Genomic DNA, 90,057 nt, shown 5'->3' on the forward strand with positions numbered 1-90,057 from the left:
GAGTAGGACGTTGCCAGGCTTATATTATTCCACAGTAGCTCAGTGGTAGAGCTATCGGCTGTTAACCGATCGGTCGTAGGTTCGAGTCCTACCTGTGGAGCCATATTTTGGAGAGCTGTCCGAGTGGCCGAAGGAGCACGATTGGAAATCGTGTATACGGTTACCGCCGTATCAAGGGTTCAAATCCCTTGCTCTCCGCCATAACTTTTCAACGAATGGCCCGTTGGTCAAGCGGTTAAGACACCGCCCTTTCACGGCGGTAACACGGGTTCGAATCCCGTACGGGTCACCATTTTTTATACATATAACTTTTTCGGAGGATTAGCTCAGCTGGGAGAGCACCTGCCTTACAAGCAGGGGGTCGGCGGTTCGAACCCGTCATCCTCCACCATTAATACTTAACTTTTTCTACATTCAAGAATTTGCTTGTAGAGGAAGAGACAGTCATTAACTCGGACATATCGTCCGTAAGCTTAATATTATCGCGGGGTGGAGCAGTCTGGTAGCTCGTTGGGCTCATAACCCAAAGGTCGCAGGTTCAAATCCTGTCCCCGCAACCAAAATGGACTCGTGGTGTAGTGGTTAACATGCCTGCCTGTCACGCAGGAGATCGCCGGTTCGACCCCGGTCGGGTCCGCCATTTTGGCTCGATAGCTCAGTCGGTAGAGCAGAGGACTGAAAATCCTCGTGTCGGCGGTTCGATTCCGTCTCGAGCCACCATTTTTTTTGCCGGTTTAGCTCAATTGGTAGAGCAACTGACTTGTAATCAGTAGGTTGGGGGTTCAAGTCCTCTAGCCGGCACCACTTTTCTTTTCAAGAACTGTAAGAAATTTCTTCTTGAAGAATAGATGAATTTGTATTAAAATAGGATTTGTCTCTCATGGAGGGGTAGCGAAGTGGCTAAACGCGGCGGACTGTAAATCCGCTCCTTTGGGTTCGGCGGTTCGAATCCGTCCCCCTCCACCATCTAAATTTTAGTTGCACATTAACAATTTAGGGGCATAGTTTAAAGGTAGAACGAAGGTCTCCAAAACCTTTGGTGTGGGTTCAATTCCTACTGCCCCTGCCATGTGGCGATTGTGGCGAAGTGGTTAACGCACCGGATTGTGATTCCGGCATTCGTGGGTTCAATTCCCATCAGTCGCCCCATATGATGGGCTATAGCCAAGTGGTAAGGCAACGGACTTTGACTCCGTCACTCGTAGGTTCGAATCCTGCTAGCCCAGCCATCAATGCGGAAGTAGTTCAGTGGTAGAATACAACCTTGCCAAGGTTGGGGTCGCGGGTTCGAATCCCGTCTTCCGCTCCATATTATCTTGTTTGTTTCTGGCGGCATAGCCAAGTGGTAAGGCCAGGGTCTGCAAAACCCTTATCCACCGGTTCGAATCCGGTTGCCGCCTCCACTACATAATTCCCCAGCGCCGGGGTGGTGGAATTGGCAGACACACAGGACTTAAAATCCTGCGGTAGGTGACTATCGTGCCGGTTCGAGTCCGGCCCTCGGCACCATAATATTTTATAACTTAACTGCCTAATGATTAATTGCATGCCGGTGTGGCGGAATTGGCAGACGCGCACGACTCAAAATCGTGTTCCCTTGGGAGTGTCGGTTCGACCCCGACCACCGGTACCATTACATAACATAATAACGTTAAATATAGACGTTCCTTGCACAGTGCAAGGAACGTTTTTTTTTCTTTATACTTTTCAGTACGCAGAGATATACGTTTTTTCTCCATTACATTATCGCATACTAATATACGTGCATTTGGCGCCTAATACTATTCCACTCTCAAATTGTTCACGAAAGAATGAACACTTTGCCAATTATGTGCTCTACCCTAAACAAATGTAAAAAAAAGGCGAAATTTGTAGATAGAAGGCTGTCGGTAATCATATTCAGTATTCCTCTATGGGATTCACAGTAACGACAAAGGAATATTATCTTTAAACAGACAGTTTTGGAAGGGAGTTTCATGAATGAGTGATTTGCAACGAAAGATGGGAACTTTTGCCCTGACCATGGTCGGGCTCGGATCGATCATTGGATCCGGCTGGTTATTTGGGGCATGGAGAGCTGCACAAATCGCCGGTCCAGCCGCTGTTTTTTCCTGGATCATCGGCATGATCGTTATTTTATTTATAGCGCTTTCTTATATTGAATTAGGCGCCATGTTTCCTGAAGCCGGAGGTATGGTGAAATACACACAGTATTCTCATGGATCGTTTGTAGGATTTCTTGCAGCCTGGTCCAATTGGATTGCCATTGTTTCTGTTATTCCTGTTGAAGCAATCGCCTCTGTGCAATATATGAGTTCATGGCCGTGGAAATGGGCAAGGTGGACGCACACGTTAGTGACGGAAGGCACCCTTACCGGGAAAGGATTGGTTATCGCTTCAGTATTGATGCTGATTTACTTTTTTTTGAACTATTGGGCAGTCAGCCTGTTTGCCAAAGCAAATAACCTGATAACAATTTTTAAAATTGTTATTCCTGGACTCACGGTTGGAGCGCTTCTTTTCGTAGGATTTCATGGGGAGAACTTTACATCCGGGCACAGTGTTGCTCCTTATGGATGGGCAAGTGTACTAACTGCCGTAGCTACTTCAGGGATTGTATTCGCGTTCAACGGTTTCCAAAGCCCCATTAATATGGCGGGTGAGGCAAGGAATCCCGGCCGCACTATTCCATTTTCAGTTGTAGGGTCTGTTCTGATCGCAACCGTTATCTACATTTTATTGCAAGTGGCCTTTATCGGGGCTGTCAGTCCTGCCACGATTGCTAAAGGCTGGCATCATTTAAATTTCAATTCGCCATTTGCCGATTTGGCCATTGCACTGGGCATTAACTGGCTTGTCATTTTACTTTATTGTGATGCATTCATTTCTCCTTCCGGCACAGGAACTACGTATACCGCCACCACAGCGAGAATGATCTACGGAATGGAAAAGAACGGTTATTTACCAGAAGTGTTTGGAAAGGTTCATCCTTTTTACCGTGTGCCTCGTCCTGCTATGTATTTAAACCTTGCTGTATGTTTTCTGTTTCTGTTTGTCTTTAGAGGCTGGGGGGTACTAGCAGAAGTAATTTCAGTAGCAACCCTTATCTCTTATATCACCGGCCCAGTTACCGTCATGACATTAAGACGGACAGGCAGGAATCTATATCGTCCATTACGTGTTAAAGCACTAAGCATCATCGCACCATGCGGGTTCGTCTTTGCCTCTTTAACGCTGTATTGGGCAAGATGGCCGCTGACTGGACAGGTGCTATTCTTTATTTTGATTGGCCTTCCAATTTACTTTTATTATCAGGCGAGAAAGAAATGGAAAGGTTTCAAAACGAATTTCCTGGCAGGACTCTGGATGGTTGTTTACTTAATCTGCATGATGTTTATCTCCTACCTGGGAAGTGAAAAATTTGGAGGAGCCAACATCATTCCATTTGGCTGGGATATGGTTCTCATTGCATGCTTAGCCCTTGTGTTTTATTATTGGGCTGTAAAAAGCGGGATTCAAACCGAGTATTTAGACGAAGCAGCTAAACTGAATGAGCAAGTTAGAGTTAAAGAAATGACGAAACGCGGGAACGAATCTGGGGAAGAAGCAGGTTAACTATTACGGTAAAAAGAAGTGCATAAATGGTGCACTTCTTTTTTTATGCTTTTTAATACATCGAGTTATCCGATTGCCAGGAAAATTAAAAATATTTTTAATTTTCAATATAAAAAGAAAGGATTTTTTTGTCATTTATTAGAATACATAGGCTTATAGGTGAATGGTCATTCATCTTCACCTGTATTTTATTCTAAAGCATGGGGGAGTAGCGGATGAAGGTCTTTAGTTTGTTCAAGGCAGAAATGGCGGGAATGGCAGCGAAAAAAGGGCTGCTGTTATCAGTCATTATTGCCTTGCTCGTACCTGTTGTGTACGGCGGGATACTCTTGTCTCCTAGGTGGGGGCCATATGACAACCTGTCAAACCTGCCGGTAGCGGTCGTTAACAACGATCAGGGAGCCGAATCAGATGGGGAGACGATTAATGCAGGAAAGGATTTAGTCGCTGATCTGGAAAAAGGAAAAGACCTCGGCTGGAAATTTGTTGATTCCGATGAGGCGAAAAGCGGGTTGAAGAGTTTGAAGTATTACATGGTCATTGAAATCCCCAAAGATTTCTCTAAGAAGGTAACGACCGTTCTCTCAACCGATCCTCAAAAACCGGAATTGAAGTATGTGCAGAATGAAGGTTTAAACTTTATGGCTGCACAGGTTACAAAGAGCGCGACAGCACAGATCCGGGAAAAGCTGGCAGACCGGATTACGGAGAAATACGTGAACAATATGTTTGTCAGCCTGAAAGATGTGTCTGACGGGTTTCAGACGGCTGCAGATGGTTCTTCAAAGCTAAATGGAGGCACATCTGATTTACAGAAAGGAACCGGCACACTTTTGGAATCGCTTACAAATAACTCAGGCGATATATCCAGACTTGCTGCAGGAGCGAAAGAACTTGAAAAAGGAACAGGGCAGATGTTTCAATCCCTGTCTGGAAAGCAGAATGATATTACCAAATTAGCCAATGGCTCGGCGCAGGTCAACAATGGCCTTGGACAAATGCTTCAATCCTTGACAAGCAAGCAGGGTGATATTAAAAAGCTAGCGGACGGAACGAGTGATTTGGAAAAAGGCACAGGACAAATGCTGCAGTCATTGACTGCTAAGCAGGGAGATATCAAACGTCTTGCTGACGGCTCACAGACTCTTAAAAATGGAACAGATGAACTTTTAACTTCATTAAAAGGCGGCTCAAAAAACATAGCTGCTTTAGCGGCAGGATCACAAGCCGCGAATGAGGGGACAGGATTGCTGCTAGACAATCTCAAGGAAAAACAGCAAGGTGTTGCGGATTTGGCAGCTGGTGCAGATTTGCTAAATCAAAAGATACCTGACCTTAAAAAAGGAACATCTGACCTGTTAAAAGGTTTAGAACAGACACAAGGTGCTCTTAAAGAAAAGGTATTGCCTATAAGTCAGCAGGTTGCAGCTGGCATTGGTGATGTTACCGCTCAATCACAAGCATTAGGAGGGGGCTTGCAGCAATTATCCTCTGATCTACAGGCATTTTTAAAAGAACACCCTGAATTGCAAAATGATCCTAAATTGCAAAAAATCGTAGGAACAGGTAAAGCTTTATCTGATGCCGCCAATAAACCGGAAAATAAGATAAAGTTAGAAAAACTACAACAGGGTGCAAATGGCATTGCTGCAACACTAACTGAACATGATGTACCAAGTAATTTATCAGTTGCAGATGGGATAAAGCAACTGGTTCAAGGCCAAAGAACTATTGATAATGGTGTAGGACTGCTCAACGAGAAGGTGCCAGCATTAAAAAATGGAACTCAGCAAATTAAAGATGGCTGGAATACCATGGTAACTAAAGTCGGTGACCTTCATGCAGGCACATCACAGATTGCAGCCGGCAACGCAACCGTCAATAAGGGCTGGGGGACGATGACGGATGGTGTTACGAAGCTAGATGCAGGCGCAGGCCAAATATCAGACGGAAATGCTTCAGTGAATAAAGGATGGAAGGACCTAAAAGGTGCCACAACCCAAATCCATGATGGACAAGTCCAGGTGAGAGATGGGAATGCCGATGTCAATAAAGGATGGCATAAGCTGACTGACGGTACAAGTAAACTATATGCCGGGTCTGGACAGGTCAGCGATGGAAACGCGGATGTTGATAAAGGGTGGAAAGACCTCACATCAGGTGCAAATAAAATCCATTCAGGAACGATGCAGGTTAGTGATGGAAATGCAACAGTGGAAAAAGGATGGGGAGATTTAACTTCAGGTGTCACCCGGTTAAATGATGGTGCCCAAAAACTGAATGATGGTTCAGCTGAACTGGCTTCGGGATTGAAAGATGGAGCAGCTAAAACAAGCAGCCTGAAAACCCCTGATCAGAAGAATTTCAACATGTTTGCTTCACCAGTGAAATTAAAGAGCGATAAGGTGTTCAAATATCCGCATTATCGTGATTCAACAGCTCCTTATGTATTAACTCTTGCATTGTTTGCCGGAATTTTGATCATGTCCATGTTCATGAATTTCAAAAGACCGGAAGACGTATCAGCAGCTGCCTGGTTCGGTGCAAAGTTTATGAATTTATCCGTTCTGGCTATTGCTCAAGCTTTGCTGCTTTCCATTGTTGTTATGGTCTTGGCAGTAAACGTTGAGAACCCGGCAGGATTTGTTCTATTCGCTATTTTTGTTAGTATCGTATTTTCTGCAATTGTCAGCTTCTTTGCTGCACTCGGAGTGATTGGACGGTTTCTTGGACTGGCATTTGTTGTGCTCCAGCTTTCCATTACAGGAGCGAATCTTCCAATTGACATGCTCCCTGCCAATATGCGGACTTTAAGTGAGTTCCTGCCGTTTAGGTACAGCATTGCAGGATTTAAGTCTGTTCTATCTCTGGATGCTCCAGGAACCGCCTTATTTAATGCAAGTGTCCTGTTTATCTATCTTGCAGTATTTGCTCTTCTGGCGTTTGCAGTCATGCTTATAAGCAGCGGAAGTTATAAGTCACAAGATGACACAGCAGGACTGAGAGCATAAAAAAATAATATAACAGGTTGTCATATTATTTGAAGTTTGGGACTATATTGAATCAAGGCAGTTGTAGGTTTTAGCGCAGTACTTCGTTTTAAATGAAGTACTGCGCTTTTTTTATTGAACGATAAAAGATTCTGCAGAACCGCCATGAATCTGGATAAACATTTTTTCAATCGCAGCCAGTAGCTTGGCACTTTCTTCTGTTGACATGGAAGGGCGCAAGTAAACGATCTGGAGCGCACTTGTCACATCAGGGGAAGTCATTGTGCGCTTGGAGTCAACGATTGGACTGCCAAACGGGCCGTTGGCATCAGAGGATAGCAGTTTGCCCTCCATGTTCATTAAACGGCCGTTTAATCCCTCGTATTGATCCTCAGGACTGCCAAGCCTTACTTCAACCTCACCGCTTAACGCTGCTGCATTATAAATCCCGATAGGTACACCATATTGAAGAGAAAAGAAATTATTAACGTCTACCGCTGAATTGACCAAACCTATGTCCTTTCCGCTATAAACTCTTCGAAGCAGGGCTTCTGCAGAAGGTCTGTATCTGGAGGGATCCATGGAAAGCGCCTTGAAGGTTTTTCTCCATTCCTGAACCCCGGGGTTGTCAGATACACTGAGCTGCTCAGCATCCAATTTCAGCGATTCAAGAAATAATTGGAATCTGCCCTTTAGCATTTGCGGTGATTCTCCAATCACGATATCATGATATAGTATTGTTCCCAGTTTAAAGGAAGGGACAAGCTTTTTAATATCCTCTGCTAGTTTTATCATCAGATCACCTTGGCTTATCAATGTATTTTATAGATAGTTTACCATAGATGAAGAAATCCTTTTATGGAGAAAGGAGGTACAGTTATGACAGGCGCCCAGTTTAAAGAAGAGCTTATTGCATATAGTAAATCAATTGGTATCGACAAAATTGGATTTGCTTCTTCAGATGTTTTTACTGAATTGAAGGAAAGGCTTATCCAGCAGCAGGAGCTCGGTTATCAATCAGGGTTTGAAGAAGAAGACATTGAAAAGAGAACGAACCCTCAGCTTTTGATGGAAGGTGCACATACCATTATATCCATCGCTCTAGCTTATCCTTCAAAAATGAAAGATGCTCCCCGAAGTGTAAAAGGTGCACGCAGAGGGATTTTCTGCAGGGCATCCTGGGGAGTGGATTATCACCACATCTTGCGTGGGAAGCTCCGGCTGTTAGAGGCCTTTATTGCAGAAAAGGTTCCGGAGGCAGAGGTGATGTCAATGGTCGATACCGGGGAATTGTCCGATCGTGCTGCTGCAGAGCGTGCGGGAATTGGATGGAGTGCAAAGAATTGTTCCACCATCACACCGGAATTCGGCTCTTATGTGTATCTAGGCGAATTGCTGACTACCGTATACCTTCCTCCCGATACACCGATTACCGATCAATGCGGAGATTGCACGATTTGTATCGATGCATGCCCAACTGGAGCCCTTGTACAGGGAGGACAGCTGGACTCCAATAAATGTATTGCTTTCTTAACACAAACGAAGGATTTTCTTCCTGACCAATACCGTGAAAAAATAGGAAACCGTTTATATGGCTGTGATACCTGCCAGACGGTATGTCCGAAAAATAAGGGGAAGGATTTCCATCTTCATCAGGAGATGGAACCGGATCCTGAGATAGCGAAGCCTTTATTAAAGCCGATCCTTCATATGAGCAACCGGGAGTTCAAGGAAAAGTTCGGCCATGTCTCCGGCTCATGGAGAGGGAAAAAACCGATCCAGCGAAATGCTATTCTTGCTCTTGCTCATTTTAAAGATGAATCAGCTGCAGATGAACTCGTCCAGCTGATGAATGAAGACCCTAGACCAGTAATTAGGGGAACAGCGGCCTGGGCTCTAGGGAAAATAGGGGCAGTGAACGCAAGAAATCATCTTAATGCGGCAAAAGAACGAGAAAAAGACGGAAATGTGGCTGCAGAAATCGATAAAGGGCTGAATTTGCTTGAAAATCACGGAATTTACTAATCGCATCACAGGAACATGTCCGTTAGTATAGAAATCATTAAGAAAATAAAAGAAGGGATTTTTATGTGTAATATAAAAACATTATTCTCATATGAGGAAATGAAAAGCCCGATTGGCCTCCTGACTATTATTGCAACCGAAAATGGTGTTTGCCGGATTGACTTTGGGAGCCTTGAAGAAAATTTACCATCCCTTCAATCCTGGATGTCGAAGAACTACCTTAAGGGGGAACTGATTCATTCACCAGGACAGCTGCAGAAGATTGTTGAGCAGCTTGAGAGCTACTTCAGCGGTACACTGCAGGAGTTTTCTATTCCATTAGACCTGTATGGCACTCCTTTTCAAATTAAAGTTTGGGAGCAACTGAAGGGAATTCCTTATGGCGCTACATGCTCCTATAAGGATATCGCACAGGGAATAGGCGCCCCGAAAGCAGTGAGAGCTGTAGGCAGCGCAAACAATAAAAACCCAGTCCCCATCGTTATTCCATGCCACCGGGTAGTTGGAAGCAATGGTGCGCTTGTAGGCTATGGCGGCGGATTGGATAAAAAAGAACTTCTTTTAAACATTGAAATTCAAAACATTATACCAAAGACCTCATGAACCGTTTTTAAACGGTTCTTTTTTTTTGGCTCTGTTTCATATGCTGATAGTACGTTAATATTGCAACACGGGGGTGGCCTATGTACTGGCTGGAGCATCTGAAGTTCTATATTCAGCGGCTGACCGATTGGATGGTCAACGAAAAGTGGACTGATAGTGTTTATTTGCCATTGGAAGAAAGGGAGAGTTTTGCCCGCAAAAAACAGGCATTGCATGAGAGAAATGCCGTCCTTGTTAACAATAATGTAGAAGCACAGGTTCTTAGGCATTCCAACTTTGATGATCTTCGTCAGGTGGATTACATTCTTCACTTCAGTAACCTGATCAGGCATGGTTATGATTTTTATGTAGAAGAATGGACCCAGGAGAGGAGAGCGGTCTTTAAAGAAGATCAGCTGATCAGTGATAAAGTGTTAAATCCTGAAGGGCAGCATAAAGAAAAAGTAAAGATCGAAAGAGAGACTGAGTCTCCCGTCCTTCGAAAGCAGCCGTATGACCGGCTGGCGGCAGTAAGGTATGCGGAAAGATGGTGGAATACGTATAACCCTTCCTTCAAATCCTTTGATGTCGATTGTACAAACTATATCTCACAGTGTCTTCATGCTGGCGGGGGCATTCCTATGGTCCATCATGGCACCCGTTCAAAGGGATGGTGGTTTAAACATCATGACTGGAGCTACAGCTGGACGGTAGCTAACGCCATGAGATGGTATTTGAGCGGCTCCAAATCACAGCTGCAGGCGAGGGAGGTGTCTTCAGCGAGCCAGCTCATACCAGGTGACGTCATCTGCTATGATTTTGATGGTGACGGGCATTGGCAGCATACAACGATTGTGGTAGCCAAGGATTCTTCTGGAGAGCCGCTGGTCAATGCACATTCAACAGACAGCCGGATGAGGTTTTGGAAGTACGAGGATTCCACCGCCTATACCCCGCAAATCAAATATAAGTTTTTTCATATTGTGTAAAAACGTGTGCCTCAAGGCTATATTCCGATAAAAGTGCTATAATAATGGAGGAATAAGCATTCGAGGTGAGAGTTTTGGGTTTACATGTCGTTCTTTATCAGCCCCTGATTCCGGCCAATACCGGAAATATTGCCCGTACATGTGCGGGAACAGGAACATCTCTGCATCTGATCCGTCCGCTTGGATTTTCAACGGATGATAAACAGTTGAAGAGGGCAGGACTGGATTACTGGGAACACGTTGATGTTCATTATTATGATTCTCTGGAGGAACTGTTCGAGTGTTTTCCAGAAGGATTGTATTACTATATTACCAAATTCGGAAAACAGCGCTACTGCGATATGAATTACAGCGAGTCATCACGCGATCACTTTTTTGTGTTCGGCCGTGAGACGACCGGATTGCCGCAAGAGCTGCTTAAGGCAAATGAGGAACGCTGTTTCAGACTGCCGATGAACGAGAATATTCGCTCACTGAACCTGTCCAATACCGCAGCGATTTTAATTTATGAAGCATTGAGACAGCAGGAGTTTCCAACATTGGATTAGCGCAAAAAAAATAAAAAAACGTCCCATATTGGGGCGTTTTTTTATATGTACAGCTTATTTTGCTCCGGGATTGTCATTGTATCCCGCAGTGAAAATGGCGGTTAAGAACGCGAGCATAACTCCTAGTATAAGGATGAAACTCATGCGATCTCCTCCTTTGGGTGCAATTTTCCATATCCTTTCTTTATTATATCGAAACCGCTGTATCCGCACAACGTAAAACTGGTGTAAAAAACTAGCTTGAAAAATATCAAGACTAATCCATCGTCATGACACATAACAATACTAAAACCACTATCATTTTTGGTACTGCTACAACAAAGTTTTTCTATCGGAAAAACAAAAAACAACTTGAATGATTGGGGACATCCTCGCATAAAGTAGATTAACAAACGAAGGATGCAAACACTACGCAAGGGGGTACACATGGATATTTTAAGTAAAATCCAATTGCACCGTGAAGAGGAGAGGCGTCTTGCCTGGGAAGGTACCTTCGGAGAATACCTTGAGATTTTAAAGGAACGCCCTTATGTCGCTCAGTCCGCTCATTCCCGAGTCTATAATATGATTAAAGATGCAGGAATAGAGGAAGTGAATGGAGCCAAAAGGTATAACTTTTTCACCAACCAGATTTTTGGGCTAGAGGATTCAATCGAAAGGCTAGTAGAGGAGTATTTCCATCCTGCAGCTAAACGGTTGGATGTTCGAAAAAGGATACTTTTACTGATGGGGCCTGTTTCCGGAGGGAAATCCACGATTGTTACCATGCTGAAACGAGGTCTGGAGAAATATTCGAAAACAGATGGAGGAGCGGTATTTGCCATCAAAGGCTGCCCGATGCATGAGGATCCATTGCATTTGATTCCTCATCATCTGCGTGAGGATTTTTTTGAAGATTATGGCATCAGGATCGAAGGCAGCCTGTCCCCTTTAAACACGATGAGGCTTGAAAAAGAGTATGATAATTGCATTGAAGATGTGATGGTTGAACGAATCTTTTTTTCCGAAGATAAAAGGACAGGGATTGGAACATTCAGCCCATCCGATCCAAAATCACAGGATATTGCTGATTTAACAGGAAGTATTGATTTTTCAACGATCGCAGAGTTCGGATCAGAATCAGATCCCCGTGCGTACCGCTTTGATGGAGAGCTGAATAAGGCGAACCGGGGGATGATGGAGTTTCAGGAAATGCTGAAGTGTGATGAAAAGTTCCTCTGGCATTTATTATCTCTTACTCAGGAAGGCAACTTTAAAGCGGGACGATTTGCGCTGATCTCTGCGGATGAATTGATTGTCGCTCATACGAATGAATCGGAATACCGGTCATTTATCGCCAATAAGAAAAATGAAGCTTTACATTCCAGGATTATCGTTATGGGAGTTCCGTACAACCTAAGGGTTTCTGAAGAAGAACGCATCTATGGAAAGATGATCAAAGACAGTGATATGTCCCATGTCCACATTGCTCCTCATGCCTTGAGAGTTGCAGCGATTTTCTCAATACTAACCCGTTTGAAGGACTCAAAGAAGCAGGGTATGGACCTGATCAAGAAAATGAGGCTGTATGACGGCGAGATCGTGGAAGGCTACAACCATATCGATCTGGAAGAGCTGCAGAAGGAGTTTTCGGATGAGGGAATGAGCGGAATCGATCCTCGTTACGTCATTAACAGGATCTCTTCTGCCATCATCCGCAAAGACATTCCATCGATCAACGCACTCGATGTTCTCCGCTCTATGAAGGATGGACTGGACCACCATGCTTCGATTACGAAAGAGGATAAAGAGCGCTTTATTAATTTTATCTCCCTGGCACGAAAGGAATATGATGAGATTGCGAAGAAAGAAGTTCAGAAAGCCTTTGTTTATTCTTATGAAGAATCTGCAAAAACACTGATGGATAATTACCTCGACAATGTGGAAGCTTATTGCAATAAAAATAAACTGAGAGACCCGCTGACTGGTGAAGAGATGAGCCCGGACGAAAAGCTGATGCGGTCTATTGAAGAACAGATTGGAATCTCTGAAAATGCGAAGAAAGCATTCCGGGAAGAAATTTTAATCCGAATTTCCGCTTATGCGAGAAAAGGAAAGAAATTTGATTATAATTCCCACGAACGCTTAAGAGAAGCAATCCAGAAGAAGCTGTTTGCAGATTTGAAAGATGTTGTTAAAATTACGACTTCTTCAAAGACACCTGATGAAACACAGCTCAAAAAGGTAAATGAAGTCATAGCCCGCCTCGTCGAAGACCATGGGTACAATACGACATCAGCGAACGAACTCCTAAGGTATGTAGGAAGCCTTTTAAACCGCTAGTTATTAAAAACGCATCCCTATGATTTCATAGGATGCGTTTTTTTTATAAAGTCTTGCCCAGAAGTATGACCCAAGGCAAAAAAATATGTGGATTATAAAAGAATAAAGGGGACTTAGAAAGAGAATACCTTGTATTATGATAAACTATAGTGGTAAATTGATACTAAACGCTAACAAAAAGGAAGTGAAAGGATGAGTTCCAGGGAGGATAGCAGCCAATTATGGGATTGGATCAAAGCCATTGGAATAGCACTTATACTAGCGTTGCTGATAAAGAAATTTTTATTTGAACAGTACGTAGTTTATGGAGAATCCATGATGCCGACCATTCAAAATGGAAACAGGCTGATTGTAAATAAATTAGGCTACAATCTTGGTGAGCCTAAACGGTTTGATTTGATTGTGTTTCATGCGAATGCGAAAGAGGACTATATTAAACGGGTGATTGGCATGCCGGGTGAGCGGATTGCCTATCAAAATGATCACCTTTATATCAATGGCAAACAAATTGATGAGCCCTATTTAGATGATTACAAGAAGCATATTACAAGCGGGAATCTGACAGGTGATTTTACATTGGAAGAAGTAACCGGCCAAAAGGTCATTCCAAAAGGAAAAGTCTTTGTTATGGGAGATAATCGGCTGCACAGCATTGACAGCCGCCATATCGGGCTGATCGATATGAAAAAAATAGTGGGTGAAGTAAACCTGCGCTATTGGCCTGTAAAAGAGCTTGAAGTTATCAAGTAAGTTTATTGAGATTGGAATAAGGGAATAGTGCACGTAAGAGGTGATGGTATATGTCGAGAGAACAGGATTATACAGAAAAACCAAAAAACAGCTCCATGACTCCAAACTTTAAAGAAATGAAGGAACATGGAAAGGTAATGGAGAAAATGTCCACGAATGAGGATGTAGAGAAACGCGGAAAAACGCCTGACCCTGCGCAGTATGAACATAACAATAAAAAGAAGAATAACCAGTAAAAACCTGTTTCGGGTAACCGAAGCAGGTTTTTTGATTAGAATGAAAATTGCCTGTTTACTATTGAGAATGAATCTCATATAATGAGAATATACATTGATAATAATTATCATTCTCTCAGGGGTGCTAAAATATGGTTTTAACGGATATTAGAGCTGGCGGAAAAGCAAAAATCATAAATACAGAGCTTGTGAATACATTGGTACGCAGAAGACTGCTTGATTTGGGAATCATGGAAGGAACTGAAATCATCATCAAAAGAATTCTTCCGTTTGGAGGGCCTTTTGCTGTTGAAGCAGGCGGACAATGGGTTGGGATCCGCAGAAGTGAAGCAAAAATGATTCAGGTCTGCCATTCATGATTGAAATCGCACTAGCCGGTAACCCGAATACCGGAAAGACATCTTTGTTTAACATCCTAACGAATTCTTACGAATATGTAGGAAACTGGTCAGGTGTAACCGTAGAAAAGAAAGTCGGAATGCTGAACAATAAAAAAGGGCACTTGATTGATCTGCCCGGAATCTATTCACTTAACCCGCTTTCAAAAGATGAAGGGGTTGCAACCCGTTTCCTGATTGAAGAACAATTTTCCATGGTTTTAAATATCGTTGATGCTTCACAGCTTGAACGTAACTTATACTTAACGATTCAGCTTCTCGAATATGGCAAGCCCGTAGTCATTGGCCTTAACATGGTGGACGTTGCTAAAGGCCGCGGGATCTCAATAGATGAAAAAAAGCTGTCTGAAAAGCTGAATAGCCCTGTTCTTCCAATCGTCGCCAGAACAGGTTCTGGCTGCAAAGAGCTGGCGGGGCTGTTGACCAATGAGCAGCAAGTGAATCAGCCTTTATATATTTCCTATGGCAGTATACTTGAAAAAGCAATGGATCAATTAGCGGCTAAAATTCCTGACATTGACGGCTTGCCGCCTAAGCGATGGCTTGCTCTTCAGTTCTTTGAAGGAAATGATGTCGTGCGCACATTGCTTCAATCGTACATTGCAGAGGAAGAGCTCCAGACGTTGCTCGCAGAGACAGAACAACGTATTCAAAGCGAAGAAAAAGCTAAATCATTGCTGTATTTTATACGAGCTGTCCGAGCCGCCTACATCCAGGATATTGTGGACGTCTCCTTAATAAAAGGGAAAGACGTAAAATATACATTATCCGATCGCATTGATAACATCGTAACGAACAAATTTTTAGGTATTCCTATTTTTATTTTTTTCATGTACTTCATTTTCAAACTCACATTTGATTGGCTTGGGAGCCCAATTTCTGATATGCTCGATGGATTCCTGACGGGTCCTTTAACAGATACATTGAAATCCATCCTGCAAGCAGCCGGTGCTTCTTCATTTATCCAGGCAGTGATTCTGGATGGCATCGTGGCTGGAGTGGGAGGAGTTCTTGTATTTGTACCCCAGATCATGATCCTTTTCTTCCTGATCTCTTTCATTGAAGATTCAGGATACATGGCGAGGATTGCCATGGTTATGGATAAGACGTTAGAGAGCATCGGGTTGAACGGGAAAGCGTTTATCCCCATGATTATCGGTTTTGGATGCAACGTTCCAGGAATTATGGCAGCGAGAACGATTGAGCAGCCAAAGGAACGCCTCTTAACCATTATATTAACGCCGTTGATGTCCTGTTCCGCACGGCTGTCTGTTTACAGCCTGTTTGTGGGAGCGTTCTTTACACAAAATCAAGCGCTTATAGTGCTCTCTCTTTACCTATTGGGAATTCTGATTGCACTGACTCTGGCCAAGCTTTTCTCTTCAACCATACTTAAGGAAGAGAGTTCGATGTTCGTGATCGAGCTTCCTCCTTACCGCATTCCACAATGGCGTACGCTCATGAGGAATACATGGGAAAAAGGGAAGGGGTTTGTTAGGAAAGCCGGAACCTTTATCTTTGGAGGATCGGTCGTGATCTGGTTCCTGAGTTATGCAGGTCCGTCCGGTTTTGACGTTGAAATGAATAAGAGCTTCCTGGCCATGATCGGCGGAGTGCTCGCTCCACTGTTTGAACCTATTGGATTTGGCAGCTGGCAGGCGGGAGCTGCTTTACTGACAGGATTCCTCGCCAAAGAAGTTGTCGTATCCACGATGAATATTATTTATGTGGCACCTGATCTTCACACACTGCAGGGCGTGATGGCGCACCACTTCACTCCATTGGCGGCTTATAGCTTCATGGCATTTTTACTGCTGTACGTCCCTTGTCTTGCAACGGTTGCCGTAATCAAAAAGGAAACCGGATCAACTAAATGGACATGGTTTTCGATTATCTACGCCCTTATCATCGCTTACCTGGTTTCATTGGTGATCTACCAGGGCGGAAAGCTGCTCGGCTTTTAAGTTTTAACGGAAAGTAGGGATAATGAATGCTGCTTAATATTTTGCTCGGCTTACTTATTTTTGGATATGCAGGCTTCACCATTTTCCGATTTGTAAAAAAGAGCAAACAAGGAAAATGCGCAACCTGTGCATTGAAGAAAGGCTGCCAGTCCGCATGCAGTGATATGATGGATGATAAAGTTGCCTTATCAAACTACAATAAATAACTTTCAAAGCATTCCATGTTCTTCATGGGGTGCTTTTTTTGTGCCGTTTGAAGATGGAGTTGAGCGAAAATCTAAATAATTGAGCCAAACGGATGATTAATTGATTCTAATTCGAAATAATTGAGCCAAACTAGCGTTTAATTGTAACTAACTGGAAATTCAGACTTTTTCACTTGCGATACAGCCCCCCGTACCCAAAGAAAAAGACTTAAGGGTCCTGCTTCTTGTTGAGCAAACCTACGCTTATCTCAATAGATTGAAAAATGTGTCAATTACTTAGCAATTCTCATCTTGTACTGCATAGGATAAAGTAACCAACCCTTTTTCAATTCAAAAGCGGGTGGTTCTTTTATCAATTGACCCGATTTCATTCAAATAAAATAATGAGCCAATTAAAAAAGAAGGAGGGGAAATAATGAGCGAGGAAGCTAAAAACAATTTTGCCGTTTCTCAAGAGAACTGGTCCCTCCACCGCAAAGGCTATCAGGATCATCAGAGACACATGGAAAAGGTCCAGGAGGCCATTAAAAACAACCTGCCAGATCTAATCAGTGAAGAAAACATTATTCTATCCAATGGGCGTGATGTTATTAAAATACCAATCCGTTCCCTGGATGAATACAAAATCCGATACAATTATGAGAAGAATAAGCATGTAGGGCAGGGGGACGGTGACAGCCAGGTAGGAGACGTGGTGGCGAGAGATGGGAACGGAAACCAGGCTGGAGCTGGAAAGGGCAAAGGTCAGGCAGGCGACAAGCCGGGAGCCGATTATTCGGAAGCGGAAGTATCACTTGCAGAGCTTCAGGAATTTTTGTTTAAAGAGCTGGAATTGCCGGATTTAAAACAAAAAGAACAGGACAATATCGTTCTGGAAAAGGTTGAGTTCAACGATATTCGCAAGACTGGATTAATGGGGAACGTAGATAAGAAACGCACCATTCTAACTGCTTTTAAGCGCAATGCCTTAAAAGGAAAACCGGCAATAGCACCCATTTATAACGACGACCTGCGTTTTAAAACCTGGAATGAAGTCGTAAAACCGGAATCAAAAGCTGTAGTCCTTGCTATGATGGATACATCAGGATCAATGGGGATTTGGGAAAAATACATGGCAAGAAGTTTTTTCTTTTGGATGACCCGTTTTTTGCGTTCCAAATACGAAACAGTGGAAATTGAATTTATTGCTCATCATACAGAAGCGAAAGTTGTAACAGAAGAAGATTTCTTTTCAAAAGGGGAGAGCGGAGGAACGATTTGTTCGTCAGCTTATCGTAAAGCCCTGGAATTAATTGAAACAAAGTATTCACCATCACGGTTTAATATTTATCCTTTTCATTTTTCAGACGGTGATAATCTGACAAGCGACAATGCTCGTTGCGTTAAGCTTGTGCAGGAAATTATGGAGCACAGTAATATGTTTGGATATGGCGAGGTCAATGCCTATAACCGCCATTCCACTTTGATGAGTGTGTATAAAAACATCACAGATCCTAAATTCAATTATTATATTCTTAAAGAAAAAGCAGATGTATATCATTCCATGAAAAGCTTTTTCAGAAAAAGAGAAGCAGCAAAATAAGCTGCTAACCCATTATCCATGTATTGGATAATGGGTTTTCTTTTATTATGCAGGAAAGTTACATATAACTAATTCATAACCAAATGGGAGGGGACGGAGTCGTTGAATGTTATTCGAATCATGAAGCAGATAGTGTTAGCGGTTATTCTATCTGCTGCTGTGTTGTGCATCTCCCCTAAGATCGCAAGTGCTGCGTGGTTTGAACCGCTTAAGGTGCATTTCTTAGATGTCGGGCAGGCGGATTGCATCCTGATTCAGATGCCAAATGGGAGAAATATGCTTGTTGATGCCGGCGATGAAAATGATGGACCTGAGATCATCCGGTACTTGCAAAGCCAGGGAGTTGTAGACATAGACGTTTTGGTGGCCACGCATCCTCACCATGACCATATCGGATCGATGGACGATGTGATCCGCAATTTTAATGTGAAAAAGATTTATATGCCCAATCTTCCGTATGATACCGCTTATTATCACGATCTTTTCAAAATTATTAACGAAAAGAACATCCCGGTAGAACGTGCCAAGGCAGGAACCAAATTCCGTTTTGGTTTTTCGGTGAAGGTTGATATGCTTGCACCTGGTTCTGCTTATTATAAATACATTAATGATTACTCTGCGGTCTTAAGAATTACACACGGGAAAAACCGCTTTTTGCTGATGGCTGACGCTGGAATGGAATCGGAAAAGGAACTGCTGTCATCCAAAAAGGATTTAAAAGCAAATGTCATTAAAATAGGTCATCATGGAGCAAATACGGGAACAACGATGGCGTTTTTAAAAGCAGTCCATGCGAAGACAGCTATGATCTCGGTAGGAAACAATAATCCCTATCATTATCCATCAAAAGAAGTGCTGTTCCGTCTGGAAAGACTGAATATGACCATCTACAGAACCGATCAGCTCGGAGTCATAACGGCTATCAGCAACGGAAATAAAATTACGTTTCGAACGAACGGATTTAAATAAGGCAGCCTGCTTTGGGCTGTCTTGTTTTTTTGTGATTTTGTAGGTTAAGGTAGGATAAAATATAGTTTGCATAGGAGTAATGTCTAGCTCCAGCGCTTGTCGGATTTTAGCTGGGCACTTGCGTTTTTCTAAAAAAGGCTTCTCCCTTGCACTTTTAGGGCAGGGATAAGAAAATAAAGATATGAAAAGGGAGGATGGGAAGCAAATGATAAAAGCTGTAGTCTTTGACTTTGATGGGCTTATCTTAGATTCGGAGAAGAGTATATATAATGCCATTCAAGAAATTTTTACTGAGCATTCTTGCAATATGCCCTTAGAGTTATGGCAGCAATGCATCGGAACAAAAGATTTTCTGGATCCCTTTGAATACCTTGAAGAACAAATCAACAAGAAGGTCGATAGAAAGGGCTTGCGTGCCAAGCATCATGAGCGGGTACTATCCATGCTCGAGGGTGAAAAACCCTTGCCGGGAGTGGAAGACTATCTTGAAGCTGCTAAAGAACTCGGTCTGAAAATAGCATTGGCAACCAGTTCCTCACGTCAGTGGGTAACGGGGCACCTGGAAAAATTAAATTTGCTTTCCTATTTTGACTGCCTTAAAACAGCGGATGATGTGGAACATGTAAAACCAGATCCGGCACTGTATTTGGAAGCCGTAAAATGCCTTGGGGTTAAACCCAATGAAGCGATCGCGTTTGAGGATTCGGCAAATGGAGCGAGAGCAGCAAAGGCAGCAGGGCTTTATTGCGTGGTCATTCCAAATGAAGTAACAAAGGGACTTGCATTTGGAGATGTAGATCACCAGATGGAATCATTGGCAGAAGTACAGTTGAAGGAACTGATGAACAGATTCTGATGTTCAAAATCCAGGGGGTCAATCACCTAACTTTTGCTGTTGAAAATTTAAGCCGATCGCTGATTTTTTATCAAAATATATTAAAAGCTGAGCTTGTTCACAGAGGGCGGACTGACGCATATCTCGAGTGGGGGCCAGTGTGGATTTGTTTACTGGAACGGGGAGAAGCTAAGAAAGCGGATAGGGTATCAGCAGGTATAGACCATGCGGCTTTCACTGTACTTGAAGCAGATTTTGATCAAGCAGTTGAAATCCTTATAGCTAACGAAGTAAAAATTATCAGAGGCCCTATAGAACGAGGCGGAGGACGCTGCGTTAATTTTTTGGATCCTGATGGCATACAGCTGGAGCTCAACACAGGCTCTTTGGCTGAGAGAATGAGCAATTGGATTTGATGCATGAAAAAGGATAGGAGTGAATCCATTGAGCGAAGTTGATGTTTCCAAATTTGAAAAGAAGATTGAGCTTAGGAATATACAATACAATGATATAGATGAAATACTTGAATTGCAGAAAACCTGTTTCCCAGATCACATGGAGCCGTGGAAGCGCGAGCAGCTTGAAAGCCATCTGGACATTTTTCCTGAAGGTCAGTTTGTAGTTACATACGAGGGAAAAATCATTGGCAGCTGTTCAAGTCTGATCGTTAACTTTGATGAATATGATGACCAGCATACTTGGGACGAGATCACTGATGAGGGGTACATTACCAACCATAACCCCAATGGCTATAACCTATACGGCATAGAAGTTATGGTCCATCCGGAATACCGAAGGATGAAGATCGGAAAGCGTCTTTATGAAGCGAGAAAAGAACTGGCTGAAGAGTGGAACCTGAAAAGTATTATCCTTGGTGGACGCATTCCTAACTATTACAAACATTCGACTGAAATGACGCCGAGAGATTATGTAAAAGAAGTGATTCACCACAATATCTACGATCCGGTACTGACGTTCCAGCTGATGAATGGTTTTACTGTCATGAGGATCAACCGCCATTATCTACCGGATGATAAACAGTCTAAAGAGTATGCGACTTTAATGGAATGGAATAACGTTGATTACCATCCGCATAATACGAGAAGGCATTTTAAAACGAGTGAACCGATCCGTATCACGGCTATTCAATACATGATGAAAACTATCGGATCGTTTGAAGATTTTGCTACACAAGTAGAATATTATACAGATGTTGCAGCCGATCAGGGCTCTGACTTTGCGGTCTTTCCTGAACTCCTGACAACTCAGCTTTTATCATTTTGTGAAGAAAAAAGCCCTAGCCAAGCCATCAGGCGTTTAACAGAGTTTACAGAGGATTACATTGAGCTCTTTACTAATCTCGCTGTCCGTTATAACGTTAATATTATCGGCGGCTCCCACTTCGTTGAAGAGGATGGAAACATCTATAATGTGGCGTACTTATTCCGCAGAGACGGGACAATCGAGAAGCAGTATAAGATCCACATTACGCCAAATGAAAGAAAATGGTGGGGGATTACACCTGGGGACAAGGTTCAAGTATTTGATACAGATTGCGGTAAGATCTCCATTCTGATCTGTTATGATATTGAGTTCCCTGAATTGTCCCGAATTGTTACAGACATGGGAGCTAACATTATCTTCACGCCGTTCTGTACAGAAGACAGACAGGGGTATGTCCGGGTAAGATACTGCTCACAGGCAAGAGCAGTTGAAAATGAGATCTACACTGTCATAGCAGGAACGGTCGGCAACCTTTCCCAAGTTGAGAATATGGATATCCAGTATGCGCAGTCTGGAATCTTTACGCCTTCTGATTTCGCTTTCCCTCGGGACGGAATTGTTGGTGAGTGCCATCCGAACATCGAAACAGTGGTGGTCGGGGACGTTGACCTTGAGATCTTGCGCAGACAGCGCAAGACAGGAAACGTCACTCAGCTCCGTAACCGCAGACTGGATCTTTATGAAGTGGTTCAAAAGAGTAAAAGTAAAGGTTGAAAAAAAATAAAGCGGCAGGAAATTTCCTGTCGTTTTTGCTTATAAATTTTTATTTACCGGGAAATATTGTCGCAGGACATCAGATCATAAGGCAAAAGATAAAAGCGTGTCGAAAGCAGTTTTCGTGGCTTTAGCACTGCGTTATAATAAAAATACTATTGAGAATTTCCCGAATGAGAAGGGAAAACATGCTCGGTAAAGAATTATAGAGGGAGTAGACCCGCACCTAAAAGGAGGAGATTCCGTAATGAACTGGAAGACTGCATATGAAAAATGGCTGAATGAACCGAATCTTGACGAAGAGCTTCAGCTTCAGCTCGAGAAATTAAAAGAAACGGAAACCGGCCTTGAGGATTCCTTTTATAAGAACCTCGAATTTGGCACCGGAGGTATGAGAGGCGAAATCGGCCCTGGTACGAACCGTATGAATACATATACAATCCGCAAGGCGTCAGCAGGCCTTGCAAGTTTTATTGAATCACAAGGGGAGAAAGCAAAGGCGAGGGGTGTGGTCATCGCCTATGACTCAAGGCATAAATCACCTGAATTTGCGATGGAGGCTGCAAGTACATTAGCATCAAAAGGAATTCTAACCTATGTATTTGAAAGCTTGAGACCAACACCTGTGCTTTCTTTTGCGGTCCGCTATTTAAAGGCGTTCAGCGGAATCGTCATTACAGCCAGCCACAATCCTCCTGAGTATAACGGATACAAAGTATATGGAGCGGATGGAGGGCAGCTTCCACCGAATGAAGCGGATCTCTTAACAGAAAAAGTTGAAGAAATCGAAAATGAACTGGCTATCTCTGTTGTGCCTGAAGAGCAGTTAAAAGCGGAAGGGCTCATACAAATGGTTGGAGAAGAAATTGATGAGGCTTATCTTGAGCAATTAAAAAGAATTACCGTAAATCCGGATCTCATCCATGAGATGCAGGATTTGAGCATTGTATTTACACCTCTTCATGGGACTGCTAATCACCCCGTAAGGAACGGACTTGATGCCATCGGCTTTAAAAATGTTACTGTTGTAAAAGAGCAGGAACAGCCAGATCCGGATTTTTCTACTGTAAAATCACCTAACCCTGAGGAGCATGCAGCATTTGAACTTGCTATTGAATATGGAATAGAAAAAGATGCAGACATCCTGCTTGCTACCGACCCTGACGCAGATCGTGTTGGTGTAGCGGTGAAAAACCTGGAAGGTGAGTATGTTGTTCTTACAGGCAATCAGACAGGTGCACTCATGCTTCATTACCTTCTTTCACAAAAACAGGCTCAAGGCTCGCTCTGCCCTAAAGGGGTTGTGCTTAAAACCATCGTAACGTCAGAGCTGGGAAGAGAAATCACGAGCTCGTTTGGCCTGAAAACCATCGATACACTCACCGGATTTAAATTCATCGGTGAGAAGATTAAGGAATATGAGAAGACAGGAGAGCATACTTTTCTGTTTGGATATGAAGAAAGCTACGGATATTTAATAGGGGATTTTGTGCGCGACAAGGACGCCGTACAGGCCTGCCTCCTTGCTGCTGAAGTTGCAGCTTTCTATAAGAAACAAGGGAAAACCATGTATGAGGGCCTCTTGGATGTATTTGATACTTATGGATATCACTTAGAAGGCCTTGAATCATTAACGCTAAAAGGCAAAGCAGGAGCCGAACAGATCCACCATATATTAGACTCGTTCAGAGCCAGTCCCCCAGTGGAAATGGCGGGTAAAGAGATATTGTTTGTTGAGGATTACAGCACAGGGACGAGAACCAAGCTTGCATATAAAGAGGAAAGCAGCATTCACCTGCCAGCATCCAACGTCTTAAAATATGTATTGCGTGACGGTTCATGGTTCTGTTTGCGGCCTTCAGGGACAGAACCGAAGATCAAGTTTTACTTTGCCGTCAAATCAGGCTCCTTCAGCAGCAGTGAAACCTTGCTGCGTGAGCTGAAGACTGACGTTATGAATCACGTCCATCAGCTTATTGCAGCAGCCCAGTAAAAATAGTAAAAAGCAGTCCCGGGATCCGGAACTGCTTTTTTCAGATCAGGAACAATAACAGGGAGATTTCATATGGATAAACAAGACAGGAAAGCAACGATTGATTCTAGGTACATCCAGCAGCATCTGGCCAATGAGCGGACATATCTCGCTTGGATTCGGACGGCCATTGCTATGGCTGGCATAGGGTTTGTATTCTTAAATCTTCACTTTACAATGCAGATCAAAGTTTTTCGAATTGAGGATCAGGTGGTGGCAGCTGTTGGGTTTATCGCTTTTTTGCTAGGAATGGCTACCATTATCTTTGCGACTGTCGATTATTTCAATAAACGAAAACGAATCAATGATCAAACGTTCCAGTCACCGATTCGAATGGTTTTTGTGGTTTCAATTTCCCTCGTTATTGTCATGAGTATTCTGATGGTAAGTTATTTTCTCATGCGGAATATTCTATAAGTAACTGAAACGTTTGACTGTATGGTTCTAATTCTGTAAAATTACTTATTATCTATGCATTGGGGTGATTGATTTGGGAAGTATCGTATCAGCGAACTAGCAGAATTAGCAGGCGTTTCAAAAAGAACCATTGATTATTATACAAAACTAGGCCTGTTAAAGGCTGAACGTTCCCAATCCAATTATCGGTTTTACAGTGAAGAAGCCCTACAGCAGCTTACGTGGATCAATTATTATAAGAAACAGCATCTGCCTTTAGAGAAGATTAAAGAAAAAATGGCATCATTCAATGAAAATGCGGGACAGTATGCAGAAACGATGCAAAAAGTCGATATGCAGCTCAACACACTTGAAAAAGATGTTCAGGATTTAAAGCCTCTTCTTCAACAGCTAAACAAGGAGCAATTAAAACTTGCTGTTAAACATATGCCTGCCGAACGTGCAACTTTACTTCACAGCCTTTTATTGATTATTGGAGAAACGCCGCTTATTTAAGGGAACGCCGAAAGTATCCAGTAAAATAAATCAGGAGGTGACATCTTTATCTCTCCAATTATACGAGAGAATAAAGAGTCTATTTGGACATATTTAAGTTATTCGTAGTAGCATTACTGATTGTACTAACCGCTTTTTTTGTGGCCGCTGAATTTGCGATCGTAAAGATCCGCCGCACAAGAATCGACCAGCTTGTAGAAGAGGGGAACAAAAAAGCCATTGCAGTGCGTAAAGTGCTGTTAAACCTGGACGGTTATCTATCAGCCTGCCAACTGGGAATTACAATCACCGCTTTAGGGCTTGGTTGGCTTGGGGAGGGTACTCTTCATCACTTGCTTCAGCCGGTTTTTGAACAGCTGAGCTTGAGTCCTGCCCTTACTAAAACGGTCACTTTGATTCTTGCTTTTGCCATTATTACTTTTCTCCATGTTGTACTTGGTGAGCTTGCACCTAAAACCTTTGCCATTCAAAAAGCAGAGGAGATCAGCCTGATGCTGTCAGGGCCGCTGATCTTGTTCTACAGAGTCCTGTATCCAGTCATCTGGGTGCTAAACGGAAGTGCGCGGCTTTTAACAAAAATGTTTGGGCTGTCTGCCGTTTCGGAGCATGAAATGGCCCACTCTGAAGAAGAGCTTCGGCTGATTCTTTCAGAGAGTTACAAGAGCGGAGAAATTAATCAGTCAGAGTATAGCTATGTGAATAAAGTCTTTGAATTTGATGACCGTATTGCTAAAGAGATTATGGTACCGCGTACGGAAATCGTTTGTTTATATATTAATAAGTCAATTGAAGAAAATCTTTCCATCATTACGAGTGAAAAATATACACGTTATCCAGTCGTTGATGAGGATAAAGACCATGTGGTTGGCATGGTAAACGTAAAAGAAATATTCTATGACCTGATGTCAGGTGTGGAAAAATCATTGGAGAGCTACTTGCGTCCTATTTTAACCGTGATTGAAACCATACCTATTCAGGAAACCTTAGTGAAGCTTCAGAAACAGCAGGTCCACATGGCCGTCCTCATGGATGAATATGGGGGAACTGCCGGTCTGCTTACAGTTGAAGATATACTTGAAGAGATTGTCGGGGAAATCAGGGACGAATTCGATACAGATGAAACCCCGATGATTTTAAAAGTGACCCCTAGAGTTACCGTGCTTGATGGGAAAGTTCTAATTTCTGAAGTAAATGATCTGTATGGCCTTGATATTGATGATTCCGATCTCGATACGATCGGAGGCTGGATGCTTTCTCAAAACTCCGATATTGTTGAAGGGGATGAGATTGAGTATGAAGGCTTGATCTTCAAAGTAGTGGAAATTGACGGCCACCAGATCAAACGCATTGAGGTTAGTAAAATAGAAATCTCGAAGGATATAGAGGGATCAGTAAAAGCCCCTGAATTAGTTACCGATTTAGAGTAACACATTCATATTAAGTGCCCGCTGTCTAAATAAGATGGCGGGCACTTTTTATGGTTTAGGATTTAAAAATATAGAAATGGAATGGATAAGTGTAAGTGTACTTGTAGCAAATGCCACAGATAAGATGGTGATGAGAGAGTAGAAAAACATGCCCTCGCCCATAAAATACAACCCTGACAAAATAACGGCTGCATCAATAATGAAGATGATGATTCCTACGTTGAGAGAAGAACGTTTAGAAATAAAAAGTGCGAGAAGATCCGTCCCGCCTGTACTTGTTTCGTATCTGAGCATAATGCCGATACCCGTGCCAATCAGTAAGCCGCCGGTGATGGCGCTTTCCATAACTGGAAGATGTATAAATCCCTTGAGAGGCAGGAGCAAATCAATAACAAAAGAAGAAATGAGCATTCCGTGAATACTGTTGATAAAAGAGCTGCGGTCAAATTTCCAGACCAGAAAATAAATCGGTATGCTCAGAAGAATAATGGTCATTCCTACCTTAAACCCCCACACATACTTCAACAGCAGGCCGATACCAATCATGCCGCCATCTAATAAATGAAAGGGCAGGATAAACACATTAATACCGATTCCCATTAAAAAACTGCCGATGAAAACGGCTGTCATCTTTGCAAGCATCATTTGCCTCCTGTCCCTCTTTTTACTACTTTATGAAGCGGGACAGGGATCAATTACTGCACAAAAACTGCCTAAGTATTATTTTTTGGATAAAATGGAATCAAACTCACTGGAGTTTACCATATTTATACTAAATTGATTTTTAAGTTCTTCCAATTGATTCATCGTTTGTTCAAATTCCTCTTCTTCTTCTTCCATATATCGTTTAAAAAAATAAATAGAGTCATCTTTCGTAATTAAAAGAAGTTTGATCTCAAGTTCCAATGGCTGTTTCCCTGAATCTTCATCACTGAACAAAATTCCTCCTGGTGATGTTTCCTTTTGGCTGAGATACATTGTACCTTGTGACGTATGCGTTTTGGAGAATTCAAGTATGTCATCGAATGACTCAGCTTGTCTCATTGAACTCATCCCTTCTACAGGTTTATCTATTCATTTTTCCCGCAGCAAGAAAAATTTAAACAACTGTTTAATCGATAAATATCAGCGGTTGCCCGTGATGTTTGTCCACACCAAAGTACCTTCTCCTGCATCTACTATTAGTACCATCGGTTGGTAATAAAATCGGTGATGAAAGGAGAGTAAGTCATGGGTTTTGGTTTTGATGGCGGAGACGGCTTTGGCCGCCGCCGGGGAGATACGTTTAGAAGAGAAGCAATTGCGCTAATTAACGAACGTGTACAAGTAGATACCGTAAACCAGACATTCCGCGGAAGATTGGTTGCAGTTGGCCGGGATGTCATCGTACTGCGTGTAAGAAGAAACAATTGTACATTCCGCGTTGTTATCCGTATATGCGAGATTGTAGCGATTTTCCCGATCTAACTGGGTTTCGACAGTTAAAAAACATCCCTTTTTCAGGGATGTTTTTTATTTTTTTCTGACGTTTAAAACCGCGTTGTTGCTTAGTTTATCAAAGAAATATATCTAGTTAGCAATTATTAACTTTGACAAACATTTTATAAAGAATATACAATTAGATTATTGTGTTAACGATTACAAACAACAAGAGGTGATATACATTATGAAAAGAATTGGACTAGCATGGCAGATTCTTATCGGTTTGATTCTGGGTATCGCGGTCGGAGCTATTTTTTACGGCAATCCTGGAATTGAAAAGTATTTGCAGCCAATTGGAGATATCTTCATCAGGCTCATTAAGATGATTGTCATTCCGATTGTAGTTTCCAGCCTAATTGTCGGCGTTGCCGGTGTAGGTGATATGAAAAAGCTGGGTAAACTCGGCGGAAAAACTATTCTTTATTTTGAGATCATTACAACGATTGCCATCGCTGTTGGGTTGTTGGTAGCAAATATCTTTAAGCCTGGTGCAGGCGTAGATATGAAACATTTGAGCAAAACAGATATCGGGAGTTATGTAGAAACAGCTAAAACCGCTGGTGAACATGGATTTGCGGAGACATTCGTTAATATCGTTCCTCAAAACTTGTTTGAATCTCTCGTGCACGGTGATATGCTTGCTATTATTTTCTTCTCGGTAATGTTCGGACTTGGTGTGGCAGCAATTGGTGAAAAAGGTCAGCCGGTTCTGAGGTTTTTCCAAGGTACAGCAGAAGCGATGTTTTACGTGACCAACCAGATCATGAAGTTTGCTCCATTCGGGGTTTTTGCACTGATTGGTGTTACGGTATCCAAGTTTGGTGTTACATCCTTGATCCCATTAAGCAAGCTTGTTATTCTTGTGTACTTGACTATGGCGTTCTTTGTTATAGTGGTACTCGGGCTCGTTGCAAAAATTGCGGGTGTTAATATATTTAATATTTTCAGAATATTAAAAGATGAACTGATCCTTGCGTATTCAACATCCAGCTCAGAAACGGTTCTTCCGAAATTAATGGAGAAGATGGAGAAGATGGGCTGCCCGAAAGCCATCGCGAGCTTTGTTATCCCAACAGGGTATTCCTTTAACTTAGATGGTTCAACTCTTTATCAGGCTATCGCGGCATTGTTTATCGCTCAAATGTACGGGATTGACATGCCGATCTCCTCTCAGATCACACTGCTTCTCGTGCTGATGGTAACATCTAAAGGAATCGCAGGTGTTCCTGGAGTATCGTTCGTCGTCCTCCTTGCTACATTGGGAACAGTTGGCATCCCGGTAGAAGGTTTAGCGTTTATTGCTGGTATCGACCGTATCCTTGATATGGCAAGAACCGCTGTTAACGTAGTTGGTAACTCTCTCGCTGCGATCATCATGTCCAAGTGGGAAGGCCAATTTGATAATCAAAAAGCTGAAGCGTATATCAATGAAGTTAAACAAGCATCATAAAAAGAAGCTCCTGCAAAAGCAGGAGCTTCTTTTTTCATTTAATAAGGCTTATTGCTTAAAGTATCAATAAAAAACTGCTATAATTAAAATATACCATAAGTGAAACTTATTACTAGAGGGGGAGTGCTGTTGGAATCACTACAACAACAACAAACGGCTCATAAGAAAATTACAAAGACCAATCTTTTTAAAAGGGTAATTTTTATAGCCCTGGGGGCATTGCTCGTAGCTACAGGCCTTGAAATTTTCCTCGTTCCCAATCAGATCATTGATGGGGGAATCGTCGGTATCTCCATTATTTTGTCTCATTTAACAAAGCTGAATCTTGGCTTGTTTCTTGTCGTGTTAAACATTCCATTCTTTTTCCTCGGTTACAAGCAAATCGGAAAAACCTTCGCCATTTCTACATTATTCGGTGTCATTATCATGTCTATTGGAACATCCTTTCTTCATCCTGTACCCGTTTTAACCGATGATCCTTTATTGGCCGCAGTATTCGGCGGTGTTATTTTAGGGGTGGGCGTCGGTATGGTCATCCGTTATGGAGGATCTCTTGATGGAACAGAAATTTTAGCCATTTTATTCAATACTAAAACACCTTTTTCTGTTGGTGAAGTGGTGATGTTCTTTAACATCTTCATTCTTGCAAGCGCAGGGTTTGTATTTGGATGGGACCGCGCTATGTATTCCTTGATCGCCTACTATATCGCTTTTAAGGTCATAGATGTTACCATTGATGGATTTGATCAGTCTAAATCTGTATGGATCATCAGTGATGAACATATGAGGATAGGCGAAGCCCTTCTTGCCAGACTTGGCCGTGGTGTAACTTATCTGAATGGGGAAGGTGCATACTCCAGAGACGATAAAAAAGTTATTTTTACCGTAATCACCAGGCTGGAAGAAGCGAAACTGAAAAATATCGTCAATGATATTGATCCGACGGCCTTTTTAGCGGTGGGAAATATTCATGATGTAAAGGGCGGCAGATTTAAAAAGAAAAATATTCACTGATACTGTTGTCCAAGGTTTGGAATAGGGTATCATTTAAACAAGATATATGATTAGACAGGGTTGTGAAAATAGTGCTTGGAGTAAAACAGGATAAAACCAAAAGAGGATTCTTTTTAACCTCAGTTCAGATCATCGTTCTTTTTTATCTTATTTCTGTCATCATTGCGACAGGTGTATTAAGTTTGCCGGCATTTCACAATCCTGGCGTCTCGGTGACGTTTGTTGATGCTCTGTTTACGGCAGTCAGTGCGGTGAGTGTCACCGGCCTTTCGGTTGTAACCATACATGAGACCTTCAACTCTGGCGGTGTCATTGCCTTGGCGATGATCGTCCAAATCGGCGGTGTCGGTGTGATGACGATGGGAACAGCGGTGTGGATATTGCTTGGAAAGAAAATCGGGATGAGAGAGCGGCAATTAATCATGACCGATCAAAACCAGTCCACACTGTCCGGACTTGTAAACCTCATGAGACAAATCCTTGGCTTAATTATGATTATTGAGTTCATTGGTATGGTTCTTTTTACTGTTCTGTTTTTAAAGTACTATCCGTCCTGGAAAGAAGCGTTATACCATGGTTTCTTTTCATCAGTTACCGCAACGACCAATGCGGGCTTTGATCTTACGGGCCAGTCCTTAATTCCATTTAAGGATGATTATTTCATTCAGCTGTTGACCATGATTTTAATTACAGCTGGCGCTATAGGCTTTCCAGTGCTGATCGAAGTAAAGAATTTTATAGCCGAAAGGAAATACAAGGAACGATATAACTTTACGCTGTTTACTAAAATTACGACGGTCACTTTTTTTATCCTTGTCGTAATGGGGACGGTGGGAATCTATGTGTTTGAAGCAGGACATTTTCTTGCCGATAAGACATGGCATGAAACGTTATTCTATTCTCTGTTCCAGTCGGTGACAACGAGGAGCGGCGGGCTCTCGACAATGGATATGAATCATTTTTCAACACCCACGAATCTATTTCTGAGCGCAATGATGTTTATCGGCGCTTCACCAAGCAGTGTAGGGGGCGGGGTCAGGACAACTACCGTTGCCGTAGCTTTTCTTGCGATATGGTTCTATGCAAAAGGCCGGAATTCAATAAAAGTTTTTGGCCGAGAAGTGATGACTGAAGACGTTCAGAAGTCTTTTATCGTTTTGATTGTGGCATTTCTGATTTGCAGTGCGGCCTCACTGTTTTTGGCAGTAACCGACCCGCTGCCTATCGAAAAAATTGTGTTTGAAGTATGTTCGGCATTTGGGACGACAGGTCTAAGTTTAGGAATTACACCTGACTTGAGTACGGGAGGAAAGATAATCCTTATGGTGCTCATGTTTATCGGAAGGATCGGCGTTCTTTCCTTCCTATTCATTATCCGCGGAAAGACGGTTGTGGAGCATTTTCATTACCCAAAAGAAAAAATAATCATCGGTCAGTAAAAATCATATTGAAAAGAGGAAGACTAATAATAGTCCTCCTCTTTTTATTTTTTGGCTCTTTTCTAAAAGATTGTTGCTTTAGGAACAAGTAAAGAACTTTCATTGATAAGTTGATTGGAGTGGGAGGTGCGAGACTCCTGCGGGAGCAGCGGGACAGGTGAGACCCACAGGCGCCATGCGCCGAGGAGGCTCACCGCACGCCCCGCGGAAAGCGAGCCTCCTGAAACGGAAATCAACTACTCCTAAGAGCAACAAAGGTTACGAAAACAGCCTATTTTTTAAGTTAATGAATAACTTTGTAGAAGAGCCAACATGCCAGAGCAATCCAAATTATGATGACTAACACTCCGGAAATCCAATAGGAAGGTTTGCCGGTATTATTATGGTTGGCTGCTTTTTCTCGGCTATCCATAAGGACCTCAGCTGGAAGCAGCCGGATTGCAAACCATATTCCAATTGGAAGAAGAATTAAATCATCCAGGTAACCGACTACAGGAATAAAGTCAGGGATTAGATCTATGGGACTGAAAGCATAAGCAATGACAATAAGCAGCACTATGCGTGCCGGCAAAGGAGTCTTTGGATTCCGATAGGCAAAATACAATACAGCGATATTCTGTTTGAATGATTTGGCTATTTGTTTCCATTTAATAATGAATGATTTCAATTCTTTCACCTTCTTTTTGAAAGATGGGAATATCAAAAGCTCCCCATAAATGAAACAACTGTTGCGATTTTTGTTGCAACAATTGTTATTTATGTTATTATGGCAACATGATATCTAAATAATATAAGGTGTGAACCCTATGGAAGAAAACAGGACATGGTATTTGTTTTCATATAAAGTTCCTGCAGAGCCTTCTACTCTGAGAGTAAGGATCTGGCGGAATTTAAAAGCACTTGGTGTGCTGTATATCCAGCAATCAGTATGTCTGGTGCCCAAAACACCCGATATTGAAAATAAGCTGGCTAAATTAAGAACGTTGATTGGTGAGCACCGCGGAGAGTCTTTTATGGTTGAGATCGTAAAGTTCTCTCATTACTCACAGCAAGAACTCATACAATTGTTTAATGCGCAGAGAGCTATGGAGTATGAGGAACTGCTTGAAAGCTGCAGCCGCTTCTTGCAAAGTATCAAAGACGAAATCAAAACAGGCCAGGATCAATTTGGCGACATCGAAGAAAATGAAATGGAACTCATACGCTTGAAAAGGTGGCACAGAAAGATCATGAAGAGAGATTATTTCAAACATGAGCTTTCCTTCCATTCTAAAGAATGCCTGAAGAGATGTGAAGAAAAGCTGTATTCTTTTTCAGAAGCAGTCTATGAGCTTGAGGGAGCTTATCACGGGGAATGATGATGATCGTATTAATTGTTTCTCTCTTATTGCTGCTTTTCCTGTGTTATGGCATCTTGCCAACTGTTTTGATCAGGACCTTCTCGTTACGTATTATGAAGTCCGGAGATAAGGATTTCAGGATTGCACTGACTTTTGATGATGGCCCGCACCCCGTCTACACTGAGAAGCTGCTTGATCTTCTGCGGTCATACCATGCATCAGCTGCTTTTTTTGTCGTAGGAGAACGGGCACAAAGGTATCCTCATCTGGTAGAGCGGATGAGTAAAGAAGGACATGCTGTTGGAATTCACCACCAGACTCATTCAAACAGCTGGTTTTTACTTCCGCATCGCCTGCATGAAGAAATATCAGGCTGTGCTCAATCGATAAAAAAAATTACAGGGAATGCCCCGATGTATTATCGCCCGCCCTGGGGCCGTTTTAATCTTTTTTCACTCTCTGCTTCAAGGGCGTACAAGACCATTATGTGGTCATCGATTAATGAAGACTGGAAGGCATCACAGGGAAAAGAAAAATTGGCAGAACGGCTGAAAAAAGATCTTGGTGGGGGACGGATCTATCTGCTTCATGATAGCGGAGACAATCCGGGAGCGGATGATGAGGCACCGGCGGTTATGCTTGAAGCTCTGCGTGAATTTCTAGAGTTTGCGCAGCAAAAAGGGTACCGGTTTGTGTCACTTAAAGAACTTAAGAAAAACAATGAACGAGGTTAATATGAGTCTAGACAGCGTCATATCTTATTTGCAAAGTTATGGGCATTGGATTATTCTTATCGTTTTGTTTTGTGGAATCGTAGGTATTCCTGCCCCTGAAGAATCGTTTATGTTTCTGATTGGAGTGCTCGTCGCAAAAGGCCATTTTGCATTTGGGACCAGTCTTCTTTATGCTTTTTTCGGTACGTTTGCAGGGATGCTCGTTTCCTACTGGATCGGCAGAAAGCTCGGTCTGCCTTTTATTGAACGATACGGAAAATATATAAAAATAACACCGGATCGATGGAAAGTGGTTGAGGGACGGTTTCATCGGCATGCGCAGACGACTGTTTTATTTGGTTTCTATCTGCCTGGACTACGCCAGCTTGCTCCTTATATTGCGGGAATCAGCCGATACTCCTTTTATCGTTACGTCCTGCTTTCGCTCATTGGGAGTGCATTATGGACAACTACCTTTGTCAGCATTGGCTATTTTTTTGGTGATCAGATTAAATTGAAGTACCTGCCATGGATTGCTGCAGCGGCTTTGCTCTTATTTTTGATAACAGTATTTAGAAAGAAATTTGCAAACAGGATTTAGAAGGTTTGTAGGGGAGGGTTTTTTATGAAAAAAATATTATTTTTGCCTTTGTTCCAAATGCCTTCTGGTCACCATCAAGTTGCTGATGCTTTAATGTCATCCATACAGCAGAGCAGCGATGAGCATATTATCTGCAAGAAAATTGACTTTTTGAGCTACTGGAATAAACCGCTAGAGAAAGTGATTTCAACGACCTATTTAAAATGGATTCATACCATGCCTAAAACGTATGATTGGATCTATCATCACGTGATGTACACTCCGGCTAAGAAAAGGGGTGCTATGCCCCATCAATTGCTCCTTTTTGAACACAAGATGCTGCGCATGCTTCGGGAAGAGAAACCGAACGTGATCGTATGCACACACTGTTTCCCTTCAGCAATTATTAACCGCCTGAAGAAAAGGGGACTGATCCAGGTTCCGGTCGTTAACGTGTATACTGATTTCTTTATTAATGACATCTGGGGAAAAAAAGGGATCGATTATCATTTGGTCAGCGATTCTTCAATGAAAAAAGAACTTGTCGCCAGACACCAGATTGAAAGGGATCAGATCATTATTACGGGAATACCTGTTAATGAAGATATTAGAGCTTATTTCTCTTGGCGTCCGGTACTGAAGAAGCACATCCTGATTTCAGGCGGTAGCATCGGGCTTGGCAAGATCAAAGGATTTCTTAAACAGATAAAGGAGGACTCCAATTACCGGTATACAGTTCTCTGCGGAAAAAATCAGAGACTATATAAAGAACTGTCTTCGTGGAATCATCCTAACATCAGGCCGAAGGGGTATATTTCCACCCGGACAGAGATGAACCATCTGTACGAACAGGTTGATGCCATTGTGACAAAGCCGGGCGGTATTACCATCAGTGAGGCTTTGAAGAAACGACTGCCTATTTTTGTTCATTCCGCATTGCCGGGCCAGGAACAGATCAACCTGAAAAAGCTGATCAGTGAAAACTTAATCATTCAGCTCAACGAGGAAAAACCATTCGAAGAACAGATCGCTTCTGTATTAGAAAATGAGCCTGAAGTAAAGGGCATCCTGCGCAAAATGAGCTATTTTGAGAACCATAAAGAAAAAAGCGCATATGAAGTGGTTTTAAATTTGCTTAATGAGAACACGATGCTGCAGATGCAGCCCGTTTAATAGACTGAAGTAACCGGGGGAAAAACCGAAATGCTTAGAATTATGTCTGTCACAAAAAATCACGAAGTTTTGCTGCAACCGTCCGTTGAATCATTATCAGATGATCAAATTGCATGGTACTGGGTAGATTTCACTCATCCTAGTGAAGAGGAAATCAAGCTTCTCAGTACTCTTTTTCACTTCCATCCCCTGGCGATCGAGGACTGTCTCCAGTTCCTTCAGCGCCCTAAACTGGAGTATTATCAAGGCTATAGTTTTTTTGTTATGCATGCTTTGGATTCCCATTCTCTTTCAGCAAAAGAAGTGGACCTTTTTATTGGAGAAAATTTTATCGTTTCTTTTCATTTCGATGAATTGAAAGAGCTGGATTCCACCTGGAACTATTTTCAGTCGGTTTGTGATTATTCTGCCATCGGCCCGATTGAAGTTGGACATAAAATTATGGATAAGATCGTTGATACGTACTTTCCAATCGTTCAAAATATCGAGGATCATCTGCTTGATATTGAGAACAACTATGAGAGAGGGAACAAACACTCTTTAATCCAGCAGACATTTGATGTACGAGGTGATTTGCTGAAAGTGCGGAGATCTATTTTTCCTATGCGCGATCTCATGTACCGCATCTTGGAATCTAAACGGTTTATGATCTCTGAGCATAAAAAGGCCTACTTTCATGATATTTATGACCACCTCATAAAATTAAGCGAGATGATTGATTCCAATCGGGAAATGACCTCGGATATTCGTGATAATTATATATCACTTAATTCCTATAAAATGAATAACATTATGAAAACACTGACAGTCATCACAACCATTTTCATGCCGTTGACGTTTATTGCGGGAATTTACGGCATGAACTTTCGGTATATGCCCGAGCTTAACTGGCATAATGGGTACTTTATCATCCTTGGATGCATGACTGCTTTAGGCTTAAGCATGTATTTTTGGTTTAGAAAAAAGGGATGGTTTGATCAGGAATAGATCAATCGATTGACACTAAGTTATGCATTGGTAAATGCTCCATCGGTGGGGAGATAAAATTCTCATCTTCAGTTTTTTCGTGCCGGGGTTAAGGCTGCTTATGCCGTTTGTGGTAGGCAGTAACCGGCTTTCTTTTTACCGGTTTGCCGCTCTTACCTATCCTGCGGGTTTTCTTTGGGTAGTCGTTTACTTTACGATCGGGTCTCAGTACGGAAAGCACATCTTTCAACTGAACCTGTATCTTCGAGGTTTTCAGTGGGCTGTGCCTTTTGTGTGTACTGCCATTCTCATATTTGGTACGCTGGGTTATGCGATAGGCTCTAAAAATGGGCTTCGCACTGCACAAAAGCATACAAATAAATGATGGCAATATCGTGACAATCCAGCTCCTCTTCTTTTTTATGTTATATAATGGAAATAGAAGAGGTGATATAAATGATTCTCTCTAAAAACAAAAACCCTTTTTTGTTTTTCTCGTTAAGCATCCTCATTATCCTCTGCCATTTTTCTTTATATCGGCTTGAGTTTATGGCTCCTTTGCCAAAAAACATCGGGCTTGCCACTCTCTTTGATTTTCTGATCGTGATTCCTTTGCTTTCTTACGTGTTCATTATCCGTAAACGATACTCTCTAAAATATGTCCCCCTTGTTGTGATCGCCGCCTGCTGGCTGGCAAAAATGATTGTTCCAGCCCAAAAACTTCCTCAAACGAATGGCTTCCCTTTTTTGTTATTCAGTATTGAAGGTATTTTAATCATTTATGAGCTCTCCATCCTTTTTTATACGGCAATCACACTGATGAAAGCTATATCAGCGGTACGTGGGGGAGAACCAATCTCAGCTTATTTTAATAACAGAATGAGGCAGACTTTATCTCTACGTATGACCATGACGAGGGCGATGGAGTGTATCCTCACTGAGATGACGGTCCTTTATTATGCTTTTTTCTCATGGAAGAAGAAAGAAAGGCGATTACGCGGCCAAATCTTTACTTATCATAAAAAAACAGCCGCAATCGCTTTTCGTTTTATGCTTATTCATGCTTTGTTGATTGAGTCCATTGGTTTTCATTATTTGCTTATGCAATGGAGTGGACTGGCAGCCTGGGCCTTTTTGCTTCTCAATGTGTATACGATCCTTTTTTTTCTTGGAGATATCCAGGCGATCAGGTCCTGTCCTTTTGTTCTTAACGAAAAGGAATTGGTCTTACAGCCTGGCCTTACAAAATCATTAACAATAGCTGTTTCTAACATTCGAAGTATAGAGCGGTACACTGGACCTGAACCATTAACCAAAGTTGAGGAAAAGCGGACATTTGATGCTGTATTGCAGGAGTTCTCCAAGGAAAAGCCGGCTTTTGAGATTAAGCTGATCAAGCCTGAGACCGTTAGAATGGCATTCGGGTTCACAAAACAAGTGGATACTGTCCATCTGAGTGTGGATGACGGCCAGATTTTCTTTGAAGTCCTGAGAGGACTAGTAGAGAATCAACATGAAAGTAGATAGGTGAAAGCCCACCCTGAATGACAGGGTGGGCTGCTTGTTTTATACGATTGTTTTTTTTGTCTGAAGCCGGCGTTTTGCCGGTTTCGCTTTTGCTTTTTTTATATAGGAATGCTTAATCTCATTGCATAAGGCCATTCCCAAAACTCCAAGTACACTGCATAAAAAGGACATTTGAGTGAAACCTCCTTTAGTCATAATGTAATATCCCACGCTAATTTGCTTTTTAAACATTCATTCTATTAAAATCCATTACTATATTCGAAATGAGGGTAGACTTTATGTCATGCTGGTGCTGAACGGTTGATTCATGGATAATTGAGAAACGAGTGATATGGAAGGAGACAAGCATGAAGGCTGCAATTTTGTTTATACTCGCGGGACTGGCTGAAATCGGGGGCGGATACCTGGTCTGGCTTACAATCAAAGAGAACAAGCCGATTGGATATGCGATTGCCGGGAGTCTAATTCTTGTACTATATGGCATTATTCCTACGCTTCAGAATTTCCCGAGTTTTGGAAGAGTGTATGCTGCCTATGGCGGTGTGTTTATCGTTTTATCTGTTCTCTGGGGATGGCTTGTGGATAGGAAAGTGCCAGACATCTACGATTGGATCGGAGCACTGGTTTGCATCGCTGGAGTCTCGATTATTCTTTGGGCACCAAGAAGTTAATTTCGTTTACATAAAAAAGGGGCTGTCCTGAAAGTCGAAAATTGACCTTCAGCAGCTCCTTTTTGGCTTGAAAATCTTCAATGAAAAGTTGATTGAAGTGGAAGGTGCGAGACTCCTCGAAAATGAACTTCACATTTTCTTCGTGCGANNGGTGAGACTCCCGCAGGCGCTAGCGCCAAGAGGCTCACCGCATGCCCCGCGGAAAGCGAGCACCCTGGAACGGAAATCAACAGCTTACAGACTTCTTGGACAGCCCCTTTTTTAATTATCCTCTCCGGGTTTGTAGGAATAGGGACCTTTATCCTCGTTGTGCGGATTGTTTGTATCGATATGAAGCGTTCCTGAATCTGTAATGGTCGCTAAAATAATATCTTGTATTTCCGCTCCTTTTTGCTTTACTCTCTTTAACAGCCAGTCTCTCTCCAGTTTAAGGTATTTTAGATTATGGTCGATGATCTGGCCATCCATGATGACAGGAATAGGGATAAATTCCTTTTTCACTTTTACTTTTAAATCCCCGGGCTGTACAGGCCTGTAATTGGCTTTTGGGATGACGCTGATCTGGCCGTTGTCTTCCATCGCGGCCAGTGCAATATTCCGGGTATCCGTGTAGCCCAGTACTCTTAATTGTGCAAGAAGTTCATCAACCGGGAGACGTACTTTTCTCAGGCCTTTCCGGTCAATGTCCCCGTTGCGGATTAGGACAGTCGGGCTCTCATAAAGAATCCACCGTAATTTATTATTCATAGAAATCCACATGAAAATTTTATAAAACACCACAATCATAAACGTATACAAAAGAGCTTTCCAAACACTGTCCTTTTGAAGCGGCTGACTGATCACATTGCCAATAATCAAGATAAAAAGCATATCAAAACTGTGCATTTGAGATACAGCCTTTTTTCCCGTAAATCTTAAAAACAAATAGCCAAACAGAAATATCATGAATGCTCGATAAAAAAATTCCATAAGTGTCTCCTCTTTTAAGCGTACAAATATTATGGACAGAAAAGACAAATATTCATACTTGGCCACATAAGTTTTTGTCCTTTCCTCATGAAATCAATTTTTCCATCATAAATTGAAGAAAGAGATGATAGAGGAGGGAACAATCTTGACCTGGGATCAGCAAAATAAAGAACTTGGAATGGCAATTTCGGAAATTACTGAAATTGCTTCTGGTTTTGGCCTTGATTTCTATCCAATGCGCTATGAAATCTGCCCTGCGGATATTATTTATACATTCGGCGCGTATGGTATGCCGACAAGGTTCTCTCATTGGAGTTTCGGGAAACAATTCCACAAAATGAAGCTGCAATATGATTTGGGATTAAGCAAAATCTATGAGCTCGTGATCAACTCTGACCCATGCTATGCGTTCTTACTGGATACGAACTCTTTGATCCAGAACAAGCTGATTATCGCCCATGTTCTTGCTCATTGTGATTTCTTTAAAAACAATGTCCGCTTCTCCAACACGAGAAGGGATATGGTAGAAAGCATGACGGCCACAGCAGAAAGAGTCTCTCACTATGAACTGGTTCATGGAAAACGGGAGGTCGAGGAATTCCTGGATGCTGTACTCGCCATACAAGAACACATTGATCCGTCCATTATGCGAAATCGGCTGAATTATGACCTTGAAGATGTAGAAGAAGAGGAAATTGTAAAAAGAGAAACGCCTTACGATGATCTCTGGAACATTGATAAACCGAAAACCAATCATGAAAAGACATCCAATGTAAAAAAGAAGCTTTTTCCTCCTCAGCCAGAAAAAGATATCCTGCTGTTTATTGAAGAATACAGCAGAGAGCTTGAAGACTGGCAGCGTGATATTCTTTCCATGATGAGAGAAGAAATGCTTTATTTCTGGCCGCAGCTGGAGACGAAAATCATGAACGAAGGCTGGGCCAGCTACTGGCACGCTAAAATCCTCCAGGAGATGGATCTGACCACTCATGAGACCATTGAGTTTGCCAAATTGAACGCGGGGGTTGTTCAGCCGTCAAGAACCTCCATCAACCCTTACTATATGGGGCTGCAGATTTTTAAGGACATCGAAGAACGGTATAATGATCCGGATGAAGAATTGCTCAAGCAGGGAGTAAAACCAGGATCTGGCCGTGAGAAGATGTTTGAAGTCCGTGAACTGGAATCCGATATGTCCTTCATCCGCAACTACTTGACGAAGGATCTTTGTCAGCGTGAAGACATGTACCTTTTCCAAAAGCAGGGGAGGGACTACAAGGTCGTGGATAAAGATTGGGAAGGCGTGCGCGACCAGCTAGTCGGCATGCGCGTTAACGGCGGCTTTCCTTATATTACGGTAAACGATGGGGATTACCTGAAAAATGGCGAGCTGTACTTGAAGCACTGGTTCGAAGGAATCGAGCTGGATGTGAAATATTTGGAGAAAGTACTGCCTTATGTGAACCAGCTGTGGGGCAGACCCGTGCATATCGAGACGAAAATTGAAGAGAAGCCTGTTTTGTTTACTTATGACGGGAAGAGTGTGCATCGGAAATATCTATAAAAAAATGGGCTGCCAGGGAGATGGCAGTCCATTTTTGGATGGTATAAGTTTTTTAAGTTATGTAATTAAAAAATAGAGATTCATCGGCTCTTTTATTTCAGGTATGCTGGGCATAGGCGGAGCGATTATAAATTATCCCATCCTATTGTACATTCCTTCCTTGTTGGGGTTTGCCGGATTTACGGCACATCATGTTTCAGGCATTGTCGCTGTACAAGTGTTCTTTTCAACACTTGCTGGGATTCTAGCCTATCGAAAGGGTGGATATATTATGTAAAGCTGTTAATGATCATGGGAACGAGTTCCCTTGCAGGCAGTTTTATTGGGGGATATGGTTCTCACCTTTTGCCTGAGAACGGCATTAATATCATTTATGGATTGATGGCCGTTACAGCAGCCATCATGATGATGCTCCCGAAAAAAGAAAAAGAGAAGGCCTCAGGAGCAGAAGTACTTTTCAACAAAAAACTTGCAGGAATATTAGCTTTTGTTACCGGGGTATTTGCAGGTATTGTAGGTGCAGGAGCATTTATCCTTGTCCCCATTATGCTGGTGGTTTTAAAGATTCCGATCCGGATGACAATTGCAACAAGCCTGGGAATTACATTTCTATCATCCATCGGATCAGTCATCGGAAAAATGGCGACCGGGCAGATTCTGTACCATCCGGCTGTCGTCATGCTGATCGTTAGTTTAATTGCTGCTCCGCTTGGAGTTAAGGCAGGAAAGAAAATGAATTCAAAAGTCCTGCAGTATATTCTTGCAGTGCTGATCATCGCAACAGCATTAAAAATATGGATCGATCTTTTAATGACATGATAGAAAACCGTCTTTTATTAAAAGGGCGGTTTTTTTGTTCACTACTTTTTAATACCTACTTACTTTTTATGTGTTGGTAGTATATAATACATAAGAACATTCTTTTATTGGGATAGTCAGTCAGTCAGCTTTGCAAAATAAGAAAACAGAATGATAAAATTTAAAGCAAACATCTGTTTCATATATAAGGGGATTAAACATAATGGAACAATCGAAACTTGAATCTAAAGTTCTTTCCATACTTGAAGATAAAATTCAGCTGATCAAAACACCTGAAGGGGGCGGCATCTATTTGGTCGGACCGATTCGACTGCCTGTGAACCTCTACGGGGAAACAGTCGTCTTTCAATGGTATTGCTGGCTTCAAAGAGATGAAATTACGGATGATTACGAAAAAATTATTGAAAAATTGTCTTCTGACAACCTGGCCGAATACCAGCAGTCAAGCGTATTGGTGTACGGAGACTTTGAATACAATGAAGATGCCTTAATTCGCATGCATTCCATCTGCCATACAGGAGATATTTTCGGAAGCAAACGATGCGACTGCGGATTTCAATTAAAGCAATCCATGCAGATGATTAAGGAACATGGAACTGGCGCTCTCTTTTACCTTGCCAATCACGAAGGAAGGGGCATCGGTTTATTCTCAAAAGCGATGGCTTACGTTCTTCAGGAAAACGGCTACGATACAGTAGAAGCCAACCTGAACTTAGGATTCGTCGATGATTCAAGGAACTATGAGGACGCTATACATGTATTAAAAGCGCTGCGTAAAAAACCCGTCACATTAATTACAAATAACCCTAAAAAGCTGGAGGCTTTAAAAAACTCAGGCATGCATCTGTCAGGTCGGACACCATTATGGGGAGATGTTTCAGAGTTTAATGAGACTTACCTGAATACAAAGATAGCCCGCTCCGGACACTTAAAAGAGGAAGAAGGCTGCCCAAATGGCTAATCATGAATTTTATATGAGACTGGCACTTGATAACGCACGAGCGATGAAGGGCCAAACGGATCCCAATCCCATGGTCGGAGCTGTCATTGTTAATGATAATCGAATCGTTGGAATTGGGTCACACTTAAAGCCTGGTGAACCACACGCTGAAATTCATGCGATCCGTATGGCGGGTGAGAAGACAATAGGAGGAACGATTTATGTTACCCTTGAACCTTGCTCTCATCACGGAAGGACAGGCCCATGTGCCGAAGCCATTGTGAAAGCCGGTCTTAAAAAGGTAGTGATCGCAAGTCTCGACCCCAATCCGCTCGTTTCAGGCAGAGGCGTCGCCATTTTAAAAGAAGCGGGTATAGAGGTCATAACTGGTGTTCTTGAGCGTGAATCGCAAACCATGAATGAAGTATTCAACAAATTTATCGTCCAGAAGAGGCCGTTCGTAACGACTAAATCAGCGGTTACACTTGATGGCAAAATATCTACCTACACTTCAGACAGCAAGTGGATTACGTCGGAAGAAGCACGGACAGACGTTCATCACATCCGTAACGAAAACATGGCCATTCTTGTCGGTGTCAATACGGTGATCAAGGATGATCCTGAGTTATCAACAAGGATTCCAAACGGCCGCAATCCGATCAGGGTAATCCTCGATTCAACGTTAAGAATCCCGCTTGAATCAAAGGTTGTTCAGGACGGCAAAGCAGAATCGTGGATCTTTACGACCGAGCGCGCCAGTGCAGAGAAAAGAAAAGAGCTTGAAAATGCTGGGGTCTCTGTTTTTGTAACAAAAAGCCCCGGCGATCAGGTGAACCCTGTAGAAGTCGTTGACCTGCTCGGAGAAAAGCTCGTTTCATCACTTATGATCGAAGGGGGAGGAGCCGTTATTGCGTCTTTCCTTCAACATCAGCTCGTTGATAAAATGGTGGTTTATATGGCACCCAAACTGGTGGGCGGAAGCCTTGCGCCTACTTTTCTTGAAGGAACGGGCATCGAAAAGATGAGTGATGCGGTTGAACTGCGGGATTTGAGCGTCGAACAAACAGGCAAAGATTTTAAATTCACCGGTTACCCGTTGTATCAGGGGAAGTAAGGAGAGTCACATGAAATTCGGTTTTGATATAGATGATACATTGATTAATTTAAGAGGCTACGCGTTTTCCATTTACAATAAGAAATTAAATCAAAAGATTGCACTGGATGTTTTTGAGGAATTGAAAACGGTGGAGATTCATCATCCGTTCGGTCTCAGTGATCGGGAGGGCAAAGAGATGTGGAACAGCTCGCTCGAAGAAATATATTTTACATCCTGTCCTCCATATCCAAAGGCAGTAGAAACGCTGCAGGAGCTTCATCAGCAGGGCCATGAAATCTATTACATTACTGCCCGTCCCGGAGAACATGGCGAGCGTACAATGGAATGGATGATTCAGCAAGGCTTTCCAGTAGAGGAAGAAAAGTTTTTCTGCGGGATGAAGGACCATGAAAAGGTAAAAATCATCGAAGAGTTAGGTTTGGATTATTATTTCGATGATAAACCAAGAGTCCTGGAGACACTGTCCAGCGATACACTGAAGATCTTTGTGAAGGACCAGTCGTATAACAGGCATTACAAAGCCGAACGCGTCACAGACTGGGGAGAATTGAAAGAGATTCTAATGGAGAAGAACAGCAGATAAATCTGCTGTTCTTTTTTGATTTAAGGGCATGTTGCAGTGTGGCTAGTTTACCGTAATCAAGTATTGGCTAGTAAAAGTTGAGTTTTGGACAGTATTTTTAGAGTTTGGCCAGTAAATTCCATGTTCTGGCCAGTAACGGGATTGAAGGAGAGTTTGGTATGCAGTGTAGCCCGCAAAGCCAGGGTGGAAACAACAGATTCAGCTTTATAAGAAGCAGTGAAAAGGGAGGTTGTCCCATTTACTTATGGGACAACCTTTATTTTTGGGAGTCGATAGATCATATTTGATCATGTATGAGAGGGTAAAAATGGATGCCGCCCGATTATTCTGTTCAGGCGCCAAATTATTCCCTCAAGGCGCCTGAATAGTTGCTTCAGCCGCCAAATTATGTACCCCAGGCGCCCGATTGCCCTATAAACTCCAACCAAACACACTCCGAAGCGCATTAAACTCCCTGAAACCCACACATTCAGGCCCAAAAAGGGAAAAAGAATAACTTATTTGCGAATTTTTACTTGGCTGTCCTAAAAAAGTCGTCGTTTTATACGTCTTTTGGGACACCCTTTTTTTATTTTTTCAGGAACATTGACAAAGACAGTGTATATACATATGATATAAGCAAATGTTGCGCTTGGGAAACAAATAAGAGTGGAGGAAAAATAAATGGATGGGACTAAATGTGGAAATTTGTTTGATGGCAAAAAAGGCGACTTCATTCGAATCACCTCCATGGAGATCGAAGGTGTGATGAGAAGAAGGCTGCTGGATCTTGGTTTTGTGCCGGGTGCCGTTGTGGAGGTTATAAGAAAAAGCCCCCTGGGAGATCCCATTGCTTTTCGGGTGAGCCAGACGACGATTGCTTTAAGGAAAGAAGAGAGCACAAGAATACAGGGGGAGCTGATACAGCATGACTGATACATTTCGTGTAGCCTTAGCCGGCAATCCGAACACTGGTAAAAGCACCTTATTTAACGCTTTAACAGGACTGAAGCAGCATACCGGCAATTGGGCAGGCAAGACGGTTTCGCTTGCTGAAGGTACCTTCAGGCATAAAGATAAGCAGTACAGGTTTATCGATCTGCCGGGCACTTATTCCATTTTTTCAAATTCAGCTGATGAAGAAGTGGCCAGAAATTATATCATTTTTGAAAAACCTCACATTACACTTGTTGTCGTTGATGCTACCTCTCTTGAACGGAACCTGAACCTCGCTCTTCAAATCCTGGAGATGACAAAGAATGTGGTCATCTGCATTAATCTGATCGATGAGGCAGATAAGAGAGGCATCAAGATCAATGAACGTTTAATGGCGAGGCGCCTCGGGGTTCCTGTTATTAAACTATCCGCAAGAAACAGGGCTGGATTTCCTTTATTGCTTGATACGATTGATCGGATTGTATCCGGAAAGATCACGTGTGAACCTGCACAAGTCAAATATGATGGTGAAATTGAAGCCGGGATTGCTTCTTTGGAGCCTTTCGTAAAAGAAGTTGTGGATGACCGTATTTCATCCCGATGGGTAGCATTGCGTTTGCTGGACGGAGATGAATCCCTGCTGAACGAGCTGAATGAAAGATTAAAAGCGAAGGAGGAAACAGTATGCAATCAGAGCTAGCTGGCCATTCAGGTGATTTAAACCAGTTGTACCAAAGAGCAAAAGAGATGTCGTCACCTAACCTTCGCGACAAGATCGTACAAAATCTGTATCAGGAGAGCAAGCAGTTATGTGAAGATAGTGTTTCCTATGGAAAGACAAAACGTGATAAGCATACGGAGAAGCTTGATGCTATCTTCACGTCGCCGATCTGGGGTTTTCCCATCATGATCGTTATGCTGGGTATCGTGTTCTATCTGACGATTGCCGGAGCCAATATTCCATCTGACATGATTGCCAGTTTTTTTGGATGGCTGGAGAATTACATCACCTCACTTTTTCAGTTCATGAATGCTCCAGACTGGCTGCACGGACTGCTGGTTTTAGGACTGTACCGGGGAACGACCTGGGTGATCAGCGTGATGCTTCCTCCGATGGCGATCTTCTTCCCGACGTTTGCACTCTTGGAGAACTACGGATATCTCCCAAGAGTAGCGTTTAACATGGACCGAGTGTTTAAAAAAGTCGGGGCGCACGGAAAGCAGTCCTTAACGATGGCGATGGGATTCGGCTGTAATGCGGCCGCCATGCTGTCTTCAAGGATTATCGAGTCGCCAAGAGAGCGGATGCTCGCGATCTTAACCAACAACTTTGTTCCGTGTAATGGAAGATGGGGAACGCTGATTGTCCTGGCCTCGCTGTTTATGGCGGCCGGCTATACAGGCGGCGCAAAGTCGCTTGTGACGACAGCGGTCATTGTTGGAATCGTTCTTTTTGGAATTCTCGTGACCTTTCTGGTTTCCTGGGTTCTTTCCAAAACCGCTCTAAAAGGGGTTCCAACTCACTATACATTGGAGCTTCCGCCTTACCGTAGGCCTAAGTTCTGGGAAACAGTGATCCGTTCTTCACTTCAGCGCTCTTTATCCGTATTGATGAGAGCGGTGAAAGTGGCGGCACCGGCTGGAATTTTGACGTGGGTCCTGGCCAACGTGAATGCTGGGGATCAGAGTATTTTAATGCATGTTGTCAATTTTTTAGATCCGTTCGGGCAAATGCTAGGACTTGATGGTTACATCCTAATGGCATTTCTTGTAGGGCTACCTGCAAATGAGATTGTCTTGCCGATTTTGATTATGGGCTATCTCTCTACAGGAGCCATGACAGAAGTTGATAATCTCGGTGATTTAAAACAGATTTTTGTTAGCCATGGGTGGACGTGGCTGACAGCGTTGAATATGATGCTGTTTTCACTGCTTCATTTCCCGTGCGGTACGACACTGGTTAACATTTATAAAGAAACAAAGAGTGCCAAATGGACCTTCCTGTCATTTATTATTCCTACAGCGATCGCTATTCTCGTTACGTTTGCAATTGCTCAAACGGCTAGATGGATAGGATAGCAATAGAGGTCTTTGAACCCCTCATAAAAGGCTAAAGACAGGCATAAGTATAAACCATGAAAAGCTTCTGTATAATCAGAAGCTTTTTTCTATATAACGTGATTGGATGATATGGAAAACGGTGAATTAAAATATAAACGATGAACAGGGATATCGTAGAAAGGATTGTTTTATGAGTGAATACTGGGCTGAGAAGGCATTGGTCAAATTCGAATCTCAGTTTGATCAAAACAACACATACAACATAAAAAACAACAGACGGCTATCAGAAAAATCAAAGGTATGGAAGTATATGGACTTTGCTAAGTTTGTCAGTATGCTATATCAAAAATCCTTGTTCTTTCCAAAACCTTCGCTGTTCGTGGATAATCATGAAGGCAGTTATTCGGCGCTGGATGTTAATAATATTTTGAATGATCCTCTATCCTATTTGACCATACCTGTGGATGAAAGACTATCGAAAGAAGAGAAGCGAAGACAGCTTCACGAATACATCAAGCAGATGCATGATTATGTCGGAGTGAACTGCTGGCACTTGAACGAAGAGGAATCTGCGGCCATGTGGAATCTGTACTTGAAGTCCGATGAAGGCATCGCCATCTGCTCTACTGTGGAGAAATTATACAGCAGCATATCGGATAAGAGGTTTCATACGTATATCGGACAGGTTCAGTACATCAACTTTAATTCTGAAATGGCGAGCCTGAATCCCTATGAAACACTCTTTTACAAACGCCGTTCCTTCAGTCATGAGAACGAGATCCGACTGCTCGCATTTGATAATCCGAATAACCGCATTTTTGACCATAAAGACGGGGCATATGTACAGAGTAATTTGAACACATTAATTGATGAAGTGTATGTATCGCCAACAAGCCCTGAATGGCTGAGGGAGGTGGTACAGTCCGTTCTGGAAAAATACAGGCTTCCGTTTAAACCTGTGATTAAATCGTCGTTATATGAAGGACCATTTTATTGAAATTTCAGCAGCAGCCGTCTAAGGCTGCTTTTCTATATCCATCCTAAAAAGGTTGCACATAACAGGATGCATTGCCATAATATATATATGAGCATATATTCATATATGAAAGGAATTATTGCTATGGGACATTCTCATGATCACCAGCACCACCATCATCACGGCAGCGGAAATAAGGATGCATTAAAGTGGGCTTTCATTATCATTACTCTGTTTATGGTGGTTGAAGTCATCGGTGGAATAATGACCAACAGCCTGGCGCTGTTATCAGATGCAGGGCATATGCTGAGCGATTCAGCGGCACTTGGATTAAGTTTTTTAGCCATGACGTATGGTAAGAGGGCCTCTTCTCATTCTAAAACATTTGGTTACAAACGTTTTGAGATTTTAGCAGCTTTTATTAATGGAATTGCTCTGATTGCGATTGCTATCTATATCTTTTGGGAAGCGTATCATCGTATTTTACAGCCTGTCAGTATTGTCAGCTCTGGCATGCTGATTGTGTCAGTCATCGGTTTTATTGTGAATATCATAGCTGCATTTATTCTGATGAGAGGCGATAAAGACGAAAACATAAATGTAAGAAGTGCTTTTCTGCATGTGCTTGGAGATCTGCTTGGATCTGTAGGTGCGATTATCGCAGCCCTCCTTATTATGTTCTTCGGTTGGGGATGGGCGGATCCGGCAGCAAGTGTTATAGTAGCTGTCCTTGTATTGATAAGTGGCTGGCGGGTAACGAAAGAATCCATCCACATCTTAATGGAAGGGACTCCAGCCAACATCAATATAGATAAGGTTAAACAAACACTATTATCCATTCAGGAAGTAAAAGAGGTGAATGATCTGCATGTCTGGTCAATCACTTCAGATTTTCCGGCCTTCAGCTGCCACCTGGTTACGGATACCGGGATTGATCAACAAGCGTTGTTAATACAAGCAAACAGCCTGCTGCATGATGAATACCATATTGAACACACGACGATACAGATTGATGCAGGCGGCCATCCTTGTAAAAAGGGGGATCACTGTAACTAATCCGAAAGAGCTGAGCTCAGTTAACCTCATGGTTGTGAGCTCGGCTTTTTTAGAGATGCGGCAAGTTTTTGTAAAATCACTTCCTCATTCGCTATAATAAATATCGACGTATCATGTTACATACAAAATTTTCATCCTGAGGAGGAACTATGTTAGCAGATATTTGGCCGCCGATCTCTTTGTCCATCAGTATTGCGGCAACAGCCTGGCTCATCGTGATAATCATCGGGGTTATACTGGGTAAGACTATGGCAGGCAGGCGTTTTAAAGGAAAAGTGATCATTGAAACGATGCTGATGCTGCCGCTCGTACTTCCTCCAACGGTTATTGGATTTTTACTTATTGTTGTGTTTGGGAAGAGGAGTCCGGCCGGACAGCTGATCGAAGCGGTGTTTCATCAGCCGATCATTTTTACATGGTGGGCGGCTGTTCTTGCTTCAAGTGTGGTGGCTTTTCCTCTTATGTATCAATCGGCAAAAACAGGTTTTGAAGGTGTCAATCATGAGATCGAGGATGCAGCCAGGGTAGATGGAGGCGGGAGATGGAAGGTTTTTCTTCTTATTTCTGTTCCTCTTTCAATGACATCCATTATTTCTGGAGCGATCTTAAGCTTTGCAAGGGCGCTTGGCGAGTTCGGAGCAACTTTAATGTTTGCCGGAAATATCCCGGGTGAGACTCAAACGATTCCGACCGCTATCTATCTTGCCATTGATTCAGGGAACATGAGGGAGGCTTGGCTTCTCGTCCTCGCAAGCATCAGTATTTCTTTTGTAATGCTGACAGCAGCCTATCGGATAAAACGTTAAGCAGCAGGTAATGGCCCAGCCGTTGCCTGCTTTTTTGTGCAAAAATGAAACCTTAGAGAGTGTTGTCCGTATATAACGGTAAACACTCATTTCAACAGGAAGGTTGATTGTGATTAAATCGATTTTTTCAAAGATTGGTAAAGGCGGGGTCGCTGTGGATCTGCAGCTTACAGGCTCAACTTATGTGCTTGGATGGACATTAGAAGGCCAGATTGTGGTAAGGGGAGGAGGAGTTCCTCAGATGATCCACTCGCTGTCAGTGAATCTGCTCGTTGAGTATGAAATAAAGGGCCTCCCCTCTACCAAAGTGATGGGCTCTGTTTCGGTAGCTGAACAGTTTGTCATTGATGCAGATGAAGTTATTACTCTTCCATTTATTTACCCATTGCCAGAAGATTTGCCGATCTCTTGCCAGTCTGTTTCTTATTCACTCTGTACGCGTCTCGAGTTGGAGGATGGGACGGATGTATGGGATACGGAAACTGTTACGCTTAAGGGCACGGATGCTTTCCTGCAGATTTTCTATGGACTTGGCGCTCTCGGATTCCGTGAAAGCGCAGAATCGGGAGAGTTCAACGGCTCACTTCAGACGTTTGTTTTTTTCCCGGCTGTACTGAGGAAAGAGGAAATAAAAGAAGTGCATATCCAGGCGGGGAGTGAAAATGGCGGAATCGGAATTTTACTGGAAACCTATTGCCGTGAAGGCGTGATAAATAGGAAAGAACACTTTTTTTTGAATGAAAAACTAAGAAACCGACAAGACGTTGAAGACGAGCTTAAAGCTAAACTGGCGGCTTATATGGCTAAGGCTTGAAACATCTCTTAATATACGGAGCACAAAGAAGGAGGATTTATAAAGATATGTTTTTTCACCCGATGGATTTTTTGATCATCATTGCATTTGCTGTCTCGTTGTGGGCGCAGTTTAAAGTTAAAGGGAATTTTAAGAAATGGTCACAAGTAGAGGCTCATTCCGGGAAAACTGGGGCTGAAATCGCAAGGTCGATCCTGGATGACAACGGGTTGCACAATATCCCGGTTGAAGCGGTCCGCGGGACGCTAACCGACCATTATGACCCTGTTTCGAAAGTGGTGCGCCTCTCAGAACCGGTATATTACGGGGATTCCATCGCATCTGTTTCTGTTGCTGCTCATGAGGTCGGCCACGCCGTTCAGCATAAGCAATCCTATGGTGCATTAGCGCTGCGTCATCGTATGTTTCCATTAGTGAACCTGACCTCGGGAGTGGCGCCATTTTTATTGCTTGGAGGATTTCTGCTTAACCAGTTCTCATTGATCGGTATCGGAATTGTGCTTTTCTCATTCGCTGTCTTCTTTCAGCTCGTTACGCTTCCCGTGGAGTATAATGCCAGCTCACGGGCAAAACGCTATCTTGTGACTGAAGGATTTATCCGCAATGAGGAAGAGCGGGGAGTGAACAAGGTACTGAACGCTGCGGCTCTTACGTATGTGGCCGCTGCATTGATCTCTCTCCTGGAACTTTTGAAATTCATCATGATTTTTTTTCAGGGTGAACGGGAGGAATAACATCAATATTGTAAAAAAGATGTTTCTCTTGATGAGAAACATCTTCTTTGATTTCTACTATACTTAACGGTAAAACATGAATTAATAGACTCCGCCGTAGCCAATTCCTCCTGCACCAAAACCGCCTCCGCCAAATCCGCCTCCGAAGCCCCCAAAGCCTCCGAAGCCGATACACGCGCATCCAACGATGATCAAAAGAATGAACAATACGACAATTAAAGCAAAAGAAGCTCCGCCGCCGCCAAAAAAACTCATAGTTTACACCTCCTCAACTTAGAATATGATGGCTTGACTTAATTGGTTTAGGCAAGCTGTGAAATGTGCCGGTGTCTTTGGAATGATAGTTAACGTATAGGTGAAACAACCATTTTGGTAACCAACCTTGTCTCAGAGAATAAACTGGCTATATACCACACAAGGAGGATCTATACTTGTACGAACACATGAGTAATATTAAGCCAGGCTATCACATGCCGAAAGACAATAAAGCGTACCAGGTAAGCCCAAGCCACAAAGAGCACTGGATGCATCTCTGCAAGCAGTATGCAGGAGCCAACTGTGAGATTGAGATGGCAGACGGTAAGATTTATCATGGAAAGATTCATAGCCATGATAATGACAACATTTATCTCATCATGCCTATGCAGCACAGAGACGAAGCATCTGAACGCTTCTTCCCTGGTTTTGGCTTCGGAGGCTTCCCTGGTTTTGGTTTCGGAGGTTTTGGTTTCAACCCGTTTTTCGTAGGACCTTTTTTCCCGGGCTTCGGTTTGTTCGGTTTTCCTTTCTTCGGATTTAGAGGTTTTAGACGTTTCTGGTGGTAATTAATGTGTCAGTTTGTTCGTAAGTATAAAAGAGAACCACAGACAGCATGTCTGTGGTTCTTTTTTTGTTATTTAGACATGAACGCTTCAATGTCTTCTACTGTACGAATAATGTCCTTTGAAAGATTCTCATATCCGTCTTCGGTTACGAGAATGTCGTCCTCAATCCTGATGCCGATTCCTTCATCTTCAATATACAAACCAGGTTCAATCGTAAGGACCATTCCTGGCTCAAGAACACGGTCTTTGTATGAACCGACATCATGAGTGTCGAGTCCGAGGAAATGGCTGACGCCGTGGTAATAATAATTAGACAGCTCGGCTTTTTCTTTAAATAAGCCGATTCTTATGCATTCTTCTGCGAGAACGGCTTTCGTGTGTTCATTTAATTCTGCGAACTTTAGGCCTGGTTTAATAAGGGCTGTTGTTTCTTTCAATGCTTTAAGAACAATGTTATAGATTTCCTTCTGACGGGAAGTGAATTTTCCATCAGCAGGGAACGTGAAGCTGATATCAGCATTGTAATAGTCTTTTTGAGCACCAAGATCCAGTAATATGAGATCACCATCATTGATCTTAGAATCATTGTCTTCATAATGCAGAACAGTAGCGTTTTTTCCGCTTGCCAAGATGGTATGGAAGGCAAAATCCTTAACGCCTGATGATTTGAGGATAAAGTCAAAGTGCGCTTCGAGCTGGTTTTCCAACATACCGGCTTTTGCATGTTTTAGTACGTTATAGATGCCTTCTTTCGTAATGTTGATGGCTTCCTTAATCTTTTGAACTTCCTCTTCGGTTTTGAACACTCTTAATTCTGTAATGAGAGGATACGCATTTTGAATCGCAAGATGAGGATAATGCTCCTGTAAATGCTTTGCGAAGGAGAAAGCCTTGGTTTGTGCTTCAGACCATTCTCTGCGCTCCAAATCTAAGTATACATTCTTTACGGATTCTGCAAAAAATGTTCTTGCCATGGACGTTTCAAAGCTTTCCAGATATGAAATGCTTTTTATCCCGGAAAGATTCTGAGCTTCTTCTTTTGTCAGTGACGCGCCAATCCATTTTTCCATCACAGGATCTGCTTTCTCGATGAAAAGCGTCTCTTCCACGGAAGTCTCCGTCTTTTTCATGACGAGGATGATGTTTTGACGGTTAATCCCCGTTAAATAATAAAAGTTGCGGTTCGGAGTAAAGGGATATCGTTCATCGGCAGATTTATAAGGGGCCTGGCCGGCAAAAATAATAGCTGTTGATTCAGCAGGGAGCTGATCTGTTAGTTTTTTTCTGTTTTCAATAAAAAATGATGCTTCCATGGGATCCTCCTCAGTAGTTTTAAAATTAAACTGACTATGTGGTTTATTTTCATTGTATTTTTAATGGAATTTTTCGTCAATCAAATACGAGTGTAAATTTTAAATATTTAGTGATCCAAATCAAGAACGGAAACGTTAGCTAGATGAAAACAAAGTATTTAGGATGAAAGGATGAAAACGATGGCACGAATATTTGTTAGAACTTTGGGTATTATTTTTATCGTAATAGGAATTGTTGGTTTCATTTTACCGATGGAGGGACTCTTTCATCTGACGCCGGTCCACAATATTGTTCATTTAGCTTCAGGAATTGTGGCAATCATTATGAGCGGTACAGAAGCGAAGGCTAAATTGTATGCGAAAGTGTTCGGATTTGTGTATCTGCTTGTTGCAATCTTAGGTTTATTCACACATAAATTTGCGGGAATCCATTATCTTGCGGCAGACAACGTGCTGCATTTCATCATTGCTTTTGCCTCAATCTTTACGGGATTTGCTTCACCAACATCCAAATCAGCAAACAAGACAGTTTCAAATTAAAGCTCATGGAAAAAAGGGGTATGTCAGCTGACATATCCTTTTTTTTACGAGGAAAAAGGGAGCGGCGTGCCGAAATGAATAGGGAGGCAAAGGGGGAAGTATATGTCATTTTCGAGTGGGATTGACCATCAGCTGTACACGATGTGCATGATACAAAACGGCGATCAATGTTTGTTGATCAATCGGCCAGACAAGAAAGGTTTTCCGGGTTATATTGCCCCTGGGGGAAAAGTGGATTTTCCGGAAAGTCTGGTTGACGGTGCGATACGTGAAGTGAAGGAGGAAACGGGTCTTACCGTACGAAATCTTACGTTTAAAGGGTTGGATGAATATGTGAATCCCTCTGAGAACTTAAGGTACATGGTATTTAATTATTTGGCGACAGAATTTGAAGGGGAACTTCTGAACAATCCTCCTGAGGGGGAGGCGATATGGATTTCACTGGATGAGCTGGAGCATTTGCCGATGCAGCCATGGTTCAGAAGGCGGCTGCCCTACTTTTTCAAGCCAGGAACCTTTGAAATTCAAAGCTGCTGGGATGGTTCAACTGATAAAGAAAGAAAAGTGACCGTAAAGAGTACATAAGGAGTATAGAGATGAATACAGGACTAAAACAGCAATTACGAGAATCCTATGATAAAGAATCGAAGAGCAGAAACGGACAGGAGACGCAAACATGGAAGGTTGAAGAGAGACGAATATTTGCTGACCTGCTCTTGCGTGATAACAAAAAAAGCCTTTTGGACCTTGGTGCCGGGCCGGGGCGTGACAGTCTATTTTTTCATCAAGAAGGATTGTCCACCCTGTCTCTTGATTTATCACCTGAGATGGTTGGATTATGCCGGGAAAAAGGACTTGCTGCAGAAGTAATGAGTTTTGACAGTTTAGTATTTGCAGATGAGTCGTTTGATGCTGCATGGGCATTGAATTCTCTTTTGCACGTACCAAAAAGCGAGATTATAAATGTACTCGAAGGAATAAAGCGAGTGTTAAGGGCAGGCGGACTCTTCTTTATGGGAGTGTATGGCGGCGTTGATTCTGAAGGGGTATGGGAAGGCGATTCCTATGATCCGAAGCGATTTTTTTCCTTCTTTACGAATGAAGACATTCAAGAGACGGTGTCTTCTGTTTTTCACATTGAAAGGTTCCATGTGGTTCCCCTTGAAGTGATTGGCGGTTCTTTTAGCTTTCAGTCATTGATTTTACGAAAATAAATAAACAAAAGACAGCGGCCATTTACGGCAACTGTCTTTTGTTTATACGGCGCTTTTAGCATACGTTTCAAGTTTGCGATAGCTTGCTTCTTCTAGTGTAAATTCTTCTTCTTGTTCAAAGACAAATTCTTCTGGAGAGTTGAAGTCAAATTCAACCGTTCCAGAAAAGACATAGGTTGCGTTTCCTTTAAGCAGTACAGAATAGCCGCTGCTTTCTTTCAGTTCATTCACTTTGCAGCGCACCATACCGCCGTTGTTTAACACTGTAATATCTTTTTCGGGATGATTGATGCCTAGCCGGCACGTAATCAGGCTTGCTGCGGACATCGCTGTTCCGCATGAGTTAGTGATTCCCACACCGCGTTCATACGTTTGGACAAAGATTTTTGAATCACCCAAATCTTTGACGAAACTGACATTCACGCCCTTGGGAAACACACTTTTTAATTCATTCGCTTTTTTCCCGATCTCAGCTACTTGATCTTGATCAATATCATCGACAAGTGTAATGATATGCGGATTCGGCATACTTACTGCAGTGAAGGCTATTTCTGGAGACAATTCAGGAATCACCGTATTTTCAAGTGTTTCTTGGTCATGGATTAAGGGCAAGGTGTGAACATCAAACGAGACAGGTCCGATCAGAACTTCAAAGGTTTGAATATCGCCGTAAATATTTTCAGTTCTTTGTACATCGAGGTTTGCTTTTAGCGTTTCGACGATGGCATGATCTCTTCCTAATAACTCAGTAATGTATCTTCCTGCACAGCGGAGCCCGTTGCCGCACATTTCCGGCTCGGTGCCATCTGAATTGAAAATCCGGTATTTAGCATCCGCTTTCTCGCTTTTTTGGATAAACAAAATGCCGTCCGCCCCAATAGAGCCTTTGCGGTCACAGAGGACTTTCGTCAAAACGGTACGCTTTTCATCATCGAGTCCGTAATCATTGCTGTATTCATCAATTAAAATAAAGTCATTGCAGGAGCCATGTGTTTTTAAAACGTCAATTTTCAATGGTCTTCGTCCTTTCGTTCCGCCGAATTTCTTATTAGTATCATAACAAGAAACATAAAAAAATGTTAACATCAAATAATAGAAATTACAGAGCATTAAGCTTCATGATCAAGATTAGGCGTGGTATATATAATAGTGTAAGCTAAATAAGGGAGGGAATAAAATGAAAGAGATTCAAACTTTAGAAGAATTTAATGAAGTCATTTCAGCGGATAAAGAAACCATTATGATTTTTACAGCGGGCTGGTGTCCGGACTGCCGCAGACTGGAAGTATTCATTGGAGATATTATCGAAGAACACAACGACAAAGCCTGGTATGAGATCGACCGGGATAAGTTTCCGGAACTTGCTGAAAAGTACGAAGTCATGGGAATCCCAAGCTTGCTTTTGTTTAAAAATGGGGAGAAACTCGCCCATCTTCACAGTGCCAATGCAAAAACACCAGAAAACGTTCGTGCTTATCTGGAGAGCCTTCCAGTATAAAGGAATAATAAAAGCCGCCTCATAAATTGTGAGGCGGCTTTTCTCTGTACATCCGTGACATCACATTGCATACCAACTACATCAAATTACGGTACCATTAATATTACGAATAGGCATGAGAGGATGAAACACGCCTAAGCCGCCACGCTTCCTGTCACGATTAATCTTGTGATAAATTAGGAAACATAACTAAGTACTTTAACACGAAGGGATTGTGGAGAATGAACGAAACGATAAAAAATATTCTTTCTCACCGGTCGATCCGCCGGTTTAAAGATGAACCGATTCCGCAAGAAACCATTGAAACGCTTGTCCAATGTGCTCAGTCTGCTTCCACTTCCAGCTATCAGCAAGTATATTCCATCATAGGAGTGGAGGAACAGAGTTTAAAGGATAAGCTTGCTGAATTGGCAGGCAATCAAAGCTATGTGGCCCAGAACGGCTACTTCTTCGTCTTTTGCCTTGATTATCACCGCCATAAGCTTATGGCTGAAATGACAGGCGGAAATGTTGATGCGACCGTACAATCCAAGGAAGGATTCATGGTAGGGATGATCGATGTTGCTCTTGCCTCACAGAACCTTGCTATAGCTGCAGAATCGCTCGGCTTAGGCATCGTCTATATCGGGGGTATTAGAAACAATCTTCCGGAAGTCTCCGAGCTGCTTCGCTGCCCTGACCATGTAGTGCCGCTGTTCGGCATGGCTGTCGGCTTTCCTGATGCCTCCCCTGGTTTAAAACCGCGCTTGCCTCAAGAAGCCGTCTTCCACAAAAATCAGTACAAGGATGATGAAAAAGCGCTACCGGTCTTAAAGGAATTCGAGATGAAAACGGCAGAGTACTATAAAGAGCGCACAGGCGGAGCCCGGGATGAAGGGTGGGCCACTCAAATGGCGAGAGTAATGGCGCAGCCAAAGCGGACCTATATGAAAGAATTTATTGAGTCGAAAGGGCTTGATAAACAATAGCAAGAAAAAGTTCTGAGATATGATGTTTGAAATGAAAATAAAACAACGTTATACTGGAATCATGCTTTACAATTAAATATGTTTCCTTCGGGGTCGGGTGAAATTCCCAACCGGCGGTGATGAGGATTTGTCCTCTTAGTCCGTGACCCGGCTGTGCAGTGTGCATAGACGGTGGATCTGGTGAAACTCCAGAGCCGACAGTATAGTCTGGATGGGAGAAGGAATGAAGAACGCTTATTTGGCATTGTTTAAAAATACAATCCTTGAAAGCTTATTTCGTCATAACTGTTTATTGATGCTACGAGTTTATTCAGAACAATAAATAGGAACCCCTGGGAGAATTGTGTCTTCCGGGGGTTTTTTGTTTCTGATGCTTAATCATCAAGTTCAGCCCATTCCTTAAATTAAGATATTTCAATAATAAACGACAGGGGGTGAATGAATGTTTACAGGAATCATAGAAGAATTAGGAACCATTGAAGGTATAAAAAAAGGCAATGAAACAATTGTACTCACCATTTCAGCTGCAAAAGTTCTCGTTGATGTACAGCTCGGGGACAGCATTTCTGTAAACGGAGTTTGTCTCACGGTCACAACCTTTTCTGAAAAGAGCTTCACTGTTGATGTGATGCCGGAAACGTACAGAAGTACAGGGCTAAAAGGATTGTCATTCCATTCCAAAGTCAACTTGGAGCGGGCCATGGCGTCCGGCGGAAGGTTTGGAGGACACTTTGTCAGCGGACATATCGACGGAACGGGAGAGATTGTCCAGAAGCGGCCAGAAAAAAATGCCATCTATTATGACATTAAAGTACCGCAGCACCTTGCGAAATACCTTTTGCTGAAAGGTTCAGTTGCTGTAGATGGAACGAGCCTGACGATCTTTGGACTGACAGATGATACGTTTACGATCTCCTTGATCCCCCATACGGTCTCACATACCGTACTGGGTGCAAAAGCAAAGGGAGATTCGGTAAACATCGAGTGCGACATGCTTGGAAAATATGTTGAAAAATTTATGTCCGGTAAGACTCAGCCGGAGAACAAGAAAACAGCCATCACGATGGACTATTTAACGGAGCACGGATTCTAGAGGCAAAGGAGGGTTTTACATGTTTCACAGTATAGAAGAGGCCGTACAGGATTTAGTTATGGGAAAACCAGTAATTGTGGTAGATGATGAGGATAGAGAGAATGAAGGTGACTTTGTTGCCATTGCAGAAAAAGTCACACCCGAAACCGTAAACTTTATGGCCAAGCATGGAAGAGGGCTGATCTGTGCGCCTATCGATGAGCAGCTTGCTGCTAAGCTTGAGCTCTCTCCAATGGTCAGCCATAACACAGACCCTCATGGAACAGCCTTTACGATCAGTATTGATCATAAAAGTACCACAACCGGCATTTCTGCACTTGAGCGGGCAGTTACCATTCAAAAGATGGTGGAGGAAGAGTCGAAGGGAGCTGATTTTAAACGCCCGGGACATATCTTTCCCCTGATCGCAAAAAAAGGCGGCGTCCTTCAGCGTGCGGGCCATACGGAAGCTGCTGTAGACCTGGCGATTCTGGCTGGTTGCAAACCGGCGGGGATGATCTGCGAGATCATGAATGAGGATGGAAGCATGGCAAGGGTGCCTGAACTGCAGGAAATCGCCCGAGAACATGACTTGAAGTTCATCACCATCAAGGATTTAATCCAATATAGAAACCAGAAGGAAAAGCTGGTGGCTAAAGAAGTTGAGATTAAGCTTCCGACGGAATACGGAGAGTTTACGGCAATCGGTTTTACCAACCTAATCGATGATAAAGAACATGTGGCCCTCGTTAAGGGTACCATTGACCCAGATCAGCCAGTGCTTGTGAGGGTTCACTCGGAATGTTTAACAGGGGATGTATTTGGTTCCCGCCGCTGTGACTGCGGACCTCAGCTTCACGCAGCGCTCCGCCAGATCCAGGAAGCTGATTCTGGTGTGCTTTTGTACATGAGGCAGGAGGGCAGAGGGATTGGACTTCTTAATAAAATGAAGGCCTACAAGCTCCAGGAAGAGGGCTACGATACGGTAGAAGCCAATGAAAAGCTTGGATTCGCACCAGATCTCAGAAATTATGGTATCGGAGCACAAATCTTGAAAGAGCTCGGTATAAAGAAGATGCGCCTGCTGACGAATAATCCGCGAAAGATTACAGGATTAAAAGGCTATGACCTTGAAGTGGTGGAGCGCATAGCGATTCAAACGCCGTCAAATAAGGATAACGAAAATTATTTAAAAACAAAACAAACAAAACTAGGGCACTTGCTGCAGTTTTAATCAGAGGAGGAATTTTAATAATGGCAACGATTTATGAAGGGAATTTAGTTGGATCAGGATTAAAGGTTGGAATTGTAGTAGGCCGGTTTAATGAATTTATTACTGGAAAACTGTTAAGCGGGGCGCAGGATGCTTTAAAACGCCACGGTGTAGAAGAAGAGAACGTCGACATCGCTTGGGTGCCTGGAGCTTTTGAAATTCCATTGATCGCAAAGAAAATGGCAGACGCGGGCAAATATGATGCCGTTATCACCCTTGGAACAGTCATCCGCGGCTCTACACCTCATTTTGACTATGTCTGCAACGAAGCGGCAAAAGGCGTTTCCGCTGCTTCTCTTCAGTCTGGTGTACCTGTCATTTTTGGAGTCCTGACAACAGATTCCATTGAGCAGGCGATAGAGCGTGCTGGTACAAAAGCCGGAAACAAAGGATGGGAAGCAGCTGCTGCAGCCATCGAAATGGCTAATTTGAACCGACAATTTAATTTTTAATGATTAACCAGGAAAAAAATCCGCAGACCGCGGATTTTTTTCTTTTTTGGGAAGATGGGAGTAGAGAAAATACAGTGTTTTTCATATTGACATTATAGTTAGAATAGTGTTAATATTAGCAAAGTCAAAAACAATACCAAATTTTTGAAGGGATGGTTGGTCATGAAAAAGTCAGTGAAAATCGATGATGTTCGTCATATCGCTGTTTCTCAATTTCATAGGGCGGCCGGCCACCCAGAGATGAAAGAACACTAGTCATTCTTTTTCGTTTATTCACAGGCACCGGTCACATTTTTTCCTTTGTGAGGTGTCTTCTGTTTTTCTAAGCATATCGCCACAGGGGCGGTATGCTTTTTTCTTTTGTCTAGCTCCAGCACCCAGGGCTGAAAACTTATTTCTTGTTTTCAGCATAATGATGAAATCCATAACATAATTTCATTCCTAGTCCTCGGAGGACGAAAATTACAGCTTTTTTCAAATTGGTTTCACAAATTTTTTCACATAAAGGAGCTCTGCACTATGTATGTATTTTCTATGGTCAGGTTGAATTCTGAAGCCCATCTCGAATCGGGGTAGCACGTTTGTTTGCAGTAACATGAAGGGGAAAGGGGAGAATTTATGTTTTCGGTACTGAGCAAATTAGGCTGGTTTTTTAAACAGCATTGGAAACGATATACGATTGCTGTTCTGTTATTAATTGTTGTCGGCATCTTGGAAGTCATTCCGCCGAAGATCGTCGGCAACGCGATTGATGCGATCAATCTCGGCAAGCTGACAAAAGAGTCGCTTGTACAAACGATCTTATTTTATTTAGGTTTGTTAACAGTAACCTATATTTTAACGTATTTCATGATGTATCAGTTGTTTGGAGGGGCGTTTGTTGTTGAGCGGATTCTTCGTTCGAAATTCATGCGACACCTGCTGAAAATGACACCTGCATTTTACGAAAAGAACAGGACAGGAGATTTGATGGCAAGAGCTACCAATGACTTGAAGGCGATCTCCGTTACTGCCGGTTTCGGGATATTAACACTTGTTGATTCCAGTGTATTTATGCTGGTTATCCTTTTTACGATGGGGATTTTCATCAGCTGGAATTTGACGCTGGCTGCTGTATTGCCGCTTCCTTTGATGGCCATTGCCATGAACAGGTATGGAAAGAAAGTTCATGAGCGGTTCATGAAAGCACAGGATGCCTTCGGGGACATGAATGACCAGGTGCTTGAAAGCATTTCAGGAGTAAGGGTTATTCGCGCCTACGTGAAAGAGCGGGAAGACATCGAGCGGTTCAATGACCTTACCGACGATGTGTACGGTAAAAATATCGCCGTTGCTAAAATCGATGCGCTGTTTGAACCGACTATTAAAGTACTCGTCGGCATCAGCTACTTGATCGGTCTTGGGTACGGGGCGTATCTGGTGTTTCATAACAGTATCACATTAGGGCAGTTGGTTTCTTTTAACGTTTACCTTGGTATGCTCATTTGGCCCATGTTCGCTGTTGGAGAATTGATCAACATCATGCAGCGGGGAAATGCTTCACTCGACAGGGTGAACGAGACTCTCGCTTATGAACCGGACGTTAAAAATGAAGATGACCTCATCCCTCTCAAAGAACCTGGAGAGATTGCATTTCATGATGTGACCTTCCGCTATCCTTCTTCTGAGGTAGATAATCTTGTGTCCGTGAATGCAAGGGTGAAAAAAGGACAGACGCTTGGGATTGTAGGCCGCACAGGAAGCGGAAAAACGACGTTCCTGAAACAGCTGCTCAGAGAGTATCCTTTAGGTGAAGGAGAAATCCAAATTTCCGGCATTGATCTTCATCACTTGGCCATTGAAGATATCCAGGGATGGATCGGCTATGTACCTCAGGATGCCACTCTATTTTCTAAAACAATAAGAGAGAACATCTTATTTGGCAAAAGCAGCGGAACAGAAGAAGAGCTTCAGCACGTCCTTCGGATGGCCTCCTTTGACCGTGACGTGAAATATTTGCCGGAAGGGTTGAATACGCTTGTCGGAGAAAAAGGAGTAGCGTTATCGGGCGGACAGAAACAGCGTGTTTCTATCGCCAGGGCGTTATTTATTGATCCGGAAATCCTCATGCTTGATGATGCGCTATCGGCTGTTGATGCTAAGACGGAAGCAGCAATCATCGCAAACATCAGAAAAGAACGGGCAGGAAAGACCACTTTTATTACGACCCACAGGTTATCAGCAGTAGAACATGCTGATTGGATTATCGTAATGGATGAAGGAAGGATTATCGAAGAAGGTACACACGCACAGCTCATCTCCTCAGGAGGCTGGTATGGTGAGCAGTACGAACGGCAAAAAGTCGAAGAAACCTTCGATGAAAAGGCGGTGTAAGATTTGAACGTAGGGAAGAGATTATTTCGTTACGCACTGATTTATAAAAAAAGTTTTATTATAGGTCTGCTATTGCTGGCTTTGGCCGTATCAGCAGAGTTAACCGGTCCGTTCATCGCCAAGCGCATGATTGATGTTCACATTCTAGGCATTGAAAAGCCTTGGTTTGAAACGACTGCTCAAGATAAAGACACGGTTTCTTATAAGGGGAGCCGATATCAGCGCGAAGATCGTTTTCAGTCCGGTGAACCAAAAGGAAAACAGGCCAGGATTACACAGATTGGGAGAAAGTATTACTTCATTAATCAGCCCGCAAAATTAGAAGGGGAAAAGAGTTACAAAAACAAGGAAATCATGGTCACTTCTAAAGGTGTAACCACTAAATATCCGGCAGTACAGCTGAAGAACAATGAGCTTTTTAAATTTTATAAGCCCGAGATCAGAGGGCTGTTTAAGCTGACGGGCATTTATTTTGTTCTTTTGTTGTTTGCTGGATTGTTTCAGTACGGACAGAGGTATATGCTGCAGAGCTCCTCCAATCTGGTCATCAAGAAGCTGCGGCAGGATGTATTTTCACAGATCCAGAGAGTGCCGATTACGTATTTTGATAATCAGCCGGCAGGAAAAATAGTATCACGGGTGACGAATGATACAGAAGCAATTAAAGAGCTGTTCGTTAATGTACTTTCTAATTTCTTCACAGGCATTATTTATATGGCGGGAATCTTCACAGCGCTGTTCATTCTGGATATGCGTCTCGCCCTGATCACGATGATTCTCGTGCCGATTCTGGTTATTTGGATTAAACTCTATCGAAAACTGGCTTCTAAGTATAACCATATTATCCGTTCAACACTGAGCGACATCAATGGAATGGTCAACGAATCCATCCAAGGCATGCCAATTATACGGGCGTTTAAACGGCAGAAGGAAACGACAGAAGAGTTTGAAGAGATGAATGAGAAATATTTTTCTTTTCAAAATAGGTTATTGAGTTTAAATGGCCTTACTTCTCACAACCTTGTGAGTGTACTTAGGAATTTAGCGTTTGTTGCCTTGATCTGGTACTTCGGAGGGGCCTCACTTAAGACGGACACCCTGATTTCCGTTGGTGTCCTCTATGCTTTTGTTGATTACTTGAACCGGCTGTTCCAGCCCATCACCGGGATGGTTAACCAGCTCGCCCAGCTTGAGCAGGCGCTCGTATCAGCAGAGCGTGTATTTGTCCTGCTGGATGAGCCGGGTATGGATGTGAGGGTACAGGAAGTTGAGCGTTATAAAGGAAATGTAACATTCAATGGAGTTACATTTGCTTATAAAGAAGGTGAGAATGTCTTGAATGATATTACCTTTGAAGCAAGGCAGGGCGAAACGGTAGCTCTTGTCGGCCATACGGGGTCAGGAAAAAGCTCTATTATGAACCTTCTTTTCCGGTTTTATGATATTAAGCAGGGGAGAATCCTTATTGATGGCAAGGATATTATGAAAATGCCAAAGCAGGTGCTCAGGGAGCATATGGGGATTGTTCTGCAGGATCCATTTCTATTTACGGGAACCATCGCTTCGAACATCAGCCTGGATGACCCCGCGATTTCAAGAGAGATGGTAGAAAAGGCCATTAATGATGTAGGAGCGATGCCGTTTGTACAAAACCTTCCAAAAGGATTGGATGAACCCGTCATCGAAAAAGGAAGCACTCTTTCTTCCGGTCAAAGGCAGCTTCTTTCTTTTGCAAGGGCCCTGGCGTTCAATCCAGCAATCTTAATTTTGGATGAGGCAACGGCTAGTATCGATACTGAAACAGAGGCCATCATTCAAGAGGCGCTTGATGTGCTGAAGAGGGGACGAACGACCTTTATCATTGCCCACAGGCTGTCCACCATTAAAAATGCGGACCAGATTCTTGTCCTGGATCGCGGAAGAATTGTTGAAAAGGGCGATCATACTTCATTGATGGAAGCCCGAGGCCGCTATTTTCAAATGTATCAAATTCAACAAGGACAGAAAGCGAGTAAAGCAGTATAACATTAAAAAGGGAGCCAGCCGGCTCCCTTTTTTATTTGGAAAATCTATTGAACTTCCTCTTGTTCCCTTTCAGCACAGTCGGTATCGAGCTTTCCGTCTGCACTATTTTCATGTCCAGAGCCATCGCTTCCCTCGGATGCGGCAGCGGTCCCTGTTACATTTAATATAGCAGCCATTCCTGTAATAACGATTTTCTTTTTCCAATCAGGATGCATGAATACCCTCCTACTTAATGTTAAGAAAAATCAGCTTGTGGAGAATTACCCTTATTAAAACATATTAAACCCTATCCATAACTAACCGATAATAACTAGGTAGATAAATGTAATTCAATGTATGTAAAAACGGGATAATGTATACCCAAAATGCAGATTGGGAGAAGACAAAATGAAAGCTAAAATGATTCGGTATTTTAAAAAGGAAGAAATGAAATCAAGCCTTCAGGAACAAGTGCTGCATGAATTGAACCATGTTGTGATGGAACGAAGCCCTGGATCCAGTCTGGAAAAGCAGTTAGCCATGATTTCAATGACCCCGGAAGATCTGGCGGTTCTCCGAGCAATGCAGCCTTTTGTTTCACAGCATATTGATCAAGTTGTCACTGGGTTCTACAGCACAATTGCCCACGTACCTCAGCTTTCTGAGATAATAGAGAAAAACAGTTCTATTGAACGGCTGAGACTGACACTTGAGCGCCATATTCGTGAGATGTTTAACGGTGAGATTAACCATGCCTTTATTGAACAAAGGAAAATGATCGCGCACATTCATTTTAAAATTGGATTAGAGCCGAAATGGTATATTTCCGCCTTTCAGGATCTTCAGTTATCTCTTTTATCCATCATGGACGAACATCTGGAGGGGAAAGAGGATTTTTATCTTGCGGCAACAGCCATTACCAAAATGCTGAACCTTGAACAGCAGCTGGTTCTTGAGGCGTTTTCTCTTGAAGAAGAGAAAGCCAGGATGAAAATTGAAGAGCAGAAAGCATTGGTAAAACAAACGGTCAACTCTTCTTCTGACGAACTGGCTGCCATTGCCCAGGAGGCGAGTGCAGCGATCGAACAGCTTGCCGCACAATCTGGAGATGTTGTAGAACATGCACAGAGCAGTGTAGAGTATGCCTCTCTCGTATCTGAAAAATCAAAAGAAGGCAAAGAAAAGATCGAGCTGCACTTATCATCGGTACAGCAGATCAAGCAGAAAATGAATCAAATATCAAAAGAGATTCTTTTATTAAAAGAAGACTCTGGCCATATTATTGAAATTGTTGATCTCGTGAAAGGAATCGCCGAACAGACCAATTTACTTGCCCTGAATGCAGCCATTGAAGCAGCAAGAGCAGGGGAAATGGGTAAAGGTTTTGCTGTAGTAGCGGGAGAAGTCAGAAAACTGGCAGAGCAAACCAAAGATTCAGTAGGAGGAGTCGCTGAATATATCTCCAACACGAATGGGCGGATGGATTTAATTACGGCTTCTTCGGCACAAATCAATAGCTGGATCAATGAGAATACAGCTGAAGTTGAGGAAATGAACGATTTTTTCAATGAAATTCTCACAAACATGGAAGAAAGCAGAAAACAGAGCAACAGCGTTGGAGGAAAGATACTGGATATAGCAAAAATTATTAAAGAGATGGAACATGCCATTGCCCAAATTGCTCAATCTGCAGAAAGCCTTTCAGACAGTACGTATCATCTATAAAAAAAGAGCCCCTTATTGGGCTCTTTTTTATGATTTTATGATGGCATATTGCCCTCTGTTTGTTATAAATGAAATGATGCTGCCATCAATATTGATTCCGTTAATTCCATCAAGGGGAACTTCATATAAAACAGATGGAAGTTCAGTCGACTCTCCATCTTCCGTACTGTAAGCTCTACCGTGCAGGAACATGACATTATCGGATAGATAGTCATCAATGGAATCCCGCTGTTCAAAAGTCGCCTCTTCCAGCTGAATGTTGATCTGATCCAAATCTCCATTTTCTTCTTTTCGGATGGAAATCTGATGTCCAGCCCAGTTATTTATATGGTCTTTTACGTCGATAATTTTTAATTCGCTCATTATGCTCACCTCTTTAACAATGTACCCTGAAACCACCAGAATAAACCCTGTTGCCAGGAGAGTACACGTTATAAATCGTATGTGAGAGGGTTAATTTAAAGGCTGAACCCTCTGAATGACGCCTTTGCCCCAAGATGCGACCTTAACGGTTACTTTATATTCACGCTGAGGCCTTTCAAGCTGTTTTCCGGTGTTATCTTTTACATAATAACGTTCAAGCCCATATTCAAGGTGCAGGAATCCTTCCATAGAAGGTGTGGCTTTTCCTTTTAAATATACTTGCTGCCCCTTAACATCAGGACGATCACTAGTTACCTTGGTTACCCTATATGAGCCGTCGTTATCCGGAGACAGAACAGCATAAACAGGGGTTGGATCCACGATGGATTTACCATTCCAAAGTGAGAAAGAGACTTCGTTGATCTCATAGTTCAGCGTTACGTAATCTCCGTAGAAAACATCGGAAGGATCAACAGGCTTTGTTTTTAAAACAATTTCCTTGCCATAGTAATCTGCTGCATAATAACTGGCTGCAATTCCCAAAAGGACAAGTACTTGAAGAACGATCAGCCCTATCCACCATTTATTTTTTTTCATGAGAATCACCGCCTTCCTCCAGAACATCCTTTTTCTTTTTCTGCAAAACGAAATAAAGAGCAAACAGGAGAATTCCGCCAATCAGGAAGAAGAGAGATTTTGGCATAAATGACCACGCCAGATTGATGTATGCGATGAACGTTACAATCAAGAACAGGATAATTCCCCAATTGATCTGGGACCGTTCTTCTTTCTGATATCCTTCCGTCAAAAGAAGTCCGGAGAATAGGAATGCCGTGATCAAATAAATGATGCCTGCTGTGAATTCCCCAATGAGGAATGTGGAATAAAACCAGGGGAAAAATAATAATCCTGTCTTCAAAAATGAGGGGAAAGTGCCCTTTTTCATTTTTACGGATACAACTGCAGCAAACAACAGAACATATATGATGCCAAACCATGACGGATCAGGATAATCCAACGAACTGGCAGTATTGGTTAAGAAGAAATAAAGCAGCAAACTGGTGATAAAGGCAGCACCCGTTGTAAAAAAACGCAACGGTGAAGCGAGATTTTGGTTCAATCCTTCAGCTGCGGCATATAAGCCGATCAAGATTACAATCAGCCAGAGCCAGTTATCCTCAAGTGTTAAGGCATAAAGGACAAGGTGCAAAACTAGACCGGCAGAAAAAAACCAAGTAAGCAGCTTGTCTTTTGAAGCGGAAACGAACCAGCCTAGACCAATCGCGAACAAAATAAGTATCACATGGCTGTAGCTGGAGAATTCGGATAATGCATAAAGCTGGCCTCCGGTCAGGATCGCGAAGGAAATAAAGAACAAAAGCTTCCCGCGAAATAAATAAAGATAAAGCAAAGCTGGAACGGACCAAATGATAAAAGTGCGTGCATCATAGGATACGAAATGAAACGTTTGGCCAAGCAGGATAAGTCCAGCTCCAAAAGCCGCGATTCCGAGGGCTATAAAAGCTCTTCCCAGAACAGGATTTCCTTTTTTTAGCCGAACATGGCCAGCTGTGTAGAACACACTGAGAACAGCAATCAGAAGCACCAGACGGAAGAGAGGTGATATTCCATCCCAGTTGGAAGCGATGAAGGATAAAATCCCAAGGCCGATGAGAATGCTTGCAAAGACGGGAATGAGTCCGATTCCTTGCTTTGAATGCCCGTCTGGATATTTTGAAAGAATCTGTTTGTATTGTTCTTCCGTAATAATTCCATCCTGTACCCACGTCTTCCCTTCTTTAATTAGCCACTTGTCACTCAATGTTCCACCCCGATTCTTTAAATTTGTAAAAATGCAGGTCGAATAAAACGTTGTATTCTTCACCCCCACTGTAACAGAGCACGTTAATATTTTCACCCTCAACCCAAAGATATGTCACACGTGGAAAGAGGATGCTGTATTTTCAGCGTTTGGGGCCATTCCACATAAATTGGAAAAAAACCGGCGCATAACCTTTTTTAATTGATGCACAATATGTTTCAAGAGGAGGTGATATCAATGGCAAACAACAATAGCTCAAACCAATTAGCAGTACCTGGTGCTCAACAAGCTCTTGATCAAATGAAGTACGAAATCGCTTCTGAGTTTGGTGTTCAATTAGGAGCTGACACAACTGCTCGTGCTAACGGATCTGTAGGTGGAGAAATCACGAAACGTCTTGTAGCAATGGCTCAACAACAAATCAGCGGATCAGCTCGATAACTCTATAATCATGGCTGTAGAAGGGTGGAGCAATCCGCCCTTTTTGATAAGGAAAAGAGGAAGGCAAAATGAGTATGTGCCCGGTTTGCAATCAATTACATAATGTTGCCTTCCGCTGTCCGGAATGCGGTAATTTGAGTGAAGATCTAGGGAAGCTGAGCGATTACTTCGATGATTACAGCCCTTATGTGGATTCCGATGGATTAAAGCTTGAAAATGGTTATCCGGCTGATTTTAAAGAAGGCCAGTGCCCGCATATGTATTATTGCCGGATATGCCGGCATGAAATGATTATGTTTATTTCTGAATGGAACTCAGAGGAACTGCAATAGGCAAAAAAAATCACCGTTCTCTTTAAAAAGAGCGGTGATTTTTATTTTACCAGGCGTAATCGCCGTTCCAGGCGTTCGCGGCCCCATTCAAGCAGGGTGGATATACCCCAATAGATAAGTGCGGCTTCCAAGAGTACCGGCAGGACGATGAGACTTGATGCACTGCGCTGGTCTGCAATGGAAGTAAGTTCTGGAACGGTAATCACCGAAGCCAGAGAAGAGGATTTAGCAACATCGATCAATGAATTCCAGATCGATGGGATAGCAATCCGCCAAGCTTGCGGAAAAATTACTTCCCTGAACGTTTGGAAGTAGTTCATGCCGAGGGAATAGGCGGCTTCCCATTGTCCGTTTGGAATGGATTGAATGGCTCCGCGGTATGATTCTGCAATATAAGCGCTGAAATGCAGGATCAATCCTACGAGAGCTGCTTGCCATCCTTCAGGGGTAATCGCAAATGTAAAACCATTATATAAGATCAATAATTGAATAAGGAGCGGTGTTCCGCGAAAAAAAGAGATATAAATCTTTGCAAAACGGACAAGCACACTGTTGCTCGACATCCGGCAAAGTGCAATGATCAGGCCGAAAATCAGCGAGCCAATTATGGAACCAAGGCTGAGGATAACGGTGATTTTGGCTCCCTCCAGTAAAAACGGGAGGGAGTCCACCATGTATTGGAGAGAACTACTCACTTACATCTGCTCCAAAGTATTTTTTGGAAAGCTTGGAAAGAGTGCCGTCCTTCTTCATGTCAGCGAGTGCTTTATCCACTTTTTTTGCTAAATCTTTATCATTTTTCTTAAAAGCAAATGCCATTTTATTCTCTGAGAATGGCTCTCCTACAGGTTTCACATTGTATTTTGTATTTTTAAGCTCGGTTAAAATAAAGAGCTCATCATTTAAGGCAGCATCCACACGGTTAACATCTAGATCAGTCAGTACTTGAGCAATGCCTTTGTAATATTTAACTTTTGCTCCCGCTTTTTCAGCTTGAGCTGCATAGTTGCTTCCTTGTGTGGTTCCTACCACTTTTCCTTTAAGGTCTTTAATGCTTTTAATGTCTTTGTTGTTTTTATTAACAATTACTTTCCCGCCAGACACGGTGTAAGGACTGGAGAAAGCAAATTGTTTTTTGCGTTCCGGAGTAATCGTTACCTGATTCGCTACCATGTCAAATCGCTTTCCTAGAGAACTAAACATGTTCTTCCATTCGGTTGGTACAACTTTTGGCTTCATATCAAGGCGTTTTGCCACTTCTTTTGCGACTTCAACATCATAGCCAGTGACTTCATTCGTCTTTTTGTCGCGATAAGAGAATGGAGGGTATGTAGCTTCCGTTCCGATCGTCAACTCTTTTTTCTTTTCCCCATTGTTGCCGCAAGCGGTTAACACACCCGCAAGCATGACAGAAACCATGAGTAATGCCCACAGCTTTTTCATGTAAAAAACCTCCGTTATAAATCCAAATTTGGATTATTTTTTTAGTTTAAACCGATAAAACACATCAGAATTCTTTAGTCATTTTAATCAGTAAACTAAGTTGTTGTCAATGATTAAACATTATTCCCTATTTTAGAACGATTTTCACATGAAATGAAGAAAAAATAAAAAAACCTCTTTCTTAGGAAGAAAAGAGGTTTTGAACTTGAAATTATCTAATGCGCTCTTCAGTGTCGTTATCGAAGAAATGCGCTTTGTTCATGTCAAAGGCAAGATGAATGTTTTGCCCGTTCTGAACATCTGTACGGGAATCAACACGTGCGATGAAATCTTGGCCAGCGATTGTAGAGTACAGGAAAGTTTCAGCTCCCATCAGCTCTGCTACATCAATGCGGGCAGTGATCTTTGTATTTGTAGAAGACTCAAGGAACACAGGCTCATCATGGATGTCTTCTGGACGAATTCCGAGGGTTACTTCTTTATTAAGGTAACCGTTGTCCTTCAGCGTTTTCATTTTGCCTCCAGGAATGGCAACACGGATATCATTGATGACGAAGAATCCGTCCTCTACTTTTCCTTGGAGGAAGTTCATCGCCGGGCTTCCGATAAATCCGCCGACAAACACATTTTCAGGAGTATCGTATACTTCTTTCGGTGATCCTACTTGCTGGATGTGTCCGTCTTTCATAACAACGATTCGAGTTGCCATCGTCATCGCTTCTGTCTGGTCATGCGTTACATAGATCGTCGTTGTTTGAAGACGCTGATGCAGCTTGGAAATTTCAGCACGCATCTGAACACGCAATTTTGCATCAAGGTTGGATAACGGCTCATCCATCAAGAATACTTGAGCATCACGAACGATGGCACGTCCGAGCGCAACCCTCTGGCGCTGACCGCCTGAAAGAGCTTTCGGTTTACGGTCAAGGTATTGTTCTAGTCCAAGGATGCGCGCAGCATCTTTTACACGGCGATCGATTTCTTCTTTGCTGAATTTGCGAAGCTTCAGCCCGAATGCCATATTGTCATATACGTTCATGTGCGGATAAAGGGCATAGTTCTGGAAAACCATGGCGATATCACGGTCTTTAGGAGCGACATCGTTTACAACACGGTCGCCGATCACAAGATCTCCTTCAGAAATATCTTCAAGTCCTGCAATCATACGAAGAGTAGTGGACTTACCACAGCCGGACGGCCCAACGAATACAATAAATTCTTTATCTTTAATATCAAGGTTAAAGTCATGTACTGCAGTGACTTTATTGTCATAGCGTTTCACAATATTTTGAAGTTTAATTTCTGCCATTGTTACTGCCTCCTTAAGTTCGCAAAAGAAAAGCATTTGCTGGTTGCCTTCATTGTATCGAATGTAAGGGCTTTCGTATATTGGAGGCTTGTCCGAAATGAAAGCGCTATTTTTGTGCATAGTGCACAAATGGTTTTTTAGGCTTTGCCAAAAAAACCACCTTAAAACTTTACCTTGCTTGTTCACGGCTGATTAACGCATGATACACTGCAACGGCTGGTTTGAATTGTTTAACGTCAATTCCAGTTCTCTCGATAAATTTATCAACCCGGTACTGAAGGCTGTTTCGGTGGATGTAAAGTTTCTTTGCCGCCATCGACAGGTTCATGTTGCATTCAAGGAACACTTTGATGCTTTGGATGAGGTCTCTGTCGTCAAATAGCTCATCCGGGATCAATTGGGAAATATAGTGATGGGCAGGCTTGTCCGTCTGGGTGAGCAGCAGATAAGGGACAAGGTCTTCACGGCTGTACACCTCTTGTGGTGGAAGAAACGGCCGCACTGAAGAGAACAGTTCCCTTTCCAGTTTGAATTGTTCAGCTGCGGGTTCATAATCCTGAAGCCACATCCCGAGGAACAAGTCCAGATCGGTGTAAAAATCACCCGTCAGGACAGATTTTACCTGATCGTAGGGCAATTCTTTCGCTTCATCTGTTTTCGGTTCGATCAGAACGCCATAATGAGCGTTTATAAACAAAACGGTTACTTCAGAAGGGAAAATACCAGATACGGCTTCCATAAATGCTTCTGCTTCCTGATCGGAAAGGGGGCTTTTTAGAAAGAAATGAATGAACCTGAAGCTGGTACCGGCCTCTTTTTCGGATGGATTTCCTTCGAGCACGTTCTTCCAAAAGATTTGCTGCTGAGAGAGAGGTACTTCAGCTTCTTGTGAGAACAGCGAGTTTAATAAGCACAGTTCATCTGAGGTAACCGCTGATTTGGCAATCCCGAATCTTTTTCCCTCTTGATCTGCAAACCAATAATAGTGTTCCGGGCGGCTGGCAGATATAGTGAAATGGTCTCCATAATAATCTTTAAGTTTGGATAGCATGCCGAAAACCCCTTTGTTTAATCTACTGTTAGTATACCAGTGCAGATCAGGATATAACAAAAAAGGAGGGGACCTGCACTTAGGTCACGTTCAGCCCTTTGGAAACAAAGGCCTGTTTGGCGAGATGAACAGCATATTGCAAAGGAAGCATTCTCGTCGAATAATCTTCTGCTCTAAAGGAAGAATGGGAGAAAATGCCCCTTCCTGGACGGGAATTGGCTTCAATCAGCCACACCTTTCCGTGCCGGTCCAAGCCAAGATCAAATCCAATTTCTCCGATGAGGCCTGATATGTTCTCATCAATTTTATGGCTGAGCTGTAACGCGGCTTTTGTAAGTTTCAAAGCTGATTTTGAAGGCAGGCCGGCATGCTGGATTACCTCTTCGGCCCGCTTTACTTCACCTCCGTAAGCCAGATGTGTGGTATGGGCCTGTGTACCGGCAATCTTTGAGGCCATCGCACTGGCCACCCACTTTCCGTCCCGGTTTTTATTCGTATGCACTCTAAAGTCAACCGGCCGCTGTTTCCAAGTGATCAAGTCTATCCCTTGCTGTACTAGCGTATCTTGAAGCCGCCCATAGAGTTTGCGTGTTTTCAGAAGAGAGATCAAACTTTGGAAATGCTCGATTTTAGGATGGTGATCTTCAAGGAATCTGCAGCTGTAACCTCCAGCCGGTTCTTTGTGCACGGAAAGAATTCCTCGGCCATGGCTGCCCCCGATCGGCTTGAAGAAAACAGCAGAATACGTGTTTAACATATTTTCAATTAGCTGAACTCCTGGATTGATCACCGTATAGGGCAGGTAGTCCCTCATCTCCTTATCCTTTTGCAGAAACTGAAAAATCTCCCATTTGCTGAAAAAAGAAGGGTTAAAGAATGGAATCTCCCATTCAAGGTCAAGCAGATGAACAGCTTTCTGATATTTCAAGCTGCTTTCTGTTCGCCGATTGGGAATCTGGTTGTAGATGATGGAGGGAAGGGGAACGAGGTGCTGTGACCATCCTTTCTCCGAGTAAAAGAATCCCTGAATCATCCGATTTTTCTGCTGTATTTGCTCAGGACCAAATACAAAATAATAAGCCCCGACTTGTCGGTCTGCAGAGAGAAGCTTACTGAAAAAAGAAGATCTCTCTCCTACCGGACGGGAAGGGAAAAGGCCCACCCCTGATGTAAAAATACCCACAAGCGGCCCGATCAGGATGCGTGAATCTTCAATATGTACGTGGATTTTTGCCTCAAAAGGTATGGACAGCAAATCCCAAAGGGACTTCGATAATTGAATTTCCCTTTTGGCATGAGGAACAGCTTCACATAAAACGGTTCTTGAACCAAAGGACAAGGATACGCGGTGCCTGCCGTGTTGTAAGAGATATTCCGGCACATAGACTCTGCTTCCATCATCCTTGCCTTTGCAGATTGGAAGTACATGCTGCATTTCTTTCCCTCCCCACGAGAAGTGCACTTTGCGATGGCATTCTCGATTGATTAGGCTTATGCCGATATCGTATCCTATGAAAGCAGTAAGAAAATCGTGTTTAACAATTAGGAGACAAATGCGAGAAAAGAACTAAAAATGATTACCTGGCTTGGCGTATTGCTGGGAGGAGCCATCGGGTTCGTCCAGGCTTTAATTGTGATGTTCATGCAAGGTCTGTTATAGTGGTAGAGATTCAGAGATTTGAGGAGGAATACAATCATGTCTAATATTTATGACTTGGCATACAGCCTTGAAAAAGCTTTGCGCGACAGCGAGGATTTCCAAACATTAAAACAATGCTATGCAGAAGTTAATGCCGATGCAGAAGCACAAAAAATGTTTGAAGAATTCCGCAACCTGCAAATGGGCCTTCAGCAAAAACAAATGACCGGCGAACAAGTAACACAAGAGGAAGTGGAAAAAGCTCAAGCCATGTTCCAAGCCGTTCAGCAAAATGAAATCATCAGCAAACTCATGGCAACTGAACAGCGCATGAGCCTAACCATTTCTGATCTCAATAAAATAATCACTAAGCCGCTCGAAGAGATCTACGGACCAATGGTAGATAACGAGCAGTAAATATATCATGTAAAAAGCCGTCCCCGGTGTGCATTTTGTGCAGGGAGACGGCTTTTTTTGTTGCACGGGGGGCGGATTGAGCCAAACCATTGCATAAATGCGCCTAATTCAGATTAATTGCGCCGAACTCAAAATAATTGAGCGAAAATGAAGTACAATTGATCCTTTTAGAAAATTCGGATAACTTCTTCGGGGCATTCTCATAAAACGCTTTTTTGGGCGTCCCCGTTACAGGTTCTTCAGCATTTTCGATGGGCATAAGTGCAACATCAGCCTGCCCAATACGCAAGCTGTGTTTTCTTTATCTGTTCTACCTTCTTCGATAGGGGAATACATTTTGACAGAGAGAGTCTTTATTCGATACAGAGGGGGGATTGCCATGGTATACCGGATGCTGATTCTTGACATCGATGGGACCCTGTTGAGAAGCAATTTTCGTATGGATAAGGAAACGAGGGAAGCGATAGATTATGTGAAGAAGAAGGGTGTTTATATCACACTGGCCTCAGGGAGGAATTTTCCATCTACAAAAAAGATCGCTAAGGCATTGAAACTTGATGGTTATTTAATCAGCCAAAACGGCGGGTTTATCGCTTCTAGTGTGGATGAACCGTTTTTTGAATCACATATTTCAAAAGAAGACACGTTTCGGATCGTCAATATTTTAGAGAATTACAATTGCCATATCCGGCTCGTGCATGAACGTTTCTCAGTCGGAAACCAGGTTCAGCAGAAAAACCAGCTCGTTGCGAAGGTAACATTGGGTGCAGGGGATCCGCTTTTCTATCCGGTAACGTTTCAGGAGAGCCTGAGCAGTAATGTACTGGAAAAAGAGATTACCCCATCTAAGATTGATGTTCAGTTCTTTGAGGAAAGAGAACGGCGGTCAGCGGAACAGCATTTGAGGACGCATTTTGCCAATTTTGAGTATACCTCCTCGACGAAGTGCAATTTCGAAATTACTTCCCCCAATGTCACGAAAGCCAATGCATTAAGACTGCTCGGCTTGAAGCTTGATGTGACCCCTGAGGAGATGGTGGCTGTCGGTGATTCTCATAATGACAGGGAAATGATTGAGATGGCGGGGCTTGGAGTGGCCATGGGCAATGCTCCTGAAGATGTGAAACAGGCTGCTAATTGGATCACCAGGACGAACGATCAGCTCGGAGTGCCATATATGATAAAAGAAGTTTTCCGAAAGCAGCTGAGAGTGGAACTATATTAACGAAAAAGCTCCGAAACGGGGCTTTTTTGGGTTTTAATGTAAAATATATTTCATTTTTATTACAGATTGAAAAAACGACAAATTTTGAAAGGGTTTTCATAAAGTGCTGTCGAATCATTTTGATGTAAGGAACAAGTATATGAGGAGGATTGTAATGGAAAAAACAGTTAACCTGAATTTGAAGCCAAAGGTGGCAGAATTTCTAAACGGCACGAAGAAACTTTTTATCAATGGTGAATGGGTAACCTCTAAATCAGGAAAAACGTTTGAAACACTTAATCCTTCAACAGGAGAGGTTTTGGCGCTTGTTGCAGAAGGTGGAAAAGAAGATATCGATCTTGCGGTTGATGCGGCGCGAAAAGCTTTTGATTCTGGATATTGGACTAAAATGAGCGCAGCGAAGCGCAGTTATTTAATCTATAAGCTTGCAGACTTGATGGAACAGAACAAAGAAGAGCTTGCACAGCTTGATACGCTGGATAACGGGAAACCGATCCGCGAAACGATGAATGCAGATGTTCCCCTAGCAATTGAGCATTTCCGCTACTATGCTGGCTGGGCAACTAAAATCGTCGGACAAACCATCCCGGTTGCAGGGAGTTTCTTTAACTATACCCGCCACGAGCCGGTTGGGGTTGTAGGACAAATCATCCCTTGGAACTTCCCGCTCTTAATGGCTGCATGGAAGCTTGGTGCAGCACTTGCAACAGGCTGTACAGTTGTCCTGAAGCCAGCTGAGCAAACTCCGCTGTCTGCTCTTTATCTTGCACAGCTTGCTCAAGAAGCAGGATTCCCAGAGGGCGTTCTGAATGTAGTAACAGGTGCGGGTGAAACAGGAGCAGCTCTTGTTGATCATCCGGAAGTGAACAAAATCGCCTTTACCGGATCAACTGAAGTCGGTAAGATGATCATGAGAAATGCAGCAGATTCACTAAAACGTGTAACGCTTGAGCTTGGCGGTAAATCACCGAATATCATTCTTCCGGATGCAGACATGACACGTGCTATTCCTGGTGCATTGGGCGGAATCATGTTCAACCAAGGACAAGTTTGCTGCGCAGGTTCCCGATTATTCATTCAAAAGAAAGCTTTTGACAATGTAATGGCGGACATGGTTTCCCATGCGAAGAACATTAAGCAGGGTCCTGGCCTTGATCCGGACACTACGATGGGGCCGCTTGTATCCGAAGAGCAGCATAACCGTGTCATGAGCTACATTGAAAAAGGGAAAGATGAAGGAGCCGAACTGTTAACGGGAGGAACGAGGCCGTTTGAGCAAGGTTACTTTGTAGAGCCTACTATTTTTGCGGATGTAGACGATAAGATGACGATCGCTAAAGAAGAGATCTTCGGACCGGTTGTAGCGGCGATGCCGTTTGAAGACCTGGACGAAGTTATCGAGCGTGCGAACCGTTCTGAGTATGGTCTTGCTGCAGGATTGTGGACTGAAAACTTAAAAACGGCACACTATGTATCCAATAACTTAAAAGCCGGTACAGTCTGGATTAACTGCTACAATGCGTTTGATGCAGCTTCTCCATTCGGCGGATACAAGCAATCCGGAATGGGCCGTGAGATGGGCTCTTATGCGCTAAATAACTACACAGAAGTAAAAAGTGTGTGGGTTAACCTAAAATAAAAAGACAAGCAAAAGCATGTGTGATCCAGGGAAGCGACTCGGCACAGGCAAATAGATATACATGATTAAGGGGTCAATAACTGAACGGAAACGAAAAGCCCGGCTGCTAGATCCAGCAGCCGGGCTTTTTTATGTTGTTTTTAAATCATAACTTTTATAAAGCGAAGTCCGGTATCGTCATAGTCAAGGTTACGGTAGAACTCATGGGTATCGGTACGGTGTTTTCCGCTGTGGAGAACAATGGATGTGCACCCTTGTTCCTCTGCCCACTCTTCCGCATGGCGCACTAACGATTTGCCGAATCCATTTCCTTGATACTCCTCACAGACCACGAGGGCAATAATCCTCAAATATGTCCCATTCTTCTCGAAATAATAGCCCTTAACGAGACCGATCATTCCAATGACAAGATCATTATAGCAAGCGACAAAGCAAATGTAGGAAGGATCCTGAAGAATATACGTTAATCGGTCTCTCATTTCTTCTTCAGTGGTAGGATAGCCGAGATCGCCCATTAAATAAGAGAGAGACAGGCTATCCTCAATCGTCCCCCTCCGAATGAAAATTTCACTCATCTTCGCACCTCTTTTTGGTAAGATAAGAAAATTAGGAAATGAACATACAGAGATGTCTGGCTTATATGCAGCCAGATCGGCCTGCGGAAACTATGATCAGCGATGAAAGAGAAGCAGGGCACCTGCTGGAGAAGTGAGGCGATGAGTGCGCTCGCTGTACTCTTTCTCCTTCAATCGCTCTTCTCCAAGTGTTTTGGCTTGCTGGTCGTCTTGGGCCTGAATGGTTTCGTCGAGCAGTTTTTCGCCGCTCTTATCGTATACGGTAAGAAAATACTTATTCATGGTGTGAAAACTCCCTTCAAGATTCTTAAATTATATTTCTTGTTTTTCGCCAAATTCCCTGCTTTTTTTTATGTTTTCCTTCACTTTTCAAAACAGCTGCCACAATTATGGGTATTTTCCCAAATACGAGAACGTGCTTTCGTATATATGGTAAAATAAAGGTTAGAATGTGTAAGAAAAAGGAGAGATGGGTGTTGAAGTTTTTGCATTGTGCTGACCTTCATCTGGACAGCCCTTTCAAAGGATTGAAATATTTGCCCAAACCTATTTTTAAACGGATACAAAACAGCACCTTCCGATCCTTTACTGCAACAGTAAACCTTGCAATAAAGGAGAAGGTGGACTTTGTTGTGATTGCAGGTGATATATATGATGGGGATTCCAGAAGTTTACGAGCGCAGACTTATTTTCGGAAAGAGCTTGAGAGACTGGAAAAACACGATATTTACACCTTTATGGTTCATGGAAATCATGATCATCTTGAAGGTTCATGGATAGATATTGAATGGCCGATGACTGTTCATATTTTTCAGGGAGGGCTTCCAAGCTCGGTGCCCTTTTATAAAAACGGAAAGCTGGCAGCCATGCTGCATGGATTCAGTTATGAGAAACGGTCTGTAGCCGAGAACCGTGTGCCTCATTTTCCGGAGAAAAAGGATGAAGCTTATCATATCGGTATTCTGCACGGAAACGCAGATGGACAAAGCGAACATGAATCCTATGCGCCGTTTAAAGTGACGGAGCTTTTAGTGAAGGGATATGACTATTGGGCTCTCGGGCATATTCATAAGAGAATGGAGCTTTGCCAGGATCCTTCTGTTATCTATCCTGGAAACATTCAAGGCAGAAATCAAAAGGAAACGGGTGAGAAAGGCTGTTATATCGTCGACACTAATAACGGACTACGGGACTTCCACGCAATGGCAGACATCCTATGGAAGGAAGAATTCATTGATCTTACGGGATGTTCGGCCATGTCGGAAGTGATTGAAACGTGTATCGAAGTGAAAGAGAATGCCAGAACAGAAGGAAAGGGTATACTTCTTAAACTGATCTTAGTGGGCGATTCTTCTTTATTTCATGAGCTGAGTGATGAACTGTTCCTGGATGACTTAATGGAGACCCTTCAAGACGGTGAAGAGGAGAACTCATCTTTTGTTTACCCGTTCGCTGTTATAAATAGTTTAAGAAGAAGCTGGAATCGTGATCAGCTATTGAACGATGGAGGGTTCGTCGGAGCCCTTTTGCACAACAGCAGTGAATACGAAGAGATGCTGAAAACCACGAGAGAGCTGTTTTTGCACAAAAGAGCCAGACGATATTTAAAGCCTCTTGAATCAGAAGAGGAAGAAGAAATCATCAAGGAGGCAGAAACATTTCTATTACGGTTTTTGCTGAAAGAATAGGAGGTATGAAGCTATGTGGATTAAACAACTGCACATCTATCATTTTGGCAAGTTTCAAAACCTCAAAATAAAGGATTTGTCCAAGGGAGCGGGCTTTATTTCTGGAGAAAATGAAGCGGGTAAATCTACCTTGATGAGTTTTATTAAATGTATGCTTTTTGGTTTTCCTTCTAAGCTTACCAGCGAAAGAAGGTATGAGCCAAAAGATGGGAACCGGATGGGCGGATCTCTTACATTAATGACAGAATCACACGGAGAACTGGCCATTGAGCGCGTAGCAGGAAAAGCGGCAGGTGATGTTACAGTCTATTTGGAGAATGGTGAACAGGCTGGTGAAGATTTTCTGCAAAGCGTGCTGAAAGGGCTGGACCGTTCGCTTTTTCAAGGAATCTATTGTTTTGACATCGATGGACTCCAGGAAATCGAAAAGATCAGCCGGGATCAGCTGGGGAGCTATCTGCTCGGCGCGGGTATGACAGGCAGTAAGGAGCTGCAGGAGCTTGAAGCCCTGCTGGAAAAAAAGCAGGCGGCGCTTTTTAAACCTGGCGGCAGGAAGCCGGTGATCAACGAAATGCTTCAGGAGCTCCACAGGGCAGAAGAAGATCTGCTGAAGTGGAAAAGGAAAAACGAAGAATTTCAGCCCGCCGCTTTGGAATTAAAAGAAGTGAAGGACTCTATACAAAGAGCGGAGAAAGAAAAGGCTCATCATCAGGAACAATGGTATCAGGCTCAAAAGTGGAAATCGGTGCTTCCGCCTCTGCAGAAGTGGAAAGAAAATAAACTGGCGCTCGATCAGCTGCAAGAGGGTGAGTTTCCTGAAAATGGACTGCAGCGGCTGGAGTATTTGCAGGAAAAGCTGTTTGATCTTGAAGGAGACTTGGCAGTTTGCAAGAATAAGAACGATGAAATTGAAAAGCAGCTTGCAATTCTGGCAATCGATGAACAAGTACTGAAAGAAGAGGCGCGTATTGAAGCCGTTGGACAGAAAATCCATTATCTTGAGAGTCTCTTGAACGACAAAGCGGGCTTGCTCCAAAAGGCTGAATTGCTAAGCAAAGAAATTCATCGTCTTATTCATGAAACAGGCTATGAAGGAGAAGACAATAACCTTTATGAATTGAACAATGGACTTGTAGCAAAAAACGGCCTTGTTCTCATGACAAAAAACCATGAATTGCTGCAGCAGAAGAAAGAATGGATGAATCAGGAGCTGACAGCCTCCCGCAGCCGTCTGGAATCAGCAGAGGAGCGGATGAAGCTTGCAAAAGGAAAGCTGCTCCATGAAGCGGATTTTCAGAAACTGAAGGAACATGCTGATCAGGATAGAACCTATCGAAGGCTCATGCTCGAAAAAGAACAGCTTCAGATGCAGATCAAAAATGCAGAGGGGAATAGTTCGTCACGCTCAGCTCCCCGGAAAAAGAACTGGATTCCGGCAGGAGCCTTATTTGTTTTTATTGCCGTCATTATCATCTATCTTGTAAGTAAAGGCGAAATGGCTGGAGCTTTGCTTTCAGCTTTGGCGCTGGGTGCCGGTTTCCTGTATTGGATGAAAAGCAGAATGAAAGAAAGAGGCAGCCATACGGGGAAGGAAAATCTTCCGGCTCTCTTGGTGCAGCTGCAAAAGCTTGAAGAACAGCTTGCGGGCATTTCAAATTTTGAAGAGCTTGACCGTCTACAGCAGCAATGGATCGAGGAGCAAGCGCAGCGCAATGAGTACAATAGGCTTCAGGAAGAAACAAAGCGGCTGGAACAGTCCTACCAGCAAACCGCAGCCGGCTATGACAAGCTGGAGCTGGAGGAGTTTGACAACGAGGCCAGCATCCAGGAGTGGAGCAGGGAAAATGGATTTAATGGACCTTGGCAGCACCTGCTTCTGCCTGGCTATTTTGAAAAGATTGAAAGACTGAAGGAACTATTGATCGAAAAATATCAATTGGAAGAAAGGCTTTCGCAGCTTCAAGTTAATATTTCCGTTATTTTAGAAGATGTGAACCAGCTTTCAAAACAGCTCGGCCTTTCAGAGCATGCCTCTTATCATGAGAGAATAATGCAAGCGCGTATGCTGCTTCAGCAGGAAAAGGAAAAGCAGCGGAAGCTTGAATTGCTTCAGGAAGCAAAACGGGCAGCTGTTGAGAATGAACAGGAATTACTGACGAAGCGTTTAAGTTACACAGCAGAAAGAACCCGGCTCTTTCAACAAGCCGGTGCTGATAACGAAGAGAGTTACAGAAAAAAGGGAGAAGCGGCAGATTCAAGGAAAAAGATACAGGAGCAACTGTCACAGGCTTCGCTGCAGCTTTATGCTTTTGGATACAGCGATGAAGAAATTTTCAATCTTTCGGACAGGCTGCTGGACAAATCTTTTAATCTGGAAAAGGAGATTGCTGCGGCAGAAGCCTATCTTAAAGAAAGTGAGCAGGAGTTAGAAAGCTTCAAGGGCAAAAGTGCTGAACTGTCCCTTCGCCTGCAACAGCTGCAGGAAGAGGGCAGCTACTCGGAATGCCTGCAGCGATATGAAACGTTAAAGGATATTCTGCAGGATCAAGCAAGAAAGTGGGCCGTTTACAGGACAGCTGCGGATCTGCTGAAACGAACGAAAGAAGAGTTTCATGCGGAGCGGCTGCCTGCCATTATAAAAAAGGCAGGAGTATATTTCTCCCGCATCACCGCTGGAAAATACGCGGATTTATTCCTGGCAGGGGAAAAGGAAAGTTTAATCATTGAGCGGAATGACGGTGTCCGTTTCAATCCCGTGGAGTTAAGCCGCGGGACAGCCGAACAGCTATACTTATGTGTGCGGCTTTCCCTAGCTTCTTTATACCAGAGAGAAGGAATGCCTCTGATTTTGGATGATGTGACCGTTAATTTTGATCCTGTCCGTACAAAACAGACCTTGGACCTGCTCATGGAGATCGGTGAAAAGCATCAGATCATCTTCTTTACGTGCCATGAAACGCTGTTCAGTGACAGGCCTTCCGTACCGGTCATCCATTTAAAGGAACCGCAGCCTGTCAGACCGGGCGACGGTGCGTTTTTATAAATTGACGTGTTTATGATATAAAAAGAGTAGCAGAAGTGCTTACAGAGCTGAACCTGCACACAGGAGGGGAACGACCAATGAGTGACTATAATGTTTACCTGGTGGAAGATGAAGAGAATCTTTCACAGGTTTTAAAAGCGTATATGGAACAGGAAGGCTGGAACGTGACCGTTTTTGACAATGGCGAAGAGGCCGCGAAAAACGTAGAAGATACCCCTCATCTTTGGATATTAGACATTATGCTGCCTGGAATTGACGGATATGAAGTATTACGAAAGATTAAACAGCATTCCGATACTCCGGTTATTTTTATTTCAGCCAGGGATCAGGACCTCGACCGGATCGTCGGTCTGGAATTAGGCAGTGATGATTATCTTGCAAAGCCATTTATGCCAAGGGAGCTTGTCATACGTGCTAAAAAACTTCTGATTCGGGTATATGAAAGCGGAGCAATGGTTCCTAAAAAAATAGAAATCACGGGGTATATCATTGATCCGGTCGCGAGAAAGATTACCTTTGACGAGGAACTGATCAATCTGACGTCAAAAGAAATGGACGTTTTGCTGTATTTGATTGAAAATCTTGGTACCTCAAAAGCCAGGGAAGAGATCCTAGCTCACGTGTGGGGCTCTGATTACTTCGGATCTGAACGTGCGGTTGATGATGTCATCCGGCGGGTAAGAAAGAAGATGCCGCGCTTAAATCTTGAAACGGTCTATGGTAACGGGTATAGGATCGTTACCTCATGATCCGTTTAAACCTGACACAGAGAATCTGGATATCGTTCGCCCTTTTAATTCTTCTCATAGGGCTTATTCTTGCTATTATCTTTCCGCTATCTATTAAAAAAACGATGACAGATGAAACCTATAAGATTATCAAAATCGAACAGGATAAACTTATGGATCAGGATAAAGAGATTCCTCAGCCTGATACATCGATTGATTTTATTGAGCGCAGAAAATTAGGCCGTTCTGTCGGACATGTGGTCATTAAAAATGATTATCTTGGCACAAAAGGAGACTATATTCCCGATCGCGTATTGGCTGAAATGGGTTCACACGCCTATAAGCAGAAGTCTGACCAGCAGAAGTATGAACTGACGTATGGCGATGCCACGCTGTTTTACATCGTTAAAAGACTGGAAACTGATTCACATGGCGACTTTTATTTAATTTCCTATATGTGGGATACGTACCGTGACCAGATGGTGGACCGGCTATGGACACGGCTTCTCTGGATCTTATTCTTCACAGGGATGATTGCCGTTATCCCGGCCCTTTGGATGGCCCGCTATCTTCGCGCTCCATTGACGATATTGGGCAGACGGTTTGAACAGATCGCCAAGCGAAACTGGAAAGAGCCCTTCATCTGGCATGAAGACGATGAATTCCAGAAGCTTTCGCAGCAGTTTGAATCCATGCGCCAGAATCTGATCCGATACGATACTGCTCAAAAGACGTTTATCCAGCATGCTTCACATGAACTGAAAACACCGGTCATGACCATTAAGAGTTATGCCCAGTCGGTCAAGGACGGCATCATGCCGAAAAATAACATTGAAGATATGATGGATGTAATCTTAAGTGAAGCCGACCGGATGGAAAACCGGGTAAAAAACATGCTGTATTATACAAAGCTTGATACACTGAAACAACAGACCCTTCAGTGGGAAATGATCTATTTTGGAGTACTTGCGGAAGAAATTATCAGCCGTTTCCGTTTTCAGCGGGATGATATTGAGCTTTCCATCATTGGTGATGAAGTTTTATTCTGGGGTGACCGTGAGCAGATCACAATCGTTTTTGAGAACTTTATCCAAAATGCGATGAGGTATGCACGATCCGAGATCATATTATCGGCAAAAGAAGAAGGAAACAACATCACCCTTGGCGTATGGAATGATGGAGAGCAGCTTTCAGACCGGGACCGTGAAAATCTTTTCCTGCCTTTCCGTAAAGGCAATAAAGGGCAGTTCGGTCTTGGATTAGCGATCGTGAATCGAATTGCCGAGCTGCATGGCGGAATACCCAAAGTGACCAATATTGAAGATGGTATTCTATTCGAAGTCATTCTTCCAAAGGACAGGCAGACATAAGTTTAAACAATATAAAATAAAATATGAGGTGGCATAATGAAAAAAGGTCTTGCTCAATATAAAGTGGGAGAAGTGGTAGACTCCTATTTAATGATAAAATCATCCACAAAATCTACAGCAAGCAACGGTAAACCCTTTTTAAACCTAATCCTGCAGGACCAGACAGGGGATATCGATGCAAAACTATGGGACTGCTCCCCGGAGGACGAACAGCAATATGTTCCACAGGCTTTGATCAAAGTTACCGGTGATATGAGCAACTACAGAGGAAAGATGCAGCTCAAGCTCAAACATATCCGTCCGGCATCTGAGATTGACGGCGTGAAGATTAGTGATTTTGTAGAAACAGCACCGCTTACACAAGATGTGATGATGGAGAAAATCACACAGTACATTTTTGAGATGCAAAATCCTAACATCCAGAGAATTACAAGGAACCTTTTAAAGAAATATCAGGATGATTTCCTAAAGTTCCCTGCAGCCGTGAAAAATCACCATGAATTCGTTTCTGGTCTTGCCTACCATGTCGTGTCCATGCTTGATCTGGCCAGGGGAATATCAACCCTGTATCCTTCGCTTAATACTGATCTGCTTTATTCCGGCATCATCCTTCATGACCTGGGCAAGGTGATTGAACTGTCCGGTCCTGTGGCTGCCAACTATACGCTGGAAGGAAAGCTCCTCGGCCACATTTCCATTATGGTGAATGAGATCGGGATTATCGCAAAAGAACTGGAAATTGAAGGAGAGGAAGTAACGGTCCTTCAGCATCTCGTGTTAAGCCATCATAGCAAACCAGAATGGGGAAGCCCGAAAGCACCGATGATCCGTGAAGCGGAGATCCTTCATATGATTGATAATTTCGATGCGAAAATCAACATGATGGACAGAGCGCTGGTCAAGGTGGAACCAGGGGAATTCACGGAAAAAATCTTTCCTCTGGAAAACCGCAGCCTCTACAAACCGCTTTTTGAAAAAGAATTAGCAAAAAAGTAATTGTCGTAACAATTTGAATATGGTAAATTTAGAGAGAGAGATAAATGAGATGGAGGCAATGACAAATGAAACCCATTGTTCAAGAAAAGGTGTCTGCTAAATAACTAACTAAATCAAATGTTGTACCGGACGGCTGAAGGAGCTCTGTTTCCTTACGTTATAGCGTACAAGTGTGATTTATTTAGTTATGACCTTTTCTCTTGAGCGATGGACCCATTTGTCATGCTATAGCCTTCAGCACGTAATAGAAGCCTATAGTTGACGTGGAATGCGCAGCTATAGGCTTTTTTATGCCCAATTTCAGCACTTTCCAATTATAAGCGCTCAAGAGATCGGTTGATTGTTATTTGATTGAAACATATGAAAAGAGAGTGATAGGGATGAAGTGGAAAGATTGGGACAGAAATATTAAAGTTCGGCTTTTGGGAGAGTTTGTAATTAATCTGCTGTTTTGGATGTTTTTCCCGTATATGGCGATTTATTTTTCCGATGAACTTGGAAAAGAACAAGCCGGTATGCTGCTGGTCGCTTCCCAGTTGGTGGGAGTCGTAACCAACCTGGTCGGCGGTTATTGTGCCGATACATTCGGAAGAAAGAAAATGATGGTGGTTGCCGGTGGAGGGCAGGCAGTTTCCTTTGCTCTGTTCGCACTGGCCAATTCTCCTTGGCTGAATTCGCCTGTGCTGACTTTTTTGGCGTTTACGGCATTAGGTTTGTTCGGATCTTTGTATTGGCCGGCAAGCCATGCAATGATCGCGGATGTAGTGCCTGAGAAGAACCGCAGTGAAGTGTTTGCTGTCTTTTATACGAGCATTAACATTTCAGTTGTGTTCGGACCGGCATTGGGAAGCATCTTCTTTTTCGATTACCGGTTTGAATTGCTGCTGGCCTGTACGATTGTTGGCATTATCCTGACTTTTGTCCTGCAGAGGTTTATCAGGGAAACCGTGCCGGAGAAGAAGCCGATTGTTGAAGACAAGAACGGCGAGCCGAAAAAATGGTCCGAGGTCGTCTGGGATCAGTTGAGAGATTACCGGGTAATTGCAAAAGATAAACTTTTCCTATTGTTTATTCTGGCAGGTGTGCTCGTCGCACAGACCTTTATGCAGCTTGATTTATTGATTGCGGTGTATACGACAGAAAAGGTTCCTGTACAGACGCTGCTTCATCTCGGTGACTGGTCACTATCGCTTTCAGGTGAAAAAGCGTTCGGTTACATCGTATCAACAAATGGTTTATTGGTCGCGCTGTTTACCGTTTTTATGTCAAAGTGGATGAACAAATACAAAGAAGGAAACATCTTTGTCATTTCCTCTCTTTTATATGGAGTAGGTATGCTGCTTTACGGCAACACGACCGTCATCTGGTTCCTTTTCCTGGCTATTACTGTCTTTACAGCTGCTGAGCTGATGGTCGTCGGCATTCAGGAGAGCTTTATCTCCAAGTTGGCTCCGGAACATATGCGCGGACAATATTTTGCCGCAGCAGGACTGCGTTTCTCCATCGGGCGAAGCTTAGCACCGTTAGCAATTCCGCTTACCATGTGGATTGGTTTTCAATGGACGTTCTTTATGCTGTTCGTTCTAACCGTAATCAGTGCAGGCTTATATCACGTGATGTTCCGTCTGCATGATAGAAAAATGGGAGAGACAGAAAAACAAAAGTCAGTTGCTCCCAACGCGGCAGGTTAAAAAAACAATAATCAAATGACATATCTTTCTTCCATGCTTCATAAGATGGGAATACGAAGCTTGTCTTTAGGAGGAATAGGAATGAAAGGATATGTAGCCCTGGGACTTGGAGTCTTACTCATTGTTGCTTTTGTTTTAAAAGAATTTGTTGCTCCTCTTCAATATTTCTTTGATTTAACGCCATTTTGGGTATACTTTGTGGTCGCAGGCATCATCTTCAGCGGATACCGGAGCTACAATTTAGGTTCTGAACAAAAGCTTCTCGACCTGAAGGTGATTGAACAAGAAGGGGAAGTATTCATGAAACGAATCGCTGAAGAACGTGAACGCAGAAGTAAATAGGGTAAATGTTTAACAAGCCGGCCGGCAAGGTACTGTGTATGAAACCTTGTTGGGCGGTTTTTTGTTTTTACGGGCGGGAAAGGTTGGTAAACAGTAGTGAAGATGTGGAAAAACACTTAACCAGGCTGAAAAACGAGTAATCGGTGTAAAAAGCGTTAAAAATCTGCCAGTTCTATGTGTTTTTTCTCTTCTTAGTTGAAATATAGCTGGTCAGAGCAGACATTTAGAGATTATTCAACTTGGAAATTATGATTTATCATTTATTTAGGAGTGCTAAAAGAATATATTATCGATATTAGAAGTATATTATCGAAACGGGTAATTTTATTATCGAAAAAACCATTTTATAATCGAAACACTCTATTTTATTATCGAACAGTTTATATTAACACAATTCGATAAATTTCGACCCATTCATTTATTCCAAACCATATAAAAAAAGGGGCTGTCCAAGAAGTCTGTAAGCTGTTGATTTCCGTTCCAGGCTGCTCGCTTTCCGCGGGGCGTGCGGTGAGCCTCTTGGTGCAAGCACCGGCGGGAGTCTCACCTGTCACGCTAGTCCCGCAGGAGTCTCGCATCTTCCACTTCAATTAACTTT

89 protein-coding genes, 16 tRNA genes, 3 pseudogenes and 1 riboswitch are annotated in these 90,057 nt (G+C 42.9%); of the genes and pseudogenes, 88 read left to right on the top strand and 20 right to left on the bottom strand.

The genetic code is table 11. From position 1 onward, the window contains the following. Positions 1–28 precede the first annotated feature (28 nt). The 18 genes from P4361_RS07395 (at position 29) to P4361_RS07480 (ending at position 6,626) form a co-directional block, all read left to right on the top strand. Positions 29–103, top strand: a tRNA-Asn gene (locus P4361_RS07395). Positions 104–109: 6 nt separating this feature from the next. Continuing rightward, positions 110–201, top strand: a tRNA-Ser gene (locus tag P4361_RS07400). Positions 202–217: 16 nt separating this feature from the next. Beyond that, positions 218–292 (top strand) — tRNA-Glu (locus P4361_RS07405). A gap of 23 nt (positions 293–315) precedes the next feature. After that, positions 316–391, top strand: a tRNA-Val gene (locus tag P4361_RS07410). 92 nt (positions 392–483) lie between these two features. Continuing rightward, positions 484–560 (top strand) — tRNA-Met (locus P4361_RS07415). A gap of 4 nt (positions 561–564) precedes the next feature. Next, a tRNA-Asp gene (locus P4361_RS07420) sits at positions 565–640 on the top strand. Between the two features lie 4 nt (positions 641–644). Beyond that, a tRNA-Phe gene (locus P4361_RS07425) sits at positions 645–720 on the top strand. 8 nt (positions 721–728) lie between these two features. Then, positions 729–804 (top strand) — tRNA-Thr (locus tag P4361_RS07430). Between the two features lie 78 nt (positions 805–882). Beyond that, positions 883–966, top strand: a tRNA-Tyr gene (locus P4361_RS07435). Between the two features lie 29 nt (positions 967–995). Continuing rightward, positions 996–1,069: transfer RNA gene (locus P4361_RS07440), tRNA-Trp, on the top strand. Between the two features lie 4 nt (positions 1,070–1,073). After that, a tRNA-His gene (locus tag P4361_RS07445) sits at positions 1,074–1,149 on the top strand. A gap of 5 nt (positions 1,150–1,154) precedes the next feature. After that, a tRNA-Gln gene (locus P4361_RS07450) sits at positions 1,155–1,229 on the top strand. 5 nt (positions 1,230–1,234) lie between these two features. Further along, a tRNA-Gly gene (locus P4361_RS07455) sits at positions 1,235–1,309 on the top strand. Between the two features lie 19 nt (positions 1,310–1,328). Further along, positions 1,329–1,403, top strand: a tRNA-Cys gene (locus P4361_RS07460). Between the two features lie 17 nt (positions 1,404–1,420). Beyond that, positions 1,421–1,509, top strand: a tRNA-Leu gene (locus P4361_RS07465). Positions 1,510–1,548: 39 nt separating this feature from the next. Next, positions 1,549–1,633, top strand: a tRNA-Leu gene (locus P4361_RS07470). A 347-nt stretch (positions 1,634–1,980) separates the two neighbouring features. Next, positions 1,981–3,615: an APC family permease gene (locus P4361_RS07475; protein ID WP_328088834.1), complete on the top strand. Its 1,635-nt coding sequence runs from the start codon at positions 1,981–1,983 to the stop codon at positions 3,613–3,615. Between the two features lie 215 nt (positions 3,616–3,830). Then, the gene (locus P4361_RS07480; protein ID WP_328088835.1) at positions 3,831–6,626 is read left to right on the top strand and encodes a YhgE/Pip domain-containing protein; all 2,796 of its coding nucleotides are present in this window, start codon (positions 3,831–3,833) and stop codon (positions 6,624–6,626) included. 111 nt (positions 6,627–6,737) lie between these two features. On the opposite strand, the gene P4361_RS07485 is transcribed toward P4361_RS07480, so the two are convergent. Continuing rightward, positions 6,738–7,400, bottom strand: coding sequence for a B3/B4 domain-containing protein (locus P4361_RS07485; RefSeq protein WP_328088836.1), 663 nt, complete (start codon positions 7,398–7,400; stop codon positions 6,738–6,740). 84 nt (positions 7,401–7,484) lie between these two features. Here P4361_RS07485 and queG point away from each other — a divergent pair, with 84 nt between their 5' ends. From queG to P4361_RS07580, 20 genes and pseudogenes are all read left to right on the top strand, one after another. Further along, a complete protein-coding gene (gene queG / locus P4361_RS07490; protein WP_328088838.1) occupies positions 7,485–8,630 on the top strand; it encodes a tRNA epoxyqueuosine(34) reductase QueG in 1,146 nt (381 codons plus the stop codon). Between the two features lie 63 nt (positions 8,631–8,693). Beyond that, positions 8,694–9,233, top strand: a complete 540-nt coding sequence (locus P4361_RS07495) for a methylated-DNA--[protein]-cysteine S-methyltransferase (RefSeq protein ID WP_328088840.1) — start codon at positions 8,694–8,696, stop codon at positions 9,231–9,233. A gap of 80 nt (positions 9,234–9,313) precedes the next feature. Continuing rightward, positions 9,314–10,201 (top strand): amidase domain-containing protein, encoded by an 888-nt coding sequence (locus tag P4361_RS07500; protein WP_328088842.1) that lies wholly within the window; start codon positions 9,314–9,316, stop codon positions 10,199–10,201. A 74-nt stretch (positions 10,202–10,275) separates the two neighbouring features. Continuing rightward, on the top strand, positions 10,276–10,749 hold the full coding sequence (trmL, locus tag P4361_RS07505) for a tRNA (uridine(34)/cytosine(34)/5-carboxymethylaminomethyluridine(34)-2'-O)-methyltransferase TrmL (protein WP_053355634.1): 474 nt from the start codon (positions 10,276–10,278) through the stop codon (positions 10,747–10,749). 426 nt (positions 10,750–11,175) lie between these two features. Continuing rightward, on the top strand, positions 11,176–13,071 hold the full coding sequence (locus tag P4361_RS07510) for a PrkA family serine protein kinase (RefSeq protein WP_328088844.1): 1,896 nt from the start codon (positions 11,176–11,178) through the stop codon (positions 13,069–13,071). Between the two features lie 192 nt (positions 13,072–13,263). Next, on the top strand, positions 13,264–13,821 hold the full coding sequence (gene lepB, locus P4361_RS07515; protein WP_053355632.1) for a signal peptidase I: 558 nt from the start codon (positions 13,264–13,266) through the stop codon (positions 13,819–13,821). A 50-nt stretch (positions 13,822–13,871) separates the two neighbouring features. Then, positions 13,872–14,057 (top strand): hypothetical protein, encoded by a 186-nt coding sequence (locus P4361_RS07520; protein ID WP_053355631.1) that lies wholly within the window; start codon positions 13,872–13,874, stop codon positions 14,055–14,057. A 131-nt stretch (positions 14,058–14,188) separates the two neighbouring features. Next, a complete protein-coding gene (locus tag P4361_RS07525) occupies positions 14,189–14,416 on the top strand; it encodes a FeoA family protein (RefSeq protein ID WP_053355630.1) in 228 nt (75 codons plus the stop codon). Further along, positions 14,413–16,419: a ferrous iron transport protein B gene (gene feoB / locus P4361_RS07530; RefSeq protein WP_328088850.1), complete on the top strand. Its 2,007-nt coding sequence runs from the start codon at positions 14,413–14,415 to the stop codon at positions 16,417–16,419. The genes P4361_RS07525 and feoB overlap by 4 nt, the downstream gene beginning before the upstream one ends. A 26-nt stretch (positions 16,420–16,445) precedes the next feature. Further along, entirely contained in the window at positions 16,446–16,625 is a 180-nt protein-coding gene (locus P4361_RS07535) for a FeoB-associated Cys-rich membrane protein (RefSeq protein ID WP_328088851.1), read from the top strand. A 415-nt stretch (positions 16,626–17,040) separates the two neighbouring features. Then, positions 17,041–18,207 (top strand): sporulation protein YhbH, encoded by a 1,167-nt coding sequence (yhbH, locus tag P4361_RS07540; RefSeq protein WP_053355627.1) that lies wholly within the window; start codon positions 17,041–17,043, stop codon positions 18,205–18,207. A gap of 102 nt (positions 18,208–18,309) precedes the next feature. Next, positions 18,310–19,176 carry a ComEC/Rec2 family competence protein gene (locus tag P4361_RS07545; protein ID WP_062236831.1) on the top strand — a complete coding sequence of 289 codons (867 nt, stop codon included), beginning with the start codon at positions 18,310–18,312 and terminating at the stop codon, positions 19,174–19,176. A 205-nt stretch (positions 19,177–19,381) separates the two neighbouring features. Next, the gene (locus P4361_RS07550; RefSeq protein ID WP_328088854.1) at positions 19,382–20,032 is read left to right on the top strand and encodes an HAD-IA family hydrolase; all 651 of its coding nucleotides are present in this window, start codon (positions 19,382–19,384) and stop codon (positions 20,030–20,032) included. Further along, positions 20,032–20,427 carry a VOC family protein gene (locus P4361_RS07555; protein ID WP_328088855.1) on the top strand — a complete coding sequence of 132 codons (396 nt, stop codon included), beginning with the start codon at positions 20,032–20,034 and terminating at the stop codon, positions 20,425–20,427. Before P4361_RS07550 ends, P4361_RS07555 begins: the two co-directional genes overlap by 1 nt. A gap of 28 nt (positions 20,428–20,455) precedes the next feature. Next, complete coding sequence (locus P4361_RS07560; RefSeq protein ID WP_328088856.1) at positions 20,456–22,009, top strand: bifunctional GNAT family N-acetyltransferase/carbon-nitrogen hydrolase family protein; 1,554 nt, start codon at positions 20,456–20,458, stop codon at positions 22,007–22,009. Positions 22,010–22,256: 247 nt separating this feature from the next. Then, the gene (locus P4361_RS07565; RefSeq protein WP_328088858.1) at positions 22,257–24,002 is read left to right on the top strand and encodes a phospho-sugar mutase; all 1,746 of its coding nucleotides are present in this window, start codon (positions 22,257–22,259) and stop codon (positions 24,000–24,002) included. Positions 24,003–24,074: 72 nt separating this feature from the next. After that, positions 24,075–24,458 (top strand): YidH family protein, encoded by a 384-nt coding sequence (locus P4361_RS07570; RefSeq protein WP_062236822.1) that lies wholly within the window; start codon positions 24,075–24,077, stop codon positions 24,456–24,458. Positions 24,459–24,545: 87 nt separating this feature from the next. After that, positions 24,546–24,728: pseudogene (locus P4361_RS23210) on the top strand (MerR family transcriptional regulator); the annotation flags it as partial. A 6-nt stretch (positions 24,729–24,734) separates the two neighbouring features. Further along, complete coding sequence (locus P4361_RS07575; protein WP_053355621.1) at positions 24,735–24,953, top strand: hypothetical protein; 219 nt, start codon at positions 24,735–24,737, stop codon at positions 24,951–24,953. An 83-nt stretch (positions 24,954–25,036) separates the two neighbouring features. Further along, positions 25,037–26,380, top strand: coding sequence for a hemolysin family protein (locus tag P4361_RS07580; protein WP_053355620.1), 1,344 nt, complete (start codon positions 25,037–25,039; stop codon positions 26,378–26,380). A gap of 48 nt (positions 26,381–26,428) precedes the next feature. Here P4361_RS07580 and P4361_RS07585 read toward each other — a convergent pair whose 3' ends face one another. Then, complete coding sequence (locus tag P4361_RS07585; protein WP_425590237.1) at positions 26,429–27,022, bottom strand: YitT family protein; 594 nt, start codon at positions 27,020–27,022, stop codon at positions 26,429–26,431. A 78-nt stretch (positions 27,023–27,100) separates the two neighbouring features. Next, positions 27,101–27,424 (bottom strand): hypothetical protein, encoded by a 324-nt coding sequence (locus P4361_RS07590; RefSeq protein WP_062236814.1) that lies wholly within the window; start codon positions 27,422–27,424, stop codon positions 27,101–27,103. A 186-nt stretch (positions 27,425–27,610) separates the two neighbouring features. On the opposite strand from P4361_RS07590, the gene P4361_RS07595 reads away from it, so the two are divergent. From P4361_RS07595 to P4361_RS07610, 4 genes are all read left to right on the top strand, one after another. Continuing rightward, positions 27,611–27,847, top strand: a complete 237-nt coding sequence (locus P4361_RS07595; protein ID WP_062236811.1) for a DUF2642 domain-containing protein — start codon at positions 27,611–27,613, stop codon at positions 27,845–27,847. A 199-nt stretch (positions 27,848–28,046) separates the two neighbouring features. Further along, positions 28,047–29,312: a cation:dicarboxylate symporter family transporter gene (locus P4361_RS07600; protein ID WP_091007014.1), complete on the top strand. Its 1,266-nt coding sequence runs from the start codon at positions 28,047–28,049 to the stop codon at positions 29,310–29,312. A 129-nt stretch (positions 29,313–29,441) separates the two neighbouring features. After that, positions 29,442–30,326: a YitT family protein gene (locus P4361_RS07605; RefSeq protein ID WP_305585545.1), complete on the top strand. Its 885-nt coding sequence runs from the start codon at positions 29,442–29,444 to the stop codon at positions 30,324–30,326. A 71-nt stretch (positions 30,327–30,397) separates the two neighbouring features. After that, positions 30,398–31,765, top strand: a complete 1,368-nt coding sequence (locus P4361_RS07610) for a TrkH family potassium uptake protein (RefSeq protein ID WP_425590236.1) — start codon at positions 30,398–30,400, stop codon at positions 31,763–31,765. Positions 31,766–32,048: 283 nt separating this feature from the next. Here the strand turns inward: P4361_RS07610 and P4361_RS07615 are convergent, their stop codons facing one another. Then, positions 32,049–32,441 (bottom strand): YkvA family protein, encoded by a 393-nt coding sequence (locus P4361_RS07615; RefSeq protein ID WP_254781561.1) that lies wholly within the window; start codon positions 32,439–32,441, stop codon positions 32,049–32,051. 130 nt (positions 32,442–32,571) lie between these two features. Between P4361_RS07615 and P4361_RS07620 the strand changes: the two genes are divergently transcribed. From P4361_RS07620 to P4361_RS07650, 7 genes are all read left to right on the top strand, one after another. Further along, positions 32,572–33,123 carry a Chromate resistance protein ChrB gene (locus tag P4361_RS07620; RefSeq protein ID WP_328088863.1) on the top strand — a complete coding sequence of 184 codons (552 nt, stop codon included), beginning with the start codon at positions 32,572–32,574 and terminating at the stop codon, positions 33,121–33,123. After that, the gene (locus P4361_RS07625) at positions 33,120–33,839 is read left to right on the top strand and encodes a polysaccharide deacetylase family protein (RefSeq protein ID WP_328088864.1); all 720 of its coding nucleotides are present in this window, start codon (positions 33,120–33,122) and stop codon (positions 33,837–33,839) included. Before P4361_RS07620 ends, P4361_RS07625 begins: the two co-directional genes overlap by 4 nt. A 1-nt stretch (position 33,840) precedes the next feature. Next, on the top strand, positions 33,841–34,419 hold the full coding sequence (locus P4361_RS07630; RefSeq protein ID WP_053355612.1) for a DedA family protein: 579 nt from the start codon (positions 33,841–33,843) through the stop codon (positions 34,417–34,419). Between the two features lie 24 nt (positions 34,420–34,443). After that, complete coding sequence (locus tag P4361_RS07635) at positions 34,444–35,571, top strand: MGDG synthase family glycosyltransferase (RefSeq protein WP_265408482.1); 1,128 nt, start codon at positions 34,444–34,446, stop codon at positions 35,569–35,571. 30 nt (positions 35,572–35,601) lie between these two features. Then, on the top strand, positions 35,602–36,558 hold the full coding sequence (corA, locus tag P4361_RS07640; protein WP_328088867.1) for a magnesium/cobalt transporter CorA: 957 nt from the start codon (positions 35,602–35,604) through the stop codon (positions 36,556–36,558). A 100-nt stretch (positions 36,559–36,658) separates the two neighbouring features. Beyond that, positions 36,659–36,922, top strand: a complete 264-nt coding sequence (locus P4361_RS07645; RefSeq protein WP_328088868.1) for a hypothetical protein — start codon at positions 36,659–36,661, stop codon at positions 36,920–36,922. Between the two features lie 71 nt (positions 36,923–36,993). After that, positions 36,994–38,064, top strand: coding sequence for a hypothetical protein (locus P4361_RS07650; protein WP_328088869.1), 1,071 nt, complete (start codon positions 36,994–36,996; stop codon positions 38,062–38,064). A 39-nt stretch (positions 38,065–38,103) separates the two neighbouring features. Here P4361_RS07650 and P4361_RS07655 read toward each other — a convergent pair whose 3' ends face one another. Further along, positions 38,104–38,235 carry a hypothetical protein gene (locus P4361_RS07655; protein ID WP_328088870.1) on the bottom strand — a complete coding sequence of 44 codons (132 nt, stop codon included), beginning with the start codon at positions 38,233–38,235 and terminating at the stop codon, positions 38,104–38,106. Between the two features lie 176 nt (positions 38,236–38,411). On the opposite strand from P4361_RS07655, the gene P4361_RS07660 reads away from it, so the two are divergent. Beyond that, positions 38,412–38,735, top strand: a complete 324-nt coding sequence (locus P4361_RS07660; RefSeq protein ID WP_328088871.1) for a YnfA family protein — start codon at positions 38,412–38,414, stop codon at positions 38,733–38,735. Between the two features lie 261 nt (positions 38,736–38,996). Here the strand turns inward: P4361_RS07660 and P4361_RS07665 are convergent, their stop codons facing one another. Beyond that, entirely contained in the window at positions 38,997–39,704 is a 708-nt protein-coding gene (locus tag P4361_RS07665; protein WP_053355606.1) for a DUF421 domain-containing protein, read from the bottom strand. 124 nt (positions 39,705–39,828) lie between these two features. Here P4361_RS07665 and P4361_RS07670 point away from each other — a divergent pair, with 124 nt between their 5' ends. The 13 genes and pseudogenes from P4361_RS07670 to P4361_RS07730 all read left to right on the top strand — a co-directional run bounded on the left by P4361_RS07670 (position 39,829) and on the right by P4361_RS07730 (position 52,089). Beyond that, positions 39,829–41,268 carry a SpoVR family protein gene (locus P4361_RS07670; protein ID WP_328088872.1) on the top strand — a complete coding sequence of 480 codons (1,440 nt, stop codon included), beginning with the start codon at positions 39,829–39,831 and terminating at the stop codon, positions 41,266–41,268. A gap of 103 nt (positions 41,269–41,371) precedes the next feature. Further along, a pseudogene (locus P4361_RS07675) lies at positions 41,372–42,087 on the top strand (sulfite exporter TauE/SafE family protein). A gap of 202 nt (positions 42,088–42,289) precedes the next feature. Continuing rightward, entirely contained in the window at positions 42,290–43,048 is a 759-nt protein-coding gene (locus P4361_RS07680) for a GTP cyclohydrolase II (protein WP_053355604.1), read from the top strand. Then, positions 43,041–44,141 carry a bifunctional diaminohydroxyphosphoribosylaminopyrimidine deaminase/5-amino-6-(5-phosphoribosylamino)uracil reductase RibD gene (ribD, locus tag P4361_RS07685; protein WP_328088874.1) on the top strand — a complete coding sequence of 367 codons (1,101 nt, stop codon included), beginning with the start codon at positions 43,041–43,043 and terminating at the stop codon, positions 44,139–44,141. Before P4361_RS07680 ends, ribD begins: the two co-directional genes overlap by 8 nt. A gap of 10 nt (positions 44,142–44,151) precedes the next feature. Continuing rightward, the gene (locus P4361_RS07690; RefSeq protein ID WP_256226707.1) at positions 44,152–44,727 is read left to right on the top strand and encodes a 5' nucleotidase, NT5C type; all 576 of its coding nucleotides are present in this window, start codon (positions 44,152–44,154) and stop codon (positions 44,725–44,727) included. Positions 44,728–45,390: 663 nt separating this feature from the next. Next, positions 45,391–45,642 (top strand): FeoA family protein, encoded by a 252-nt coding sequence (locus P4361_RS07695; RefSeq protein ID WP_053355601.1) that lies wholly within the window; start codon positions 45,391–45,393, stop codon positions 45,640–45,642. Beyond that, a complete protein-coding gene (locus P4361_RS07700; protein ID WP_328088877.1) occupies positions 45,635–46,342 on the top strand; it encodes a FeoB small GTPase domain-containing protein in 708 nt (235 codons plus the stop codon). Before P4361_RS07695 ends, P4361_RS07700 begins: the two co-directional genes overlap by 8 nt. Beyond that, positions 46,327–47,721 (top strand): nucleoside recognition domain-containing protein, encoded by a 1,395-nt coding sequence (locus P4361_RS07705; protein ID WP_053355599.1) that lies wholly within the window; start codon positions 46,327–46,329, stop codon positions 47,719–47,721. The genes P4361_RS07700 and P4361_RS07705 overlap by 16 nt, the downstream gene beginning before the upstream one ends. A 172-nt stretch (positions 47,722–47,893) precedes the next feature. After that, a complete protein-coding gene (locus P4361_RS07710) occupies positions 47,894–48,700 on the top strand; it encodes a DUF2971 domain-containing protein (protein ID WP_062236766.1) in 807 nt (268 codons plus the stop codon). 123 nt (positions 48,701–48,823) lie between these two features. Continuing rightward, positions 48,824–49,735, top strand: a complete 912-nt coding sequence (locus P4361_RS07715) for a cation diffusion facilitator family transporter (protein ID WP_062236763.1) — start codon at positions 48,824–48,826, stop codon at positions 49,733–49,735. Positions 49,736–49,884: 149 nt separating this feature from the next. Then, positions 49,885–50,541, top strand: coding sequence for a molybdate ABC transporter permease subunit (modB, locus tag P4361_RS07720; RefSeq protein ID WP_328088878.1), 657 nt, complete (start codon positions 49,885–49,887; stop codon positions 50,539–50,541). Positions 50,542–50,650: 109 nt separating this feature from the next. Next, positions 50,651–51,355 carry a sporulation protein gene (locus tag P4361_RS07725; RefSeq protein ID WP_328088879.1) on the top strand — a complete coding sequence of 235 codons (705 nt, stop codon included), beginning with the start codon at positions 50,651–50,653 and terminating at the stop codon, positions 51,353–51,355. A gap of 47 nt (positions 51,356–51,402) precedes the next feature. Continuing rightward, the gene (locus tag P4361_RS07730) at positions 51,403–52,089 is read left to right on the top strand and encodes a zinc metallopeptidase (RefSeq protein WP_328088881.1); all 687 of its coding nucleotides are present in this window, start codon (positions 51,403–51,405) and stop codon (positions 52,087–52,089) included. 81 nt (positions 52,090–52,170) lie between these two features. Here the strand turns inward: P4361_RS07730 and P4361_RS07735 are convergent, their stop codons facing one another. Continuing rightward, on the bottom strand, positions 52,171–52,344 hold the full coding sequence (locus P4361_RS07735; RefSeq protein ID WP_248251591.1) for a YjcZ family sporulation protein: 174 nt from the start codon (positions 52,342–52,344) through the stop codon (positions 52,171–52,173). Between the two features lie 176 nt (positions 52,345–52,520). Between P4361_RS07735 and P4361_RS07740 the strand changes: the two genes are divergently transcribed. Next, a complete protein-coding gene (locus P4361_RS07740; protein WP_256226701.1) occupies positions 52,521–52,913 on the top strand; it encodes a hypothetical protein in 393 nt (130 codons plus the stop codon). Between the two features lie 68 nt (positions 52,914–52,981). Here P4361_RS07740 and P4361_RS07745 read toward each other — a convergent pair whose 3' ends face one another. Next, the gene (locus P4361_RS07745) at positions 52,982–54,226 is read right to left on the bottom strand and encodes an aminopeptidase P family protein (protein ID WP_328088883.1); all 1,245 of its coding nucleotides are present in this window, start codon (positions 54,224–54,226) and stop codon (positions 52,982–52,984) included. A gap of 180 nt (positions 54,227–54,406) precedes the next feature. Between P4361_RS07745 and P4361_RS07750 the strand changes: the two genes are divergently transcribed. The 3 genes from P4361_RS07750 to P4361_RS07760 all read left to right on the top strand — a co-directional run bounded on the left by P4361_RS07750 (position 54,407) and on the right by P4361_RS07760 (position 55,980). Further along, positions 54,407–54,766, top strand: coding sequence for a DUF4383 domain-containing protein (locus P4361_RS07750; RefSeq protein ID WP_328088884.1), 360 nt, complete (start codon positions 54,407–54,409; stop codon positions 54,764–54,766). Between the two features lie 102 nt (positions 54,767–54,868). After that, complete coding sequence (locus P4361_RS07755) at positions 54,869–55,351, top strand: 8-oxo-dGTP diphosphatase (RefSeq protein WP_328088885.1); 483 nt, start codon at positions 54,869–54,871, stop codon at positions 55,349–55,351. An 11-nt stretch (positions 55,352–55,362) separates the two neighbouring features. Continuing rightward, a complete protein-coding gene (locus P4361_RS07760) occupies positions 55,363–55,980 on the top strand; it encodes a class I SAM-dependent methyltransferase (RefSeq protein WP_328088888.1) in 618 nt (205 codons plus the stop codon). A gap of 42 nt (positions 55,981–56,022) precedes the next feature. Here the strand turns inward: P4361_RS07760 and dapF are convergent, their stop codons facing one another. Next, on the bottom strand, positions 56,023–56,994 hold the full coding sequence (gene dapF, locus P4361_RS07765; RefSeq protein ID WP_328088890.1) for a diaminopimelate epimerase: 972 nt from the start codon (positions 56,992–56,994) through the stop codon (positions 56,023–56,025). A 163-nt stretch (positions 56,995–57,157) separates the two neighbouring features. Between dapF and P4361_RS07770 the strand changes: the two genes are divergently transcribed. From P4361_RS07770 to P4361_RS07800, 7 genes are all read left to right on the top strand, one after another. Beyond that, positions 57,158–57,478, top strand: a complete 321-nt coding sequence (locus P4361_RS07770) for a thioredoxin family protein (protein ID WP_062236743.1) — start codon at positions 57,158–57,160, stop codon at positions 57,476–57,478. A gap of 221 nt (positions 57,479–57,699) precedes the next feature. Beyond that, the gene (gene nfsA / locus P4361_RS07775) at positions 57,700–58,446 is read left to right on the top strand and encodes an oxygen-insensitive NADPH nitroreductase (protein ID WP_091006976.1); all 747 of its coding nucleotides are present in this window, start codon (positions 57,700–57,702) and stop codon (positions 58,444–58,446) included. A 79-nt stretch (positions 58,447–58,525) separates the two neighbouring features. Continuing rightward, a riboswitch (FMN riboswitch) is annotated at positions 58,526–58,673 on the top strand. 215 nt (positions 58,674–58,888) lie between these two features. Then, the gene (gene ribE, locus P4361_RS07780) at positions 58,889–59,539 is read left to right on the top strand and encodes a riboflavin synthase (RefSeq protein WP_053355585.1); all 651 of its coding nucleotides are present in this window, start codon (positions 58,889–58,891) and stop codon (positions 59,537–59,539) included. 19 nt (positions 59,540–59,558) lie between these two features. After that, positions 59,559–60,752 carry a bifunctional 3,4-dihydroxy-2-butanone-4-phosphate synthase/GTP cyclohydrolase II gene (locus P4361_RS07785; RefSeq protein ID WP_328088896.1) on the top strand — a complete coding sequence of 398 codons (1,194 nt, stop codon included), beginning with the start codon at positions 59,559–59,561 and terminating at the stop codon, positions 60,750–60,752. 20 nt (positions 60,753–60,772) lie between these two features. Then, positions 60,773–61,243 (top strand): 6,7-dimethyl-8-ribityllumazine synthase, encoded by a 471-nt coding sequence (ribH, locus tag P4361_RS07790; RefSeq protein ID WP_053355583.1) that lies wholly within the window; start codon positions 60,773–60,775, stop codon positions 61,241–61,243. Between the two features lie 618 nt (positions 61,244–61,861). After that, positions 61,862–63,616 (top strand): ABC transporter ATP-binding protein, encoded by a 1,755-nt coding sequence (locus P4361_RS07795; protein ID WP_328088899.1) that lies wholly within the window; start codon positions 61,862–61,864, stop codon positions 63,614–63,616. Between the two features lie 3 nt (positions 63,617–63,619). Beyond that, a complete protein-coding gene (locus tag P4361_RS07800) occupies positions 63,620–65,641 on the top strand; it encodes an ABC transporter ATP-binding protein (RefSeq protein WP_328088900.1) in 2,022 nt (673 codons plus the stop codon). 44 nt (positions 65,642–65,685) lie between these two features. On the opposite strand, the gene P4361_RS07805 is transcribed toward P4361_RS07800, so the two are convergent. Next, complete coding sequence (locus P4361_RS07805; protein ID WP_328088903.1) at positions 65,686–65,856, bottom strand: hypothetical protein; 171 nt, start codon at positions 65,854–65,856, stop codon at positions 65,686–65,688. 172 nt (positions 65,857–66,028) lie between these two features. Between P4361_RS07805 and P4361_RS07810 the strand changes: the two genes are divergently transcribed. Further along, positions 66,029–67,345, top strand: a complete 1,317-nt coding sequence (locus P4361_RS07810) for a globin-coupled sensor protein (protein WP_328088905.1) — start codon at positions 66,029–66,031, stop codon at positions 67,343–67,345. Between the two features lie 27 nt (positions 67,346–67,372). On the opposite strand, the gene P4361_RS07815 is transcribed toward P4361_RS07810, so the two are convergent. From P4361_RS07815 to P4361_RS07825, 3 genes are all read right to left on the bottom strand, one after another. Further along, entirely contained in the window at positions 67,373–67,708 is a 336-nt protein-coding gene (locus P4361_RS07815; protein ID WP_053355579.1) for a hypothetical protein, read from the bottom strand. Between the two features lie 90 nt (positions 67,709–67,798). Further along, complete coding sequence (locus P4361_RS07820) at positions 67,799–68,305, bottom strand: GDYXXLXY domain-containing protein (RefSeq protein ID WP_328088909.1); 507 nt, start codon at positions 68,303–68,305, stop codon at positions 67,799–67,801. Next, on the bottom strand, positions 68,292–69,530 hold the full coding sequence (locus P4361_RS07825; protein WP_328088910.1) for a DUF2157 domain-containing protein: 1,239 nt from the start codon (positions 69,528–69,530) through the stop codon (positions 68,292–68,294). The genes P4361_RS07820 and P4361_RS07825 overlap by 14 nt, the downstream gene beginning before the upstream one ends. 237 nt (positions 69,531–69,767) lie before the next feature. Here P4361_RS07825 and P4361_RS07830 point away from each other — a divergent pair, with 237 nt between their 5' ends. Then, complete coding sequence (locus tag P4361_RS07830; RefSeq protein ID WP_053355577.1) at positions 69,768–69,971, top strand: alpha/beta-type small acid-soluble spore protein; 204 nt, start codon at positions 69,768–69,770, stop codon at positions 69,969–69,971. Between the two features lie 68 nt (positions 69,972–70,039). Continuing rightward, positions 70,040–70,303, top strand: a complete 264-nt coding sequence (locus P4361_RS07835; RefSeq protein ID WP_248251608.1) for a hypothetical protein — start codon at positions 70,040–70,042, stop codon at positions 70,301–70,303. A gap of 41 nt (positions 70,304–70,344) precedes the next feature. Here the strand turns inward: P4361_RS07835 and P4361_RS07840 are convergent, their stop codons facing one another. The 5 genes from P4361_RS07840 to P4361_RS07860 all read right to left on the bottom strand — a co-directional run bounded on the left by P4361_RS07840 (position 70,345) and on the right by P4361_RS07860 (position 75,541). Beyond that, the gene (locus tag P4361_RS07840) at positions 70,345–70,998 is read right to left on the bottom strand and encodes an amino acid ABC transporter permease (protein ID WP_082316029.1); all 654 of its coding nucleotides are present in this window, start codon (positions 70,996–70,998) and stop codon (positions 70,345–70,347) included. After that, positions 70,991–71,746, bottom strand: coding sequence for a transporter substrate-binding domain-containing protein (locus P4361_RS07845; RefSeq protein ID WP_248251610.1), 756 nt, complete (start codon positions 71,744–71,746; stop codon positions 70,991–70,993). The genes P4361_RS07840 and P4361_RS07845 overlap by 8 nt, the downstream gene beginning before the upstream one ends. A 211-nt stretch (positions 71,747–71,957) precedes the next feature. Further along, entirely contained in the window at positions 71,958–73,055 is a 1,098-nt protein-coding gene (locus P4361_RS07850) for an ABC transporter ATP-binding protein (RefSeq protein WP_256226678.1), read from the bottom strand. Between the two features lie 169 nt (positions 73,056–73,224). Further along, positions 73,225–74,106 (bottom strand): PucR family transcriptional regulator, encoded by an 882-nt coding sequence (locus P4361_RS07855; RefSeq protein ID WP_256226677.1) that lies wholly within the window; start codon positions 74,104–74,106, stop codon positions 73,225–73,227. A 79-nt stretch (positions 74,107–74,185) separates the two neighbouring features. Next, positions 74,186–75,541 (bottom strand): YheC/YheD family protein, encoded by a 1,356-nt coding sequence (locus tag P4361_RS07860; protein ID WP_053355571.1) that lies wholly within the window; start codon positions 75,539–75,541, stop codon positions 74,186–74,188. 123 nt (positions 75,542–75,664) lie between these two features. Between P4361_RS07860 and P4361_RS23215 the strand changes: the two are divergent. The 4 genes and pseudogenes from P4361_RS23215 to P4361_RS07875 form a co-directional block, all read left to right on the top strand. After that, positions 75,665–75,766: pseudogene (locus P4361_RS23215) on the top strand (hypothetical protein); the annotation flags it as partial. 33 nt (positions 75,767–75,799) lie between these two features. Beyond that, positions 75,800–76,162 carry a YlbF family regulator gene (locus tag P4361_RS07865; RefSeq protein WP_156316400.1) on the top strand — a complete coding sequence of 121 codons (363 nt, stop codon included), beginning with the start codon at positions 75,800–75,802 and terminating at the stop codon, positions 76,160–76,162. 337 nt (positions 76,163–76,499) lie between these two features. Further along, the gene (locus tag P4361_RS07870; protein WP_328088911.1) at positions 76,500–77,387 is read left to right on the top strand and encodes a Cof-type HAD-IIB family hydrolase; all 888 of its coding nucleotides are present in this window, start codon (positions 76,500–76,502) and stop codon (positions 77,385–77,387) included. Positions 77,388–77,541: 154 nt separating this feature from the next. Continuing rightward, the gene (locus P4361_RS07875; protein WP_053355567.1) at positions 77,542–79,026 is read left to right on the top strand and encodes an aldehyde dehydrogenase family protein; all 1,485 of its coding nucleotides are present in this window, start codon (positions 77,542–77,544) and stop codon (positions 79,024–79,026) included. Positions 79,027–79,166: 140 nt separating this feature from the next. On the opposite strand, the gene P4361_RS07880 is transcribed toward P4361_RS07875, so the two are convergent. Together P4361_RS07880 and P4361_RS07885 are read right to left on the bottom strand one after the other, a co-directional pair. Further along, a complete protein-coding gene (locus P4361_RS07880) occupies positions 79,167–79,601 on the bottom strand; it encodes a GNAT family N-acetyltransferase (RefSeq protein WP_062236706.1) in 435 nt (144 codons plus the stop codon). Between the two features lie 96 nt (positions 79,602–79,697). Beyond that, positions 79,698–79,883, bottom strand: coding sequence for a YhzD family protein (locus P4361_RS07885; RefSeq protein WP_082683496.1), 186 nt, complete (start codon positions 79,881–79,883; stop codon positions 79,698–79,700). Between the two features lie 194 nt (positions 79,884–80,077). Here P4361_RS07885 and P4361_RS07890 point away from each other — a divergent pair, with 194 nt between their 5' ends. The 7 genes from P4361_RS07890 to P4361_RS07920 all read left to right on the top strand — a co-directional run bounded on the left by P4361_RS07890 (position 80,078) and on the right by P4361_RS07920 (position 89,459). After that, complete coding sequence (locus P4361_RS07890; protein WP_328088913.1) at positions 80,078–81,289, top strand: DNA repair exonuclease; 1,212 nt, start codon at positions 80,078–80,080, stop codon at positions 81,287–81,289. A 13-nt stretch (positions 81,290–81,302) separates the two neighbouring features. Further along, complete coding sequence (locus P4361_RS07895; RefSeq protein WP_328088914.1) at positions 81,303–84,332, top strand: AAA family ATPase; 3,030 nt, start codon at positions 81,303–81,305, stop codon at positions 84,330–84,332. Between the two features lie 77 nt (positions 84,333–84,409). Continuing rightward, on the top strand, positions 84,410–85,081 hold the full coding sequence (locus P4361_RS07900) for a response regulator transcription factor (protein ID WP_053355562.1): 672 nt from the start codon (positions 84,410–84,412) through the stop codon (positions 85,079–85,081). Next, on the top strand, positions 85,078–86,430 hold the full coding sequence (locus P4361_RS07905; RefSeq protein WP_053355561.1) for a sensor histidine kinase: 1,353 nt from the start codon (positions 85,078–85,080) through the stop codon (positions 86,428–86,430). Before P4361_RS07900 ends, P4361_RS07905 begins: the two co-directional genes overlap by 4 nt. Positions 86,431–86,466: 36 nt before the next feature. Continuing rightward, positions 86,467–87,426 carry a 3'-5' exoribonuclease YhaM gene (yhaM, locus tag P4361_RS07910; protein ID WP_062236691.1) on the top strand — a complete coding sequence of 320 codons (960 nt, stop codon included), beginning with the start codon at positions 86,467–86,469 and terminating at the stop codon, positions 87,424–87,426. A gap of 380 nt (positions 87,427–87,806) precedes the next feature. Beyond that, positions 87,807–89,117 (top strand): MFS transporter, encoded by a 1,311-nt coding sequence (locus P4361_RS07915; protein WP_328088916.1) that lies wholly within the window; start codon positions 87,807–87,809, stop codon positions 89,115–89,117. A gap of 81 nt (positions 89,118–89,198) precedes the next feature. Further along, positions 89,199–89,459, top strand: a complete 261-nt coding sequence (locus tag P4361_RS07920; protein ID WP_082316026.1) for a sporulation YhaL family protein — start codon at positions 89,199–89,201, stop codon at positions 89,457–89,459. Positions 89,460–90,057: the final 598 nt, after the last annotated feature.

The sequence above is a fragment of the Fictibacillus sp. B-59209 genome, assembly GCF_036216745.1.
GTDB lineage: Bacteria > Bacillota > Bacilli > Bacillales > Fictibacillaceae > Fictibacillus_C > Fictibacillus_C marinisediminis.

Excerpts from the sequence above, each read along its gene's own strand:
- P4361_RS07475 (WP_328088834.1), top strand. The coding sequence starts at position 1,981 with ATGAGTGATTTGCAACGAAAGATGGGAACTTTTGCCCTGACCATGGTC.
- P4361_RS07480 (WP_328088835.1), top strand. The coding sequence starts at position 3,831 with ATGAAGGTCTTTAGTTTGTTCAAGGCAGAAATGGCGGGAATGGCAGCG.
- P4361_RS07485 (WP_328088836.1), bottom strand. The coding sequence starts at position 7,400 with ATGATAAAACTAGCAGAGGATATTAAAAAGCTTGTCCCTTCCTTTAAA.
- queG (WP_328088838.1), top strand. The coding sequence starts at position 7,485 with ATGACAGGCGCCCAGTTTAAAGAAGAGCTTATTGCATATAGTAAATCA.
- P4361_RS07495 (WP_328088840.1), top strand. The coding sequence starts at position 8,694 with ATGTGTAATATAAAAACATTATTCTCATATGAGGAAATGAAAAGCCCG.
- P4361_RS07500 (WP_328088842.1), top strand. The coding sequence starts at position 9,314 with ATGTACTGGCTGGAGCATCTGAAGTTCTATATTCAGCGGCTGACCGAT.
- P4361_RS07510 (WP_328088844.1), top strand. The coding sequence starts at position 11,176 with ATGGATATTTTAAGTAAAATCCAATTGCACCGTGAAGAGGAGAGGCGT.
- lepB (WP_053355632.1), top strand. The coding sequence starts at position 13,264 with ATGAGTTCCAGGGAGGATAGCAGCCAATTATGGGATTGGATCAAAGCC.
- P4361_RS07520 (WP_053355631.1), top strand. The coding sequence starts at position 13,872 with ATGTCGAGAGAACAGGATTATACAGAAAAACCAAAAAACAGCTCCATG.
- P4361_RS07525 (WP_053355630.1), top strand. The coding sequence starts at position 14,189 with ATGGTTTTAACGGATATTAGAGCTGGCGGAAAAGCAAAAATCATAAAT.
- feoB (WP_328088850.1), top strand. The coding sequence starts at position 14,413 with ATGATTGAAATCGCACTAGCCGGTAACCCGAATACCGGAAAGACATCT.
- P4361_RS07535 (WP_328088851.1), top strand. The coding sequence starts at position 16,446 with ATGCTGCTTAATATTTTGCTCGGCTTACTTATTTTTGGATATGCAGGC.
- yhbH (WP_053355627.1), top strand. The coding sequence starts at position 17,041 with ATGAGCGAGGAAGCTAAAAACAATTTTGCCGTTTCTCAAGAGAACTGG.
- P4361_RS07550 (WP_328088854.1), top strand. The coding sequence starts at position 19,382 with ATGATAAAAGCTGTAGTCTTTGACTTTGATGGGCTTATCTTAGATTCG.
- P4361_RS07555 (WP_328088855.1), top strand. The coding sequence starts at position 20,032 with ATGTTCAAAATCCAGGGGGTCAATCACCTAACTTTTGCTGTTGAAAAT.
- P4361_RS07565 (WP_328088858.1), top strand. The coding sequence starts at position 22,257 with ATGAACTGGAAGACTGCATATGAAAAATGGCTGAATGAACCGAATCTT.
- P4361_RS07570 (WP_062236822.1), top strand. The coding sequence starts at position 24,075 with ATGGATAAACAAGACAGGAAAGCAACGATTGATTCTAGGTACATCCAG.
- P4361_RS07575 (WP_053355621.1), top strand. The coding sequence starts at position 24,735 with ATGGCATCATTCAATGAAAATGCGGGACAGTATGCAGAAACGATGCAA.
- P4361_RS07585 (WP_425590237.1), bottom strand. The coding sequence starts at position 27,022 with ATGCTTGCAAAGATGACAGCCGTTTTCATCGGCAGTTTTTTAATGGGA.
- P4361_RS07590 (WP_062236814.1), bottom strand. The coding sequence starts at position 27,424 with ATGAGACAAGCTGAGTCATTCGATGACATACTTGAATTCTCCAAAACG.
- P4361_RS07595 (WP_062236811.1), top strand. The coding sequence starts at position 27,611 with ATGGGTTTTGGTTTTGATGGCGGAGACGGCTTTGGCCGCCGCCGGGGA.
- P4361_RS07600 (WP_091007014.1), top strand. The coding sequence starts at position 28,047 with ATGAAAAGAATTGGACTAGCATGGCAGATTCTTATCGGTTTGATTCTG.
- P4361_RS07620 (WP_328088863.1), top strand. The coding sequence starts at position 32,572 with ATGGAAGAAAACAGGACATGGTATTTGTTTTCATATAAAGTTCCTGCA.
- P4361_RS07625 (WP_328088864.1), top strand. The coding sequence starts at position 33,120 with ATGATGATGATCGTATTAATTGTTTCTCTCTTATTGCTGCTTTTCCTG.
- P4361_RS07630 (WP_053355612.1), top strand. The coding sequence starts at position 33,841 with ATGAGTCTAGACAGCGTCATATCTTATTTGCAAAGTTATGGGCATTGG.
- P4361_RS07635 (WP_265408482.1), top strand. The coding sequence starts at position 34,444 with ATGAAAAAAATATTATTTTTGCCTTTGTTCCAAATGCCTTCTGGTCAC.
- corA (WP_328088867.1), top strand. The coding sequence starts at position 35,602 with ATGCTTAGAATTATGTCTGTCACAAAAAATCACGAAGTTTTGCTGCAA.
- P4361_RS07645 (WP_328088868.1), top strand. The coding sequence starts at position 36,659 with ATGCCGTTTGTGGTAGGCAGTAACCGGCTTTCTTTTTACCGGTTTGCC.
- P4361_RS07650 (WP_328088869.1), top strand. The coding sequence starts at position 36,994 with ATGATTCTCTCTAAAAACAAAAACCCTTTTTTGTTTTTCTCGTTAAGC.
- P4361_RS07655 (WP_328088870.1), bottom strand. The coding sequence starts at position 38,235 with ATGTCCTTTTTATGCAGTGTACTTGGAGTTTTGGGAATGGCCTTATGC.
- P4361_RS07660 (WP_328088871.1), top strand. The coding sequence starts at position 38,412 with ATGAAGGCTGCAATTTTGTTTATACTCGCGGGACTGGCTGAAATCGGG.
- P4361_RS07665 (WP_053355606.1), bottom strand. The coding sequence starts at position 39,704 with ATGGAATTTTTTTATCGAGCATTCATGATATTTCTGTTTGGCTATTTG.
- P4361_RS07670 (WP_328088872.1), top strand. The coding sequence starts at position 39,829 with ATGATAGAGGAGGGAACAATCTTGACCTGGGATCAGCAAAATAAAGAA.
- P4361_RS07680 (WP_053355604.1), top strand. The coding sequence starts at position 42,290 with ATGGAACAATCGAAACTTGAATCTAAAGTTCTTTCCATACTTGAAGAT.
- ribD (WP_328088874.1), top strand. The coding sequence starts at position 43,041 with ATGGCTAATCATGAATTTTATATGAGACTGGCACTTGATAACGCACGA.
- P4361_RS07690 (WP_256226707.1), top strand. The coding sequence starts at position 44,152 with ATGAAATTCGGTTTTGATATAGATGATACATTGATTAATTTAAGAGGC.
- P4361_RS07695 (WP_053355601.1), top strand. The coding sequence starts at position 45,391 with ATGGATGGGACTAAATGTGGAAATTTGTTTGATGGCAAAAAAGGCGAC.
- P4361_RS07700 (WP_328088877.1), top strand. The coding sequence starts at position 45,635 with ATGACTGATACATTTCGTGTAGCCTTAGCCGGCAATCCGAACACTGGT.
- P4361_RS07705 (WP_053355599.1), top strand. The coding sequence starts at position 46,327 with ATGCAATCAGAGCTAGCTGGCCATTCAGGTGATTTAAACCAGTTGTAC.
- P4361_RS07710 (WP_062236766.1), top strand. The coding sequence starts at position 47,894 with ATGAGTGAATACTGGGCTGAGAAGGCATTGGTCAAATTCGAATCTCAG.
- P4361_RS07715 (WP_062236763.1), top strand. The coding sequence starts at position 48,824 with ATGGGACATTCTCATGATCACCAGCACCACCATCATCACGGCAGCGGA.
- modB (WP_328088878.1), top strand. The coding sequence starts at position 49,885 with ATGTTAGCAGATATTTGGCCGCCGATCTCTTTGTCCATCAGTATTGCG.
- P4361_RS07730 (WP_328088881.1), top strand. The coding sequence starts at position 51,403 with ATGTTTTTTCACCCGATGGATTTTTTGATCATCATTGCATTTGCTGTC.
- P4361_RS07735 (WP_248251591.1), bottom strand. The coding sequence starts at position 52,344 with ATGAGTTTTTTTGGCGGCGGCGGAGCTTCTTTTGCTTTAATTGTCGTA.
- P4361_RS07745 (WP_328088883.1), bottom strand. The coding sequence starts at position 54,226 with ATGGAAGCATCATTTTTTATTGAAAACAGAAAAAAACTAACAGATCAG.
- P4361_RS07750 (WP_328088884.1), top strand. The coding sequence starts at position 54,407 with ATGGCACGAATATTTGTTAGAACTTTGGGTATTATTTTTATCGTAATA.
- P4361_RS07755 (WP_328088885.1), top strand. The coding sequence starts at position 54,869 with ATGTCATTTTCGAGTGGGATTGACCATCAGCTGTACACGATGTGCATG.
- P4361_RS07760 (WP_328088888.1), top strand. The coding sequence starts at position 55,363 with ATGAATACAGGACTAAAACAGCAATTACGAGAATCCTATGATAAAGAA.
- P4361_RS07770 (WP_062236743.1), top strand. The coding sequence starts at position 57,158 with ATGAAAGAGATTCAAACTTTAGAAGAATTTAATGAAGTCATTTCAGCG.
- nfsA (WP_091006976.1), top strand. The coding sequence starts at position 57,700 with ATGAACGAAACGATAAAAAATATTCTTTCTCACCGGTCGATCCGCCGG.
- ribE (WP_053355585.1), top strand. The coding sequence starts at position 58,889 with ATGTTTACAGGAATCATAGAAGAATTAGGAACCATTGAAGGTATAAAA.
- P4361_RS07785 (WP_328088896.1), top strand. The coding sequence starts at position 59,559 with ATGTTTCACAGTATAGAAGAGGCCGTACAGGATTTAGTTATGGGAAAA.
- ribH (WP_053355583.1), top strand. The coding sequence starts at position 60,773 with ATGGCAACGATTTATGAAGGGAATTTAGTTGGATCAGGATTAAAGGTT.
- P4361_RS07795 (WP_328088899.1), top strand. The coding sequence starts at position 61,862 with ATGTTTTCGGTACTGAGCAAATTAGGCTGGTTTTTTAAACAGCATTGG.
- P4361_RS07805 (WP_328088903.1), bottom strand. The coding sequence starts at position 65,856 with ATGCATCCTGATTGGAAAAAGAAAATCGTTATTACAGGAATGGCTGCT.
- P4361_RS07810 (WP_328088905.1), top strand. The coding sequence starts at position 66,029 with ATGAAAGCTAAAATGATTCGGTATTTTAAAAAGGAAGAAATGAAATCA.
- P4361_RS07815 (WP_053355579.1), bottom strand. The coding sequence starts at position 67,708 with ATGAGCGAATTAAAAATTATCGACGTAAAAGACCATATAAATAACTGG.
- P4361_RS07820 (WP_328088909.1), bottom strand. The coding sequence starts at position 68,305 with ATGAAAAAAAATAAATGGTGGATAGGGCTGATCGTTCTTCAAGTACTT.
- P4361_RS07830 (WP_053355577.1), top strand. The coding sequence starts at position 69,768 with ATGGCAAACAACAATAGCTCAAACCAATTAGCAGTACCTGGTGCTCAA.
- P4361_RS07835 (WP_248251608.1), top strand. The coding sequence starts at position 70,040 with ATGAGTATGTGCCCGGTTTGCAATCAATTACATAATGTTGCCTTCCGC.
- P4361_RS07845 (WP_248251610.1), bottom strand. The coding sequence starts at position 71,746 with ATGAAAAAGCTGTGGGCATTACTCATGGTTTCTGTCATGCTTGCGGGT.
- P4361_RS07850 (WP_256226678.1), bottom strand. The coding sequence starts at position 73,055 with ATGGCAGAAATTAAACTTCAAAATATTGTGAAACGCTATGACAATAAA.
- P4361_RS07855 (WP_256226677.1), bottom strand. The coding sequence starts at position 74,106 with ATGCTATCCAAACTTAAAGATTATTATGGAGACCATTTCACTATATCT.
- P4361_RS07860 (WP_053355571.1), bottom strand. The coding sequence starts at position 75,541 with ATGCAGCATGTACTTCCAATCTGCAAAGGCAAGGATGATGGAAGCAGA.
- P4361_RS07875 (WP_053355567.1), top strand. The coding sequence starts at position 77,542 with ATGGAAAAAACAGTTAACCTGAATTTGAAGCCAAAGGTGGCAGAATTT.
- P4361_RS07880 (WP_062236706.1), bottom strand. The coding sequence starts at position 79,601 with ATGAGTGAAATTTTCATTCGGAGGGGGACGATTGAGGATAGCCTGTCT.
- P4361_RS07885 (WP_082683496.1), bottom strand. The coding sequence starts at position 79,883 with ATGAATAAGTATTTTCTTACCGTATACGATAAGAGCGGCGAAAAACTG.
- P4361_RS07895 (WP_328088914.1), top strand. The coding sequence starts at position 81,303 with ATGTGGATTAAACAACTGCACATCTATCATTTTGGCAAGTTTCAAAAC.
- P4361_RS07900 (WP_053355562.1), top strand. The coding sequence starts at position 84,410 with ATGAGTGACTATAATGTTTACCTGGTGGAAGATGAAGAGAATCTTTCA.
- P4361_RS07905 (WP_053355561.1), top strand. The coding sequence starts at position 85,078 with ATGATCCGTTTAAACCTGACACAGAGAATCTGGATATCGTTCGCCCTT.
- yhaM (WP_062236691.1), top strand. The coding sequence starts at position 86,467 with ATGAAAAAAGGTCTTGCTCAATATAAAGTGGGAGAAGTGGTAGACTCC.
- P4361_RS07915 (WP_328088916.1), top strand. The coding sequence starts at position 87,807 with ATGAAGTGGAAAGATTGGGACAGAAATATTAAAGTTCGGCTTTTGGGA.
- P4361_RS07920 (WP_082316026.1), top strand. The coding sequence starts at position 89,199 with ATGAAAGGATATGTAGCCCTGGGACTTGGAGTCTTACTCATTGTTGCT.